Raw genomic sequence first — 113,347 nt, forward strand, 5'->3', positions numbered from 1 at the left:
CGAGGAGAGCCGGCGGAGCTCGGCACGGATCTGGCGCATGTGCGTGGTGGCGTTGGAAACATCGCCGGTGCCGGCCTCGCCCTTGGACCGGATCATCGCCGCGCCCTCGTTGATCCGGCGCAGCGCCTCACCAAGGTTGGTGGCACCACAGACGAAGGGAACGGTGAATTCCCACTTGTCGATGTGGTTGGCGTAGTCGGCCGGGGTGAGGACCTCGGACTCGTCAATGTAGTCAACGCCCAGGGACTGCAGGATCTGGGCCTCAACAAAGTGGCCGATCCGGGCCTTGGCCATGACCGGCACGGACACGGCCTCGATGATCTTGTCGATCATGTCCGGATCCGACATCCGGGAAACGCCGCCCTGGGCGCGGATATCAGCCGGCACGCGTTCCAGCGCCATCACTGCAACGGCACCGGCGTCTTCGGCGATGCGGGCCTGCTCGACGTTGACGACGTCCATGATGACGCCGCCCTTGAGCATCTCAGCCATGCCGCGCTTGACGCGCTTGCTGCCCGTGACGCTGTTCACGGACGAACCGGCTTCGCTGCTTACATCAGGTGTAGACACAAAAACCCCTATGGGTAGATAGATGACCTTCGCCGGGCGTGAAAGCGGCATCAAGCTGCCGAAATGAACACGCTCCGGGTTGCCGGATCCATTGACCGGGCAGTTCCAATACTAGTCCCACGGCGGCCAGAGGGCTTAATCACGCTTAATCCGAGGGGGCACTCTCGGCCAGGGCCTGGCGGTGAACTCCCACTATCCGCTGCACCACGGTGACCAGGCTGGCCACGGCCAGCAGGCCCAGTGTCACCAGCAGCACGACACTTGGCAGGCCGAGGCCCGTAAACCCTGTAACAACCAGCACCGAGACGAGCCTTTCAGCCCGTTCGGCAATACCCACGTTGGCCGTGAACCCCAGCGATTCTGCCTTGGCCCTGGCGTAGGAAACCACCATGCCAAGGACCAGGCAGATCACGGCCGCGGCGCCAATGGCGAAATCGGCGCCACCGGTAAAGAACCAGATGGACAGGCCGGCAAACAGGGCACCGTCGGCGATCCTGTCCAGCGTGGAGTCCAGGAAGTTGCCCCATCGGCCCCCGGAGTCGCGCATCCTTGCCATGATGCCGTCCAGCACATCGGAAAAGACGAAGGCGGTAATGAACAGGGTCCCCCACCACAGCTGGCCCAGAGGGTAAAAGACCAGGGCGCCAACCACCACGCCGGCCGTTCCAACCACCGTGACGGCATCAGCAGAGACGCCGATTTTCAGCAGCCAGCGGGCAAGCGGAGTGAACAGCGCCGTAAAAAAACCCCGCGCGTGCCTATTCAGCATCCGTCTCCCCGGGCCAGGCCTGGGCAACCTGCTGGCGGACCTCATCCAGCGTCTGCGTGATGGCCTTGGTCTGGGCGATGATGGGGAAAAAGTTGCCGTCCCCGCCCCACCGCGGAACGATGTGCTGGTGAAGGTGGGCGGCGATTCCTGCCCCGCCCACAACACCCTGGTTGATGCCGATATTGAAGCCGCCGGGGTTCGCCACTTTGCGCAGGACCTTCATGGCCGTCTGGGTCAGCTCGGCGAATTCCCCGGTCTCTTCGAGCGTAAGGTCCGTGTAGTCGGGAACGTGGCGGTAGGGGCAAACCAGCAGGTGGCCGGGATTGTAGGGGAAGAGGTTCAGTACCACATAGCAGGTTTTCCCCCGGTAAACGATGAGGGCTTCCTCGTCGGTCCGGCTCGGCCCTACGCAGAACGGGCAGTCGTTCTGGTCCTTGAACTGGTGCTGGCCGCCCTTGATGTAGGCCATCCGGTGCGGAGTCCACAGGCGCTGGAAAGCATCCGGAACGCCGGCGAGATCAAAATCGTCGGTGACGCCGGAATCCCCTGGATACCCCGCCCCTGTATTCTCCTGCACCGTCTCTGTGTCCGTTTCCGCTAGCTGGTCCGGTTACGGACGGCTTCTGTGATCCGCTTGACCGCTTCGGCCACCGGCACGCCGTTGTCCTGGCTACCGTCGCGGAAACGGAAGGACACCGCTCCGGCGTCGGCGTCGTCACCACCGGCGATCAGGACAAACGGGATCTTGTCCTTGCTTGCCGTGCGGATCTTCTTGGGGAACCTGTCCGAGGAGATGTCCACCTCGGCGCGGATGCCCGCCGCCTTAAGCTGATCGACGACGTCGAACATGTAGTCATTGAAGGTCTCGGCCACCGGGATGCCCACTACCTGCACGGGAGCAAGCCAGGCGGGGAACGCTCCGGCGTAGTGCTCGGTGAGGACACCCATGAAGCGTTCGATCGAGCCGAAAAGGGCCCGGTGGATCATCACGGGGCGCTGGCGGGTGCCGTCGGCCGCCTGGAATTCCAGTTCGAACCGTTCCGGGAGGTTGAAGTCCAGCTGGATAGTGGACATCTGCCAGGTGCGGCCCAGGGCGTCCTTCGCCTGCACTGAGATTTTCGGGCCGTAGAAGGCAGCTCCGCCCGGATCCGGCACCAGTTCAAGGCCTGATTCCTGCGCGACTTCGGCGAGGGTGTTCGTCGCTTCTTCCCAGGCGGCGTCGTCACCCACATACTTTTCGGGGTCCTTGGTGGACAGCTCGAGGTAGAAGTCGTTCAGGCCGTAGTCCTGGAGCAGGCCCAGCACAAAGTTCAGGGTCTTGGTGAGCTCGTCCTTCATCTGCTCGCGGGTGCAGTAGATGTGGGCGTCGTCCTGGGTCATGCCCCGCACACGCGTGAGTCCGTGGACCACACCGGACTTTTCGTACCGGTAGACGGAGCCAAATTCGAAGAGCCGCAGGGGAAGTTCACGGTAGGAACGGCCACGCGAGCGGAAGATCAGGTTGTGCATGGGGCAGTTCATCGGCTTCAGGTAGTAGTCCTGAGCCGGCTTGCGGACGGTTCCGTCAGCGTTGAGTTCCTCATCCACCCGCATGGGCGGGAACATGCCGTCCTTGTACCAGTCGAGGTGGCCCGATACCTCGTACAGGTGGCCCTTGGTGATGTGCGGCGTGTAGACGAACTCGTAGCCGGCGTCCACGTGGCGCTGCCGCGAGTAGTCCTCCATCTCCTTGCGGATGATGCCGCCCTTGGGGTGGAAGACAGGCAGGCCGGAACCAAGTTCATCCGGGAACGAGAACAGATCCAGCTCCACGCCTAGCTTGCGGTGATCGCGCCGTTCCGCTTCGGCAATCCGTTCCTGGTAGGCCTTCAGCTCGTCCTTGGTGGGCCAGGCGGTGCCGTAGATCCGCTGCAGCTGCTGGTTTTTCTGGTTGCCCAGCCAGTAGGCGGAGGAGGAACGGGTCAGTGCGAACGCGTTGGAAATAAGTTTGGTGTTGGGCAGGTGCGGGCCCCGGCAGAGGTCGCACCAGACGCTGTCACCGCTTTTCCGGTCCACGTTGTCGTAGATGGTAATGTCCCCGGCGCCGACTTCAACGTTGACGCCTTCGCCCGCTTCAGCGGCCTCGTTCTTTTTGCCCAGCAGTTCCAGCTTGTAAGGTTCGTTCTTCATGGCCTCACGGGCCTCGTCCTCGCTGACCACGCGGCGGACGAATTTCTGGTTCTGGTTGACGATCTTGAGCATCATCTTTTCGAGGGTTTTCAGGTCCTCCGGCGTGAACGGCTCGGCCACGTCAAAGTCGAAGTAGAAACCGTCAGTGATGTAGGGCCCGATGCCCAGCTTGGCATCCGGGCGCAGCTGCTGGACAGCCTGGGCCATGACGTGGGCCGTGGAGTGGCGGAGCACGTTTAGTCCGTCGGGGGAACCAATGGTGACGGCCTGGATGTCTGCACCTTCGGGCAGTTCCTGGTCCAGGTCTTTCAACTCGCCGTTGACACGGGCTACAACGACGTCGCGACGCTCAAAGAAGAGTTCCGCCCCGGTTGTCCCGGTAGTCACCTTGGTCTCTTCGCCATCGACGATGAGGGTGATCTGCTGGGCATCTGACACGGGTGTCTCCTATTCAAAGTTAAGGCTTCATAGCTTGTGGCATACGGGGACCACAGCCAGCCACCGTCAATGCTATCGGTTTCCAGAGGGGCCGACCAACGGGACGCGCGGCCCGCTCAGCCGCCCATCCCCGTAATGGCAAGGCTCCTGTTGATTCCGTCCAACGGATGCGGGACGTCGGTGGTCTCCGGGCTGGACTGCGGGAAGGGCAGGGTTTCAACCCTGCTCAGGTCCCAGGCCATGCTGGCACTCAGGCTGATTCCCCGCGGACCAGTCCGCCGGGTGGTTCCCCGGATGAGGAGCAGCCTGGTCCCGAACAGCAGCAGTCCGGCCTGTTCCTGCGCCTCATGGAAGAAGACGGAGTCAACGCAACCCGTGCCGTCGTCGATACTGATGAAAACCACGCGCCGGCCGCCGCGCATGGGGGGTGTCTGGGTGGCGATGCGTACTCCGGCCACCAGCACTTCAGTTCCATTGCGCAGGCCCAGCAGTTTATCCGCGGTGGTGACGCCGAGCCGGTCAAGCATGGGACGGTGGCTGTCCATCAGGTGCCCGCTGACATCTATAGCCATCAGATCAAGTTCCGCGCGTACGTTGTCCACCAGCGTGGGCGCGGGCAAGCCCGGTTTGACGTTCCGCAGTTCCACGTCGCCCAGCGGCAGGGCCAACTGCCCCTCGATGACCTCGATACCCTTCCGGGCAGCACCAGTGGATTGAAGCTTTTGGAGGTGGTGGACCAGGTCCGCGCGGTTGGCGCTCCCACCGGACTCCAGGTGCAGGGAATCAAAGGCCCCAAGCTGGGCGAGCCTCCTGATGCTTGGTTTGCTAAGCCGGGACCGTGTCCTGAGGTCCGCCAGGGAATCATAGGGCTGGCCGGCAACGATCCGTTTGAGTTCAGCCCCGGATACGCCGTAAATCCCTTTCAGGCTCAGCCTGATCCCCAGCTTGCCCCGGTCCGGCCCCTCGGTGACCCGTTCCACCCTGTATTCCGCCTGGCTGCGGTTGATGTCCAACGGCAGAATGGGGATGCCCAGCCTGCGGGCCTCTGCCACCAGGAGGCGTTTGGGGTACATGCCAGGATCGTGCTCCCACAATCCGGCCAGGAACGCCTCGGGGTGGTGGGCCTTTAGCCAGGCAGACTGGTAAGTGGGCACGGCGAACGCCGCTCCGTGAGCCTTGCAGAAACCGAAACTTCCAAAGGATTTCAGGGTTCCCCAGACTTTGTCCACGACCTCCGGGGCATACCCGCTGGCGCGGGCTTCCCGGCGGAAGAATTCCTCCACTTGAGGCTCAAGGGCCTCGTTGCCAAGTGCGCGGCGGAATTCGTCGGCCCGGGCCAGGCCGCAGCCCGTCATGACATCGAAGGTCTTCAGGATCTGTTCGTGGAATACGGTGACGCCGTGCGTTTCCTGAAGCACGGGTTTCAGGTCAGGGTGCGGATAGACTTCCGGCGCGAACCCGTGCCGGTGCTCCAGGAACGGCCGCACCATGTCCGACTTCATGGGTCCGGGCCGGAAAAGTGAAATATCGATGATGAGGTCGTTGAAGTCGCGCGGCGCCATCTTGCCCACCAGCTCACGCTGGCCAGGGGATTCGATCTGGAAACAGCCCAGCGTGTGCGTGCTGCGGATCAGCTCATACGTTGGCTCATCATCAAGCGGCACGGCGTTGAGGTTGATGTGGCCATTCTCGGCAATGTAATCAGGCCCGGAACCATCAGGACCGGAGGGGTGGGCTCCGGCGGCGACCACCTCTGCCTTGGAGGGGTGGATTCGGATGACTTCCCTGACCGCAAAGGCCATGGCACTCTGCATCCTGACCCCCAGGACGTCGAGCTTGAGCATGCCCATGGGATCCATGTCGTGTTTGTCGAACTGGCTCATGGGCAGCCCCAGCCCGCTGGGCTGGACAGGGGTCCGGTCAAGCAGGGTGGCGTCGCCCAGGATCACTCCGCAGGGGTGCATGGAAATATGGCGGGGCAGCCGGTCCAGCCGCTCAGTGAGGTCCACGAGCAGGTCCAGTTGCTGGTTTTCGGCAAATCCCCGTTGTTCCACCCGCCCTGCGAACTCCCGGAGTTCCGGCTTTTCGGCGAGCGCCTCGCGGAACTTCCGGGCAGAAAAGCGCCACAGCTGTTTGGCGATCTCCCCCACATCGCCATCGTCCATGCCCAGCGCCATCCCCGCATCACGGACCGCACCGCGGGCACGGTATCCGTTCTGCATGCTCATGAGCGTGACGCGCTCCGAGCCAAAGCGTTCAAAGATCTTCCGGTAGACGTTGTGCCGCTCAGCGCTTTCGACGTCGATATCGATGTCAGGAAGGGTACCCCTGTCACGGGACAGGAACCGTTCAAAGACGAGGTCGTGCTGGAGGGGGTTCACCTGGCTGATATCAATCAGGTAATTGACCAGGCTTGAAGCGCCAGACCCGCGGGCCGCAGCCCTGACTCCCATGTCCAGGATCATCCTGGAAACCTCAGCCACTGTGAGGAAGTAAGAGGAGAAACCAAGGTTCTGGATGATTCCCAGTTCGTGGTCGAGGCGACGGCGCATCTCCTGTTCGGCAGTACCGGAAATTCCCGGGAACCGCCTGCCGATCCCGGCCTCACACCGCTGGACAAGTTCAACCTGGGGGTCCTGGTCTATGCCGATGATTGATGTTTCGGGCACCACCGGCTGCTTCCAGCCCATATCCGTCACCGGGTCAATCCGGCACAGATCGGCGAGCGCCTCGGTCTGCGTCATCAGCTGTTTGAGGTCAGCAGCGCCGTACCCTGCGGCGTGGATGATCTCCCTGGCCAACAGGAGCATCTGCCCTGACGTTTTCAGCCAGCCCTGGCCGTTGGGCTGGAGCAGGGGTTCGGCGGCAAGCTCAGGAAGAGACTTTAGGGTCCGAGCAGAATCCAGCACGTCAGCCGTGGCGGCGCCATCCTCGGCGCAGTAGCGCACAGCGTTGGTGATAACCGCCGGAACGTGGTGCTCCTCTGCGAGTTTGAGCATTCGTACTGCATGGGCGGTGCTCAACGGTGAGCCGGGGGCGCTGAGCTGGGAGACAACCTCGGCCACTATTGTTCCTGCCGGCATGGCTTCCAGCCAGCGTTTAAACAGGGTGCGCGGACGCAGGTAACGCCGTCCGCCGATGGCCAGTCCGACGTCGGAATCGGGTCCGATCAGGACCGTGAGTACTGGCTTGAGGGTCAGTGGGTCCAAGGTCCGGGATGCGAGCTCTGCCCGGGTGACTGCCACAGGCACCACTCCCCCGGCCTTTCCGGAAGTGCGGGCATGGGCATCCGAGACCAGCCGGCACAAGGCCCGGTAGCCCGCTCCCCGGTTGTTTCCGCGGGCCAGCACCACCACCCGGCCAGCAACCTGGGTGCGGTGGTCGCCGTCGTCGTCAAGGACCGCAAGGTCAACACCCACTATGGGGTCTATCCCGGCAGCCATGCAGGCTTTGAGGTGTTTGATGGTGCCATACAGGCCGTCCCTGTCAGTACAGGCGAGCGCAGTGGCACCATCTGCGGCGGCAACCTGGGCAAGTTCATCAGGCCAGGAAACGCCGTAGTGGGCGCTAAAGGCGGTGGAAACGTGGAGGTGCGTGAAAGTCATGCTGTTCTGGGCTGGATTCCGTGATGGATTCGCAGCAGCCTCCAGCGGCCGCTGCCGACGTGCCTGGTCAGATCAAGGGTGAGGGGCTCACCGGGAGGGCTGCCGCCCGAAGCATCTGGGTTGTCTGCAGCCAGAACCTGGACCCGCCAAATTTCATGGTCCACCAGGCCTGGCCCGCTTCCCAGCGGCGCACGCTTTTCCTCGGCCCACCACTGCCTGCGTTCGTACCATCGAACAGGTTCCGCGCACACCGTATATTGGCGCCCTGCCCATTGAAGCTGCAGCGGCTGGCCGGAAGGGGTGCAGGTAACGTCAACGGATTCGCTGAACATGCCCATGGCGCCTCCCTGGAAACGGAGCTGTCACTTGGCTGTAAAAGTACTCAGCCAAGGACAGCTGTTCGAATACATATTCGAACAATTCAAGTCTACGCCGGTGCCCAGACAAAACCTAGACAGGGGTGGACGGACGGGGCAGCAGGGGAGCAGGATGGTGCCATGACCACCAATGACGCACTCCTCAAGCACGTAAGCATCAAGGCCCAAGACTCCACGCTTGTGGCCACTTTTGATATAGACGGCAATATCCCGGGATCGGGTGCTTATGTGGTGGGGCTCATGGCGGCCGATCCCGACTATTCATCACAAAGACGGCTCGGCATTGAGTTCATGAACGGGGAGGCTATTGCCTGCTACTCGTTCAGCCATGACCAGGGCATCGAAGAGAACTATGATCTCAGTGGTGTCACCCACTCCGGCAACACCATCACCGGCAGCTTTCCCTTGGACGTTATCCATGGGCTGGGCAAGGGCCACATTATGTCAGCCTTCAGCGAGGCCGACGGGCGGGAGTTCCAGTCCGGAGTCCCCGTTGAGGAAGCGATCTAGGGAAGCGCTCTAAAGCGACTGAAGCCTCCCGGGAGCGTAGAGACGCTCCCAGGGTCAGCTTCAGCTGTTTCCTTTGTGGACCTTCATTTCGAGTTCGATGAAGCCCGTGATCATGGCACGGTACGTCGATTCCACAATGTCAGGATCGATGTCCTTCTTTTCCGCGGCTAAACGGACGTGTTCGATGATCCTCTCGACGCGGCCGGGAGCGCGCACTTCAGCGTCGTCCCCCTTCAGCGTTCCCGCGATCCGGATCAGGCGTTCCCGACGGGCAATCAGGCCCACGATCTGCTCGTCCACTTCATCGACTGCAATGCGGACTGCCGCAAGCTGTTCCTTGTCGGCCAAAGCATCTTTGTCGCTTCCTTGAGTTATCTCCATCACATGACAGTATCGAAGCATGCAGCCAAGAGTCGACTTCATCTCACTGGGCGTTCGCAGCGTCGCAGAGTCCCGCCGCTTTTATGTGGAGGGACTTGGCTGGCCGGTCCGTAAGGAAATTCCAGGTGACGTGCTGTTTATCCAGGTTAACCATGGGCTGACGCTGTCCCTTTGGGATGCCGGGCAAATGCAGGCGGAGGCCGGGGTGAGTCCTCCGGGGCCGGTCCCCCACATCACCCTCAGCCACAATCTGGCCAGCCCTGAGGACGTGGACCGGGTCATGGGCGAGGCAGCCGCTGCCGGTGCCGTGATCGTTGCGGAGCCAGTCACGCAGCCCTGGGGCGGGTACAGCGGCTATTTCGCGGATCCGGACGGGTTTCGCTGGGAGGTTGCGTACAACCCCACTTGGTCAGTGGACGACGCCGGCAGCGTCACCATCTAGGGAACCGTCGCCTTTCGCGGGTGCTGCTAAAACAATGCCTCCACGGGCTGGATGAGCTCCGGTGAGTTGTTGCGCACGTTTCCCACGTCCCGGCCCACCGACTCCACGTGCCAGTCGGCAGCGACGCCCTTCACCCCGGCGCGGACCAGGTCCACCAGGCCAGCGGGGTCCTGGGCGTGCGGGTCGAGCCAGGACTCCATGGTGGCCTTATCCATCGGCAGCGGCACCCGGTCATGCAGGGCGGTGAGCTTGCCAAATACTGTTGACTCGGCCCCGGGCGGCGGAGTGTCCGCGGTCAGGATGGAGGTAGAGAGCATCCACTGGCCGGGCTCCCCTTCCGCCTTATACGGATCCTTCCACCATTCGTACAGCCCGGCAAACACCAGTCCCGCGCTGTTTCCGGGGTGCACGTAATACGGTTGCTTCGCCTTGCCTGCGCCCTGCTTCCATTCGTAATAGCCGTCAGCAGGAACGGCGCAGCGCCTGGACTTCATCGCTTTGCGGAATGCCGGCTTTTCCAGCACCGTCTCGCTCCGGGCATTGATCATCCTGGCTCCGATGCCGGGATCCTTCGCCCACGACGGAACCAGCCCCCAGCGTGCCACATGCAGCTGCCGCACCGGGCCGCCGTCGATAAGCCGCTCCAGGACGATGGGCACATCATCGGTTGGCGCCACGTTCCAGGAGGGCGGAAGGTGCACCTCTTCCTCAAGCCCGGCTTCAAACTCTGCCAGCAGGTCACCCACCGCACGTGCCATCACATAGCGTCCACACATGGCTCCAGCATGCCATGGCCCCTGGCACTGTCATACGCCGGCGCGAGCGCGGGGAATAGCGGCGGGCAGGATACCGTTGAGAGGAATGAACCCCTTCAACGCATAGGAGAACTCTGTGGACTTCACCCCCGAATCCGGCACCATCACCATGTTTTCCACCACCTGGTGCGGCTACTGCAACCGGCTCAAGAAGCAGCTGGACGCGCAGGGCATCGGCTACACGGAAATTAACATCGAGGAAGTCGATGGGACAGCCGAACTCGTGGAGCAGATCAACGGCGGCAACCGCACCGTACCCACCGTGCTTTTCCCGGACGGCACAGCAGCCACCAACCCGTCTGCTGCCGAAGTCAAAAGCCGTCTCGCCGCATAGGCTTTTGAAGCTGCTTTGACCATGGTCATGCGGCTAAATGATCATGGTCATGACGTTCCAGCCGGAGCCGACCAACGTGCGCGGTAGCCATCCGCCGGAGCCGTTGCCCGGGTAAAGCCACAGGGCCCCTCCCGTGTCACGGCTCAGGATGTCCACGTTGCCGTCCCCGTTGAAGTCGCCCGGCCCCACCATCGCCGTCATGACATTCCAGCCGGAGCCGACAGCGTAACCCGCGTCGGCAACGGAGTATCCGGTGCCCGCATAGAGGTAAAGAGCGCCTCCAGTGTCGCGGGCAAGCAGATCCGCCAAGCCGTCACCGCTGAAGTCGCCCGGGCCTGCCATCGCCGTCATGATGTTCCAGCCGGAACCAATGATGCTCTGGCCACGCCACCAGCCTCGCCCATCGCCGTCATAGTGGAACAGCTGACCATCCGAGTCCCGGGCCACGACGTCGGCTCTTCCATCATGGTCCAGATCGCCAATGGCGGTGATCTCCTTCATGACGTTCCATCCCGAGCCAGCTTGGGACCGGGCCATCCAGCCACCCTTACCGTTTCCGGGGTACAACCACAAATTTCCGTTGGAGTCGCGGGCCAACAGATCTGGCTTACTGTCACCGTTGAAGTCCCCTGGAGCTACGACCGAGGTCATGACGTTCCAGCCCTGGCCCACTTGCACCCGCGCTTGCCAACCACCGCTGCCATTGCCCGGATACAGCCACAAGGCACCATCACCATCGCGGGAAAGGACGTCAGGGTTTCCATCGCCGTTAAAATCATGGGTGAGCTGGCGAGGGGCGATGCTGATCGTTTGAGTCGGGCTAATGGCGTCAGGGCTGTAACCATTGCTGGCTGAGATGCGGAACGTAAAGGTCCCGGACGTTGTGGGGACTCCTGCCAGTACGCCCTTCGCTAAAAGGGATAAGCCGGGCGGCAGCGAACCACTGGCAACTGTGAAACTCGGAGTAAGCGAACCCGTAGCCTTGTACAGGTGTTCATAACGGACGCCCACCCTGCCACCTGGCGGTGGCACAGAAGCCGTGAGTATCGGGGCCACGTTCTTGCCGTCGACAACGACTATCCCGCTGGACAGCTCGTCAGACCAGGACAAGAAGCGGACGTAGATCCTGTTCCTTTTCGAATCCACTGCCATTCGACCGGGCATGCTGAGCTCCTGGAGGACACCCGAGGCGTTGGTTGCACCGTCGAAGACCCTAATGCTCCCGGCGTAGTATTCAGCTACGTAGACCTTGCCGGTGGTCTCGTTTACGGCGAGGGCGGGTGGGAAATTACCAGTTGGAACCGTTACCAAAGTGTTCAAGCTGGCGTCCAGAATGGTCATGCTGAAATTGTTCAGGGCATAGACCTTGTTGTTCGTGCGATTTACAACCACTTCCCTGGGACTGGTGTCACCGCCTGTTGGGATGCTTGTTGTCGACCGGGTAGCGCCATCAATGGCTACGATCGTCTGCGCTTTAGCGCAGGTCACATACACCGTGTTGGTGGTGTCGTTGATTGCCAAACCATGAGTGCCCGAGCAAACCGGGACGGTGGTAATGGCGTTTGTAGCCCCGTCCAGGACCGTCACCTGATTGCTGAGAGGTGTGACGCTGTAGATTTTGTTGGTCTTCTCATTGACGGCGACAGGCTTGTCGCTGAGGGCTACAGAGGAGCCCGCCACTGGGAAGGATGTCGCGACATCGGTGGCGCCGTCAATGACAGTAAGGCCGTTAGGGCCGCCATTTGAGACGTACACCTTGTTGGTTACTTCGTTCACAGCTACGGCAGAAGGGTTGCCAGGCAGGGGCACCGTCTTGGTAGTACCGGTGACAGCGTCGATGACGCTCAATGAGGAAGAACCGGAATTCGCAACGTAGACCTTATTCGTGACCTCGTTCACTGCCAGGTGTCGTGGCCTTGTTCCGACCGGAATTATCTTTACTGACTTTGTGGCCATGTCTACTGCAGTCACAGTGTTGAACTGTTCGCTAGTGACGAAGATCGTGTTCGTCGTTTCGTTCACTGCCGGCGCGTATGGCGCCGGAATCTTGATGCGGTCCGCGATCATGTCCGCATGTGCGCGTACGGGAGCGACGCCGACCAGAACCGTCGCGGCTATGGCCGCAGCAGCCAGAACGGCAGAGATTCGGTAGCCAAAACCACGGGAAGACAACGTGGAAAAACCCTGACGAGCCAAAGGCTCAACCCCCAAAAATCCAGCGCGCGACCATCGCAGCAATCAGCGAAGTTTACAGCCAGCAGCCCGGGGACTTTCAACAAGCCAGAATATTTCGGATCGGGAGAGACAAGCGCCTTCTATCTGAGCCGTCCTGCACGTCACGACAAGCGCCGGAACTCCCCCGACGGGAGCTGGACATGCAGCGGCAGGACCATCTGGAAATGAGTCACGCCGACCGGTTCACTGAGCAGTTCGTTGATCGAGCTCTGCCCCTCCAGTTCACCGGATGCTTCTCTTTCCATGTATCCGACCCTATGTGCCCGTCGGTGCCCTGAATCCCAAGACACGCAATTGGGCTCCATCGAGCACTCGGCAGCCAGGAGGATGTCATACTCAGCGCATGCCCAGCCTTGAGCGAGACCGGGATCTGGCCCCCACGACGGCCAGAGCGGCACACCCTGGACGATCGCCGCTCTGTGCATCATGGCTGCGGGTGTGCAGCTGTTGAGCCGCCACCGCGGGACTATTGCTGGCTTGGTGGGCGGGCCGTGCTACCTCGTCCAAGCTAATGGTCCCTCACAACCGGACCCTGTGACCCCGTTAAGGCCCGGCTGTGACCGTCCATGAGAGGTACGTCCAGGGGAGATTCTCCGCAAAGGGTGTCCCGCCCGATGTTAGGGAGACATACTGATTCTTGACCAGACGGGCGGCAGGGCAGTCTGGTATGACATCAATGACGGGGGATCATGATGAAATACGCACGCACCTTAGCGGCAGTGGCGATGTTGCTCGGGTTTGCCCTGTCCGGGTGTCAGACCGCCGGAGGGTCACCTCCGGCGGGAGCTCCCGCTGCTGTGCCCAGCGGATCCCCGTCCGAGTTCGCCGTGATCATCCAGGCTGCCGTCGAGGATCGCAACGGCACCGCACTCGACACACTTCCAGCTCCGCGCCTAGCAGATGAGCAGGCCACGGACGCCTACCTCTCCAAGCGCGCACGGGATTTGCCTGCGGTGACGCGGTCGAAGGCCGGATTCAAGTCATCTGGTTTCTGGTACACGTCCTTTTCTACGAAGGTAACCGTGGACTCCATCAATGTGAGCGGATCGGAAGCGGTCATCCAATTCACGGAATTAACGGAGGAATACCTCGGATCGGCTGCGAATGGCCCGAGCAACGTCCCATCCGGCTACTCGTTACCGCAGACCGCGACGTTCCGGACATCCACGGATGGCTGGCAGCTAGACAGCATCGCCCCTTCCAAGCCCGGGTTCGGCTTGCCGATGTCCATCGTCGCAGATTGAGGACCGCATTTGGACGCACCCGTTGTGAAATCCCTACAGGACATATTGGCACCGAAGATTAGGCGGCTCTGCTACTACCATTTACAACCTGATTATCGGTGTGCTTACGCTCCTGGCCCAGACAGTCATCGCAAATCTGGCCCTTATGTCTCTGGTCATAGTCGTCCTGGCGAGTCAGGTGATTTCTTATGACGGAATAGGCTCATTCATTGTCTGGGGGCTTGCGGCAATGATCCTCCCCGCCATGGCAGTCTGCCTTGCCCTCGTCTTAGGGCTCCCCGTTCGGCTTATCCCACCTGTGCGCCGGTGGTGAATCAGGAACGGGGAAATCAGTGTGGCCGGCACCCTCGCCGGCTGGGGCCTTACCGTCTATGCGTTTCTGTCTGGCAAAGAAGAGTCCGGGACCGAAGAGGGCATCCATTACACGGTCCACGTCCCTAATTGGGATGCACTCCTGTGGGGCTGTGGGCTGCTCGCGTTCTTCACAACCCACCTCTGGATTCCAGCCAGATGGCGACGACGGGCCCGCTAGGCCCGATGCGTGCCGTCTTGGAGACCAGAAGCGTGCAGCTGAGCTGGCATGGTCTCGGGCTCTTTAGGCTCCGCTGCTCTCGATGACGGCCTTAACGCGTTCGACGTACTGCTGGCAGAAAAGCTTGTGGTGGTATTCGTAGTGGCTGAGATAAGCGGCCTCTCCTGGGGGCAAGGAAAAGTGCTCCCCATGCTCAAGGATGGTTGCGCCATTGTCGGTATCCTGCAAAGTGTTACGGCCTCGCGACGTTGGATCTGTGTGCCCAATGGGCCTGGTAATCGCTATTTCATAGGGGATCTCGTGGACCACTTCAATAGCCGACACGCGCTCTACACCGTTGCGTACTTCGATGAAGACTTGAATCTCTCCGGCCCCGTTGAAAGGTGGTGTGCTGAACCCCCGCACTATTTCTGGATCAACCAGGACTCCGTTTTCCGCTGGTTTGATGAGATCCCAGACCTGTTGCCGTGGAGCGTCGATCACTGCAGACGCGGACACGTAATGAACGGAAGTTTCAGATGGGGACCGCATTGGCTGACGGCGCTTAAACAAAGGACTCATGGCGCGAGCATGGCATCCGAACAAGTCACCAGCAAACCACCACACCGCAGCAACGCGGCTCGAGTCCTGTTGTCAGGCTGGTTACCGGATGCCAATATGCGTAGGTGGACGCAGTTACAGTGTCCGGCCTGAAAGTCACCTACCGGCGTGTGGGATCGGGCGATCCGCTCGTCCTTCTCCATGGCGGCTTTGGATTCGACAGCCGATCCTGGGGCCCGCAGCTCGACGCCCTCGATGACGAGTTCGATGTCGTCGCTTGGGACGCTCCAGGCTGCGGAGGATCCGACGATCCGCCCGAGTCCTTCTCCATGGAACACTATGCCAACAGCCTGGCCGAGTTGAGGTGAGGACGTTCCTTCGTTCGCTCAGCAGCCCTATCTGACCTTGGCCATCTGCGCTTCTTGCTCCATACCAAGCGCATCGCATGTCGCCGCGACGAGCAGAACCAGGACTGCATTAGCCATTAGCCCCGGCCAACTCGTCGGATTGGACGAGGAAAACCACATAATCTTCCTCGATCGAATGGTCGGAAAGACAGGTGGCCTGTGGCGCTTTGGGGCAGAGTGAGCCTTATGGATCAAAAGACTGACCTACTTGGATACCTTCGCCTTCGAAGGGCGGACCTTCTCGCGAAACTTGATGGCCTTGGTGAATACGATATTCGCCGGCCTATGACGCCCACGGGCACAAATCTCCTTGGCCTGGTGAAGCACGTCGGCGGTGTGCAATTGGAATACTTCAGCGGAGTATTCGGGAGGCCGCATAACCGGGAACTGCCTTGGCTAACTGGAGACTTGGGTGTTGATGCCGATATGTGGGCCACGGCAGATGAGAGTCGGGCAGATATCCTCGACTTCTACGACTTCTCTTGCCGGCATAGCGACGCGACGATAGAGCAACTCACCTTAAATTCTTTGGGTGAAGTACTTTGGTGGGCGCCCGAACGCCGCAGCGTAACCCTGCATCAGATCCTGGTCCACATGTGCGTTGAGGCAGCGAGGCACGCCGGGCACGCCGACATCCTGCGCGAGTTGATCGACGGCTCAGTTGGCAACGGTCCCCAAGATCCCAACGTGCCGGGCCGCACCTCCGAAGAATGGGCTGCCTTTCGAAGTCAGATCGAGACGGCAGCACGCCAGACAGAAGGCTAGGGCTTCCCATGGATTCAGCGTCCCCGACATGATCGAGGGGCCCGGGTTCGAGTTAATTCGAACCCGGCCTCGTCTCAGCAGTGCCGTCAGGCCCAAACGTCTTGCGGGCAAGCCTGGTGAAATCCGCGGCAAGGGCCGAAGGATCCCCGCGCCGAGAGACAAGGAACACCGAGATTGGCGGGGCATCACGGACGAGCCGGTACACGACGCCGGGCCGCGGATTCTGCGCAGCGGTGGCCTCTGAGGACATGCCGATGGCTTGCCCGGTGGAGATGAGCATCAGCCATTCATCGACGCCTTGCACCTGGCGCAGCGATGCCGGCCGCGCCCATCCGGTCCAGAGGTCTTCCGTGGTAGTTCCGGTGCGCAGGTCGACGGCCAGCGTACGCCCGGCGAAGTCTGCCATCCGGAGGAAACGCCTCCGGGCCAGCGGATCCTCTGCGGCCACGGCTGCATAGCGGCCTTCTTGGCCGATGAATATGGCAGCAAAGCGGTTATCACTGATCGGGCGCCGCATGATGGCAACGTCGGAAGAGCCGTCCTCCAACCCTCCCGATGCGGCATATGTCTGGACCCACACCAGGCTCACGTCCGGGTGGCTCTGCGCCCATTCGCGTTGCAGGGCTGCGGTCCGGGCACCCAGCGCCGACCATGCATACCCTATTTTCAGTTCACTGCTTTGATCCCTGGCCGCACGTTCAAGAAGCGTGACCTCGGCCAGGACGCGCCGGGCATGTTCAATGATCCGTTCCCCGGCAGGAGTGGGTGTGATGCTCCGCGTTGTCCTTTGCAGAATGCGCATACGCAGCGCCCGTTCCAGTGCTGCTACGGACCGGGAAACCGCGGCCTGTGACGTTCCCAAGGCGATGGCGGCGTCGGTGAACGTTTGGGCTTCCACTACCGCTACCAGAGCACGAAGGTACCTGAGTTCAACATCCATACGTTCATCGTATAAAAAGCCCGTTGAATGCATTTCTTACCTGGAGTCCGGGCCGGGAAACTTCGGTTATGGAAGCTCAACCGGTACAGGGTACGGCCCAGTCCCAGCAAGGCCAGGTTATTAGAGGGGCCCGCAGGTCGCTAACCCGTGGGGTCCTGGGCATGACAGGAAGCGGGCTCAGCAATCAGATTGGCGCCGGGATCGGTGCACATGCATTTCCAGTCATCGGACCGGCGGGGGTTGTGGCCGTTCGGCAGTTCGTGGCCGCCGCGGTGCTGCTCCCCGTTGCCCGCCCGGCCTTCCATCGGTTCACCTGGCAGCAGTGGTGGCCCATACTCCTGCTGGGAGCGGCCACCGCGCTGATGAACATCTGCCTGTATGTGGCCATTGACCGAATCGGGCTGGGGCTTGCCGTCACCCTGGAGTTCCTTGGACCATTGGCGGTTGCGCTTCTGTCTTCAAGGAGCCGTTGGGATCTGGCGTGCGGGCTCAGTGCCGGCTTGGGGGTATATGTTCTCGTGATGCCGGGTCCCAGCAGTGATTTCGTCGGCATTGCCATCGCCGTGGCTGCCGCGGTTTGCTGGGCAGCTTACATCCTGTTGAACAGAGTGGCCGGGCAGCGGCTGCCAGGTCTGCAGGCTCCGGCCGCGGGGACACTGGTATCCCTGGTTATCTACCTTCCCGTGGCGGGCTATCTCCTGATCCAGGGGGTGTTTACCGGTCCCGCGCTTCTGTACGCCGTCGCGGCAGGAGTCCTTTGCTCGGTCATTCCCTACGCCGCCGATCTCGTCGCCCTCCGCCACGTGCCTGCCGGATTCTTCGGCGTCTTCATGAGCATCAACCCCATCCTCGCCGCGCTCTCCGGAACGGTAATACTGGGGCAGGTCCTCCAACTCCACGAATGGCTTGGCATCGGGACGATCGTTGCCGCGAACGCCGTGGCTATCTGGTTGGCCGGGCGCAGGACCGGGACTGGCCGGCCCCCGGCTCAAGCGCCATGAAAATAGCTGCCGAACTCGGCATACCCGAGCGAGGCGTGCCGGGCATAGGTGGCAAGGACGGCGGCCTCAATGGCCGGGACGTCCAGCCCAGGGACAAGATCGTTGACCGCCCCGGCTGTTGCCGGATCCCAATCGAGGCCAAGGGCAGCGTAACTGTCAGTCAAAACCGCACGGATGGGGGCAGAATCCTCCACCACAATCACCGAACTGAACAGCCACCCGCCGGCCACCACCCGCTGAGCGGTGCCAATGAGCTTCACCTGACGGGCGCCGTCGTCCGGATCGGTGCCATGGACACTGAACTCGCCGGGGCAGTACTCCCCCGGGATTTCGCCGACGGCGGCTTGGACTCCCGCGTCCCGCAGAGCCTGCGCCAGCAGTTCGCCAAAGAAACTGAACCGGCCCTTGGAACCGGCAATCGCGTCGGTGTGGGGCTCCACGTGATCCACCACAAGGGTCCCCTGATGGTAGGCCGCGGCACGACCGCCGGCTTTGCGGACCAACGGTTCAAACCCATGATCCCGGCACGCCCGGGCGGCCGCTTCGAAACCGGGCAGGCGGGCGTCCCGTTGACCGAATGCCACGGTTGGTTGGGGGCGGTACAGCCTCAGGGTGGGCCCAATCCTACCGGTCTTTGCCATGGCCAGCACGTCAAGCCCGAATTCAAGGTCCCGCGCCGCGCCGAGCGAGTGCTCCTGCCGCACCACAGTGAGGGCAAGGGGTCCGGGCTCTGCGTCCTGCATGGGGCGGAACTCCCTGATGGTCATAGTATTCCTCGTCAATGGGTGCGTTGCTGACGGCAGCGTCACGATCTGCGCAGCGTCAGAATTTGTTCCGCACGCCCAAAGGGTCCTTGAAGATCGTGCAGGACCGTGGACGTGAGGCCAATCCCGTCCGCGCCAAAGGTGACCGCGTTGTCCAGTCCCAGCCACTCGCCGTCGGGCCTGCGGTACATATGAATCTGCAGGTCCAGGTTGGGGAAGGCGTAGCTGTCCTTGCCGGGCGGGACCCGGGCGGCTATACCGTTGGCGGTGTCCACCATGCCCATCAGCCGGGCAAGGTCACCGCTGTCGTCCTGATCGGTGAGCGGGTGTTCGGTGCGCAGCCAGACCTTGCCGGCTCCGGGCCGGTGGCCTTCCGCCACACGCATCTCCAGTGAGCGGATATAGCCGCCGGGCCAGACGCTGGCGCCGTCGTACGGCTTGCACTCGTCGGGACCCTGGATGGCGGGATCCTCGACGGCGGCAACGGCGCTGGTGTCACTGGTGATCATCCGCCAGGCGGTGGCACGGATGGCAACGCGGCCGTCGGCGACCAGTTCAGCCTGGAGTAGCTCAATGGTGCGTCCGGGGCGGAGCGTGGTGATTTCGATCTGGAATTCACCGCCGGGAATGAGCCCAAGGATCTCGTAGCTCAGCCGGGCAAGCCGCATGTCCCCGCGCGGTTGGTGGCGTTCCAGGAGATCAGCCATCAGTCCCGAGGCGGGCGCCATGTGCTGTTCATGCTCGTTCCACGCCCCCTGGGCATGGATGGTGGAGCGGAAGCGGCCGCCGCCAAGCACCTGGTAGTAGAAGTTGCCTTCGGCAAGTTCGGGCAGTTCTTTGGTCAAGGTTGGCCCTCCGGGGTCGAGTGAATCGTGAATAACTCTAGCCGGGGATGGCGGTGGACGCGGCGAAATGTTGCCGTTCCAGGACCGTCGTCTGGGTAGACTCAGGAACTGGTCCTGTCAGCAACCCTCGAAAAAGAGGTGTTCCACCGATGCGCGTCATCAGTTACAACCTTCGCAAGCACAAAGCGAGCGGCGAGCTTCTCGCGCTCGCCCGGAATTTCGAGATCGATGCCTTGTGCCTGCAAGAGGTGGATTCCAGCGACCTGCCGGAAACCCTCGGGCCACTGCACCTGGCTGACACCACTAAGGGAAACCGCCTTGGCCTCGCCATCTACTACCGCACCAGCCGCTTTACGGCCTTGGATACCCAGTCGTTTGCGCTGAAGAAGTCCATGCATGATCGGGTGCTTGCGCCGGCGCACGAGCGCCTCATCGGCACCAGGGTGGTGGACAACGAGACGGAGCACGAATTGGTTATCGGTTCCTTCCACGCGGCACCGCTGACCGCCTCCAATTCGCTACGGCGGAAACAAATCCACGCCGCCCATGCGGAACTCCTGACCATGGGCAGCGGCCTGATGACACTGATGGTTGGCGACTTCAACTATCCGTTCTTCACCAAGAACCTTCACGCCCACATGAAGGACTCGGGATACGCGCTGTCCCTCAGTAACCGCCGGACATACACACGCTATAAAGTGTTCCACGGCCACTTCGACTTCGCCACGTCACTGGGATTGGACATCGCAAACGTGGAAACCCTGCCCCGGGGCAAGTCCGATCACCTGCCGATTCTTGTGACGGCCGAGTACGGCAAGGACTACTGATGGCCCCGGCCTTTGCCTGACTACCACCCTCTCCTGGTGGAGCTGTACGACACCGATAACCCTGACGGTCCCGATCACGACTTCTTTCGGGCTCTGGCAAATGAGGCCGGCGCGCAGACCGTCGTCGATCTTGGATGTGGCACCGGGATTCTGACCGTGACCTTCTGCAGGGAGGACCGTAAAGTCATCGGGATTGATCCGTCTCCGACGATGCTCCGTTATGCACGCGCGCGGCCCCGAGCCAGCCAGGTGGCCTGGATCTTGGGCGATTCCTCGGCCATTGGGGATTCAGCGGCAGACGTGGTGGTCCTGAGCGGCAATGTTGCCCAACACATCACGGGCGCGGCCTGGCGGCGTGCCTTAAATGACATCCATCGCGGACTTCGGCCCGGCGGTGTACTGGCTTTCGAGCGGCGAAACCTTCTGGCCGGTTCCTGGGAGAACTGGACCAAGGAGAAGACCCTTACTACCCGCGATTCCATCATCGGCCCGCTGATGGAATGGAAGGAGGTTTCTTCAATGGATGGCGCAGGCATCGTGACCCTCACCTGCCACAACGTCCTGATGGAAACGGGGGAGGATATCGTGGAGACGCTGTCATTGTCCTTCCTGAGCCAGGCCCAGGTAGTCAGCGATTTGGATGCCGCCGGCTTTGACGTGTCCGGCGTCTGGCGGAACTGGACCCGGGAACCGGTGGAGGAAAAGAGCCCCCTGATGGTGTTCGAAGCCACGCGGCGTCACTAGTCCTGAACTGGATCCGGCGCCCACCAGTGTTTTCACTCCGGCTGCGGCCGGCCATCGGTGAGGTCCAGCATTCTGGGGCGCAGGGCGGGCCAGGACGCCGCGAATCCAGGGTGCAGCTCCTTTGTGGTCACCTCAGCCAGCGGAACCCACTGCAGCTCGATGCTCTCCGGATCGCTGATCACGGGATCAAACGGGTCCGTCACGAGCAGAACCACCGTGGTGTAGGACCAGTAGCCGAGGTCAAGGACCGAGGTAAAGAGGACACTCACGCTCGCTGCAGGCACCGCGGCTTCCTCATACGCTTCCCGCAGGGCACCCGCCACGGCGTCTTCGCCCTCGTGCAGGGCTCCACCCGGCAGCCCCCAGGTTCCACCGTTGTGGCTCCAGGCCGCCCTGTGCTGGAGAAGCACCCCCTTGCCGGGGTCAAACGCCAGGACTCCGGCTGCGCCGAACCTGCCCCAGAAACGTCCGTGTTCCCCCTCAACCCAGGCATCACCGGGGTCCCGGGGGCCCGTCCGCACAGGCGGCCGCTGCAGCGCAGGCTTCTGGATGTCCGAAGCCTGGAGCGCGGTGTTCGGTGGGGTCGCAGCTGGCGACGTGCCGGCCAATGAGTGATCCATCGTTCCAGTCTGTCAGGTCCGCCCTGACACCTGCAGCATCACCCGCCCGGCCCGTGTCCGGGACTACCCCGTGTGGCCGCCTTCGTGAACGCGTTCGACGGCGAAATCACCGCCGGGATACATCACGGTTTCGTGTCCGTCATCAAAACGGATCAGGTACGGCGGATGACCTCCCTCCCCACGGACCTCAACGATCACCCCGTGCCGGTCAGCTGCTCCAACAGTCCGGCCCCGAACGATGATGCGGTCGCCCTGCATTGCCTCCATGGCAATCACCTCCCAGCCCTAGGTTACGACTCACGCGGACCCGCGAACAGGTCCCCGTGCGAAGATTCAGCTATGCCACTGAACCTTCTGCTGGTCTCCGATACCCACGTCCCAAACCGCGCCCGGGCGCTCCCCCGGCAGGTGTGGGCCGCCGTCGAAAATGCCGATGTGGTATTCCATGCCGGTGACTGGGTCACAGCAGCGCTCCTGGACGAATTCGAGCAGCGAAGCCGCCGGCTGGTAGGTGTTTACGGCAACAACGACGGACCGGAACTACGCGGCAGGCTTCCCGAAAGCGCAGCGGTGACCCTTGAGGGGATTAATTTCGCGGTCATCCATGAGACGGGCCCAGCGAAGGGCAGGGAAGGACGCTGCGATGAGCAGTTCCCCACGGCCGACGTCCTGGTCTTTGGACACTCGCACATCCCTTGGGACACCACCTCGCCGGGCGGGCTGCGGCTGCTGAATCCGGGTTCGCCCACGGACCGCCGCCGGCAACCGGTGTGCACCTACATGACCGCTGTGGCCGATGCCGGCAATCTGCAGGACGTCCGCCTGGTGGAGGTTAGCAGGGACTGAAGCGGCTTGGCAGGCAGCCTCCTGATTGCCTAGGCTGGAATTCTAAGCATGCTTAGCTTTTGTACTGCTTGATGATGCACACCAAATGAACCACCTGCCGTGTTCCACGCACACCCATCAGGAGGACCACCATGACGGACCAGTACACCTTCCGTAATCCAGTAACGGCATACGAAAAGATCTCCCCGCCGGAACAACATCAGCCAGAGCCCGGCCTGGACGCCGAGCTGCAGCCAAAAGCGGACCTGGGCGAGGAGACCTACCGCGGTACCGGACGCCTCGACGGCCGCAAGGCGATCGTCACGGGCGCTGACTCCGGGATCGGGGCTGCCGCGGCCATCGCGTTCGCCCGGGAAGGGGCCGACGTCGTTCTGTCCTATTTGCCCCAGGAGGAGACTGATGCGTCACGCATCGCCGCCCTGGTTGAGGCGGCAGGCCGCAAAGCGATTAAAGTCCCGGGTGACCTCAAGGACCCCGCCGCTTGCCGTGACTTGGTGGACACCGCCGTCGCCGTCCTGGGCAGCATAGACATCCTGGTCAACAATGCGGGAAAGCAGGTGGCCCAGGAGGACCTCACCCAGATCACCGACGAGCAGTTCGACCACACGCTGAAGACCAACGTTTATGCCATGTTCTGGCTCAGCAAGGCAGCCATCCCGCACATGCCGGCCGGGTCAACCATCATCAACACCACGTCAATCCAGGCGTACAACCCGTCGCCCACACTGGTGGACTACGCCACCACCAAAGCCAGCATTAACAACTTCACCAAGGGTCTGGCCCAGCAACTGGCTCCCAAGGGCATCCGCGTGAATGCCGTAGCCCCGGGACCTATCTGGACGCCGTTGCAGGTCAGCAGCGGCCAGCCGAAGGAAGCCCTGCCGGAGTTCGGGCAGTCCACTCCCCTGGGCCGTGCCGGTCAACCGGCCGAGCTGGCGCCGGCGTATGTATTCCTGGCATCTCCCGAGTCCAGCTTTGTGATCGGAGAAACGTTGAACGTCAACGGCGGCAATCCGACGCCGTAAGGCACACGTTTACTGTTCGTCCGAACGGAGCAGCGAATCGGTGGCGTCGTCGGGCAGGCCGTCGAAGAACTGCGCCAGCACAGCCTTGAACACTGTCTCCCCCGGGGCTGCGCGCAGGAACAGCGTCATGGAGGAATGGAGCTTCCGCGCGTCGATGGCGCCGAGGATTTCCTCGGGCGTCCTGTCTGCAAAGTCGGTGAGGGCCTGGGCACAATCCAGCAGCCGTGGGCCCAGCACGCTGTGCTCCAGATAGGCCCGGGCTTCGGCCAGCGAGCCGATGGCGTACCGCTGCGACATTTCGCTGTGGCCAAGGCCTGCGAGCTGCGGAAAGATGAACCACATCCAGTGCCCGGTCTTCTTGCCTAGTTGGAGCTCGGACAGGGCCTGCTCGTAGGTTCCGCCGCTGTCCTGCGCGGCGACGAACCGTTCCAGATTAAACGGGTCAGCCATGGTGCCCTCCCGGGGGTGAGTTGAGCCGGAGGTCCGGCCTCCTTTTTGCCATCTCGGACACTACGAAGGATATAGCGTCCTGGATCACTTCACCGTCGGCCCGCCCGGCGCCCTCCTCCAGCATCCGCTCCGCGACGCGGGCGAAGGCATCCCAGTCACCACTTCCGGACCTGAGCGCCTGCAGTGGCACAAGAAGGGCGGCGCGGCGGAGCCAGGCGTCCGGGTCATGGACCCAGCGGTCAACGACGGCTTGGCCGCGGGCCTGTTCCCGCCGCGGCCAGGTTGGCAAGCAGCGGCCCAACAACGTCCACGGCCAGCGGGTCCACCAAAGCCTCCAGCCGAGCGGATCGGAAGAAGCCTTCGATCCTGGTCAGGTCGGAATTCCTCAACAGCCGGACCTTGGTTTGCAGCAGGACCACTGCCGCGAGACGGCGTTCGAACACCGGGACCGCCCAAAGTTCCGAGCTCAGGGCAGTGACGTCGTCGTGCTGCAGATCCGGATAGCGCCTGAGGGCGTCGCGCACAGTCCCCCGGACAGCGCCGACAGATGAGCCGTAGGATTGCACAGCGCTGCCCCACCGGGCCCTGGCCTCCTCCGCCCGCCGCCAGGAACCCTCACGCTGCAGGGCCGCGTCGATGAATTCGGCTGGATCGCTCATCCCGCCGTCCGCTTGCCGCTCGCGTGGGCGATACACACAGCAGTCCAGGGACGGGCCTCCAGCCGGCCCTCTGCTATCGGTTCTCCACAGACGGCACATGTTCCGTAACTGCCCTGGGCAATCCTTTCCAGGGCAGCTTCGATCTCGGCCAGCCCGGCGCTGCTCTGCTTCAGCAGCGCCGAGGCCTGGGAAAGTTCAAACGCGATGGTTGCCCCTTCGGGGTCATGTTCGTCATCCACGTTGGAGTCCTGCCGGGCTGCGTTGGCCGAAGTGATATCCGCGCGGAGGGCCGGAAGCAGCGCCAGCTTGCGCTCCCGCTCCTCCTCCAGCAGGATCCGAAACCGTTCAAAATCCACCATGGGAAAAAGCCTAGCGCGCTTGTTTCAGGCGCGTTTTTCGGGCTCAGGAGTTTAAATTTGCCGGACAGGAAAGTGCTCCATTAATTAGCTATCGACAACCGGATAAAAGGCGGAGCAAGCTAGCAGCGTAAGCGCCGAAAATAAGTTGAAAGGGGAATGCCATGCCTGCCAATGTGGTCACGCAACTGGAAGTCAAATCCCACAATTCACCCGACGAAAAGAGGCGTCCGGACAAGACAGAAGTGGATGTTGTGACGGTCGGAGACTACACGCTGGGGCGGTTCACGTTCCCGCCGGGCTGGCGATGGTCTGAGTGCATCAAGCCCGTTGTTCACACGGAATCCTGCCAGAACAGCCATGTGGGTTTCTGCGTTTCCGGGGACCTTGTGGTCGAAACCACGGACGGCAACCGCATCAACATCAGTGCCGGTGATTCATACACCATTCCACCCGGCCACGATTCCTGGGTTGAAGGCGACCAGGACTTTGTTGCAGTTGAATTTATGAGCGCCGCCGAATTCGCCAAGGCACCCGTGGACTCCGCCTAGCGGCCGCTTTAACCGACGGGACGATCCAGCCAACGCTCAGTACCAGCCAACGGATCAGTACCAGTTGTAAGCCACCGAGTGGTTCCAGGCGCCGCACGGTGAACCATAACGGTCAGCAATATACTTCAGCCCCCACTCCACCTGCGTCCTGTAACTCGTGAGCCAGTCGCTCCCGGCAGTTGCATACTTTCCGGGCGGCAACGCCTGGGCAATGCCATAGGCACCTGAATACGGGTTGGTAGCCGTTGTCAGCCAGTTGGATTCCTTCGTCCACAGCCGCTCCAGGCACTGAAACTGATCCTGGCCCCAGCCATAGGCCCCCAGCCTTGAGGAGGCATAGCTCTTGGCTCCGGCCGGATCGTTAACGGCGCCGCCCGGAACGGAAGGCACGACGACGGGCGGCGGGGCCGGTGTTTGGCTTGGCGGCGGCGCCGGGGCCGGGGCGGCAGGCGCGGGAGCCGCTGGACCGGCAGGAGGGGGTCCGGGATTAGCAGGACGCTGGGCGGCAGCGCGGGCTGCGGCTTTCGCCGTATCCTCAGCCTGGCGGCGCGCCTGCTCCTCCGCCGCGGCACGCTTTGCCGCCTGGGCTGCCTCATAGGCGGCAAGCGCTGCCTGGCCCTGGCGGTATTCGCCTTCCACCGCCGCCGTTGTTCCTTTGAGGGAGGCCAACTGCGCCGTCAGTTCCTGGCTGTTCTGTTGCTGTTCAGCAATTTGCACGGTCATGGCCTGCTGGGCTGCCTGCGCCGCCGCCAGCTTGACCTTTGCCCCGTCCGCCAACCGTTCACGCTCGGCTTTGGCTGTCTGCTGCTGCTCGGACAGCGCACGGGAGGACTTCTCTGCGGCTGCTGCTTTGTTCACAAGGGCTGCCGTCTTATCACCCACGATCTGAACGATGTTCAGGCCGTGGATGCTGTTGGTCTGCAGCGCGTCCAGGGCCACGAAGAAGCCCATGTTGGTTCCGCCGGTCTTGTAGGACTGTACGGCCAGGGCTCCGATTTCCTTCTTGTACTGGCCGAGTTCTGAGTTTGCCTGATCGGTTTGTGTCGTCAGGACATCCATTCGTGACGTGGCTGCCGAAAGCGCAGCCTCGGCTACAGCGTAATCCGCCGCTGAGGTGACGGCGGCAGCACCCAGAGCCTCTGCCTGGCTCTGCAAGCCGCCCAGCAGGTCGCCAATCCTGGAGATCTCGGCGGCCTTGCCGGCTTCGCTCTGCTTGGCATTCTGCACGTCCTGCCAGGAGGGATATCCGTCCGGCGGAACGTGGTTGTCGGCATGGGCAGGCAGCAGTGAAAGTGAGCTCACCAGGGCAAATGCCAGCACGCCGGCAACAGCGCGGCGCTTCACCTTTCTACCAAACCGGGACATAGTTCGTCAGCCTACCGGGCAATCGAGTGTGCGGAACGTCATAACTTCAACATCTTTACGAAGGTGTGACGTGGCCGGGCCTTTGTTGTACGGCCACGCAGCATTCCTGTGAAGGACCGCGAAGAGGATCCTCCGCCTCTACGTTGGTCACTGTTGCGACAAGCAGTCGGTAACGGTTAAGCCAAGCCAACGCGCCGAAGAGTTACTACTTGTTACCGTAACGTGACAATACCCCGGAGCAGAAGGTAACCTCTTTCGGTGCCCCGGTTTCAGCCGGGACATTCCCATCAGTATGCCGAACCCTGCCGCTGACCGGGATCCAGTCGCTTTCCAACTGGCAGGGACGGGGGAACCACGCTTCCGCGGCCTTCTCAGAAAAGGCCTTGGGGTTAAGTCGTTAATGCTCCGTCCCGCACGGGCGTTTACGGCCGGGTGTCTCCGACCCGAACCCGACAGCTCACCTCGCAGGCATGGGAGAGGCGAATCACCGTGTCAAAAAACTCCACCACCGCCCGTCATCGCGCGACCCCCAGCCGATCAATTGCACTCGAAGGCTTGTCAGCCACTGCCAAGTCAAATGCCATGAACATTGGAAGGTCCGGCCTGGTAGTTGCTGCCGCGTCTGGCCTCCTGTTCGGCATCGGGGCACCTGCCCAGGCCGGAACCCACGCACCAGATAACTCAGGCACTGCCAATGCTCAGGTCCAAGCACAGGCCGCAGCACCGGCCCCTGCGGCTGCGGCCCCGGCAGCAGCTGCAGCCAAGGTCCACACAGTCGTTTCCGGCGACACCCTTGGTGCAATTTCCGCCCGTTACGGAGTAAGCCTTAACTCGGTCTTCTCGGCTAACGGCATGTCCATGGCAACCATCATCTACCCGGGCAACCAGATCAAGATCCCCGGCGCCGGAACGGCTGCGCCCGCACCGGCACCTGCCCCGGCACCCGCCCCCGCCGTCCGCGTTGCGGCAGCTTCGGCACCGGCACCCGCTCCCCTGGCTGCTTCCGGCTCCAAGGGCGCTGCCATCCTGGCTTCCGCCTACTCCCAACTGGGTGTGACCCAGGACTGCACCGCCATGGTGGAGAAGGCACTGCGCTCCGTTGGCAAGAGTGTGGGCGACCTGGCCCCGGGTCAGTTCTTCCAGTACGGCAGCGTTGTGGGCACCCCCGCACCGGGTGACCTGGTCATCACTGCGGGCCACGTAGGTGTCTTCGCCGGCAACGGCCAGGTCGTCAGTGGTGGCGTGGACGGTTACAAGACCGAGGTCCACTCCCTCAGCTGGCTCTCCGGCGCTTCGTTCGTCCGAGTCGCGTAATCCTGCCAGGCAAGGCGGCGGGCGGGATATCTTCCCGCCCGCCGTTTTTGTCTAACCACGTACTGCCACCGAAGCCTAAAATAGATGCACCGGTTCATCGCTGCATTGTCGCAGCGGCGGCACAGTGGAAGGCAAGCGGTTATCGTGATCAGGAATCCGTTTGGGCATCACCAAAAGACCGAGGAAAACCCCGGGAACCAGAAGCACGGGCACCGCTCCTGGCTTCAGCGGGAGGACGCGGGTGTGAGCCATGGGCCGAGCAGCCTGTTTTTCATATCCCACGACACTCCCTTGCCGCCGGCACTGACGTGCATCCAGGGGCATGAGGTCCGGGAAGGGGAATCAACCTGCGACCACGGACACCCTGTCGGATGACGGCCCACTGACCGGCCGATATGCGGGCACGCGTCCAAGCCCGCTCCCCCCTTTTGTCTGGCCACATTGGCCCGGCACGCGTCAGACGTGCTGGCGGAACCAAGCCAGTGTGTCGTTCCAGGCCGCCGAAGCCTGCGCCTGGTCGTAGCGGTTCCCCGTATCGTTGTGGAACGCATGGTCGACGCCCGGATAGACGGTTAGCTGGTGGCGGATGTTATGGGATTCCAGGGCGTCCCTCAGAGCCGGCATGGCACCGGTGATCCTTTGATCACGTTCGGCGTACACACCAAAGACCGCAGCCCTGATCGCGGACACCCTGTCCAGATCAGGAGCAGGTCCATAAAAGGCTGCGGTGGCCTTCAGCCCTTGCAACTCCGTCGCCCCCTGCCAGGTGATCCCGCCACCAAAGCAATAACCGTTCATGGCGATCCGCCCAGGGTCCACGAAGTCCTGGGACTGCAGGTAGCTGAAAGCCGACGCGAAGTCTGCCACATGCCGTTGGGCGCCGGCCCGCGTCAGCGCGCCGGGAACCGCATCCGCGTTCAGGCTCGCAGTCCCTCCCTCCCGGCTTAGGAGGTCCGGGGCCAAGGCGGCATAGCCCTCCCGCGCAAAACGGCGCGCCACGTCCTGGATATGCGGCACCAGCCCGCGGTTTTCATGGCAGATAAGCACTGCCGGTCCGGCTTCACCCGACTCCGGCCGGGCAAGATAGGCACTGATTTCGGCACCGCCGGAGGAGAACCGTACAGTCGCCGTGGTTAATCCCGGTGCTCCCTCCGGAACAGACAGCGGGCTCTTCGCCCCGGGTACTGCACCTTCCGCGGCCGCAGCTGACCCAGTTCCGGTTGCTGCACTGGTCCCTGTGCTCGTCCCTGTACTGGTCCCTTCGGGGGGCGGCGTCGCCGCTTCGGGACTCGGCATGGGGTCGGTGCTGCGCGGCACCTCGTCAGGGGTGCAGCCGACCAGCAGCATCGCAGTGGACGCCGCCGCCATGCTTCCCGTAATGAACGCCACCCGCCGCGTGAACGTTCGTTGGGTCATGGCCCCGGCTCGGTAATCGTCGAAGAATTCCTCGATCAGGTACCTCTCAAACTTGCCAAGTTCAATCATGACGGGCCTTCCTCGATCGTGCCGAATATCCTCCTCCGAACTCAGCGGCGGGGCAAGGGTACGAAGTTTCCCCCGACCCTTGCGGCCGGGCCGTTGCCTCTCCAAAATGAAGGCGTAAGCCACAACGAAGGGGATTGCCATGGACGAAGCAGACGCATTCCTGGCAGCGGTAATGCCGGCCCTCACAGCAGCCGATACAGCCATGCACAACGGCGATGCCGGACCCCGCACCGCCCTTTGGTCCCGTACCGATCCAGTGACACTTTTCGGTGCCGCCCGGACAGTTACCGGTGCAGACGAGGTGATCCCCTTCTTCGAGGTCCTGGCCGGCCGCTTTTCAAACTGCACCTCTTTCGAATACGAGGTCACGGCCGCCGAGGTCAGCGGGGACCTGGCGTATGTCGTGGGCATCGAGCACACCACAGCATCGGTGGCAGGGGCGAACCCGCTTCCCTACTCCCTGCGGGTCACAACAATCTTCAGGCGGGAGGACGGCAAGTGGAAGGTCGTGCATCGTCACGGGGACGCCTTGCCGGAAGGCGATGTTGAACTGACGCGCACCCAGCTGGGACGCCTTAAAGTGGCAGACACGACGCCGGACAGCGCCGGATAGCTGCAGGTTCAGTTCAGTTCCACGGAAGTTCAGATTCCGCGGAAGTTGGGTTTCGCAGGGTCAGGTGCCGCAGAAGGTCCGGTAGGGGCCGAAGTCTTCCGGCGCGCCTGCAGCATAGCGCTCCAGGCCGGGGCGCTCTTCGTAGGGTGAGGTCACTGCGCCAAGAAGCCGCCTGAACGGATCCAGGTCCCCGTCTGTAGCGGCGGCCAGGGCCTCCTCCACGAGGTGGTTGCGCGGGATGTAGGCGGGATTAACCCGGTCCATGAGGTCGGCGTCGGGGTTCAAGGCGCGCCAGCGCTCCGTCCACGCATCGAACGCCGCCAGGTCCAGGATCATTCGCCGCGCGGGCTCTGCCTGGCCGCGGGCTGCCATCGCAAGGTTACGGAAGAACAAGGTGTAATCCACCGGACTTTCCTGGAGGAGCGCCAGCAGCTCATCGACGAGAGGTGAGGCGGCGTCGTCGTCGGCGTTGTGGTGCAGTCCCAGCTTCTCCCTCATGCCTGCAGACCAGGCTGCACTGTACTGCCCGCGGAAGGCTTCCAGAGCTTCAACAGCAAGCGCCACCGCCTCCTCCTGGTCCTTGTGGATAAGCGGGAGGAGCGTTTCGGCGAGCCGGGAAAGGTTCCACTCAGCCACCAGCGGCTGGTTGCGGTAGGCGTAACGGCCGCCCTCGTCGATGGAGCTGTAGACGGCGGCCGGGTTGAACGCATCCAGGAAGGCGCACGGGCCGTAGTCTATGGTCTCGCCGGAAATGGTCATATTGTCCGTATTCATCACACCGTGGACAAAGCCCACCAGCATCCACTGCGCCATCAGCGAGGCCTGGGCTGCGATGACCGCCTGAAGCAGTGCAAGGTAGGGATTCTCAGCCTCAGCAGCGGCCGGGTGATGGCGGCTGATTGCGTGATCGGCGAGGCGGCGCAGGAGGCCGATGTCATCCGCGGCCCGGGCGTACTGGAAGCTGCCGACGCGCAGATGGCTGCTGGCCACCCGCGCCAGCACGGCTCCCGGCAGCACGGTTTCCCGCTGGACCGGCCGGCCGGTTGCCACCACGGCGAGGGATCTGGTGGTGGGGATGCCCAGGGCGTGCATAGCTTCGCTCACGATGTACTCACGCAGCATGGGCCCGACGACGGCGAGGCCGTCACCGCCGCGTGCGAACGGTGTGCGCCCGGAGCCTTTGAGGTGGAGGTCGCGGAGCCGGCCGTCCGGGTGCGCCACTTCACCGAGCAGAAGGGCCCGCCCGTCACCCAGGCGCGGGGCATACCAGCCGAACTGATGGCCTGCATAGGCCTGCGCCACCGGCGTGGCACCCGCAGGGACACGGTTTCCAATCAGCAGAAGAAGCCCTTCCGGGGTTTCCAGGAAAGCAGGATCGAGGCCCAACTCTGTTGCGAGCGGCCCGTTAAGGACAAGAAGGCGCGGGTCAGGAGCCTCCTCGGCCCGCCAGGGAATGGCCATTTCAGCGAACTCTCGGGCGAAGCGACCGTCAAGGACAACGGTGGATTCAGCTGCGGTAGTCATCCTTTAAGGATAGCGGCGATGCCCTGACCGTCAGGTTTCGTCCAGAAAAGTCCGAGAGACTGGAAGACGGCGCTCGCTCGCCCTCAATCACATTCACGTCAGACAAGGGTTGGTTTTGCCTTGATTGAGCTGAACCTGGAACCGCCCGTGCAGAGGCTCCCGGAGGATATGTGACCTTACTTATCGATAGACCCGCGGCAGTGGCTGCTCCACGAACCACGGTGCTGCCCCGGCTCGATGGCCTGGACGTTCTTCGCGGTGCCGCGGTTGGTGCCGTACTTTTGGGGCATTCCTGGCCCGGATTATTCCAGGGTGCCGGCATAGTCGGCGTCATTGCCTTCTTCGTATTGAGCGGTTACCTGATCACCGGCGTGCTGCTTAACGACGTGGAGAGGCATCGCAGGATCCGGTACGGACGCTTTTACGCCCACCGCGCCTTCCGGCTGCTCCCGGCCCTGGTGGCTTTCCTGGGCGTCTACGCCGTGGTGGAGTTGACTGCAGATGTCCTCGGGGACAGGTCAAAGGGAATCATTGGCTATACCCTGCTGGCAGGTTTCGGTTACCTGAAGGACCTGCCGTTGCCCTTCGATGTCAGCATGGCCATCGGACCGCTCTGGACCTTGGCGGTGGAAGAACAGTTCTACCTGATTTGGCCGGCGCTGCTGCTCTTCGCGATGCGGCGCCACCGCCAGGGAAGGCTGCTGGGCTGGTCTGCCGCCGTCGTCCTGTTGCTCATGACCGCGAGTGTGCTGGCGATGCTGATCCTCGCCCCGCAACTTCACTCCCTGGTCTATGCCCTGCCCACGACGTGGGGCCTGGGGCTGATCGTAGGGTCCGGCGTGCGGCTGTACCGTGTCCATGTATTCGGCTGGTTCTCCGGCCACCGTCTCCGGCAGGCGGCGCTGCTGAGCTCAGTTCTTGTCCTGGCCACGCTGATTTTCGTCCCGAAAGCCAACGAGTCGCCGGCCTTCTTCTTCCTTGGCGGGCCGCTGGCCATGGCCGCCGCCGCCATCCTGGTGGTGCTGGCAGCCTCGCGAACACAGATGATGCCGGTGTGGACCCGCGCGTTGCAGGCCCTGGGCACAATTTCGTACTCCGCGTACCTCTGGAACTACATCGTCATTCTCTGGCTCAACGGCGGCTCGACGGCGGATCTGCCGCCACTGGTGGCGGTGTCGGCCATCCTGCTGACCCTCCTGGTGGCGTTTATCAGCTGGCACACCGTTGAGAGGCTGGGACGGATGGCCCGGGCCCGCTTTGACAGCTACTACGAGGAACGATGGAACAGCTCGCATGCCGCTGAAATGCGGGGATGAGCAAGGTGACGCACCGCCTTGGATTTCCTTGTTACCTAAACGTGACTTTAGGGGGAGGTTCCTGTACGGTTTGGGGGTGGCCCATCAAGATCGGGCCGCGTCCGGGCTGACGCCGAGCTCTGCCACATCCCGGACTCCCGACACATTAAGGCAGAGACGGGGGACCCACAGTCTTCGGGCCGCTGCCCAGCGGCCCTTGGGGTGAAGCCGTCACGTCTGACGTGCCGGCCGGTTGACCTCTTCCGAACCCGACAGCTAACTCCGCAGGCGTTGAGAGGCAACCATCATGTCCCGTTCGCTGGATCAGTCGCGCCCTTTTCGGGCCGGGCGACACCGCGCAGACGCTGCGCACGCCATCACCACTCCACTCACCCCAACGAGTTCCCAAGCGGAAAAGCCAGACGCCGGGTCCTCCCCCGCGGGACCGGCATCCGGGGCACTGCGACGAAGCAGGGACAGGCGCCCGGCCTTCGAGGTGCCGCCCACGCCGGAATCGGCACCGGAATCGGTACAGCCCTCAGCACAGGAATCAGCACCCCCAGCAGCGCCCAGGGTGGAGGCAGCACCTCCGGCAACCGAAGCATTTCCCGTCGTAGTGTCCGCGAGTCCCGTTCCGGAAAGCGGACTCACTGCGGCACCCGCAGCCATGGCTGCACCGCCGGCCACTGCTGCTCCCACGGCTGCTCCCACGACGCTCCGGCGTGGGAGGGCCCGACGCGAGGGTACTGGGAAGCCCGAGGACGTTGCATCTGGTGCAGCCGCTAAGGACGGGTCGGCCCCGGCACTGACCCCGCAGAGAGCTGCCGCCTTCAGTTCCGATCCCCAGGCCATCCTGAGGAAAGCTGCTTCGGTTCGGGTTATGGGCCACCGGATGGCAGTCGTTACCGGCGCCCTGGCCGTGGTGCTTGCCGTTGGTACGGCCAGCCAAGCCACCGAACTGCCCTTTTTCGGCAAGGAGGCGTCCGCCCAGGATGCCCCGGCTGGAAAGGACGCAACCCGAGCCACCATGGGATCGCGGCCTACTTACGTGAACGGACGCACCACCCATGCGCCGAGCAGCTCCACTCCCCCAGGCATAGCGGGCACTGGGCCCGCGAAGACTACCCCCGGCACGGATGATGTTCCGGCGGCCGGCGATTCTCTCGCCTCCTCGCTGCCAACCGTCGCCGACCTTCCCATGCCGGTTGACGCGCCCACCCTGGCGGGCATTGCAGCTGCTTCCCCCGCCGCAGTTCCACCGTCAGCAGGCCCGTCCGTGAACCTTCAGCCCCCGGCCATGGCACCGACGACCCCCGCCGCACCACCGGCAGCGCAGGCGCCGGCGGGCACACCGGCCCCGGCGACGACTGCACTACCCGCATCACCGGCGCCAGCCCCGGCAGTTCCAGCACCCGCCACACCGGCTCCGGCCACCACCGCTGCACCCGCCCCAACGACGGCATCTGCGGCTCCCTCCCCGACTGCAACCGCCGTGCCATCCGCAGCCGATGACGGCGCGGCAGAAGAAGCAGTGGACACCCGCTCCTACGCCAGCGGCCGCCTGGCATCGTATGGGTGGGGTCCGGAACAGATGAATGCCCTCAATACCCTCTGGGACACGTCAACCAAGTGGCGGCCAAGCCAGGTGGACAGAGGCTTGAGCTACATCAAACAGCGCCACGGCTCTCCCGCAAAAGCCCTTGAGTTCCGCGCCGCCAACAACTGGTACTGAGCAACGCAGGCATCCGGACAGGCCACCAAACCAACAGACAGTCCCAATCAACGAGGACAGCCCCCGCACGCATCATTCGCGAGCGGGGGCTGTTCTCGTTAATTCCTGGCGGGCTTCAGTCACGCGGCCGCATGAGGGGCGGGTTGAGAACGGCGCGCGTTGGCTGCCCTGCAGCTGGCCGGGACGGCGCGGCCAGACGGAAAAGCGCAGCAGGACGGCCGGCGTCGCCCGTGGTCATCCGCCCGGTATCCTCCAGAAAACCAGGCGTCCCCGTGGCTTTGCGATGGAAGTTCCTGGGATCCAGCCGGCTGCCCCACACGGCCTCATAAACGGCCCTCAGCTGGGCGACGGTGAATTCTTCACCGCAAAAGACGGCCGCCAACGGTGAGTATTCGAGCTTTGACTTGGCCCGTTCTACGGCGTCAGCGAGGATTCGTTCATGGTCGAAGGCCAGCTTCAGGTCGCCGTCCAGGACGCGGCTGACAGGATACCAAGCCGCATGCTCGGCGTCGCTTCCGGCAGACAGCACCGGGAAGTTCGGAGCGAGCAGTAAATGAGCCACTGTTAGCACATCACCCCGGGGGTCGCGCCCCTTGGGCCCGTAGCTCCCCAGCTGTTCCAAATGCCCAGGGACCTGTTCGACGCCTGTTTCCTCCGCCAATTCGCGGGCGGCTGCGGTTGGCAGATCCTCACCGGCAAGCACAAAGCCGCCAGGGAAGGCGAGCCTGCCGCGGAAGGGCTCAATAAGCCGGGTAATAAGCAGGACCTTGAGCGTGTTATCGGCCACGGTGAGGGCGACGACGTCGACAGTGACCGGGAAGAGTGCGGGGTCCGAAGGACGGTGTTCAGCCATGAGCTCATCCTAGGAAGTTATCGTCACCTTGACAATAAATCGCCGTCATGGCTATTCTTGTATTATCGTCAAAGTGACGACAATACATCTCAGGAGAAGTCATGGCCCACATCAAGCGCTACCCCTGGATCAACCATTTCCTTGGCAGCCCCACCGGCTACGTTGTCCACCTTCAGAAGGGCTCCGTCCGGCACCAGGGAGTCGGGCAGGCTTTCTGGTACCGGCCCGCGAACTCCGTACTGAGCGAGATTCCCGTCGATGATCAGGAACTGCCCACCCTCTTCCACGCCATTACCCGGGACCACCAGGACGTCAGCATTCAGGCGAACGTGACCTACCGCTTCATAGATCCGGTGGCTGTGTCCAGCCGGCTCGACTTCGGCCTGCAGCCAGCTGGCGCTGGGCTGGCTACCGGGAGGGAACAGGTGGCCACCATCATCGGCCAGCTGTGTCAAAGCCACGCCATCGACCAGATTGCCACCACCACGCTCGCGGAGGCCCTGGAGCGTGGGGTCAGCCAACTGCGCACGGTGCTTTCCGAGGCCCTGCGGGCGGACACCCGGCTCCTGTCCACCGGCATCGAAATCCTTGGAGTCCAGGTTCTGGCGGTCAGGCCCGAGTCGGACGTCGAAAGAGCGCTTCAGACGCCAGTCCGCGAACAGCTCCAAGCGGAAGCAGACCGCGCCGTCTACGAACGCCGCGCTGTCGCCGTCGAACGTGAACGGACCATTTCCGAGAACGAGATGGCCAGCCAGATCGAACTGGCCATCCGCCGGGAGCACCTGGTGGCCCAGGAAGGCGCCAATGCCCGGCGTGCGGCAGAGGAAAAGGCTGCGGCAGGACTGATAGACACGCACGCTTTGGCCGAGCGGCAAGGCATCAGCGCAGACGCGGAAGCAAACCAGATCCGGCTAGTGGGCGATGCAGCCGCGGCCCGTGAGGCCGCCACTATGGAGGTTTACCGGGGCATGGAGCAGGCTACGCTGCTGGCTTTGGCACTGCGGGAGGCGGCGGGATCGCTGCCGAACATCGGCAATCTCACCATCACTCCGGATTTGCTGAGCGGTGCGCTGGCCGGGCTTTTCCGGGAACCAGCCGGCGGCCCCGCCCCTGTTGCTGCAGGCCCTCTGGCCGCTGGCAGCGCCGGTAGCACCCGCAGCACCCGCAAGTAGGATCCCGTCATGGCAAAACCGCGTTTAGTCATCGTCCACCGGCGGACCGAGCTCCAGGAACTTCTGGATCGGCACGCCACCCGGGGCCAGGCAGAATTCTTCCTCCGCACCCGGGGCCGCAGCCTGCAGGATGTCCAGGAGCGCCACGATCGGATCACCGCAGCCCTGGCCACGGTAAGGGCCGCGATTCCATCGGAGTGGCGCCAAGCCGAGGTAGAGCGCTCGGACCTGAGCCGGTTCCTGCTGACGCCGGAAGACATCGTCGCCGTGGTGGGTCAGGACGGACTGGTGGCAAACGCGGCGAAGTACCTCAACGGCCAGCCAGTCATCGGCATTGATCCCGAGCCGGGAGCAAATCCCGGCATCCTGGTCCGGCACACGCCGGCTGCAGCGGCAAAGCTGCTGAACAAAGCTGCCAGAGCGGACCCGGTGCCATGGAACTGTGCCGAACTCGCCACCGTGACAGCAGTCCTCGACGACGGGCAGGAACTCTCAGCCCTGAACGAGGTCTTCATCGGGCACGCCTCCCACCAGTCGGCCCGGTACCAACTCACCACCCATCACGGCCAGACGGAACGGCAGTCCTCGTCCGGGCTGATTGTCTCCACCGGCACAGGCGCCACCGGATGGTGCGCATCCATCGCCGTCGAGCGTGGAGGACGTGCCCTGCCGGCTCCTACGGACCCCCGGCTCGCGTGGTTCGTGCGCGAGGCCTGGCCCTCCCCCATCAGTGGCACGTCGCTGACCGAGGGTGTGCTGCAGGCCGGCGAAGCTCTCCGGATTACCGTGGCGTCCGATCAGCTTGTGGTGTTCGGCGACGGCATGGAAGATGACCGCCTCAGCGCTTCATGGGGGCAGGAAATCACAGTCCGCCTAGGCGAAAGGCCGCTACGGCTTGTGGGTTAAGGCAGGAGCGGGCCTCAGGCCTGACAGATCCCTCTGCCACCCAACCTCTTACCGTCCGCCCAGCGAATGCAGAATCGCTGAAAGCGTCTGGGTGCCGTTGGCCAGCATCACGAATCCGGCTGCCGGAACGCCCAGCACCCAGGCAGCCCGCCGCCGTCGGGCCTGGTTCACTCGCTGCCGGAGTGCCTCGAAGTTCTGTTCCAGAACTCTCCGATCGTCCTGCGGGGCGGGCTTCCGGTGCCACGTCCCGGGCAGCACTGCCGCGGAGGCTATCTGGGCCACCTCTTCCGGGGGAAGCTCGCGCCTGCACCGGTTGAGCCAGCCCAGCAGCTGGGTGTCGGTAAGTACGGCCACCTGCTTCGGCCGCGTTTTGACGGTCAGGCTCTTTGGGTTCACGACCACAACAATTCCAACGACGTCGACGGCGGTGCCCACTGCAGTGCTGAGCAGCCTGGACGCGCGCTCGGCTTCATGCTCCGCGTTATAGAGGTGCCGCGTCTTCTGGCCTGCCACCATGAAGGTCCGCCCGGCCACCCAAACGGACTGGCCGGAGTGGTTTTTTGTGTTGACGGTAAAGACCCCTGCCGGACCCACGAGAATGTGGTCGATGTCCGAGGAACCCGTTCCTACGGGGACGGCATGCAGAACCAGCCACTCCCGACCCAGCCGTTCGAGAATCTTTCCGACGGCGATTTCTCCCAGCGCTCCCTTGTACCAGGGCCAGGTGTCCGGGCTGAGCGGACTGGCGCCAAAGATCCGCTGCAGAGTGGTGCGGGGCGGTACGTGACCCTGCTGGTCCAGTAGTTCCTCGATCACGGCCTGCGCGGGAATCCGCCCGCGCAGAAGCTTTGGTTGCGGGTTTTCAGTCATTGTCCCTTCATTCCCAGGAGTCGCATGGAGGAGAGTCTAGGTCCGTCACTCCTCGTTCGACGGCGTCGCTGGTGTTAACGTCCGAATCTTGCTCCAATCCTTGGGTAAAGCTGGGGAAAGGCTGGTTAGATCCGGTTCTGGACGTGGTTGGCGGGAGTGAGGGGGCACCCAATACTGATGCTCCTATTGCTGTCAATGGGCACGGCGCCCCGCGTCATGCAGATCACCGGGCTAAGGCTCCAAGGTCAAGGGTCTGCGATCGCTGGTGCGACGGCCTGCGGCCGCCCTTGACCTTGGAGCCTTAGTGGCCCGGTCATTACGGCAGGGACGGCGGGACGCCGTTGGTCCTGCCGCTAGGCAAACTGCCCGGTCAGTCCTGCAACCTCCCGGGTGCCTCTTCGCGGTTTTTGGGATTGAGAGTTGAGCCAGGTTTCGTAGTGTTGGTAGAAGTCGTCGTGGCGGGTGAGTCCGCGTTCGAGCCGGGACAGTGCTGTGGGCCAGACATGGAGGCTGTCCGCGGCGGCCTGGAGGGTGATGTTCTTCGTTTGGCGTAGGGTGCGGAGGGCTCCGGCGTCTGGTGCTGGTTGTGGATGGATCAGCTGATCGTAGACTTCGCGGGCGATGTAGCGTTTGACGCAGCGGATGATTTCCTTGGTGCTTTTCCCTTCGGCCCGGCGTCTGGCGACGTAATTTTTGGTGCGGGTGTCGCTCATCATCCGTACCAGGGCAACGTGGTGGATGGCTTTGTTGGCCCGCCGGTCGCCGCCACGGCTGAGCCGGTGCCGCATGGTCTTTCCCGAGGACGCGGGGATCGGCGCGACGCCCACGAGGGCTGCGAACTGCGCTTCGGTGCCGATCCGTCCGGGGTTGTCGCCCACGGTGACCAGGAGCTGGCTTGCCACGTCGGTGCCGACCCCGTGCAGGTCACGGAGCATCGGCGCGTGGGTTGTCACGATCGCGTCTAACTCGGCATCAATGACCGCCAGTTCCTGATCCAGGGCGCGGTAACGGATCGCGAGGCGTTTAAGCACGGCCGCGGTGGTGATCAACGGGTCAGACATGTTTCCGGCCGGCCGGGTTTTCTCCAGGGCGGCCATCATCGGGGCGCGGGCCAGCCGCCGGTATTTGGCCCGTAACGCCTCGGGTGCAGCCGTAAGGATGCTTTTGATCTGCGCCATGACCGCTACCCTGGCGCGCATGGCCGTCGCCCGTTCGGCGCGCAGGACCCGCAGGGATTCCACCGTGCCGTCCCGGGATTTGGGTGTTGCGACGTTCCGGCCGGCCAGCGCGGCTTCTGCCGCCTGGTAGGCGTCCAGAGCGTCCGATTTGCCCCGCAGCCGGCGTCCCTGCCGGTTCGGGCGCATGACTTCCAGAACCCGGAAGCCCTCCCTGGTCAGGACACGGGCGAGTTCGGCGCCGTAACTGCCGGTGCCTTCCACTCCGGCGGCAACCACCGGGCCGAACCCGGTAATGAACTCGACAATATTCCGGTAGCCGGACCCAACGGCGGGAAATTCTTTGTCCATGAGGTGTCTGCCGGTCTCGTCGATGATTGCGACGTAATGGGTGTCGGCGTGTGTGTCGATCCCGGCGATGACTTTCAGATATGGGTTTGTCATGATGAAACTGGCCCAGCCTTCCGTTGCATGCGGTGGGAAACAAAAGGGCACGCCGGCCGGGTGGGCAGACAAGACAGTAATGGGATTCTTCGAGCAGGCTCCTATGAGGTCATGTCCACCTGGCCGCCGCGTTACTGCAGCCTGTGCCGCGGCGGACAAATCATTTGCAGGACAAACCCTTCGCAGGGCGTCAGTCAGTGCCAGAGCCACACCGCAACACAAGCCAATTCCATCATTACTGTCTGTGCCCGCCGATACCTTGGCCCGTGGAATATCCACGCCGAAAGGAACCCACCCGCCGATGTCTTCCCCTGCGTCTTTCGAATCAACGCCAGCGGCTTCCGGAATGCCGGACTGGTACCCGGAGTTATTGCAGTCCGTTGCCCAGGAGATCAGCTCAGGCCGATACCGGGCAGTTTCGGCGGCCAACCAGGAGCTCGTGCACTCGTACTGGTCCGTTGGACGCGAGCTGCTGGAGCGTGAATCGAAAGAAGGCTGGGGTTCGAAGGTTGTCACCCGGCTGTCCGCGGACCTTCGGGCCAGGTTTCCTGACGCCCGCGGCTTCTCTCCCCGGAATCTTCGCTATATGAAGGCCTTTGCCAGCGCATGGCCGGACATCGCAATGTTGCAGATGGCGTCTGCAACATTGCCCTGGAGCCACCATGTGATGCTGCTGGAGAAGCTGGCCGTGCCTGAGGAAAGGCTCTGGTACATGGCCTGCGCCATAGAGGAAGGGTGGTCCCACAGCTTTCTGGGTCAGCAAATCGAAACGCGGCTGTATGAACGTTCCGGCAAGGCCATTACCAACTTTAAGTCAACGTTGCCGCCGTCGGACTCTCATCTGGCCCAGCAGTCGTTCAAGGACCCATACGTCTTTGACTTCGTCTCCATGACGGGCAACCGAAACGAACGCGAATTCGAGGGCCGACTTATTCTGCATGTGGAGAAATTCCTGCTGGAACTGGGCCAAGGCTTCGCGTTCGTGGGCCGGCAAGTGCGGCTGACCATTGGCGCCGACGAATTCTTCGCTGACCTGCTGTTCTACAACTTCAAGCTGCGTTGCTTCGTGGTGATCGAACTCAAAGCCACCGCATTCAAGCCCGAGTATCTGGGTCAGGTCAACATGTATATGTCGGCCGTTGATGATCTACTTGCACACGCCCAGGACCAGCCGACCATCGGGCTTTTGCTCTGCAAAACCAAGAACAATGTGGTGGCAGAGTATTCCCTGCGCGGCTTCTCCAAGCCCATTGGTATTGCCGAGTGGGAGTCCGAGATCGTGCGGGCTTTGTCTGAGGAGTTCACCGCAACACTGCCCAGCATCAGCGAACTTGAAGCGGAACTTTCGCAACAGCTATTGGGCGACGGCGGCTCCACGGTGGTCGCCCTGGGGGATGGAGCCCCAGCGTGAATCGACAACATAGGTCAGTCAGTAAGATCCGGTGCTCTGGAATGAACTCTCCCGTCATCGGAGTGTTCGCCAGGGCCATCTGAGGAACCACTTGTAGGCCTGCTCTTCAGACGATCCAGCCACTATGCTCGACGCTGAGGGACAATATTGGGGGACTATGCGAAGTGGAATCATCAGTGCGGCCGGTTTGATGTCGGCCGCGGCTATCCTCAGCGGGTGCTCAGGGCCGGTCGACGAGATGGGCTTTCAAGATGCTACGGCTGCGGAATCAAGCCTCTCGGCCCCCGCTGCTGCTGGCCCGGAGTCAAAGGCATACGCGGTAGCACCTGATGTGGATCCCTCTGCGGCCGAAGCCTGCGCTGCACTTAACGTGGGTCCCGAGGTTTATGCCGCTATCGGAAAATCCACCCTCAGCGCTGAAAGCACGACAAAGGACGTGGTCAAAGGCGTCGTCTGCTCCTTCGCCACGGTTGACCACTCCATGAGCACCCCGAACTCTCTCACAGTTGGTATGCGGAAAAACACGCGCAATTTATATAAGAAAATTGCTCCTGACTCCATCCCCGGCTGGACCAGGCGAGACATTCCCGGACTTGGCGACACGGCAAGGTTCTATGAATTCGGTCCTACCGCTGAGGACGCGAACCACATGCTGCACGTCCTCGAAGACAACCGGATAGTCGCTCTTACGGCAGTGTTCACCACCGCTCCCGACAGCGCCGACCTCTCGGCATCCCGCTATACGGCCATCGTCAAGAAAATCCTCGGCTAAACACTCCAGAAACTCCCGGTCCTCATCTTCGGTGTTAAAACCTTTGCCGATCACGTCAGTAGAACCCGAACCCGAGAAGAAGCCATGGATAAACCTGCAGCTTCCCCGAAACGCGCGCCGGCCGACCGGCCACTGCTGGTTGCGGACCGTCCCTGGGCAAATCCGCCCTCTGTGGACCGTGTGTCTCATCACAAGCATGTTCCGGCCACCTCTGAAAAGTTGGCTGCAACAACTTCCGATCGGAGTGATGTTAGGGCTTACGGTACAAGCATGACTACTGATACCCCTAAGGCCACCGTCCGCCAACTCCGCCTCGTCGTGGAGGCCCAGGACTATGAAGAGGCCCTGATCTTCTATCGCGATGTACTGGGCCTCCCCGAGCAGGAAGCCTATGAAGGAGAGGGCGACGCGCGGGTCACAATACTTGATGCCGGGCGTGCCACCCTTGAGCTGTCCAACCCGGCCCAGGTAAAACTCATCGACCGGGTGGAAGCTGATGGCCAGCCCAGTGCCAGGCTCCGGGTGGCCTTCGAAGTGGAGGACACAGCGGCTGTAACAACTGAGCTTGTGGAAGCGGGAGCTGAATTAATCGCCACGCCGCGGGAAACCCCGTGGCGGTCGTTGAACTCCCGGCTTTCGGCGCCGGCCGGCCTTCAGGTGACGCTGTTCCAGGAACTCGAACCGGCCACCGACCGTGTCCACAACCCAGGCTTCAAAAACCCCTGAGCCGCTTTCGCCCTCACCTCACCCTCTGGGGTTCCAAAGTCTTTCAGTATTGCTTGGTTGGGCCAACTCGTTGATACACCGATAGTGGTGACGTGGGCGGCAACTTTCCAAAGGGGTGGGTAAACACCCCGTCGAGCGGATGGTTAGGCTAGGTGGATGGCGACAGTTCTTCTCGTGCGGCACGGACGCACCACAGCCAATGCCACTGGACTGCTGGCCGGTCGAGCCGCCGGTGTCAGTCTGGACGAGATCGGGCGCGAGCAGGCGGCTTTGACCGGAGAGCGGGTCGCGGCAGTTCCCCTAGTTGGGGTGGTATCGAGCCCTCTGGAGCGTTGTCAGCAGACCGCCCAGATCATCGTCGATCGCCAGGCTGGAACTCCGTATGCGCCGTTGGAACCCGATCTTACCGAGTGCGATTACGGCCAGTGGCAGGGCCGCACGCTCAGTGACCTCGCAACCGAACATCTGTGGTCGGCTGTGCAATCGCAGCCGTCCGCCGTCATCTTTCCCGGCGGTGAATCCATGGCTGCCATGCAGGCCCGGGCGGTAGCAGCCATTCGACGCCATGATGCAGCCTTCGAAGCCGAGTACGGGCCAGGAGCCGTATGGATGGCGGTGAGTCACGGTGACGTCATCAAATCGATCATCGCCGACGCGCTAGGCATGCACCTCGACCTGTTCCAGCGCATTAACGTGGGCCCTGCCTCCGTATCGATCGTGCGCTACAGCGCCAGTCGGCCAAGCGTCTACGCGACCAACACCGACGCCGGGGATCTGTCCTGGCTGTCGAACGCCATCCACTCCGGCGATGCGCCGGTGGGCGGCGGTGCAGGGCAACAGGCACCGTGAAGCGGCCGGGCCTAAAATGCTCTTATGCCTACACGTGTTCATGAATTTGCCTGGCCTGATCGGGTCGTCGTTGGAACCATCGGCGTTCCGGGGTCGCGTACGTTCTACCTGCAGGTGCGGGCAGGGACCCAGATCGTAAGTATTGCCATGGAGAAGCAGCAGTCGGCTCTGCTCGCAGATAAAATCGACGAAATTCTCGACCGGCTTCTCAGCGTCGAGGGAAACCCTCACAGCGTTCCCACAAGCACTCCCATCGAACTCGTCGACAATGACCAGCTCGAGGCGGTGGAGGAGCAGTTTCGAACCGGGACCATGACCTTACGTTGGGACCCGACGACGGCTCAGGTCGTCATCGAGGCCTACCCGATCGCCGAAGTCGACGCTGATAACGACGACGAATCGCTTGATGAGGATGACGCTGATGTGCCCGAAATGCTGCTGGTGCGGATGCCGGTTGGCACCGCCCGCGCATTTGCTAAGCGCACGCGTGAGGTTGTGGGCGCTGGGCGTCCCGCGTGCCCGCTCTGCGGTTACCCGGTGGACCCAGACGGACACGTCTGCACCCTTCCCGAGGTCTGATGCCGGCGCCCGACCTGCTGACTGCCGAGCTGACGCTCACCGGACGCATCACGACGGCGTCGAACGCCACCTTCCTGGGCAGCATCGGCGACACGACGGTCGTCTATAAGCCCATAGCTGGGGAAAAACCGCTTTGGGACTTTCCCGACGGCTTCCTTGCACACCGTGAGGTTGCCGCCTACCTGGTCTCGGAGGTTCTTGGCTGGAACGTGGTGCCACGCACCTGGCTGCGCGATGGTCCGTTCGGCATGGGAATGGTGCAGCTCTGGCAGGAGACAGACCCCGACCAGAACGCGGTGGACCTCATTGCGTCGGACGACGTACCGGAGACCGGTTGGAAACACGTCCTCGAGGGTCAGGATGAGAACGGACGGATGGTCGCCCTCATACACGAGGACTCTACGGCGCTCAGACGCATGGCGGTGTTCGACGTCGTCGTGAACAACGCCGACCGCAAAGGCGACCACATCCTTGCCATGACGGACGGACACCGGCACGGCGTTGACCATGGGCTTACCTTTCACCGCGACCACAAGCTGCGCACGGTGCTGTGGGGGTGGCTGGGAGACGTTCTGACCGTCGAGGAACTTGAGGGGCTCGACCGTGTCAGCGAAGGACTGGAGGGTGAGCTGGGCCGAAACCTGGCGGACCTGCTCAGCGCCGAAGAAATTGCGTCGGTCGCCGCACGCTGCGCCCGGTTGCGTTTGGCGGGTCGGTTCCCGGCTCCCAGCGGTGAAATGTCGGCGGTGCCCTGGCCGCTGTTCTGAGGAATTACGGCAAGGTGGTCTTTCACAGACCGGTTTCTTAGCACAATTCGATTTGTTACTAAAAAGGCCTATTTATCGGAAGACAGCCAGGACCTAGGACCCTGCGAAATCTACGCCCGCATTCAACCGGCGGGGGCAACCCGGACTGCGGAACGCAGGACTTTAACAGCTCAGCCCCTCCACGTTCATGCGCGGAAGGGCTGAGCCTAAAGAAGGAGAGGGGAAGGACGGACCTAGAAGTCCCAGTCCTCGTCTTCAGTGTTGACGGCCTTGCCGATCACGTATGAAGAACCGGACCCGGAGAAGAAGTCGTGGTTCTCGTCGGCGTTCGGGGACAGCGCTGAGAGGATGGCCGGGTTCACGTCGGTCACCGATGCCGGGAACATGGCCTCGTAGCCCAGGTTCATCAGCGCCTTGTTGGCGTTGTAGTGCAGGAACTTCTTGACGTCCTCGGCCAGGCCAACGGAGTCGTAGAGGTCATGCGTGTACTGGACTTCGTTCTCGTACAGCTCGAAGAGCAGCTCGAACGTGTAGTCCTTGATCTCCTGCTTGCGCTCCTCAGACAGGCCTTCGAGGCCCTTCTGGAACTTGTAGCCGATGTAGTAGCCGTGCACAGCCTCATCGCGGATGATCAGGCGGATCAGGTCAGCCGTGTTCGTCAGCTTGGCACGTGAGGACCAGTACATGGGCAGGTAGAAGCCCGAGTAGAACAGGAAGGACTCCAGCAGGGTGGAGGCCACCTTGCGCTTCAGGGGGTCATCGCCCTGGTAGTAGTCCATGACGATCTGGGCCTTCTTCTGAAGGTTCTCGTTCTCGGTGGACCAGCGGAACGCCTCGTCGATCTCCTTGGTGGAAGCCAGCGTGGAGAAGATGGAGGAGTAGCTCTTGGCGTGTACGGACTCCATGAACGCGATGTTCGTGTAGACGGCTTCCTCGTGCGGGGTAAGCGCATCGGGGATCAAAGAGACAGCGCCGACGGTGCCCTGGATGGTGTCCAGCAGTGTCAGGCCAGTGAACACACGCATGGTGAGCTGCTGCTCAGCCGGGGTCAGCGTGTTCCACGACTGGACGTCGTTGGACAGCGGCACCTTCTCCGGCAGCCAGAAGTTGTTGACCAGGCGGTTCCAGACGTCCACATCTTTGTCGTCCTGGATGCGGTTCCAGTTGATTGCTTCGACATGCGTCAGCAGCTTGACCTTCTCGGTCATGTCATCCCCTAAACGTTGGGTTGTTCTTTGAAGTTAAGCGTACGACGGCGGGCGGGCACCCGCCGTCGTATTGGCACAATTTAGTTGAAGATTAAAGCATGCAGCTGACGCAGCCCTCCACCTCAGTTCCCTCCAGCGCGAGCTGGCGGAGACGGATGTAGTAGATGGTCTTGATGCCCTTGCGCCAGGCGTAGATCTGGGCCTTGTTGATGTCACGGGTAGTGGCGGTGTCCTTGAAGAACAGCGTCAGGGACAGGCCCTGGTCCACGTGCTGGGTGGCAGCGGCGTAGGTGTCAATGACCTTCTCGTAGCCGATCTCATACGCGTCCTGGTAGTACTCCAGGTTGTCGTTGGTGAGGTACGGCGCCGGGTAGTAGACACGGCCCAGCTTGCCTTCCTTGCGGATCTCGATCTTGGATGCCACCGGGTGGATCGAGGAGGTGGAGTTGTTGATGTAGGAGATCGAACCGGTCGGCGGGACAGCCTGCAGGTTCTGGTTGTAGATGCCGTGCTCCATGACGGAAGCCTTCAGCTCGCGCCAATCATCCTGGGTGGGGATGTGGATGTTCTTGAACAGCTCCGCGACCTTCTCGGTCTGCGGCACCCACTCCTGCTCCGTGTACTTGTCGAAGAACTCGCCCGACGCGTACTTGGACTTCTCAAAGCCGCCGAAGGTCTGCCCGGTCTGGATGGCCAGCTTATTGGAGGCGCGGATGGCGTGGTAAACCACCGAGTAGAAGTAGATGTTGGTGAAGTCCAGGCCTTCTTCGGACCCGTAGTGCACCCGCTCACGTGCAAGGTAACCGTGCAGGTTCATCTGGCCCAGGCCGATGGCGCGGCTCTGGTCGTTGCCCTTGGCGATGGACGGCACCGAGGTGATGTTTGACATGTCCGAGACGGCAGAGAGGGACCGGATGGCCGTCTCGATCGTCAGGCCGAAGTCAGGCGAGTCCATGGTCTTGGCGATGTTCAGCGAGCCAAGGTTGCAGGAGATGTCCTTGCCGGTCTCTGCGTACGACAGGTCATCGTTGTACGTGGTGGGCTGGGAAACCTGGAGGATTTCTGAGCACAGGTTGGACATGATGATCTTGCCGTCGATCGGGTTGGCCCGGTTTACGGTGTCCTCGAACATGATGTACGGGTAGCCGGATTCGAACTGGATCTCGGCGAGGGTCTGGAAGAACTCACGCGCCTTGATCTTGGTCTTCTTGATCCGGGAATCGTCCACCATCTCGTAGTACTTCTCGGTGACCGAAACGTCGGAGAAAGGCATGCCGTAGACGCGCTCGACGTCATACGGCGAGAACAGGTACATGTCCTCGTCCTTCTTGGCCAGCTCGAACGTGATGTCCGGGATCACAACGCCCAGTGAGAGGGTCTTGATCCGGATCTTCTCGTCGGCGTTCTCCCGCTTGGTGTCCAGGAAGCGGTAGATGTCCGGGTGGTGCGCGTGCAGGTACACGGCACCGGCGCCCTGGCGGGCACCAAGCTGGTTGGCGTAGGAGAAGCTGTCCTCGAGGAGCTTCATCACGGGGATAACGCCGGAGGACTGGTTCTCGATCTGCTTGATCGGAGCGCCCACCTCGCGGATATTGGTCAGCGCGAACGCCACGCCGCCGCCGCGCTTTGACAGCTGCAGGGCGGAGTTGATGGAACGCCCGATCGACTCCATGTTGTCTTCGATGCGCAGCAGGAAGCAGGAGACCAGCTCGCCGCGCTGCTTCTTGCCGGCGTTCAAGAAGGTGGGCGTGGCCGGCTGGAAGCGGCCTTCGATGATCTCGTCCACCATCTGCAGGGCAAGCTGCTCGTCACCGCGGGCCAGGTGCAGGGCCACCATGCAGACGCGGTCCTCGTAGCGCTCCAGGAAACGCTTGCCGTCGAAAGTCTTCAAGGTATAGGACGTGTAGAACTTGAACGCGCCCAGGAAGGTCTCGAAACGGAACTTCTTCTTGTAGGCACGGTTGTAAAGCTCACGGATGAAGTTCATCGTGTACTGGTCGAGGGTCTCGCGCTCGTAGTACTGGTTCTTCACCAGGTAGTCGAGCTTCTCCTCCAGGTCATGGAAGAACACGGTGTTGTTGTTCACGTGCTGCAGGAAGTACTGGTGCGCAGCTTCGCGGTCAGCCTCAAACTGGATCTCGCCGTTAGGGCCATACAGGTTGAGCATCGCGTTCAGCTCGTGATAGCCCAGGCCCTTGTAGGCGGCAGGCATCTCGGGCTTCTCGACGACGGCGCCCAGCTTTTTTTCGGCCCCGGCGCGGGTGCCCTGGCCTTCGGCCCTGGTTACTTCTGTGTCTGAGACAGTCGTGTCCAAAACTTATCCAATCCTTGGTTGACCCGGGTAACGTCTTCCGGCGTTCCCATGAGTTCAAATCGATAGAGGGGCGGGACCTGGCATTTGGCGGCGATGATGTCCGCAGCCATGCAGTAGTTGTCCCCGAAATTTGTGTTGCCGGCACCGATGACGCCGCGGATCAGTTCCCTGTTCTGCGGGTTGTTCAGGAAGCGGATGACCTGTTTGGGCACCGACCCTTCTCCCCCTGTACCGCCGTAGGTGGGCACCACCAGGACAAATGGCCTGGTGGCGAGGAGGGGCGCGTCCTTGGAATGGAGCGGGATCCGGGCCGAGTCCCGGCCAAGCTTTGCAACAAAGCGGCTGGTGTTCTCGGACGTAGAGGAGAAATAGATGAGCTGGCTCTGCGTTGTGACGGGCTGGTGTGAACCGCCCTGCAGGACTTTGCCCTCGCGGTGCGCCGGGTCAATGTGCGGTGCAGAGCCTGTACGGTTTGCCGGGCCGGCGTGCCTCTCCTTGACGGAGGCCCCGGCTGTTGCCAGTGCTGCCATGGGAGTCACCTCAGCTGCAGGAAGTTGCCGGACGGCAGGAAATAGAAGGCGTCCTAGGCCACGGAGGGAACAGCAGACAGTGCCAGTTCCTCGATCTTGTCCGGGCGGAAGCCTGACCAGTGGTCCTGGTCGGTGACGACAACAGGGGCCTGCATGTAGCCCAAAGCCTTCAGGCGCTCCAAAGCATCGGCGTCCTGTGAGATGTCAACGCTCTGGTAGTTGATGCCCTTTTTGTCCAGCGCACGGTAGGTTGCGTTGCACTGAACACAAGCCGGCTTTGTGTAAACCGTTACGGTCATGGTCCCTGTCCCCTTTATCGAATCTTCGCTCTTCGTAGGCGGGCCGTTCCGAACGATTTCCGTGTCCGATACTGCCCTGCCTGCATGCCGCCTGCGCGGCCGGTCTTCAGTTTGATGTCTGCGCTAATGTTCCGCTCAACCTGTATCTAGATACTACATGTAGTGCAGGCGCCTCTTTGGAACCCCAAGATGATGTATTACAAGTATGTCATTTAATGCACCGTTAATCCACAGGCAAGGTCCTTCAAAATGTCCGGGATTCAGCGGATTCTCAGGACGAAATCCACACCCTGTGGAGTACTTAGCCACAATTAACGCCCAGCGTGTCGCCTCGCAGACGGCGTGTCGCGCCTAGCGACGGACCACTACATATTGGGGGTTCCCGTTCTTGAACCCTTGGCTCCGGAGAGCGACGCCACCAACCCGACGGCACGTTCCAGGAGGTCATCCATGCTTCCCCTTGCAGCTCCCGCCACCGCCTGCCGCGCCACGGACTCCGCACGGACCGTGTCTCCGTATTCCAAAGCGGCCTGGGCCTCCGCCAGCAGGATTTCAACCTGCATCCAGGCGTACGAATCTGTCACACGGCCGCAGAGGAGTCCTGCGTTCTTCATCCATTCCAGCGCCGCGTCGGCTTTCCCTTCTGCCAAGTGCGTGAGGCCTATAGTCTTTGCAGCCAGGCCCTCCCAACAAGGGTCCTGCAGCTGACGGGCGAGCGCGAATGTCGCTTCCGCCTGCTCGCGCACCGCAACCGGAGGTTCTCCGCCGGCAAGGCGGATGTGGCCCAGCCAGGCTTCAGGCCAGGGCCGGAACGCCGTCCACCTATCCTTCCTGGCCACGTCGCAGGATTGATGTGCCCACTCGCCTGCCTCATCCAGGCGCCCCAGGATGAAAAGGCTGCGTGCTCCAAGGCCCAGGTTCCATGATTCACGCCGGACGGCGTTGGCGCTCCGGCTCAGCTCCACGGCTTCACCAAACCGCTCCGCTCCAGCTTCAAGCCGGCCCCAATCGCTGAGGTTCATGGCTTCAAATCCCGCTATTGCCGCCGTAAGGGACGGATTTCCGGTGGCCAGGCCACGGGCAGTTTCGAGGTAGTGGGCAGCGCTGGCACGGCGCCCGGCCAGCACGTCCACATAAGCAAGTTCCGACAACGCTTTGGCTGTGATTAACTCCGCTCCGGCTGCAGTGGCCAGGCCGGCGGCCTCTGTAAGGATGACAGCGCCTTCGTCGTCATATCCACGAATCGAATGCACGAGCGCCGTACCGAGCTCTGTCAGGCAACGGCTCAGCAGTTCCTTGTCGCCGGAGGTCTCCGCAGCGGCGGATGCCCCGCGGAGGCACTCGATTCCGGCGTCGGCGGCCCCTGCGGATACGGCTGCGAGACCAGCCTCGCACAGGGACTCGGCGGTGGCCCGCGCGGACACACCGGGTACGGGTGAAGCGACGGCGGGCCTTGCGGCTGCGCGGATGGCCGGCGTGGCCTTGACTCCAAGCTCGCCGGCGAACATCGCCTCGCTCGCCTCGGCCTGCCGGATAGCTGCTTCTGCCTTGCCGGATGAGGCCAACGCTTTGACCAGGAGAATGTGTGGACCTTCCTCAAGAGGCGCGCGCCGAATCATTGCAGAAGAGAATGCCACGGCACGGTCGAACTGCCGGCCGGCCAGAGCCCGCAGCGTGGCTTGCCGCAGTTCGTTGAGTACCTCGCTGTCCACCCTCTGGCGCTCGACAAGGAGCCAGGAGTCGAAACCCGGAGATCCCCTGACGTCTATCCCTTCCAGGAAGTGCCCTTCCGGAATGTCCCCTTGCGCAATACTCCGCTGGAGGTCGTGTACGTCGGCCATCATCTCCGCTGCAGGACCCAGTGACACAGGGTTGCCCCTGAAGGCGTTGGGAAATCCCGTCTTGCGCCGCAGCTCAGCCAGCGACCACCGCAGCGCCCCCATGGGATCATCGGCGTCAGCGAACAGTTCGTCCACCAGAAGCTGGCGGGAAACTGGCTGCGGCGACCGGACCAGCCTGCCCAGCACAGCCCAGGTCTTTTGACCCCTGGGCCCGGGAATCGGCTGGCCATCACGGTCCAGGCTCAATCTGCCGATCAGCCGAAGGCGCAGCACCATTTCAATGTAGCAACGCTCAGGCAGCCAGCACCAGTGCTGACGGAGCCACCAGCTGCGCGGCAAGTTGGGCTTGCGCAGGCGCCGGAAGTTCGCGCAGCAATAGTCCATGGACCAGGCCGAACGCCCGCAGCCGCGCTACTTCCGGACCGGCCCAATCAACCAGCGCAGCGGCAGCGCCGGGGCTGAGAGTACCGGCTGCCGACGCCATTGCCTCAAGTGTCCGTGCGGCGGCATATGTTCCTTCCGCCACAACACGATCGGCGGTGTGATTCAGAATCTCATTCAGTTCCATGATGACCCTCCTGTTGGTGTCCGTAACTTGAGTCTCCGCCACCGCCATGTGAGTCCTGATGTGATCAATCGAGGGTCTCGGCCCATCGCAGTCACACGGTTCTTCACACGCCCCGGCAAGCCGCATTTGCTCAATGACACCCGTTCCTGTGCCAGAATGAAGCGGCCGTTCAGGCCTGTCATACCCCCGGCGCTCTTCCGGCCTGATCAGAAAGACTGCAGTGGTAAATCCCGTACATCTGAAGACACTCCTCGAGGTCACCCGGCTGGGCTCCTTCGCGGCGGCCGCCGTCCGGCTGGGCTACACCGCGTCCGCCGTGTCCCAGCAGATGACCGCCCTGGAAAGAGATACGGGAGTGGTCCTCTTCCAGCGCTCCGCCCGGAGCGTTGTACCCACGGAGGCGGCCGTGGTGATGAGCCGGCACGCAGCCAAGGTACTGACAGACATCGAGGCCCTGATGGCTGCGGCGTCCAAAGCCCAAGACGCCACCCGCCAGGAACTCCGGCTGGGCATCTTTCCCAGCCTGGCCACGTACGTCCTCCCCCGGATCCTCAAGAACCCCGCGTGGAAGGAACTCGGCATCGACCTCAGGGTTTCCGTGGCGGAACCGGCCCAGACCATCCAGGGGCTCCGGACCGGCGGGGAACTGGACGTGGCGCTGGTGTTCCAGGTGGGCCAGTCCGGACTGGCCTGGCCGCACACCATCAACCGGCAGTGGATCGGCGACGACAATTTCCGGGTGGTTCTTCCGAAGGGCTGGGGCTTCGGCACCGACGCCAAGGTCGCGGCGGACCATTTGTCCGAGATGCCCTGGATCATGCATCACCCGGGAACCAGCGATGCCGTTGTCATCGAGCGCCTGTTCGCCAGCTGCAACCTGCATCCGCGCGTGGTGGCCTACAGTGACGACTTCCACGCCAGCCTGGAAATGGCGGCCGCCGGACTCGGTGCTGCCCTTGTCCCGGAACTCGCCCTGCTTCACCGCCCGGCCGGCGTTGTGGTGCTGGACGTCCCCGAAATCCGCCTCGCCCGCAACGTTTTCGCGCTCCTGATCAACGAAACGAAAACAGCCCGCGTCCAGCTTTTTGTTGACCTGTTGGCGGAAACTCTGGCTGGTTTGGGAACTGCAGGGAAATAATCCCGAATGCTGGAAATGCGCTGCTGTTGGGGTCTATGTTGAAGGTATGAACAGGGTAGCGAGCCAGCACTTCGGCGAGATCGAGCTCAATCACGGCCGGGATCACAATATCGCCGCCAAACATGAACTGCGCGGCCATGAGCTGGAGCTCGACCTGAACATCAACGCGCATGACCACTTCGATGAAGCGGCCATGCACAAAGTGGACTACCGTCTCCGCTACCTTCCCGAGCTCGTTGACGAGGTCCGGGAAATGATTGCGGAGGAGCTGGAGCAGGAAGGCACCAGCCCGCAGGAGTACCTTCGTTTCCACTGCAACGCCCTCAAGGATGAACACCTGAAGAAGGTCTTCGGCGTCGAGGACCGCAGCCAGCTCACCAATGCTGTGTTCCTCAAAGCGCTCAAGCTTGGGCACGTGGGCATCTTCCCCGGCCAGCCCGAACGTTATTTCGTGCTTGATTTCACGCTTGGCGCGCATTTCACCGACGAGGTCCTGGTGGCCTCCGCGGATGAAGACGGCGTGGTGGACGACGAAATTCTCTGGGAGTCCTAAAACAAACCGATATTTAAAGCCCGACGGCGGCCGGTCACCTCAAGTGACCGGCCGCCGTCGCACTTTGTTCAGTTAGTGCTACTTGGCTGCTACTGCTTTGCTGCTTGCAGCAGTTCGGCGCGAACCGTCTGGGTTGCCTTGACCAGGTTGCGCAGGGACTCTTCGGTCTCGGCGTAGCCACGGGTCTTCAGGCCGCAGTCCGGGTTGACCCAGAGCTGGCGGGACGGGACGTGCTTCACGGCAGTGCTGAGCAGCTCCGTGACTTCCTGCTCGCCCGGGACGCGCGGCGAGTGGATGTCGTAGACGCCCGGGCCAACGCCGCGGCCGAAGCCGTGGGACTCGAGGTCGTGGACAACCTCCATGCGTGAGCGTGCGGCCTCGATGGAGGTGACGTCGGCGTCCAGCCCGTCAATGGCGTCGATGATGGCGCCGAACTCCGAGTAGCACAGGTGGGTGTGGATCTGGGTGGCATCCGCGGCACCGGCGGTGGACAGGCGGAACGAGTTCACGGACCAGTCCAGGTAGGCAGCCTGATCGGCCTTGCGCAGCGGCAGGAGCTCGCGCAGGGCGGGCTCGTCCACCTGGATGACCTTAATGCCGGCGGCTTCGAGGTCTGCGATTTCGTCGCGCAGCGCCAGGCCAACCTGGTTGGCGGTCTTGCCCAGCGGCTGGTCATCACGGACGAAGGACCAGGCCAGGATGGTTACCGGACCGGTGAGCATGCCCTTCATGGGCTTGCTGGTCAGTGACTGCGCGTACTTTGCCCACTCCACAGTGATAGGGGCGCTGCGGGTCACGTCGCCCCAGAGGATGGACGGACGGGTGCAGCGTGAGCCGTAGGACTGCACCCAGCCGTGCACCGTGACGTCGAAGCCTTCAAGGTTCTCGGCGAAGTACTGGACCATGTCGTTCCGCTCGGGCTCGCCGTGCACCAGGACGTCGTAGCCCAACTCTTCCTGGAGCGCCACAACGCGCTTGATCTCGTCCTTCATGAGCTGCCCGTACTGCTCGTTGGTGAGATCGCCCTTGTTGTTGCGGGCACGGGCGGAACGGATTTCGGACGTCTGCGGGAACGAGCCGATGGTGGTGGTGGGCAGCGGCGGCAGCTGCAGCGCCTCTTCCTGGGCGGCTTCGCGGACCGAGTACTCGGAGCGGTTGAAGTCGGCCGGGGTCAGGGCTGCTGTGCGGGCACGGACGTCGGCGCGCTGGACGCCTTCGGCGGTGGCGCGGGAGGCAATGATGCGTGTGGCCTCGTCGATGGCGGGCTGGACAGCAGCCGCGTCTGTCAGGAGCCCTGCCAGGGTGGCAACTTCCACAGCCTTCTGGTCAGCGAACGCCAGCCAGCTGCGGAGCTGCTCGGACAGCTGGACCTCTTCGTCGACGTCGTGCGGGACGTGCTGGGTGGAGGTGGAGGTGCTGATGGCCAGCGTGGCCACGGACTTCTGCAGCTCGGCGATCTTGTCCGCCGATGCCAGCAGGTCGTTGCGCCAGATGTTGTGGCCATCCACTACACCTGCCACCAGGGTCTTGCCGCCCAGGGCAGCCAGCTCGGCGGCGGAAGGAACAGCACCCTTGAAGACGTCGATGTGCAGGGCGTTGATGCCGGTAGCGGCAAGGGTGCTGAACTGCTCGTTCAGCGCACCGTACGGCGTGGAAACGAACAGCTGCGGGCGGCTGGCAGCAGCGGAAAGAACCTCGTAGCTGCGGGCCACTGCGGCCTGGATGTCTGCGGCGGAGGTGTCCTGGTCAACAACCAGGGCAGGCTCGTCCAGCTGGACCCAGCTTGCACCGGCGGCAGCCAGCTTCTCCAGCAGCGCGGCGTAGACCGGCAGGACATCCTCAAGGCGGGACAGCGGGCTGAAGCCGGCGGGGGCGTCGTCGGAAGCCTTGCTCAGCAGCAGGAAGGTGACCGGGCCCACGATGTATGGGCGGGTCTCCACGCCGTTGGCCAGCGCGTACCCGAACTCTTCAACGATCCGGTTGGAGGTCAGCGCGAAGTTGGTTTCCGGGCCGATCTCCGGGACCAGGTAGTGGTAGTTGGTATCGAACCATTTGGTCATTTCCAGCGGCTGCTCGTCCTTGGTGCCGCGGGCCAGGGTGAAGTACCCGTCGATGTCCAGCTGGCCCTCTGCGTTGAGCAGGTTGCCGAAGCGTGCCGGCACCGCGCCCAGGTGGGCAACTGCGTCGAGCACCTGGTCGTAGTAGGAGAAGGTGCCCGGAACGGCGGCAGCCTCAGTCAGGCCAAGGCTCTGGAGGCGCTTGGCCGTGCCCAGCTGGATGTCCTTTGCAGCCGCGTCCAGTGCTGCGGCGTCGATCTTGCCGGCCCAATAGGCTTCGATGGCCTTCTTCAGTTCGCGGCGGCGGCCAATACGCGGGTAACCGAGGATTGATGCGGCGGGAAAAGGGGTGGCGGGAATGGTCTGTTCAGGCATGGGTGATTCCTTCAAGTGTTTGTGGAAGCTTGAATGTTTTCGCGAATGATCAAATGTCAGCTGCAGCTGGTCAGCCAGTCAGCTGGTTAGCTGGCGAGCTGGTGACGAGAGCTTGTTAGCTGGCCAGCTGGCGCCGGGCGATGGCGCTTCGGCGGCTGGCGGAGCGGGAATGGCGTGGAAGATCCAGCTTGTCCAGCACCTCCAAGCAGCTTTGGTGTTCGTTGAACGTGTACAGGTGGATTCCCTGTGCACCGGCATCGAGGGCGGCTTTCGCCAGATCCACGGTGGCCCGGACGCCGACCTTAAGCCTTTCGGCGTCGGTGTCCGCAGAAGCGAGGCGGCCAAGGAGCTCCGGTGCGGGCTCTACGCCGCTGAGTTCAGCCAGGCGGTTGACCCGACGCAGGCTGGTGAAGGGCATTACGCCCGGGATGATCGGGATGGTGACCCCGGCACGGCGGGCCCGGGTGAGGAGGTCCGCATACTGCTCAGCACGGAAGAAGACCTGGGTGATGGCGAAGTCGGCGCCTGAGCGCTGCTTGGCAAGCAACACCTCCACGTCGTGGTCCTCGGTGGGCGATTCCGGGTGGCGGGTGGGGTAGGCAGCCACACCCACGGCGATTTTGCCGGCGCACAGCAATGCTGAACGGCGCTGCTCCACCCGGCGGATGAGTTCGATCAGGTCCTGGGCGTAGCGGAGCGAGCCGATAACTGGCGGTGAGCCATCCTGCGGACGGTCGCCGCGCAGAGCCAGAATGCCGCGCACACCGGTGTCCAGCAGGTCACCGATGATCTCCGCCAGTTCCTGCGGCGTGTTGCCCACGCAGGTCAAGTGGGCCACCGGCCGGAGCGTGGTTTCCAGCAGGAGCCGGTGGATGAGTTGGACGGCGGTGTCCCGGTTTGAGCCACCGGCACCATACGTAACGGAGACGTAGTCCGGGTCCGTGGTCTCCAGTTCCCGGATGGTGTTCCAGAGGGACTCTGCCGAGGCCGGAGAGCGTGGCGGAAAGAGTTCGTAGGAGAGCGCAACAGGGGTGGTGGTGTCCGATAGATTTGGATGCGCTTCAATAAGGCTTGGGGGTGACATTTGCGTCCTTGGCTTTGGATCGTTGTTAGCCACCGGTCAGCAGATGTGACGGTAGGCCGGCAATGAATTGAGTTTGGGGAACACGGAAAAACTCCACAGGGACGCAGCCGCGACTGTTACGCCTGTCATGAAGTGTTTCCGTGAGCAAATGTCAGGCCCACATGGGGGCACCCACACCCTCCAGAACGGAGGATCGCTGACACGTTACCTCGGTAACTTGTTTAGAACTCTAGGAGCCGCGGGAAGAGCGTTCAAGTTGGCCGCCGAATTAAGACGCAGTTTTACGCTCTATTTCGAAGAAGCACAGAATATTGTTCGCCCCCGACGGCGTGAGGGCCAGCTACCATGGCCGGTCCGGTCCCGGTCCGTAATCATCGTCGCGGAGATATTCGTCCCGTTCCCTGCCGTCACTGCGCTGGCGCTGGGATTCCCGGGTGCTGTCCTTGAGCTGTTCGAGTTGGGTTTCGCTTCCCGCATCAGGCTCCGGCGGTGGCTGGCCGGCGTCCGTCCCGGGCTGTTGCGGCTGGCTGTTCCCGGCGTTCGCCTCCTCCGATTTCTGTTTAAGCCGCTGCTCTGCCTGTTCCAGCTTCTGCCCGGCCTCTGCGGCAGCGTCCCCGGCACCTTCTCCCCCAGTTTCTCCGGTCCCTGATGCGGCCGGAAAGCAGCCCTCCGGAGCAGCGTCCACTACCGCAAGTCCTTCCTCGAACAGCTTTCCTGCCGCGTTGGCATCCTCTGCCACTAGCCGGGCATCACCCAGCCGTTCAATGCTCAGCACGAGGTTGACCCGGACGACGCATTCGTCCTCGGGTGCCGCCTGGGCGAGGGCCTCTTCGAAGCCTTGACGTGCACCGGTGTAATCCCCTGCCAGGACAAGCGCGTCACCCTCGGCGAAGGGCGCCTTATGGGTTTCAAAAAAGTTGGCGGTCCGTAGTCCTGCCGCGGCTGCCGCCACTCCGGCGCCATCACGGGCGTCAAAATCGTGGGCGGCAGCACCGGCCAGGTATCCGGCACTAATGAGCTTGGCCGAAAGGCCCAGCCCCAACAGAACGGGCAATCCGGACCACAACAGGAGCCGCCGCCTGCGCCGCCGCAACTCGCCGTGGGGGCTTCCAGTCCCCAGCGGCTCGCCACCAGGGGTTCCAGTCCCAGGGATCATGTCCGGACCGCCTCAGCCGGCCGCAGTTGCCTCCACTGCCGCAGCACCAGCGCCGACTCCCTGAGCGCCAGCAGCGCCGCGAGCGCGGCAAGGGCCCAATAGAGTTCGGTCCGCCCCTCCAGGCTGCCGTCCTCCGGCGCCCGCTGCAGCGTCCCGGGATCGGCCCCCGTCATCATGGGACCGGAAGGATCGCCTGCTGAACGGTGGACGTACGGCACACCCAACTGGCCCGCAATGTCCCGCAGCCGGTCCTCATCGATGATGGACATCGCATCCTTCCTGGCGTCCCCGCTGCGGTCCTGGATGTAGGCCGATCCGCCGTCGGAGTCCTGCCCGGTGCCGCGTCCGGTGTTCTCCTTCATCCGGCCTCCTTCAGGTGTGCCGTAACCCAGCACCGCTCCCCCGTTTATCAGTCCCCCTTCCACCCTCATGGGCGCGGGGGACTTGGCGCTTGTCTGTTCGCCGTCTCCCAGGTAATAAACGATCCGTGGCCGCTGGGGGTGGCTGTCGCGGGCGGCCCGGAGCCGTTCGGTGAGGAGGGTACCGGCGACCGTGACGCTGCTGCCCTTGGCATAGTCAGTCACCTGCGGCTCCAGGACAGACACCAGGGTGTCCAGGGCGGTGGTGTCGGTGGTCAGCGGCATTTGGACCGTGGCGGTGTTGTCGAACGTGATCAGGGCGAAGCGCGCCCCGGCCAGTTCCTCGGCGATGGCCATGATGTCCTGGCGCACCCCGTCCAGCCGCGGGGCCGAATCCCCGTAGTCCTCCGCCACGATGCTGCTGGTGGTGTCCACAACAAAGAAGACGTTGACGTCCGTTGATGCCGCCCCTGCCGATCCGCCCGGGACACCGGGACGCAGGGCAGCTGCCAGGAGCAACAACACCAGGGCGCTCCTGAACAGCCAATCGCGCAGCTGGACGCGCGCCTGTTTGTCCCAGACAGCCTGTTTGTCCCGGACAGCCAGTTTGTCCCGGAGAGCCTGTTTGTCCCGGACAGCACCGGGCCGCTGCCTGCCGGCAAGGACCAGCCTCCAGCCCAGGAAGAGCAACGCCACAGCGATAACGGGTCCCAGGATCCACCACGGCAAAATCGGTTGCAGGGTCATGGCCTCAGCCTCCAGGATGCCCCGGCCAGCACCAGGCCGGACAGCAGGGCCAGCGTCAGGGGAACGTCCGGCAGGTCCGTCACCACTGCACGGGGCGCACCCTGCATCGCTGCGGCTTCCGTTTGCTGGACTGTCCGGACGATGTCCGCCACGGCTTCGGGGCTGTCCAGCGCGTGATATGAGCCGCCGCTGGCCTCCGCGGCAGCCCTGAGCTGGGCACCGGGCTGTGTGGGGTCGGTCCCGTAATCGAAGTCACCGGGGTTCAGTGCGTACACGCGGACGCCTTTCTCCCGCGCCAGCGCACCGGCCTGTTCAAGGGTGAAGATGGGCTCGCCGGACAGGAAATTGTCCGTGGCCAGCACCACCGACCGCGAGCGCTGCTGGGCCCCCTGGGAACCCCATTCAGGATCCTTGGCCGCGGTGCCATCCTCGGGCTTGCCGGCGCCGGGAAAGCTCTCGACGCAGGAGGCCAGGCCGTCCCCGATCAGCGACGAGCCGCGTCCGTTCCAGGTGCCCTCGAGGAACGTTGAGCTGCCGGATGTGCCGTCGAAGGCGTCGCGGGCCAGTTTCAGCTGCTCCTGGACGTACGCGTAGTCGTCCGTCAGCGGAAACACCTGGATGGCGCTGCTGTCAAAGATGGTCAGCCCGATCCGTTCGCCGTCAAATTCCCGCGCCAGCTCACCGAAGACGTCCACCACCGCCGCGTCTGCGCTGCTCATCGAGCCTGATGCGTCCAGGCACAGCATGATGTCGCGGTTGCGCTGCTCCGGGCGGATGGTGGTCAGTTCAACCGGCCTGGCCGCTGCTGTTACGGCCGAAACCAGCAGGGTGATGCCGGCGACGGCGGCGACAATCAGCCAGCGTCTGTGCCGCCGGAGAGCGGCCTGATACTCGGGCAGTGCCGTGAGGCGGTCAGCGTTGGCGACAGGCCGCCGTCGTGCGTTGTCCCCTGAACCGGCCCGGAAGGCCAGCCAGCCTCCGACGGCGGCAGCAGCTACCGCTATGGGGATCATCCACCAGAACATCAGTTCCACAACCGCACCGCCTCGCGGGCAGACTCGGCAGAGCGGGCAACAGGCGGCAGCGGCCCGGGCCCGAACTCCCCCGGATAGATCCGGCTGACGGCGTGGGCGGCCACGGGCAGCGGGTGCCGCTGGAGCTCCGCAAGGGTCATCCTGGGCGCGTCCACGCCCGTGACATCCCGCACGAATTTCCGTACGAGCAGGCTGAGCTCCTGGTGCGATTCCCTGGCGGTCAGCAGGCCGGCCTCGGCGTCGGCGGCCACGGCATCGATCCGCCGCAGATATGCCTCCTTGAGCCCGGCAACATCCGACGGCGGCGTGAACCGGGGCGCTACGGGCTGTTGGCGTGGTTCCCGGGTGCTGAGGAAGACCCAGGCGTACCAGCCCATAACGAGTGCCAGCAGTGCAAGACCAAGCCACATCCACACCGCGCTGTACTGGAGGGGCGGATAGAAGCCGGGGTCATCCTGCACGCCGGTGCCTCTCCAGGAGGGCGAAGAGTTCCGTCATAACCCCGTGGCTGCTGGCCACATGGCCCTCGGTAATTCCGGTCCGGCGGAACATGGCGTGCCGGCCGGCGTCGCGCTCGGCGGAGGCCCGGGCGTAGGCCGTTGCCACAGACGGGGAGTCCGCCAGGTGTCCTGCCAGCACCGATGAATCGGCCACATTGAAGGAGTCCTCCGCCGACTGGTCCGGTCCGGCGAGTTCGGCGTCGCGAATGGTGAGCCAGAGGATTTCGTGTTGTGCCCTGAGCCGGCGCAGAAGCTGCTCGGTAGCAGGGCCTGCGGCGATCTCATCCGCCACCACAAACAGCAGGAACCGGCCCTTGACGTTCCGGGCAACATACTCCAGCTGCGCCTCGATCCGGCTGGCACCGGAGTCCAGGCCGGGGCCGGAGTGGACCATGCCCAGGAGGCGTTCCAGATGGGCCTCCCCCGCCTTGTCCGGGATGGAGCGCGTGCTCTCGGCGTCACCACACACCAGACCCACCACGTCACCGTGCCGGTGCGCCAGGTAGCCAATGACTCCCAGGGCCATCACGGCAATGTCTTTCTTCGGCTCACCGTCACGGGACTCCGCGGCCATGTTCCGCCCGGTATCGGTAATCAGCAGCACGGTCTGCCGCCGGACGGCCACGTACCGCTTGATCAGCGGGGACCCGTAGCGGGCGGAGGCCTTCCAGTCGATGTCCCGTACCTCGTCCCCGGGGATGTAGGCCCGGAGGTCATCGAAATCGAGGCTGCGGCCGCGGAAAACCGAGCCGTACTCGCCGTCGAGCATGCCGCGGGCTTTCCGGTGGGCGAAGATGGCCATCTTCGCCTTCACGCGCTGAAGGAGGCTTGCCACGCCGGCTCAGGGTGTCTGGACAGAGGCGACGACGGCGTCGATGATGCTCTCCACCGGCACCTGCTCCGCCACGGCTTCGAAGCCCAGGATGAGGCGGTGCCGGAGCACGCGGTGGGCCAGGGATTTCACGTCCTCCGGGACCACGTGGTCCCGTCCGTTGAGCAGCGCCACTGCCCGCGCCGCCTGGCTGAAGGCAATGCTTGCCCGCGGGCTGGCGCCAAATTCAATGAAGCCTGCCAGCCGGCGGTCGATGTACTGCTCCGCGTTCCGGGTGACGTACACCAGGCCCACGATGTAGTTGATAATGGCCGGGTCGATGTAAATCCGCTTGACCAGGTCCTGGACCCCGGTCACGGCCTCCAGCGAGGCGGCGGCGGCCGGCTTCTGCTCGGGGGTGAAGATGCCAGCGTCAATTCGCCGGATGATCTCTGCTTCCTCCGCCGGGGAGGGGTAGTCCAACACGTCCTTGAGCATAAACCGGTCCATCTGGGCTTCCGGCAGCTGGTAGGTTCCCTCCTGCTCGATCGGGTTCTGCGTGGCCAGCACCAGGAACGGGGACGGCAGCCGGTATTCCTCGCCTCCGATCGAGGTCTGCCGCTCCTGCATGGCCTCCAGCATGGCGCTCTGGGTTTTGGCGCTGGACCGGTTGATCTCGTCGAGCAGGACGATGTTGGCGTGCACCGGCCCCAGCTGCGTGACGAAGGTGCCTTTGGCCGCGTCGTAAATCTGCGTACCAACGATGTCGCTGGGCAGCAGGTCAGGGGTGCACTGGATCCGGCGGAATTCTGCGCTGACCGCTTCGGCCACTGTCTGCGCGGCAGTGGTCTTGGCGAGCCCCGGGACGCTTTCCAGCAGGATGTGCCCGCCGGTCAGCAGGCCCACCAGCAGCGATTCCCGAAGCCGGGTCTGGCCCACCATCTTGGCCTCAAAGCTGCGGGAGATGTTGGCAACGACCTGCAGTGCGCGTGCCAGGGCCGCCGGTTCTATTCTCGCGGACAAGCTGGTTTGAAGCACTGGAAATTCCCCCTGATAAATGGCCCTGGACCGGCGTGACCGGCAGGCTTGGCCGGCCCGCATCACTCCGTCCGCCATCCTATCCAAGCCAGCTGCCGGGAAAGCGGCAATGGGCAGCCCTCCCCATTGCCGCAGGTCAGGTCTATCCTGTTGAAATGAGCGAGCTTCCAGCCAGTTACAAGAACTTCCTCAACGACAAGGACGAGATGTTCGTCCTCACGGTCAAGCCTGTTCTGCAGCAGTCAGCTGCCGACCAGCTTCATGGTGTCCGGGTCATCTACAACCCGGGGTCCACGGGCCACCAGGCCCACATTGATGAGAGCATTCCGTTTGGAGTGATCATTGAGGATATCGACTGACGCCCTGTTTTTCAGGACCTGGCCAGCGGCGGTTTAGCCCTTAACGGCGCCGGACATCGTGAACGAACTGCCGGCACCCTTTGCCACGATGACATAGAGGGCCAGCACCGGGAGTGAATACAGGATGGAGAACGCGGCCAGCTGGCCGTAGGCCACCGCTCCATGCTGTCCGAAGAAGCTGAAGATGGATACGGCCGCAGGCTGCCTCGCCTCGGACAGGAGCAGCACAAAGGGAACAAAGAAGTTCCCCCAGGCCTGGATGAACACAAAAATGAAGACGACGCCCAGCCCCTGGCGCATCAGGGGAAGGACGATGGTGCGCAATGCTGTCAGCCCTGAGGCGCCGTCAACCCAGGCTGCCTCTTCGAGGGACACGGGCACTGCGTCCATGAAGTTCTTGGTCATCCAGATGGCCATGGGCAGCGCGGTGGTGGCCAGAAAGAAGATAGTGGCCGGCATCGAGTCCAGCAGCCGCAGCTGGACGAACAACCCGTACACCGGCACCATGATGGCCGTAATCGGCAGGCAGGTCCCGAACAGGATGGTGTACATAAACGGCCTGTTGAACCTGGACTGGTAGCGGGACAGCGGATAGGCGGCCAGGACAGCTGCCACGAGGGTGACGGCCGCTGTCCCGGCAGAGAGCACAAAGCTGTTCCACAAAGGCTGGAAGAGCAGCCCTGTTGTCATGATCGCGGAAAAGTTTGCCAGGGAGAATTCTTCGGGCAGGCGGGTCTGGTGTCCGGCCCCGGGGTCCAGGGAAGCCAGCAGCAGCCACAGCAAGGGCAGGACAAAGCAGACGCCGATCAGCAACAGGGCGGCGTCGGCCGGAACCCGGGCACGCTGCTGCGCCACGGAACGGTAGCCTTGGGCGCCCTGGCGTCGGGTACGCAAGGCCCGTGCCGCCGTCGTCATGGTTTGGGATCCCGGAGAAGCCGGATATACGCCGCACCGAACACCACGCCGATGAGGATCAGCACCGAGGCAACAGCGGTTCCGTAGCCTATGTCTCCGAACTTGAAGGCCTCCTGGTATGCCAGGACGGGAAGGGTGGTGCTGGCGTTGGAGGGCCCGCCGGCTGTCATCACCCAGATCAGGGTGAAAACAGCCAGGGTCTGGAGCGTGACGAGCATCAGATTGGTGGCTATGCTCCCGCGGATCATGGGAAGGGTGACATAGGCCAGCCGCTGCCAGCCGCCTGCGCCGTCCATCACGGCCGCTTCCGTGACCTCACCTGGCACATCGTTAAGGGCGGCCCGGTACACCAGCATGGAGAACGCGGTGCCGCGCCAGACGTTAGCGAGCATAATCGCCACCATCGGGAACGAATAGAGCCAGTCCGGCTGCCCCACTCCAAGTCCGGCCAGCAGCTGGTTCAGGGTGCCGTCGCGGCTGAAATATGCATACGCCGCGAAGGCGGCCACAATCTCCGGAAGCACCCAGGCAGCCACAACGGCGGTACCGACGACGGCGGACACGAACCGGCTGGCCCGCCGCATGAGCACGGCGAGGGACAGGCCCAGGACGTTCTGGCCGAGGATGGCAGAGCCGCCCACGAACAGGACAGTCAGGCCAAGGGACAGCGGCAGGACCGGATCCGCGAACAGCCGCGCATAGTTCTCGAGTCCCACCCAGGCCGGGCTGCGGGCGTTGCGTCCTGTCAGGGCGGCGTTGGTAAAGGACGCATGGAACGCCCAAAGGATGGGGCCGGCCAGGAAGACCAGCAGCAGGAGGACCGCTGGAACCACCGGCAGGAGACGGACCCACCCCCTGCTGCGGAGAACCTGCACCGGCTACTTCCGGACGGTTTTGTCTTCGCCCACGATGCCTTTGACGGCGGCGTCGTAGTCCGCGGCTGCCTGTTCCGGCGACCTCGCGCCGGTAATGACGGCTTCCGTGGCCTCCTGGACGGCAGCTGAAATCCTGGGGTAATCCGCAGTTGCCGGCCGGTAGCGGGTAACGGACACCAGCTCGGACACGTCCTTCACAAACGGGTTGGCGGCCTGGTAGCCGGAATCTGCCGCAACATCCTTCCGGACGGCGATCTGTGAGCTGGCGATATTAAAGGCGAGGGAGTTCTTCTGGTTCAGGGCAGTGCTCAGGAAATCAAAAGCCAGATCCGGATCCTTGGTGCCCGCACCGATGGCCAGTGTCCAGCCGCCGGACATGCTGACTCCCCCGGGTGCCTGGCCGTTCTGCGTGGGGAAAGCGGCCACCCCCATATCCTGCTCATATCCGGGCCATTCGTAGCTTCCGCCCTTCTGCCAGAACGACGGCGAGTAGGATCCTTCCACCGTGGCGCCCATCTTTCCCTGCGGGAGCCATTCGCCGAACACCTTTTTCCAGACGTTCGCATCCAGGGCCTCGGCCGGGGAGACGGCAAGTTTCTCGTCGTACAGGGTCTTGAGGAACGCCAGCGAGTCAGTAAAGCCCGCAGAGCCCACAACCCACTTTTTGGCATCGGCGTCGTACAGCTCGGACCCGGTCCCGTAGAGCAGTTCATAGAAGCTCTGCATCACGGTGCCCTCACCGGTGGCTTTGCCCGCATACATGTTGAACGGCACCACCGAGGGGTCGCTTGCCTTGATCTTCCTGGCGGTGTCCAGGATGTCCTGCCAGCTGCGCGGTTCCCACGGGACGCTGACGCCGGCGGCTGAAAGAACTTTCTTGTTGTACCAGATGGCGCGGGTATCGGTGCCGACCGGGACTGCGTACGTGCCGCCGTCGTCGCCCAGCCCGGCGGCCTTCGCGCCGTCGTCGAAACTGTCCCAGTCCTTCCACTCCTGGAGGTGGCTGTCCAGTTTCAGCAGGTAACCGGCGTCGACGTCGGAGCGGACCTTGAACGTGTCTTCGTAGAAGACGTCCGGGGCGGTGGAAGGGGAACGCAGGGCGAGGGCAAGCTTGGTGCCGTAGTCGTCGTCATTTGCCTGGATGGGCTCCAGTTCAACCGTGACGCCCTGGTGGGCAGCCTCAAACTCTGCCTTGGCCGCTTTGAACATGTCGTCCAGGGCGGTGAAGGAATCGGTTTTTTGATAAACCACCTTCAGGGTCTTCGTCTCGGATTCGGGGGAAGCTGGGGAACAGGCAGCCAAGGCAAAGGCTGCGGAAGCGATGAGGGAGGTAATTTTCAGTGCCCGGCGACGCATGGTGCTCCATTCAGTCAATGGCGGCAGTCCCCGTTGTCTGCGGGCCCCCAGCCGCGGCGATATCCACATGCTAGAGTGGCCCCCCGCAACAGGCAAGACGCCACGGTTCAATGTGAAGGCGGTTCAGCTTTCGAGAAGGAGCCGCTGGGCCCGGGGAGCCAGCATATGTTCCAGGACCAGGCACGCTGCACCGATGGCGCCCACATCCTCACCTACCCCCGTACCAACCACTTCGATGGTGTGGATCTTGCGTGCTGCACTGTTTGCGTCCAGCAGGCCGGGCACTTTCTCCAGGTAGCGCTGGGACATCCTGGTCCAGAAAGGCCCGCCGAACACCACCCGTTCCACGTCCAGGGTGTTGGTGACCACCGAGACGGCGCGGGCCACCAGGGTGGCGGATTTGTCGATGATGCCCAGCGCCCGCGTGTCGCCGGCATCGGCAAGGTCGCACAGCCGGGAAAAACTCTCCTGCACCTCGGCACCCGTGGTGGCCGGCAGGGTACCCTCGAGGATTCCGGCGGCTTCTGCCTGGGCCACCAGCACCTGCGGGATGCAGGATGATTTCACACAGCCGCGCAGGCCGCAGTCGCATGAGGGACCGTCCGGGTCCACGATGATGTGGCCGATCTCGCCGGCGTTGCCTGACGTTCCGCGGACCACCTCGTCGTTAAGCACGATGCCGCAGCCGATGCCGGTCCCCATGTACATAAAGATGAAACTGCCGGCGCCGCTGGGGCCGCCCGCCCAGGTTTCGGCGACGGCGGCGCTGGTGACATCCTTGTCCACCAGCACGGAATAACCGGTGGCCTCAGCCAGGGCGTTGCGCAGTTCCACCCGGTCCCAGCCGGGCAGGAGCGGCGGCTCCACCACTGTTCCGTTATCCAGGTCTATGGGGCCGGGAGCCGCCAGCCCCAGGCCGGCGATCTTGGCGGTGTCCACGCCGGAGTCTGCCACAAGCTGCCCGATTTCTGCAGCGATGGTGGAGATGACGGCGGCCGGATCGTTGCCGCCGGGGGTCTTGATCCTGGAGTGCTGAACCACCGCTCCCACCAGGTCCAGGACCACAAAGGTTGTCACGGCGGGGTCCAGATGAACACCGATGGCGTACATGCCAGAGGGGTTGAGGCGGAGGATGGTGCGCGGCTTCCCCGGACCACTGCCTTCCTTGCCAGCTTCAATGATCAGGTGCTGATCCAGCAGGCGGCGGGAGATGTTGGAAATCGTCTGGGGTGAAAGGCCCACGATCTGGGCGAGCTCCACCCGGCTGAGCCCGCCGGAAGACCGGCGGATGGCATCCAGGATGACGGTGAGGTTGAAGTCCCCCATCCTGGGCAGGTTGGTTCCGCGCCTTGGCGAGGGCTGGCGGATCTCGGACACGGTGTCCCCTAAACGTCTTCGGCCAAAAATGAATGATCTCTGAATCGTACGTTACCGCTTGACGGGCGCCCAGATGCGGAATTGGGGGTACGGCGCGCAGCCGAAAGGGCGAGCCGCCGCCGTGTTTATCCCAGCGGCAGCTTTCGGCTGGCCGCCACCGTGAACTTGGGGTTCTGCCCCTTGACCGTGGTGGGCCCAACCAGACGGTCCAGCGCCGGCAGGTAGTGCAGGTGACGGTTGAACACCGTCCAGAGTTCACCGCCGGGGGCCAGGACCCTCCCAGCCGCCTCGAACAGCTTGATTCCGGCGCCGGCATGGACGCTGGATCCCAGGTGGAACGGCGGGTTCAGCAGGATCAGGTCCGCACTTCCGTCCGCCATGGTGCTCATCGCATCATCCTGCAGGACGCTGATCCTGTGGCCGAGTCCGTTGGCTCGGGCAGTGGCCAGGGCGGAGGCGACGGCCGCCGCCGACTGGTCAGTCGCCGTCACCGTGGAATCAGGGTATTCCCGGGCATACATGGCAGCCAGGATGCCGGTTCCGCAACCCAGATCGACGGCGTTCCGGGCGGCAGGCATCTCCGGCAGGAAGGTGAGCAGGAACCTCGTGCCGATGTCCAGCCGCGGTCCGGCGAACACGGCTCCGTGCGCAGCAACGTCAAGGCCCAGCTCCGGCAGGTGCTCCACCGGGGGAAGAGGAACCGGCCCCGAGGGCGGCTGTGGGCCACGGGCCAGGATGACGCGGGACTTGTGCCGGGCAAGCTGCGGCTGGACCGTGCCGAAGTGCCGTTCCAGAACCGCGTTCATGCCCAGTGACATGTGCTTGACGCGACCGCCGGCCAGCAGCACGGCGTCCGGTGCTGCGTAACGTGCCACGGCATCGGCAATCTCTTCAAGCTCCGCAAGGCTTCTGGGCAACTGCAGGAGGACAATGCCGGCGCCGGACAGCAGCTCCTCGCCAAGCGGCAACTGGACAAACCCGGCTCCGGCTCCCCCGGCCTCGGAGCCCACTCCCAGGGCCAGGGCATTGTTCCGGAGCGCACGCTCCCCCGTGATGAGGTCCTGGTGCACCCTGACAGTGCGGATGCCCAGTACCGACAGGCAGCCGAGGGCCAGTGCGCCATAGCGGTCGCCTATGACCGCGACCTTACTGTCGGCGCCAGCCAGTGCGGCAGCGGCTTCCAGGAGGAGCTTGTCTGTGGCGTCCCATGCCTGGAGGTTGGGCGCTTCCACGTCCGGGCGCCGCCGGAGTGCTCCGAAGACATCCTCGAGACTGTTCTGTGCCACGTGCTGGGTGCCGCCTGTTCTATCGGTGAGTGATCTGTGGTTCATGTGGTCAAGCCAAAATGTTGGGGTCAGGCAAATCTACCGTCTCCGCCTGCGGCCGCAGGCCGGGAAGCTTCAGGAGAGCCGCCACTGCTGCCCTGCCTGCCCTGTTTGCACCAATGGTGGACGACGACGGCCCATAGCCCACAAGGTGAACCCGCGGTTCGGCGGCCACCTGGGTTCCGTCCATGGCAATGCCGCCGCCCGGTCCGCGGAGATGAAGCGGGGCCAGGTGTTCCAGCTCGGCGCGGAAGCCCGTGGCCCACAGGATCACATTCGCCTTGACCAGGCCTCCGTCCGCAAGCCGGACGCCGTCGGGCTCAATGGCGGTAAACATGGGACGCCGGTTGAGCGCGCCGCGCTGTGCTGCCGCCCGCAGGGCAGGCGTCCAGATCAGCCCGGTGACAGCCACGACGCTTTGGGGCGGAAGCCCCTGGCGGACACGTTCTTCCACCAGCGCGACGGCGTTGTGCCCCGCCTGGGCATCGAATTCGACGTCGCGCCACTCCGGCTCGCGCCGGGTAAACCAGCTGGTGGTGGTGACCTGGGAGATCTCATCCGACAGGCCGACGGCGGAAATCCCGCCTCCCACCACAATGACGTGCTGCCCGCGGAACTCGTCGGCAGAGACGTAGTCAGCCACGTGGAGCTGCCTGCCACGAAAGGTGAACTGGCCGGGATAGATGGGCCAGAAGGGCCTGGTCCATGTTCCGGTGGCGTTGATGATTGCTTTGGCCGACCAGTCACCGGCATTGGTGCTGATTCGGAGCCTGCCGGCCGGATCCGCATCCTCCCTGGTAACCGCGGCCACTTTGACTGGCCGCCGGACCGCCAGCCCGAGTTCCTGTTCGTAGGCATCAAAGTAGCGGGTCAGGAACTCCGAGCTGGGTTCCGCGGGATCCACGGCAGGCTTGCCGATCCCGGGGAGGTCGCTGATGCCGTTAACGGTGGCCATCCGGAGGCTCTTCCACCTGTGCCGCCAGGCACCTCCCGGTCCTGCTTCGGCGTCGAGCACTATGTACTTCAGCCCCCGGCGCTGGAGGTGATAGGCGGCCGACAGCCCGGCCTGCCCGGCGCCGACAACCACAACGTCAGTAAAGGAAGTTTTCACGGGATGCCGGAAGGGTGTGGTTCACATCCCCCATGATATGCGCGCACAGCGAGGCTACAGCCGCCTGCCTGACCTGCCATTCTGCCCAAATCACTTCTGCCCAAATCACTGACAGAAGAAGAGAGCGGCCTTAGGGTTGGCCCATGGAACGCGTTCAGGAGTGCCGGCGACGGGACGGATCCGCCGCGGGTGACCTGCATGCCGGACCCGGGGAGAGGGGAAAACGATCATGACGAAGACAAAGGGAGCTGCATCACGGCTGGCGAAGGCGCTTGCCATCGTACTGGGCACCGAGGAGATCCCGCTCCGGCTGCGGGCGTGGGATGGATCGGAAGCAGGCCCGCCGGATGCCCCGGTGATTGAATTCCGCTCCCGGCGTGCGCTGCGCCGGATTCTGTGGTCGCCCGGACAGCTGGGGCTGAGCCGGGCTTATGTCGCGGGGGAAGTGGATGCACCGGGCGACATTTTCGCCGCTTTCAAGGCGCTGAGCTCGGCCGGTAAATTTGCTGAACCAGGGCCATTCCGGCCCCTCACGCCGGCAGAACTCTTGACGCTTTTCAGGACAGCCGTCAGGCTCGGCGCGCTGGGGCCCAACCCGGCTCCCCCGCCGGAGGAAGCACGCATCTACCGTCAGGGCCAGCGGCATTCCAAGCGCCGGGACGCCGCCGCGATCTCACACCACTACGATGTCGGCAACGACTTTTACGCCCTGGTTCTGGGGCCGTCGATGGTCTACTCCTGCGCGGTGTGGGAAAACCCGGCCCACGACGAGGATGACCTGCCGGCAGGGCTGGACGCGGCCCAGCAGGCCAAGCTGGATCTGGTGTGCCGCAAGCTGGGCCTGAAGCCCGGGATGCGGGTACTGGACGTGGGCTGTGGCTGGGGAAGTTTCGCCCTGCATGCCGCCCAGCATTACGGCGTCACGGTGGTTGGCGTTACGCTCTCCAACGAGCAGGCGCTGCTGGCACGCAAGCGCGCAGCCGACGCCGGGCTGACGGAACACATCGACATCCGGGTCCAGGACTACCGCGATGTTGACGATGGGCCGTTCGACGCGATCAGTTCCATTGGCATGTCCGAGCACGTCGGCCGTGAACAGACGCCGCACTACGTCGCCCGGCTCCATGATCTGCTCCGCCCAGGCGGCCGGCTGCTCAACCACGCCATTTCCTGGAATGCCGGTCCCACCAGTCCTGATCCGGACTCCTTTATCCCGCGCTATGTCTTCCCGGATGGCGAAATGCTCAGCCTCGGCGAGATGGTCACGGCGCTGGAGTCCGGCGGGCTGGAGATCCTGGATGTCGAGGCATTGCGGCCGCACTATGCGCTGACACTGCGGGCCTGGGTACGGCGGCTCGAGGATCATTGGGATGAAGCCGTCAGGCTCACCAGTCTGGGCCGGGCCCGGGTCTGGAGGCTGTACATGGCATCGAGCGCCCTGGGATTTGAGGCTGGCCTGACGGGAGTGAACCAGGTGCTGGTGCAGCGGCACGGCGGAGCCCAACCTCCTCTGCGCCGGACGGAATGGGTCTGACGCCAGAGGCGCGGGGCACTCGGCAGAACAAAAAGGAGCCACCCTGATGGGTGGCTCCTTTTTCGTGGATAGTGAATCCTGTTGGTGGAGCTGAGGGGACTCGAACCCCTGACCCCCTGCATGCCATGCAGGTGCGCTACCAGCTGCGCCACAGCCCCGAAACTTTGCTGCTCTCCCGACCCTGGGTCCGGCGAAGCAACCTGATTAGCTTAGTGGAGATTGGGCTCAGATGCCAATTGGCAGCACTCCGTTATCGGCCCAGCCGAGGTGCGGACGGATCCGGTGGAAACAGGCTAACCCGGAAACACCGCTGCAGTCCTTCCGGGCAACAAAAAATCCGCCGGAATCTTTCGATTCCAGCGGATCATCCGGTGGAGCTGAGGGGACTCGAACCCCTGACCCCCTGCATGCCATGCAGGTGCGCTACCAGCTGCGCCACAGCCCCGAATCTTCGTTGCTCCGCGGTTTCCCCGGAGCAACTCAAATATCTTAGAACAGCATTTCCGAAAATTCCAAATCGGGCATATTCAAACCTGCCGGCGCCGGTTATTCCGATTCTGTGGAGGCTGTTGCCTTGGCCGAGGCGTCGTCTCCCAGCTGCAGGTCCACTACGGGGCAGTCCTTCCAGAGGCGCTCCAGTGCATAGAAAACACGGTCTTCCTCGTGCTGGACGTGGATGACGATGTCGGAGTAGTCCAGGAGTACCCAGCGTCCGCCGGAACGTCCCTCGCGCCGGACAGGGCGGAGGTCCTGCTTGGAAAGTTCCTCTTCTATGCCGTCGACGATGGCGTTGACCTGGCGTTCGCTGGGGGCGGAGGCAATCAGGAAGACGTCGGCAAGGGCCAGGCGTTCGCTGACGTCCAGGGCAACGATGTCCTGGGCAATCTTGTCCGCGGCGGCCTTGGCGGCTTGGCGGGCTATGGATATGGATGAAGCTGATGCAGACACGTGACTCCTTGTTGTTTTTCTAAGCTTTGTTGTGTGGCTCAGCCTGATCAGCGCGTGATGCCGCTGATGATCAGGATGATGCCGGATATGAGAGCGATGATCCCGAAGGCCAGGACCCCGAACTGCACGAGGCGCATCCGCTTGGCTCGGCCCAGCCCTGCGGTGGCCGCATCCAATGGCTCCAGCCCGTGGGCGGACCGGGCGGGGATGCGGGGAAGGTCATCAAAAAGGTCGTCCAGGTTTCCGGCCTGTGGCGCGGCAGGCCGGGAGGCCGGGACGGATACAGCGGGCCTGGGCTGGGCGGCCCGGGCAGCTGCTTCAGCGCGTGCAATAACCCCTGAACGGCCGCTGGCGGCAGCCGCAGTGCCGGTGCCCGCCGGCCTGGCCGTGGTGGAGGGCTTGCGGCCCTTGCCGGTGGACGGCTGGATGGGCCCGGGGTTCGTGACCACCGGCACGTAGGAGGTGGCGGGCGGCTTCATGACCGGACGGTCCACGCCCGGGACCTGGACAAACTCCAGCGGCGTGACCATCGCGAGGTTGGTGGTTGCCGAGGGGGCCGGCCGGGTGACGGCTGGCTGGGAGCCCGGCGCGGAGGCCTGCATCGACGATGTTTGCGGGGCCGCTGGTGCGGACGCCTGCTCGGCGAGCTTCTGCTTGGCCATGGCCCGGCGGTTCAGCACCGCGGCGCGTTCCGCCAATGCAATCTGCTCCGCGAGAACGTCCGGGTCAACGGCCTCGGGATCCAGGGAAGCGATGTGCTCCATTTTGGCGAGTTGGTTCTTGGCCTGTTCGGCAATCAGCGACCGCGCGGCCAGTGCCTGCTCAACGCTGATGCCATCCGGAATGCCGGTCCCCCTCGGAGAGGGAGCAGACGGAGAGGGAGCAGACGAAGAGGGAGCAGACGAAGAGGGAGCAGACGGAGAGGGAGCAGGTTGGGACGCAGCAGGTTGGTGCGAAGCCGCCTGCACCGCCGCTGTTTCAGCAGCGGCACCCCGCAGGGAGTCGGGAGCCTGGCCCGGAGCGGGTGGAACTATCGGGTTGGCCGACGTGACGGCCTGCTCCTTGAGCTGCTGAAGCCGCCGCTGCCTGCGGGTGGGCGGTCCGCCGGCTGCCAGCTGTTCCTCTTTTTCCTCCAGCTCCTTGAGCGTGCGGAGTGTTGCACGGTCACGCGCACGAATTTGCGAGGAACGCTCGGCCTGAAGCTGGTCATGGGAGTCTGCCGGCCTTGAAGGCGGTTGTTTTGAGGCAGGCGAAACCTGGCCCGGGCCTGTTGACCCGGTAGCCTTTTGCTCATCTCTGGCCTGCCGCAATTCGCGGCGGCTGCGGACGGGGGGCTGTTCCTGACTCATTTAAAACTCATTCAGTGCTTGCTGGTTCGGCTGTTTCGGAAGCAGGTACGTCCGCGGGTGTTGTCCCCTTGGAGTACAGTCCATATTTTGCAATGTATTGCACGACGCCGTCCGGCACGAGATACCAGACAGGGTTGTGCTCGGCCACCCTGGCGCGGCAGTCCGTCGACGAAATGGCCATGGCGGGCACCTCGAGCAGGCTCACATCCTTCCGGCCCATGCCGTCAAGTATGTGCCCTGGCCTGGTCACGCCGACAAAGTGCGCCAAGGACCAGAGTTCGTCGATGTCTTTCCACGACAGGATCTGGGCCAGCGCATCCGCGCCGGTGATGAAGAACAGATCAGCGTCCGGACGCTGGGTCCGCAGGTCACGCAACGTATCAATCGTGTAGGTGGGGCCGGGACGGTCAACGTCCACCCGGCTGACCGTAAAGCGGGGGTTCGACGCGGTGGCGATCACCGTCATCAGGTAGCGGTGCTCCGGCTCGCTGACGTGTTTGTGCGTTTTTTGCCAAGGCTGCCCGGTGGGAACAAAAACAACTTCGTCCAGGCCGAACTTGGCAGCCACTTCACTGGCCGCGACCAAGTGGCCGTGATGGATGGGATCAAATGTCCCGCCCATCACGCCCAGCCGCAGCCGGCCCTTAGCACCGTTATGGTGCAGGACGCGGGAAATGTTAGTGGCCCTGGCCGTGGTCGTGCTTGTTCGGGTGCTGGCGGTGCGGATCGGCATGCTCTTCCGTGGCAGCGTGGCGGTTGCCGAGGTTGGAGTAGGACAGGGTGATGAACATCATGACCAGAAGGATGGCGAAAATCACGGCACCAAACACCCACGGCTCGGCCCACAGCGGGGCGAGTTCCTCATGTTCTGCAGTGGACGTGGCTATCTGCTGGAGCAGCATTTTCTCCCCTAAGGCTCAAGGATGTGGCGGCGGATCTTCCCGCCGTTCAGGACTTCTGTACTATGTTACCGCGTTGCTACCCGCGGACTTGGCCCTCGCCCTGCACGATCCACTTGGTGGTGGTCAGTTCAGTCAGTCCCATCGGACCCCTGGCATGCAGCTTCTGGGTGGAGATACCCACCTCGGCACCCAGGCCAAGCTCGCCGCCGTCGGTAAAGCGGGTGGAGGCATTGACGATGACGGCCGCGGAATCCACCTCGGCAATGAACCGCTCGGCGTTGGAGAGGTCGTTGGTGAGGATGGCTTCGGTATGGCCGGTGGACCACGTGCGGATGTGCTGGACTGCCTCATCCAGGCTGTCCACCATGGCCACCGCGAGATCGAGGTCCATGTACTCCGTGGCCCAGTCCTCGTCGGTGGCAGCCTCCGACTCGATGGAAGCCGGCAGGGCCGCGCGGACGCGGTCGTCGGCATGCAGGGTGACGTTGGCGCCACGCAAGGCAGCAGCAACGGCGGGCAGCACGGTGGACCGCGAATGGACCAGCAGGGTCTCCACGGTATTACAGACGCTGGGCCGCTGTGTTTTGGCGTTCAGGAGGATCTCCACCGCCATCTCCTCCGTGGCCGACTCGTCGATGAAGATATGCACGTTGCCCTCACCGGTTTCGATGACGGGCACAGCGGAGTTCTGGACAACAGTCTGGATGAGTTCGCGTCCGCCCCGGGGAATCAGGACATCCACACGGCCCCGGGCACCCATCAGGGCATTGGCGCCCTCGCGTCCGTACTGGTCCACGGTCTGCACGGCATCGGACGGCAGCCCCACGGAGTCCAGTGCTTCCCGGATCACGTGGACCAACGCCTCGTTGGTGGCTGCCGCGGCACTGCCGCCCCGGAGGATAACGGCGTTGCCGCTCTTCAGGGCAAGCCCCGCGATGTCCACCGTGACGTTGGGCCGGGCTTCATAAATAGCCGCCACAACGCCCATGGGTACGTTGACCTGGCGCAGGCGCAGCCCGTTGGGAAGGGTCTGGCCGCGGACCACGTTGCCCACCGGGTCCGGCAGGGTGGCCAGGTTCTCCAGGGCGGACACGAGGCCATCGATCCTGGCTTCCGTCAGCGTAAGCCGGTCCAGCAGGGCAGCAGAGGTGCCGTTTGCCTTGCCGGCGGCGACATCCTTGGCATTCGCGGAAAGGATGAGGTTCTTCCGCTCCAGCAGCGCGGTACCGATCGCCTTGAGACCGCGGTCCTTCCAGGCACGGTTGGCCCTCGCCATCCGGCGCGCCGCATGGCGGGAACGGTCAGCCACAGCGTGTACCGCCGCTTGGACGTCCTCAACTGACAGCGGGACGGCAGAAGAATCCGGCGTCTGCGGGGCAGCGGAGACCGCAGTGTCGTCCCCGGAAATCGCAGCAGAATTATGGATCAGTGCCTCAGTCATAATCCAAGTTTAGGCGAGCCTCGGGCTTAGACCAGCACCAGGTCATCAACGTGAACAACTTCACGGTCATATCCGCGGCCCAGGGCCTTGCCCAGTTCCTTGGTGGACCGGCCCAGCATCTGCGGCAGCTCGGCCGCGGAGTAGTTAACAAGGCCGCGCGCTATGACGGTCCCGTCGGAACTGACCATCTCCACGGCGTCGCCTGCTTCAAAGTCCCCGTCCACGGCGGATATGCCGGCTGGGAGCAGCGAGGTGCGGCGGTGGCGGACCGCCTTGACGGCGCCGTCGTCGAGGATCAGCCGGCCGTGCACGGAGGCCAGGTGCGCCAGCCAGAGCAGCCTGACCGGCTTGCGCGCCCCGTTGACGGTGAACCAGGTGCCCACGTCTTCGCCAGCCAGGGCGGCGGCCGCGTTGGCCGTCGACGTAACCAGGGCGTGGATTCCGGAGCCTGCCGCAATGGTGGCGGCTTCCACCTTGGTCATCATCCCGCCGGTACCAACACCTGCTTTCCCGGCTTTGCCGATGGAAACGCCGTCGAGATCGTGGGGGCCTTCCACCAAGGGGATGCGCTTGGCACCATGCGACGGCGGGCCGTCGTACAGGGAGTCGACGTCGGAGAGCAGTACCAGCGCATCGGCCCTGACGAGGTGGGCGACCAGGGCGGCCAGCCGGTCGTTGTCACCGAAGCGGATCTCGTGGGTGGCCACGGTGTCGTTCTCGTTGACCACCGGCACCACACCGAGGTTGAGGAGGCGGTCCAGGGCGCGGAACGCGTTGGTGTGCTGGCTTCGGCGCATCAGGTCATCGGCGGTGAGCAGGACCTGGCTGACAGTTACGCCATGGGCACCAAACGCCTGCGTGTAGCGTGCCATCAGCAGGCCCTGCCCCACGCTGGCGGCGGCCTGCTGGGTGGCCAGGTCGCGGGGGCGTTTGGCCAGTCCGAGGGGCGCAAGGCCGGCCGCAATGGCGCCGGAGGACACCAGGATGATCTCGGTGCCGGCGTTCCGTTTGGCGGCCAGGGCGTCCGCCAGCGCGGTCAGGGCTTCTTCGGAGATGCCGCCTTTGATGCTGGTCAGCGACGAAGAGCCCACCTTGACAACAATCCTGCGGGCGCCCGAAAGCACGGTTCTGTCCGCGGACCGGCCTGCCGGTACCGCGGCCATGGTGCTACTGGTCATCGTCTGCGCCCAGTCCACTCTCCTTGAGAGGCTTGGCGATGCGGCGGCTGCTGACAGATTCGGTCCAGATGCCGGCCTTGCGCTCGGCTTCCAGCTCGGCCCGGGCAGCTGCCTTGGCATCCTTGCGTTCCTGCTGCTCATCGCGCTTCTGGCCACGGGTGGGGCGGTCGCCGATATCGGCAAAGCGGACGTCGGTGCCGCGGGGGGAAGCCAGAAGCTCGGCTCCGGCCATCATGGTGGGCTCCCAGTCGAAGACCACGCCGTCGTCCTCGCCGATCACCACAGTGTCGCCGGGCTTGGCGCCCTGCTTGAACAGTTCGTTCTCCACGCCAAGTTTTGCCAGGCGGTCTGCCAGGTAGCCGATGGCTTCCTCGTTGGTGAAGTCTGTCTGCTTGACCCAGCGCACCGGCTTTTCGCCCAGGACGCGGAACAGCGGTTCGAGGTTCTTTTCCTCGCGCCGGATCTTGAACCCGGCCTCATTGACGGCGCGGGGCCGGAGGACCGGAGGCTGCACCTTGGGCGGCGCGGTAGCCAGGGTGTCGCGGGCCGCCTGGACGATTTCGGCCATGGCGAAGCCGAGCTGGCGCAGGCCCGCGTGGCTGGTGGCCGAGATCTCGAAGACACGGTAGCCGCGTGACTCCAGTTCCGGGCGGACGAATTCGGCCATGTCCTTGCCGTCCGGCAGGTCCACCTTGTTCAGCGCAATCAGGCGCGGCCTGTGGTTCAGCGGAACGACCTCACCATCGGTGCCGGCGTAGCTCATGTCGACGGCGTACTTCTCCAGTTCCGCTTCGATGATGGCCAGGTCCGAGAGCGGATCCCGGTCCGACTCCAGGGTGCCGCAGTCCAGCACGTGCACCAGCGCGGCGCAGCGTTCCACATGGCGCAGGAAGTTGTGGCCCAGGCCCTTGCCTTCGCTGGCACCTTCGATCAGGCCCGGGACGTCGGCAATGGTGAAGCGGACATCTCCGGCCTGGACAACACCCAGGTTGGGGATCAGCGTGGTGAAGGGGTAGTCGGCGATCTTGGGACGTGCGGCCGACATAGCGGCGATAAGGCTGGACTTCCCGGCAGAGGGGAAGCCAACCAGGGCGATGTCCGCGATGGACTTGAGCTCCAGGACAACATCGCTTGATTCGCCTTCGATGCCCAGGAGTGCAAAGCCCGGCGCGCGGCGCTTCTGGGATGACAGCGAAGCGTTTCCCAGCCCGCCCTGTCCGCCCGCGGCCGCGACGTACTCGGTCCCTTCGCCGACGAGGTCGGCCAGGACGGTTCCGTCCTTGGACTTGACCACGGTGCCGTCAGGGACAGGGAGGATGAGGGTCTCGCCCTTCTTTCCGCCGCGCCAATCCCCCATGCCGGGGCCGCCATTGGTGGCGTGGCGGTGCGGGGCGTGGTGGTAGTCCAGCAGTGTGGTGGTCTGGTGGTCAACGCGCAGGATGACGTCGCCGCCGTCGCCGCCGTTGCCGCCGTCGGGTCCGCCCAGGGGCTTGAACTTTTCACGGTGGACGGAGACACAGCCGTGACCGCCGGTACCGCCGGATACGTGCAGTACTACCCGGTCTACAAAGCTCGCCACGTGGATCTCCTCAGTGCTGTTTCCTGGACGCCCGGAGGCGACAAGATGATTGTAATGCGGTTAAAAGCACAGTGGAGCGGACCAAGAATGGCCCGCTCCACCGCTTCAGAACTGGATGTTACTCTGCAGCTGCAGCAGCAACGATGTTGACTACGCGGCGACCGCGGCGGGTGCCGAATTCGACAGCGCCCGGGGTCAGTGCGAACAGGGTGTCGTCGCCGCCACGGCCTACGCCGGCGCCCGGGTGGAAGTGGGTGCCGCGCTGGCGGACGATGATTTCGCCTGCCGAAACTACCTGGCCACCGAAGCGCTTGACGCCAAGGTACTGGGCGTTGGAGTCACGACCGTTGCGAGTGGAGCTCGCGCCTTTTTTATGTGCCATTTGAAATGCCTGCCTCTAAATTCTGGGGAATCTGCTGAAAACCTGAACAGTAACGCTAGTTACTTGATGCCAGTGATCTTGACCTTGGTCAGTTCCTGACGGTGACCCTGGCGCTTCTTGTAACCGGTCTTGTTCTTGAACTTCTGGATGACGATCTTAGGACCACGAAGGTCCTGGAGGATCTCAGCCGTAACAGTTACCTTGGCCAAGTCCGCAGCGGCGGACGTGATCTTGTCGCCGTCCACCAGGAGCAGTGCGGGCAGCTGAATGGTGCTGCCGGCTCCACCGGTGACGCGGTTCAGGGTAACGAAGTCTCCAACGGAAACCTTCTCTTGGCGGCCGCCTGCGCGGACAATCGCGTACACCACTTGGGAACTCACTTCTCTCGACGTTTATTACTAAATTTGCGTGCGGAACCTGGGTCCATATCTGGCTGGCTCCCGCTGTGCCTCAACGCCGTGGATTCGCAAAGGAACCCGTGAGCTATCCCGGTTGCAAGATCCGCTCGTTGTCCAAGCGGGCTGCTTCCAGGGTCATAACCCAAGTGTTGGCGTAAGCACCGAAGATCTAGAATACGCTAATTTTGCCTTCGGCCGCAAATGAGGCTGGTTCCGGCGGGTTGTCTGTGATAGGCACCACAAGGTGGGCGGCACACCGACATCCGGAACCGTGCCCGACTATCGTACCGGCTGCGGCGCCTGCAGGCGATCAGGCATGCAGCCGCGGCGCGTCGAAGAATTCGACCTCGAAACGGCAGGATTGCCGGAATGCCAGGATCATCGCTGCGCGCTCATCCTCCGATCCCCGCCGCCCGGCGTCGTCCGTCATGGCTATTGCCTGCCGGGTGGCGGCGGCAAAGTCTTCGTCGGCGTAGGTCCGCAGCCAGGCGGCGTACGGGTGGGCAGCCGGTTCGCCCGCTGCCACGAACTCCGCGTGAAGCGTTTTGCCCACCTCGGCATACAACCAGAAGCACGGAAGGACTGCCGCCACCAGCACCGCATAACTGCCAGAAGCAGAGGCGGCCAGCAGATGGTCGACATAGGACTTGGTGACGGGGCCCAGAACCGTGTCCGTGGTCCTGGTGCTGAGCCAGCTGCGGTGCAACTCCGATTCAACCTCCAGGCACTGCTGGGCAGACCTGGCCCAGAACAGCTGCTCCGCCTCGGTGGGGGCCAGGGCACTGGCCCGGGCGAGCACCCGGGAATAGCCGTTCAGGTACGTGGCGTCCTGTGCGAGATAGTAGGCGAAGTGCTTTTCGGCCAGGCTGCCGTCTGCAAGGTCCCGGATGAACTCCAGTCCGTAGATGGCCTCAAGGTCCGGCGCCGCTGCTGCCCAGAGGACGTCAGCGAAGTCCGCCGCCGCCAGTGGTGTCCATCCGGCGTCCGACGTCCCCGGCTGTGCTGGCTGGAGATGATGGAAATGATGGATGGGGCCGTTGCCCGATCCCACCTCGAGCCCGGCGGAAGCCTGCAGCGCGGCGGCAAGCCAGGGCTTGACCTGGCGCAGGGAGGCTTCCCAATCGCCCAGCCGTGCCTGCGTGGTGGCCATTGCCGAGGACAGCGAGCAGCCGGTGCCGTGGCTGTTGCGGGTGCGGATCCTTGCGCCTGGCACTACTACCACGTCCTCGGAGAGCACTCCCCCGGTGTTGACCAGGGCGTCCGGGCAATCGCCGCCGTCGAGATGGCCGCCCTTGACGAGGACCGTGGCACCCGTCGCGGCCGCCAGCCTGCGGCCCTGCTCCAGCGCCTCGGGCCAGCTGCCCGCCTGCGGCTCGCCAAGTAGAATCGCCAGTTCCGCCAGGTTGGGGGTGATCAGGTCCGCCAGTGGCAAGAGCCCCTGAAGCGCTGCCTCAGCCGACTCGGCGAGCAGCCGGTCCCCGCTGGTGGCCACCATTACAGGATCCAGGACGACGACGGCGGGGCGCACCTTCTCCAGCCAGTTACGCACCGCCGCCATCACGTCAGCATCACCGAGCATGCCGATCTTGACGGCATCGACGGTGATGTCGTCACTGATGGCATCCAGCTGCCAGGCCAGAAACGAGGCCGGCGGTACATGCACGGCACGGACACCCTGCGTGTTTTGGACCGTGAGGGCGGTGATGGCAGCCATGCCGTAGCCCCCGTGGGCCGCAATGCTTTTCAGGTCGGCCTGGATGCCGGCGCCGCCGGAGGGATCGGAACCGGCGATGGACAGGACGCGTGGGACGTCCCGCAGGACGCCGGCCGCTTTTGGCTGCGTCAGTGTGGATTGCGTTGATGTTGGTGTTGTTGCTGATGCGGGCGCTGCTGGAGGCAGGACTGATGTTGACGACAAAGAAGACATCCCTTCGCCGGTGCTAGCCGGACAGGTTCAACGGGTGTGGATCTCAGCCGGCCTTCTGCGCGGCACCCCGTGTCAGTCACCCAGCGTAGCGTTCTGGGCGGCATCCCTGTTAAAGGTGACGCTTTGGCTGCGGCCGGCGCTGTTCCGCCGTTGATAGGCACAACGGCAGGTACCGGTTGGAGGCGCTTCCCAGTTAAAGGCGAGTGCCTTAAAAGGCGAATGCCCGGCTGGGCCGTGACTAATCACGGCCCAGCCGGGCATCCCGACAGCGTGGCTCCGCTGTTAGGGTTCCGCTGTTAGAGTTCGGACGCCGGCACTCCTACGCCCAGGATGATCGGAGCCTCGGCTCCGGCCGACCGGTCACCCTTGGCAACCGTCGCAGGCTCCGGGGCCTTGGCCGAATGCGAGTGACCTTCCGGCGCTGCGTGCGTACCTTCGTGGTGTTCCACCGAGGTGGCGTTGGCAGCACCCTGGGCCCGGCTGGCACTCCTGTTACGGCGCGGGCGGCGGGAGCGCGACTGCTCAGCCGTGTGGTCGGAGTAGTCCTTTTCCTCCACCGCGGGCTCCGGCTGGCGGGCAGGACGTCCTGCTTGGATCTGCTCACGTCCGGCCTGCTCTCGCCCAGCCTGCTCCGGCTGGACACGTCCTGGCTCCGCCTGCGGAAGGGCAACCTGCGGGCGTTCCTCTGCAGGAGCCGGCTCGCCAAGGTGGGCGAATGCCTCAGCGAGGCGGTCCAGCGTCAGTGCAGGCTTCTGTGCCTGGTCCTCCACGTGCTCCACAAACGGCAGCACCACCTGCTCACCGCCGAATGTCAGCACGGCCGCTGGACGGCCGGACGTGTCAGGCTGGTGCCGTTCGGGCACTGCAGCAGGCGTGGCCTGCTCTGCTTCCGGGGAAGCCGGGGCCTGGACTCCGCGGGCGGCAGCCTGAGCCGCCTCCTCGTCGTGCAGGTGCGCGGCGTGTGCTGCGGCCGCAATGTTGGCAAGGGCTGCCCTGGTGGCCTCAGCCTTGGCATGGCGCTCGGCGTCGCTGGGGTCGGGGTGGACCGTGTGGATCTGGATGGGCGCAGCCGGAGCGACGTCCAGCGGCTGGCCTCCCCGTCCGCGGCGCCGTTTGCGGTCGGTGCGTGCGCCCGGCTGGCTTTCTGTCCGCTGGCTGTCCGTCCGCTGGCTGTCTGTCCGCTCCTGGCGATGGGCGTCCGGGCGGGTGTCAGAGCGCTGCACGTGGTGCTCGGCGGCAACGATGTTGGCCCGGCGGTGCTCCACGGGATCATCGTGGGTGACGATGCCGCGGCCGGCGCAGACCTCGCACTGCTCTCCGAAGACTTCGAGAAGCCCGGTTCCCATCCGCTTGCGGGTCATCTGGACAAGGCCCAGCGAGGTGACCTCAGCCACCTGGTGCTTGGTACGGTCGCGGCCCAGGCACTCCACCATCCGGCGCAGCACCAGGTCCCTGTTGGACTCCAGCACCATGTCGATGAAGTCGATGACGATGATGCCACCGATGTCGCGGAGCCTGAGCTGGCGGACAACTTCCTCGGCCGCTTCCAGGTTGTTCTTGGTGACGGTTTCCTCAAGGTTTCCGCCGCTGCCGGTGAACTTGCCGGTGTTGACGTCCACCACTGTCATGGCTTCGGTGCGGTCGATCACGAGGGAGCCGCCGGACGGCAGGAACACCTTGCGGTCCAGGGCCTTGTGAATCTGCTCATCGATCCGCCAGGCCGCGAAGATGTCCTGATCCTTGGTCCACTTTTCCAGCCGGGCCACCAGGTCAGGCGCAACATACGTGACGTAGGCCTCAATGGTGTCCCATGCCTCCTCGCCGGAGACGATCAGCTTGGAGAAATCCTCATTGAAGACGTCGCGGACCACCTTGATGGTGAGGTCCGGTTCGCCGTACAGCAGTTCCGGGGCGAGGATCTTGGTGGACGTGGATTGGCCTTCGATGCCCTCCCACTGCGCCCGCAGCCGGTTGATGTCGTGGGTAAGCTCCTCCTCGGAAGCGCCCTCGGCCGCTGTGCGGACAATAACGCCGGCGTGCTCCGGGAGCCGGTCCTTCAGGATGCGCTTGAGGCGGTTACGTTCGACGTCGGGCAGCTTGCGTGAGATTCCGGTCATGGAACCGCCGGGCACGTACACGAGGTAGCGGCCCGGAAGGGAAATTTGGCTGGTCAGGCGTGCACCCTTGTGGCCCACGGGGTCCTTGGTGACCTGGACCAGGACCGTATCTCCGGATTTCAGCGCATTCTCGATGCGGCGCTGCTTGCCTTCGAGGTTGACGGCCTCCCAGTTCACTTCGCCGGCGTAGAGCACGGCGTTGCGGCCTCGTCCGATGTCAACGAAGGCTGCTTCCATGGACGGCAGGACGTTCTGGACCTTGCCCAGGTAGACGTTGCCGATCAGGGAATCCTGCTGGGTCTTGGAGACGAAGTGCTCAGCCAGGACGCCGTCCTCCAGGACTGCGATCTGGATTCTGTCGTCGCGCTGGCGGACGATCATCTGCCGGTCCACCGACTCGCGGCGGGCAAGGAACTCGGCCTCGGTGATGACGGTGCGGCGGCGGCCCGTGTCGCGGGACTCCCGGCGGCGCTGCTTCTTGGCTTCCAGCCTCGTGGAGCCCTTGACGCTGGTCACCCGGTTGTTGACTATCGGCTCGGTGACGGCGCGCGGGGCACGGACACGGGTCACGGTGTTGGGCGGGTCATCATCGCCGCCCCCGGTAAGTTCAAGGTCCTGCTCGCCCCGGCGGCGGCGGCGTCGACGGCGGGAGGTCACGCCCTCTTCAGCCTGACCGGCAGACTCCTCATCGGCGTCGTCCGCGGCGCTGTCCTGGCCGCCTTCGGCGCTATCACCCTCAAGATCACGGCCGCCGGTGCGGCTCCGCCCGCGGCGGCCACGGCTGCGGCGCCTGCCGCGGACACCGGCGTCGTCGCCGGAGCCGTCCTCGGTGTCGTCATCCTCTGCTTCTTCCACAGCTGCGGCCGGAGCGGGAGGCGCCTGGCGGGCCACCGTGCTCAGGTCGGGGGCCTGGAACAGCACTGAGGTGGGCGACGGCTCCAGGAAAAGCGATCCAAAGGGGCTGGCTGGTTCAGCCGGTGCTGCTTCCTCGGCTTTGGCAACAGGCGCCGGCTCGGGTGCCTGTGCCGCTTCAGGTGCCGGTGCGGCTTCAGGCTCTGTGGCCGTGGGGGCAGCAGCCTCCACAGCAGTCCCTTCCTGACCGGCGGGCGTTTCCACTTCCGCGGCAGCGGGCCCGGCCACCGGGGCGGACAGTGGCTCGGCTGCGGACATTGGCTCGGCTGCGGACATTGGCTCGGCGGCAGACATCTTGCGGGTGGCAACACGGCGGCGGCGCACAGGCTTCGCCTCGGCCTCGGCGTCGGGACCAGCAGCGGCAGCTTCCGGCTCAGGCTGGGCGGCGGCAGGCTGATCATCCACGACGGTGCCGGCCTCTTCTACAGCGAAGGCCGGCAGTGGCTCTGCTGTGTCAGCCTTCTTGCGGGCGCGTGTGCGGCGGACAGGCGCCTTGGCTTCCGGGGCGTCTGCAACAGGGGCCTCTGCGACTGGGGCATCTGCGACCGGGGCATCCGCAGGCGGGGCGTCCGCAGCGGATGCATCCGCCCCTGCGGTCTCCCCGGCGTCACTTGCTGCCGGGGCTGCTTTCCGGCGGGTCCTGGGGGCTTTCTTGGGGGCTTCCGGCGCTCCCGGGTGGTCGCTAACAGCTGCATTGTCGTTAACGGCTAGTACTTGTTCATTTTCCATATGTGGCAACACTCCTGCCCCTGACGTACCGCCACATCCGGCACCCATTGGGGCACATATTGTCAAAACCCGCAGGCATTGACAGAAGTCAAGTGGATACTCCCAGGTTCGCACCGGCAGTGGGGTGCGGCAGCCCGTGGGAGCCGTCGGCTGTGTTCTGAAAACCCGTTGTTCTACACGCCACAACCAGGTGCCGACCAATGGAATTGCGGGAAGCCGGATCAGAGAATCCGATGCCTGCCCTGCTCATCATTGGCGGTCTTGGGAACAAGCCACCGGACCGGAGTCCGAATGTGGGTCGGTCTCCAGCCACGTTCATTCTCTCACACACCGGCTGGAACACGGCGGAGGCAACCGCATCCGGTGAGTGGCTGGTTCCGCAGGCTGAGTCCCGTCTCCAGCCGCCGGCGTTACAATCAGGGCAAGGAGCACCCGATGCAAAGGACGCAACGAACCATGCCCAGTATCTCCCCTGCCAGGGGCGCCGGCAGCCCGGCCGCAGCCCCGGTGTCCGCGCCGGAACCCATCACGGACGCCGGCGTACCGCGCATGGCGCGGAACCGGCCCTTTGGCTGGCTTTTGGTCATCACCGGGGCCATCGGCTGGCTGGCTTCGGGCATCCTTGTGCTGGAAAAGCTTGAGGTACTCAAGGATCCGAACCACACCACCGTCTGCGACGTTAACCCTTGGATCTCGTGCGGTCAGGTAATGCAGACGCCGCAAAGCTCCGTGTTCGGGTTCCCCAACATGTTCATTGGCATCGTGGCATTCGCGGTCATCATCACCACGGGCATGGCCCTGCTGGCTGGCGCCAATTTTGCCCGCTGGTACTGGCTGGGACTCCAGGCGGGCGTGACGCTGGGCTTTGCGTTTGTGGTGTGGCTGTGGTTCCAGGCCTTGTATGAAATCCACATCCTGTGCCCGTTCTGCATGGTGGTCTGGGCTGCCATGATCCCTCTGTTCGTCTGGGTAACGGTGAGGAACGTCGCGCAGGGTGCCATTCCGGTGCCCGCCGGTGCCGCGCGCGTCCTGGGCGACTCAGGCTGGATCGTGACCGCGCTGCTTTACGTGGCTGTCATCGCCACCATCTTCTTCGCCTTCATCCAGGTGTTCGTAGGAACCTCAGGATTCTAGTCCCCGCCGCACAACGCCCACCGCAGAGCACCGCCGCACCAAAGACGGCGCGAACGAACACTTGAGGCCCCTGTTCCTTTCGAAACGGGGGCCTCAAGTGTTCGTTCGCGCCTTAGGTGGGCGAAGGGTTCAAGCGGCCAGGACCTAGTCCTGGAACCAGATCTTGATTTCGCGCTCGGCGGAGTCCACCGAATCTGATCCGTGGACAAGGTTCTGCTGCACCTTCAGGCCCCAGTCGCGGCCAAAGTCGCCTCGAATGGTACCGGGAGCTGCCGTTGTGGGGTCGGTCGTTCCAGCGAGGGAACGGAAGCCTTCGATCACACGGTGGCCTTCGAAGATTGCGGCGACAACCGGGCCGCTGAGCATAAACTCCACGAGCGGTTCATAGAACGGCTTGCCCACGTGTTCCTCATAGTGCTGCTCCAGCAGCTCACGGCTTGCGTCCACCTTCTTCAGCTCGGCAAGGGTGTAGCCCTTGGCCTCGATGCGGCTCAGGATGGCGCCGCTCAGGTTGCGGGCCACGCCGTCGGGCTTAATCAAAACCAGGGTGCGCTCAATGCTCACAGTTGCTCCAATGCGTTGGTGGGGTTTCGGGACAATTCTACGGGTCTTGCTTTAGGGATCCTGAGTCTGGGGATCCTGAGTCTTGGGATCCTGTTTCTGATCCTGGGGCTGCTGGGGACCGCCCGGGTGGGCTGCATCCCACTGCGCCTGCTCGCGTTCCCGTTGAGCCGCCTCGGAATCGATCCTGATGCCCGTACGGATGCCGTACCACCAGGCCAGGCCGAAGAGCGCGCCCACCAGGAACATCATGGGTTCCACGATGCCGGTAAGAATCAGCACGATCTGCAGGATCCATCCCAGGGCAATCCCCCAGGGCTTTGACAGCACCGCACAGGCAAGGATCATCACCACGCTGAGGGCGATGCCAACACCCAGGATCAGCGCCGGCGGAAACTCTCCCCGCTTGAGCCCAAAGACGGCCAGTGTGGCGAAGAATGCCACAAAGGCTTCGAGCAGCAGGACAGTGGAGGCGAACATCACCTTGGTTGAGCGGCGCTTTTTCGGCATTCCCGGGCGCCACTCCCGCTGCGCCTTCGTCAGCTTGGCCATCGGCTAAGCCTCCGTCCTTCCCAGCAGGATCCGCGCTTCAGCCACGAGAGTGATGGAGCCTGTCACCAGCACTCCGCCGGAGAGGTCATCGTTGGCTTCCGCACGTTCAACGGCCCATTCCAGGGCGTCGTCGAGCTTCTCGGCAATGTGGACGTTGTCCTCGCCGAAGCCCATTTCCACGGCAAGCTCCGCGAGCTCGGCGGCAGGCACCGCCCGCGGGGAGTTGGACTGGGTGAAGCAGTACTCCTCCGCCACCTCGCCCAGGGATTCCTTGAGCTGGCGAAGGATTTCCTCGGCGTCCTTTTCCTTCAGCACGCCCACCACCGGCACCAGCTTGCTGAAGCTGAAGGCCTCCTGGATGGCTTCGGCGGAAACACGGATGCCGTCGGGATTGTGCGCAGCGTCCACGATGATGGTGGGCGCCGTCCGGACAACCTCAAGGCGCCCGGGTGAAGTGACGCTGGCGAACGCTTCCTGGAGCAGCTCGGCGTCGAGTTCCTTTTCGCCGCCGAAGAACGCTTCCAGTGCGGCCACGGCCACAGCGGCATTCTGGGCCTGATGTGCGCCGTGCAGCGGTACCAGTACTTCCGGATACCGGCCTGCGATCCCCTGGATGCTGACCACCTGGCCGCCCACGGCAACTGTCCGGGATTCGACGCCGAACTCCACGCCTTCGAACCGGAACGGGACACCCACGTCCTTGGCCTTTTCGAGCAGCACCTGGGCAGCATCCACGGGCTGGGCTGCGCTGATCAGGTAGCCGCCGGGCTTGATGATTCCGGCCTTTTCATACGCGATGTCCTCGGTGGTATCGCCCAGCAGGTCTGTGTGGTCCAGGGAGATGGGCGTGATGACGGATACTTGGCCATCCCCCACGTTGGTGGCATCGGTGATGCCGCCCAGGCCCACTTCAATCACCGCGACGTTGACCGGCTGATCGGCAAAGATGGCAAAGCCAAGGATGGTGAGGCATTCGAAGTAGGTCAGCCGGGGTTCACCGGCCGCCGTCAGCTCATCGTCCACGATCTGCAGGTAAGGGCGGATTTCGTCCCAGATCCGGACAAAGGTGGCATCAGATACCGGGTGGCCGTCAATGCTGATCCGCTCGGTGACCTTGGACAGGTGCGGGCTGGTGTAGCGGCCCGTACTCAGTCCGTGGGCGCGGAGGCCGGCTTCGATCATCCGTGCCGTGGAGGTCTTGCCGTTGGTCCCGGTCACATGGATGATCGGGAAGGCCTTGTTTGGCTCCCCCAGCACGTCCATGGCGCGGAACAGCGGTGCGAGCCGGGGCTCCATCTTGTTTTCCGGTGCCCGGCCGAGCAGCTCGGCGTAGACGCTCTCAACGGAGAATTCGTCGGTCATGTCCTAGGCCTCTACTTTTTCGACGGTGATCTGCAGTTCGGTGTCATCCCCGCTGGAGGACAGGTGGAGTTCTACGGTGAGAGTTTCGGCGACGACCAGGTTTTCGTTTGCCTTGATGGCTTCCACCATGTTCCTGGGTGCCTGGATACTCGTCCGGATCCGGTCGCTGACGTTCAGCCCGGCGTCCTTGCGTGCCTGCTGGATGGCGCGGACCATGTCGCGGGCGATGCCCTCAGCCTCAAGCTCCGGGGTGACCTCGGTGTTGAGGACCACAAAACCTCCGCCGGGAAGCACGGCGGCAGCCCTGGTGGCAGGACCAGTACCGGCGGCGGATTCCGCCACCACGGTCTCCAGCGTGTATTCCTGCGGTTCCAGTTCCAGTCCGCCGGCCGTGACAACGCCTGCTTCTGAGACTGACCAGTCGCCGGACTTGGATCCCTTGATGGCCTGCTGGACGTTTTTCCCGAGGCGCGGACCCGCTGCCCGGGCATTCACCACGAGCTTCTGCTCAATGCCGAACTCCTCGGGTGAGGCGTTCTCGGCGTCGAGCAGCCGGACCGAACGGATGTTCAGTTCTTCGGCGACGACGGCGGCGAAGCCTCCCAGCGCATCAGCGCCGGGTGCCACCACGGTCAGCTCCTGCAGTGGGAGGCGGACGCGGAGGTTGGCAGCCTTGCGCAGCGAAGATCCGGTGGAGCAGATCTGCTGCACCCGGTCCATTGCTTCGACCAGGGCGGGGTTGGCCGGGAACAGGTCCGCATCGGGCCAGTCGGCGAGGTGCACGGAACGCCCGCCGGTCAGGCCCCGCCAGATTTCCTCGGAGACCAGGGGCAGCAGCGAGGCAGCCACGCGTGAGACGGTTTCCAGCGCCGTGTAGAGGGCGTCGAAAGCGTCAGCATTCTCGTCGAAGAAGCGCTGGCGGCTGCGGCGGACGTACCAGTTGGTGAGCATGTCCAGGTAACTGCGGAGTTCGTCGCAGGCCCCCGAGATGTCGTAGCTGTCCAAATGCGCTGTGACGTTGCGGACCAGGTCGCCGGTGTTGGCCAGCAGGTACTGGTCAAGGGTGTCCTGGTAACCGTCGTAGCGCAGGGCGGCGTCGTACCCTTGACCGCCGTTGGAGGCATTCGTGTACAGCGTGAAGAAGCTGTAAACGTTCCAGAGCGGCAGGATGACCTGACGGACGCCGTCGCGGATTCCCTGCTCGGTGACCACCAGGTTACCGCCGCGCAGGATGGGGCTGGCCATCAGGAACCAGCGCATGGCGTCCGAGCCGTCACGGTCCAGGACCTCTGAGACGTCCGGGTAGTTGCGCAGGCTCTTGGACATCTTCTGCCCGTCAGAGCCCAGCACAATGCCGTGGCTGATGACGTTGCGGAAGGCCGGCCTGTCGAACAGCGCGGTGGAGAGGATATGCAGCATGTAGAACCAGCCGCGGGTCTGGCCGATGTACTCCACGATGAAGTCGGCCGGGTTGTGGGTATCGAACCAGGCTTCGTTCTCGAAGGGGTAGTGAACCTGGCCGTAGGGCATCGATCCGGAGTCGAACCAGACATCCAGCACGTCCTCGACCCGGCGCATCACGGATTGCCCCTCCTCGGGGGTGCGCGGATCGTCCGGGTTGGGCCGGGTCAGCTCATCGATGAAGGGCCGGTGCAGGTCAACCTGGCCGTCCTTGTTCAGCGGCAGGCGGCCGAAATCGGCCTCGATCTCTGCAAGGGAACCGTAGACGTCGGTCCGGGGGAACTCAGGGTCGGAGGACTGCCACACCGGGATGGGACTGCCCCAGTAGCGGTTGCGGCTGATGGACCAGTCGCGGGCGTTGGCCAGCCACTTGCCGAACTGGCCCTCCTTGACGTTGCCGGGGATCCAGTTGATTTCCTGGTTCAGTTCGGACATCCGGTCCTTGAACTTGGTGACCTCCACGTACCAGGAGGACACGGCACGGTAGATCAGCGGATTGCGGCAGCGCCAGCAGTGCGGGTAGCTGTGCTCGTAGCTTGCCTGCCGGACCAGCCTTCCCTGCGCCCGAAGGACCTGGGTGATGGGCTTGTTCGCCTCAAAGACCTGGAGGCCGGCGATGTCATGCAGGTCGCCGTGCTTGAACAGCGGCAGGAACTTTGCTCCTTCGTCCACCGACAGCACCACCGGGATACCGGCCTCTTCACAGATCTTTTGGTCATCTTCACCGTAGGCCGGCGCCTGGTGCACGATGCCGGTGCCGTCGGTGGTGGTTACGTAGTCGGCCGGCAGGATGCGCCAGGCGTTCTGGGTACCGAACTTCTCGGTGTCGCTGAAATCGTGCCAAAGCGGCTCGTACTGCAGACCCTCAAGCTCCGCACCGGTGTGCGTGGACGTGACAGCGGCTGCGGCGGCGTCGAAATCGTCGTAGCCGAGATCCTTGGCGTAGGTGCCCAGCAGATCAGCGGCCAGCAGGAAGCTTCCGGTGACGGGAGCCTCCGGCGAAGCGGCCTTGATCCCGTGCGGGCCGGCAGGAAGCACCGCATAAGTGATTCCAGGTCCGACGGCGAGCGCCAGGTTGGTGGGCAGCGTCCAGGGTGTGGTGGTCCAGGCGAGCGCCTGGACCCCTGCCAGCTCTTGCGAGAGCGCTGACGCTCCGGCTGTGATGGGGAAGGTGACGGTGACTGTCTGGTCCTGCCGGTTCTTGTAGACGTCGTCATCCATGCGCAGTTCATGGTTGGACAGCGGCGTCTCGTCCTTCCAGCAGTACGGCAGCACGCGGTACCCGTTGTACGTCAGGCCTTTTTCGTGCAGCTGCTTGAAAGCCCAGAGCACGGACTCCATGTACTCGACGTTGAGGGTCTTGTAGTCGTTCTCGAAGTCAACCCAGCGTGCCTGGCGGGTGACGTAGCTCTTCCATTCATCCGCGTACTTCATCACCGAAGCGCGGCAGGCGTCGTTGAACTTGTCGATGCCCATGGCCTCGATCTGGGTCTTGTCCGTCATGCCCAGCTGCTTCATGGCCTCCAGCTCGGCGGGCAGCCCGTGGGTGTCCCAGCCGAACCGGCGTTCGACGCGCTTGCCGCGCTGGGTCTGGTAGCGCCCCACCAGGTCCTTGGCGTACCCGGTGAGCAGATGGCCGTAGTGCGGCAGGCCGTTGGCGAACGGCGGGCCGTCGTAGAAGACGAATTCGTTGCTGCCGGGCTCGCCGCCGGGGGCGTCGGCGCTTCGCTGGTCGATGCTGGCCTGGAAGGTTCCATCCTGGTCCCAGTACTTCAGGATGCGCTCTTCGATCTCCGGGAACTTCACGGAGGCGGGCACGGTGGCCGCCGCGCTGGCGGGAGCTGAGGCTGAGGCCTTGGGGTAATACGTCATTCTCGACATCCTGGGTTGAGCTGATGAACACATGTTCCGTTCAGGATGCGAGGACGGCCTCGGTGCTGTCCTGGGACTGCACGCTGACCGCGGTACCACCTCACTTACCGGTAACCCCCCCACGAAAGGGGACTGCCTACCGGCCGCTCATTACTGCTGTGACGGGCTTACCCGTCCGGTTCTACTGACGCTGCGGGCCAAACCGGCCCGGAACGCGTTCTTCCGGAAGCTCACCGGTGATAGCCGGGTCATAGCCAAGTTCGAGTCTACTATCGCCGGGGCGTCCACCGCCATTCCTTGGCAGGGCTCAACTGTGACCGCGGAACCGTTGGAAGTGCGGGCCGGGCCACCAATAATGGGGGGATGGAGAGCGGCGGCACTCACAGGCGGCGACAGCACCGCCGCAGCAGTGCCTTCTGCTGGTTCATAGCCGCCCTCCTGTGCCTGCCAGGCGCGGGCCTGACAGCAATGCGGCTGGTGCCATGGGACATCGGCACGCCATGGATCCAGCTCCTGTCCCTGCTTCCGGCAAGCGTGATGGTGACACTGACGGCCGCCATGCTCGCGCTGCTGGCCGTTTGGCTGGACTTTCGACGCAGCACGACCATTCTGGCTGCGGCGGTGGCTGGTGTGCTGGTGGTGCAGCTTGGCATGGTCCTGCCCCGGGTCCTTCCGGCGGGCGGAACAGGGGTGGAAGCGGCGGCGCAGGCTGCCAACGCGGACTCAGGCCGCGAGCTGACGGTGATGGCCCTCAATGTGGGGCCCCCGGGGGTTGACGCCAAAGGAGTCCTGGCCGAGGCCCGGGCCCGGAAAGTTGACGTGCTGGCCCTGCCCGAGCTGGCCCATGCCAGCCTTGAGGCCCTGGAACAGGCGGGCTTGGCAGCCGATTTCTCCCACCGCGCGCTGGACGTTGACTGGGCAGGCACGGGCAGCGGCATCTTCTCCCGCTTCCCATTGCAGACCGTGGAGCGTGTACCGGGCAGCGTCTTCTACCAAAGCCGGGCGGTGGCAACTGTTCCAGGTGGCGGGCAAGCCCTGCATCTCACGGCCGTGCACATCGACTCTCCGCGCCCGGGCCACACGCCCTACTGGCGCGCGGAACTGCGGCAGCTGGGCGAACTCCGGCGGGATCTGCAAGGGTCTCCGCCGATCATCCTGCTGGGTGACTTTAATGCCGGGCATGATCATCGCGAATTCCGCGAACTGCTGGATACGGGGCTGACGGACGCCGCCGCGTCCGCGGGCAAAGGACTGGCCCCCACCTGGCCGCAGAACAGCCGGGTTCCGCCGTTTGTGGCACTGGACCACGTGCTGGTCAGCCCGGGTATCTCGGTACTGTCGTTCGAGACCGTGAAGATTGCAGGAACCGATCACTCCGCTGTCGTGGCCACCTTGAGGCTCCCCCGGTGACTTAGCACGAGCGCCGCATGCACCCGCTGACCGCACGCGGGCGCCGTATGCAGAGCCGGTGCAGTGTGATGGCCACGGCTGCCTAGACTCTGTGCATGACTGTTTCCACCCGGGTCCGGGCAAAAGCACGCCCCGCAGCGCTCTTCAGCTGGTTGTCGCTCGTGGCCGGTGTCCCCGTGGCGGTCCTCTCAGTCTTCCGGGCCGTTCCTGCCGAATGGCCGGTTCTGGTGGTCCAGGTGCTGTCCTTCACGCCCTGGCTGGCGCTTCCCGCTGCGGTATCGCTGCTCTTTGCTCTCCTGGGCAGGCGCCGCTGGCAGCAGGCGCTGGCGGCGCTGCTCCTTGGCTGCCAGGCGTTTTGGCTCTTCCCGTTGGATGCCGGCCGCCCCGCGGCCGAAGCAACCGGGGCCAGCGTTGAACTGAAGGCCATGACCATCAATTCCGAGTACGGCCAGGCCGACGCCGCCGCCATCGTGCGCCTTGTCCGGGAGCACGGCGTGGGCCTGCTGACTGTCCAGGAGCACTCCCAGGACCTGCAGGACCGGCTGTCAGCTGAGGGCCTGGACGTGCTCCTGCCGCACAGGATCAGCGACCCCACTGACGACGCAGCGGGCAGCGCGGTGTACTCGATCTTCCCCCTGGAGCAGGTGGGCCTGATTCCGGACACACCCTTCAAGATGCCAACGGTCCGCCTGACAGCCCGCAACGGCGCGTCCGTAGCGGTGCTGGAAGTGACAAATGTCCATACCCTGCCGCCGGTTGACCACCGGGTTGACCAATGGCGCAGTGATCTTGCGGCCTTGGGAAGGGCGGCGGAACGTCCCGGCAACAGGCTCCTGATCGGTGACTTCAACGCGACCTTTGACCATCCTGAGTTCCGTGAACTGCTGGCTGCCGGGCATCGCGGAAACGCCAGCCCCGGTGAAAATCAGTCCGGGCTCGTCGATGTTGGTGTCGCGGCCGGCTCAAGGCTGGTCCCCACGTGGCCCATGGACGGCCCCAAGCTTCCAGGCATCACCATCGACCACCTGGTGACCAGCCCGGGCATGGGCAGCTCCGGTTATGAGGTCCACCCGGTGGAGGGAACGGATCACGCGGCAGTCCTGGCCACTCTCGCCATCCCCGCCACCTGACCGGTTCCTAGCTCATCAGCATCCGTAGGCTCGTCAGCCCGCGTCAGCCCGTCAGGCCGCGTCAGCCCCTGCGGATAATTTTGTGGTTGGCGGCCTGGGCAACAGGCCTGATCACGATCTGATCGAGATTGACGTGATGCGGGGCGCTCACGGCGTACCGCACCACATCCGCTACGTCCGCGGCGGTCAGGGGTTTCTCCACGCCTTGGTAAACCTTTTCGGCGGCCTGCCGGTCACCGAGCCGGTTCAATGCGAATTCCTCTGTCTGCACAAGGCCGGGAGCCACCTCGATGACGCGGACGTTGTGCTCTGCTTCCTCGAGACGGAGCGCCCCTGTCATGGCGTGCTGGGCAAACTTCGCTGCGTTGTAGCCGGCGCCGCCCTCGTAGGCCACCAGGCCGGCGGTGGACGTCAGGTTCAGGACGGTTCCTTCCCCATTGGCGCGCAGCATCGGCAGGAACGCCCGGGTGAGTTTCATGGTGCCCAGCACGTTGACCCGGTACATCCACTCCCAGTCCTCACTGCTGGCCGCACCCACGGGATCGGCACCCCTTGCTCCGCCGGCGATGTTGATCAGCGTTCCGATGCCTCCTGCCTCCGTCACGCGGGCCAGCAACTGCGCAACGTCACCGTCTTCGGTGATGTCAGCAGGAATCGCGACGGCGCCTGTTTCGGTTTCCAGGGCGGCAAGCCTTTCGGCGCGGCGTGCCACGGCGAAGACCGTCCAGCCGTCGGCCCTGAGCGCCTGCACTGTCGCCTCGCCGATGCCGGTACTGGCGCCCGTGACTACGGCCGCCCTGTTCTGCGCTGCCCTGTCCTGTGCTGTCATCTCCTGGAACTCCTCAGTCATGGCACCCAGAGTAACGGCATCAGCGGGCTGCGGCAGGACCACCGTGCTGCGGGATGAAGAGACCGTGAAACAATTGGCAAATGGCTGAAACACATCAGGGTACAGACACGCCCTCCACCGCCCCTATCAACGTTCCGGACAAGCCCGCCCTCGAAGGGCTCGAAGCTGCCCTCACGCAGCGCTGGCTTGCCGAAGGGACCTACAAGTTCGACCCGGACACCACCCGTGATCAGGTCTACTCCATCGACACTCCCCCGCCCACGGCGTCGGGATCGTTGCATGTAGGTCACATGTTCTCCTACACCCAGACCGACGTGCTGGCCCGTTACCAGCGGATGATCGGCAAGAACGTCTTCTACCCGATGGGCTGGGACGACAACGGCCTGCCCACGGAACGCCGTGTACAGAACTACTACGGCGTGCGGTGCGACCCAGCCATCGCCTACAACGCCGACTACCGTCCGCCGGCCCAGCCCGCCAAGAACCAGCGCGACTTCGACGTCGTCTCGCGCCGGAACTTCATCGAGCTGTGCGAGGAACTTGCCGTTGAGGACGAGAAAGTCTTCGAGAACCTGTTCCAGACGCTTGGCCTGTCCGTCGACTGGGCCCTCACGTACCGGACCATTGACGAGAACTCCCGGGCAGTCTCCCAGCGCGCCTTCCTGGCCAACCTGGCCGCCGGTGACGCCTACATGGCCGAAGCCCCCACGTTGTGGGATGTGACGTTCCGTACCGCGGTGGCCCAGGCAGAACTGGAAGACCGCGAAGTGGCCGGCGCCTACTACCGCTATCCGTTCTTCACAGAGGACGGCGAAAAGATCTACATCGAAACCACCCGCCCCGAGCTGCTGGCCGCCTGCGCCGCCCTGGTGGCCAACCCCGACGACGAACGGTACCAGGCGCTGTTCGGCAAGAAGGTCACGTCCCCAGTCTTCGGTGTTGCGGTTGAGGTCATGGCCCATCCGCTGGCCAAGGCAGACAAGGGCTCCGGCATCGCCATGGTGTGCACCTTCGGCGACCTGACCGACGTGACCTGGTGGCGTGAACTGCAACTTCCAACGCGGGCCATCGTGGGCCGCGACGGCAGGATCGTCGGCGAGACGCCTGACTGGATCACCACCGACGCCGGCCGCGAGGCCTTCGCCGCCATCGCAGGCAAGACCGCCTTCAGCGCCAAGGAAGCAGTGGTGGAGCGCCTTGCCGCGGAGGACCTGCTCGACGGCGAGCCCAAAAAGATCATGCACCCGGTGAACTTCTACGAAAAGGGCGACAAGCCCCTCGAAGTGGTCACGTCACGGCAGTGGTACATCCGCAACGGCGGCCGGGACGAAGACCGGCGCGAACGCCTGATCGCGCGTGGGCATGAGATCGACTTCCATCCTGCCTTTATGCGTTCGCGTTACGAGAACTGGATTGCAGGCCTGAACGGCGACTGGCTGGTCTCCCGCCAGCGCTTCTTTGGCGTGCCCATCCCCGTCTGGTACCCGCTGGACTCCGACGGCAACCCGAACTACGACGCCCCGATCGTGCCGTCGGACGAGCAGCTGCCGGTAGACCCGGCCGCTGATGCTGCGCCTGGCTTCGAGGAGGCGCAGCGTGATGTGCCGGGCGGCTTCACCGGCGACGCAGACATTCTGGATACCTGGGCCACGTCCTCGCTGACGCCAAAAATCGTGGGCGGCTGGAGCCGGGACGAGGAACTCTTCGCCAAGGTGTTCCCGTTCGACCTTCGTCCGCAGGGCCACGACATCATCCGCACCTGGCTGTTCTCTTCCGTGGTGCGCGCCGACGCCCTCGAGAACTCCGCGCCTTGGAAGCACGCAGCCATCTCCGGCTGGATCCTGGATCCGGACCGGAAGAAGATGTCCAAATCCAAGGGCAACGTGGTGGTACCCACCGACGTCCTGGAAGAGTACGGCTCAGATGCTGTGCGGTACTGGGCTGCCTCAGCCAAGCTTGGCGCCGACACGGCCTATGAGATTGCCCAGATGAAGATCGGCCGGCGCCTGGCCATCAAACTCCTGAACGCATCCAAGTTCGTCCTGAACCTCGGAGCCACGGAGGACTCAGTCCTCTCCGGCGACCTGTCGGTCCTGACCAACCCCCTGGACCGTGCGGTGCTGGCCCAGCTCGCGGACGTTGTGCGCCAGTCCACCAAGGCCTTTGAGAACTATGACTATGCCCGGGCCCTGCAGATCACGGAAAGCTTCTTCTGGCAGTTCACCGATGACTACGTGGAGCTCATCAAGGACCGCGCCTACGGTGCGGCGGGCGAGCAGGAGCAGGCATCAGTGCTGGCTGCCCTGGCCACCAGCCTGGACACCCTGCTCCGGCTGTTCGCCCCGTTCCTGCCCTTCGCTACAGAAGAGGTGTGGAGCTGGTGGCGCAACGGCTCCGTACACCGCGCCCAGTGGCCGGCTGCTGTGGAGATCGACGGCGACACCACCCTGCTGGCCACCGTCGGCACGGCGCTGAGCGGCGTGCGCAAGGCCAAGTCCGAGGCGAAGGTCAAGCAGCGCACGGAGGTCCTGTCGGCAACCATCACTGCCACGGAATCCCTGACCACCCAGCTCAAGGCCGGGCTGGGCGACCTGAAGGCTGCCTCCAATGCCCGCGAACTGACGCTTGTCGCCGGCGACGGGGAACTGACTGTCAGCGACGTTGTCCTGGCACCGGCCGAGGGAACCGTGCCCGCCTGACCGCGCCGGCCTGATCCAGGCCAGCCACCCTGTTTCAGGGCAAAGGGGAAGCCCCATCAGCGTTTTGCCGTTGGTGGGGCTTCGACTTTTCGGCCATCCGGTGACGTCTTTGATGGTCTGGCAAGCTCCTCAGATCTTCAGGTCTTCCTACCTCGTCACTGGTAGCTTGTATCCGGCTTTGCCGATGGCTGCGTCGGATACATATCACTGAATCTTTGGTTCTTGCGTCCCTCTTCTTTCGAAGTGGGTAAGAACCATTCTGGTCCCGTGCATGTGGATGCGCAAGAGCCCCGGGAGAACTACAACAGAGTAGTTCGTGCCGGGGCTCCCGCGGCCGTTCAACCGCTCCCCAAGCGCGGCTTCAGTCGAACTGGGGGCGCTCGGTGCGGCTGCGCTTGATCTCAAAGAAATGCGGGTAGGAGGCCAGGGCAACCGTGGCGTCCCACAGCCCGCCGGCTTGCTCGCCGCGCGGGATGCGGGTCAGGACCGGCCCAAAGAAGGCAGTACCGTTGAAGGCCACCACCGGCGTCCCGACATCCTGGCCCACCAGGGAGATGCCCTCTTCGTGGCTGGCCCGGAGCTGGGCATCGTAGGCATCTGTCGCGGCAGCCTCGGCCAGCCCGGCGGGAAGGCCGCATTCAGCCAGCGCCTTGCTAATGACGATGCCGTAGTCCTTCTCGCCACCCTCATGGATCTGGGTGCCCATGGCATCGTAAAGTTCTTTGATGACGCTGTCGCCGTGCTGTTCCTTGGCCGCGATGATGACCCGAACCGGTCCCCAGGCCTTGTCCATGGCTTCACGGTACCCAGGGTCCAGCTCGCGGCCTTCGTTGAGGACAGCAAGGCTCATGACGTGCCAGACGGTCCTGATGTCGCGGACGTCTTCCACTTCGCCGATCCAGCGGGACGTAATCCAGGCGAAGGGGCAGATCGGATCGAACCAGAAGTCAGCCTGGTTGGTGGCAGTTTCAGTCATGGGTAATTTCCTCCGGGGACGCGGACGGGACACAGTGGAGACGCGGGATGGACGTCAGAGCGGCCGCTGGAACTCGCCGCGGCTGGGTCAGGCTGATTTACGGCGCTTCGTTTCATGCGGAATCATGGTGGGCTCAGCCTTGCTGAGCACCACGTCAGCGGTGATGACGACGCTGGCGACGTCCTCGCGGCTCGGAAGGTCGAACATGACCGGCAGCAGGACTTCCTCCATGATGGCACGCAGGCCGCGGGCACCGGTGCCGCGCTCAAGGGCCTGATCGGCGATGGAGTCAAGGGCGTCGTCGTCGAATAGCAGCTCGACGCCGTCGATCTGAAACATCTTCTGGTATTGCTTGACCAGGGCGTTCTTGGGTGTGGAGAGGATCTGGATGAGGGCTTCGCGGTCCAGGCTGGATACCGTGGTGATCACTGGCAGCCGGCCGATGAACTCCGGAATGAGACCGAACTTCAGCAGGTCCTCCGGCATTACCTCACCGTAGGAGTCCACCTTGTTGCTGGCATCGTTGAGCGGGGCTCCGAAACCGATGCCCTTGCGCCCGGAGCGGGATCCGATGATCTCTTCCAGGCCCGCGAAGGCTCCCGCCACGATGAACAGGACGTTGGTGGTGTCGATCTGGATGAATTCCTGGTGCGGATGCTTCCGGCCGCCCTGCGGCGGTACGGACGCAACGGTGCCTTCGAGGATCTTCAGGAGCGCCTGCTGGACGCCTTCCCCGGAAACGTCCCGGGTGATGGACGGGTTTTCGCTCTTGCGGGAAATCTTGTCGATCTCATCGATGTAGATGATGCCCTGTTCGGCCTTTTTGACGTCGTAATCCGCGGCCTGGATGAGCTTGAGGAGGATGTTCTCCACATCCTCGCCCACGTAGCCGGCCTCGGTCAGTGCGGTGGCGTCGGCCACCGCGAACGGCACGTTGAGCCGGCGGGCAAGCGTCTGCGCCAGATACGTCTTGCCGCAGCCGGTGGGGCCGATCAGGAGGATGTTGGATTTGGCGATTTCGACGTCGTCGTGGTGGCCGCCGTCGGCGAGGCTGCCGCTCTTCGGGGCGTGGCCCGCCTGGATCCTTTTGTAATGGTTGTAGACGGCGACGGCGAGGGAGCGCTTGGCAGGTTCCTGGCCAATGACGTATTCCTGCAGGAAGTCGAAGATCTCGCGGGGCTTGGGCAGTTCAAAACTTCCCAGATCGGCGACTTCCGCGAGTTCTTCCTCAATGATCTCGTTGCAGAGTTCAATGCATTCATCGCAGATGTAGACACCGGGCCCGGCAATGAGCTTCCGCACCTGCTTCTGGCTCTTTCCGCAGAAAGAACACTTCAGCAGATCCGTGCTCTCGCCAATCCGAGCCATATGTGAACCCCTTAGTATCTTGCTGCCAGGCAGCTTTGCACCGTTGCTGGAATCAAGACCGCCTGGGAGGACCGCCATGACAACATCCACTCTAAGTCACTTTGGGCACCAAGGGTGGAAAGCGAAGGCCGGTGCGGCCTAAATGAAGTGGGCCGCACCGGCGCGAAGCGATGATTACCTGGTAATCGCCTGCGGCTTGATCTTGCGTGAATCAAGCACCTGGTCAATCAGGCCGTAGTTCATGGCCTCCTCTGCCGTCAGGATCTTGTCGCGCTCGATGTCGTTGTTGACCTGCTCAGAGGTCCGGCCCGAGTGGTGCGCCAGGGTGTCCTCAAGCCAGGAACGCATCCGCATGACTTCCGCAGCCTGGATCTCCAGGTCTGACGCCTGGCCGCCCTGGCCGCCGGAGAGGGCAGGCTGGTGGATGAGCACCCGTGCGTTCGGAAGGGCCAGGCGCTTGCCCGGCGTTCCTGCCGCGAGGAGGACCGCCGCAGCACTGGCAGCCTGGCCCAGGCAGACCGTCTGGATCTCGGGGCGGATGTACTGCATGGTGTCGTAAATCGCTGTCATAGCGGTGAAGGAACCGCCCGGCGAGTTGATGTAGAGGGTGATGTCGCGGTCCGGGTCCGTGGACTCCAGGACCAGCAGCTGGGCCATGACGTCGTCAGCGGAGGCATCGTCCACCTGGACACCGAGGAAAATGATGCGGTCCTCGAAGAGCTTGGTGTAGGGGTCCTGGCGCTTGAAGCCGTAGGGCGTGCGTTCCTCGAACTGGGGAAGTACGTAGCGGCTGGTCGGAAGGTTACCGGCAGTCGATCCGAAGTTGTAGGTCATTTTGTTGCTCCTGATCTGAGTTTTCGAAAGTGCCGGGTTATTTCTCGGATGCCGATTCACCTGATGATCCGTTGGCGGTTCCGCCGCCGCCGGAGACGGAACCGGCGTGGGCCGCAATCTTGTCAAAGAAGCCGTATTCGAGGGCCTCGGTGGCCGTGAACCACTTGTCACGGTCGTTGTCCTTGAGGATGGTCTCCACGGTCTGGCCGGTCTGCTCGGCGGTAAGGTCCGCCATGACCTTCTTCATGTGGAGGATCAGTTCAGCCTGGATCTTGATGTCCGACGCGGTACCGCCGATCCCGCCGGAGGGCTGGTGCATCAGGACGCGGGCGTTGGGTGTGGCATAGCGCTTGCCCTTGGTGCCGGAGGAGAGCAGGAACTGGCCCATGGATGCGGCAAGCCCGGTGGCGACTGTCACGACGTCGTTGGGAATGAACTGCATGGTGTCGTAAATGGCCATGCCTGCCGTGACGGAACCGCCGGGAGAGTTGATGTAGAGGTAGATGTCCTTTTCCGGATTCTCGGCGGACAGGAGCAGCAGCTGGGAGCAGATGGCGTTTGCGTTGTCATCGCGCACCTCGGAGCCAAGCCAGATGATCCGTTCCTTGAGGAGGCGGTTGTAGATGTAGTTATCCTGGGTTGCCGGATCGACAGTGGCCATCCGTGGGGCCTCGGGGTGCTGTGACATGTGTACTTACCTCTCGCTGGTGACGGTGACATCACTGAACTTCGCTACTTGGACACTAACCGTTTTGGGGGTCGATTTGTTCGCCGGAATCGCGCTGTTCGCTGACGGCGCACGATCCCGGCGCAGCCGATGAAGCGGGGCGGTTAAAGCAGGCAGCCCCCGGACCGCAGGGTCCAGGGGCTGGTGCAACGGCAATGCCGTGCGTGCTAGAACTTCACAGCAGCAGGATCGTCGTTTGCTACAGTTTCGCTCTTTGCCTCGTCGTCGGAGACGCCGGCGTCCTCAGCCTCGACCACAGGAGCTTCTTCCTCGCCGCCGGGGCGGACGAAGTCGCTGAGGTCAACGTTCTTGCCGTCGGTGTCGGTGACAGTTGCCTGACCCAGGACCACGGCCAGCGCCTTGCGGCGGCGGACTTCAGAGACCATCATGGGGACCTGGCCGCTCTGGTCGATGATCTGAGCAAACTGGTTCGGGTCCATGCCGTACTGGCTGGCGGTGGAGACGATGTAGTCGATCAGCTCGTTCTGGCTGACGTTGACTTCTTCCTTTTCGGCAATGGCGTCAAGGATGATTTCGTTCTGGAAAGCGCGGGCCGTGTTGGCCTTGACCTCTTCGCGGTGCTCCTCGGTGTCGTGCTCGCCTTCACCGTGGGCGTTGCCCTCCTTGAAGTGGGCCTCGAGCTGCTCTTCAACGACGGAGTCCGGAACCGGAACCTCAACCAGCTCAACGAGCTTGTCCAGGACCTTGTCACGTGCCTCGACGCCCTGCTCAACAATCTTGGAGTCAGCGGCCTGCTTGGCCAGGTCCTCGCGCAGTTCGGCCAGGGTGTCGAATTCGGACGCCAGCTGGGCGAAGTCGTCGTCAGCCTCGGGGAGCTCGCGCTCCTTGACGGCCTTCAGGACAACCTTGACCTGTGCGGCTTCACCAGCATGCTCGCCGCCCACCAGGGTGGTGTCGAAGATGGCGTCCTCGTCGGCGCTGAGGCCGGTGACGGCTTCGTCCAGGCCTTCGAGCATGGTGCCGGCGCCTACCTGGTAGGACAGGCCGGAAGCGGAGTCAACCTCTGCACCGTCAACGGTGGCAGTGATGTCGATGGTCAGGAAGTCGCCGTCGGCTGCAGGGCGGTCAACGGACTTGAGGGTGCCAAAGCGGCCGCGCAGTTCATCCAGTGCCTTGTCAACGTCTTCGTCCGAGGACTCAGCCGCAGCAACCTCGACCTTGATGCCGGCGTAGTCAGGCAGCTCGATCTCGGGGCGGACGTCAACCTCGGCGTGGAACTTGAGCTCACCGTCGGTGGACGTGGGGTCAGGTACTTCCGTGATCTCAACCTCGGGACGGCTCAGCGGGCGGATGCCTGATTCCTGCACCGCGGCCTGGTACCAGCCGTTGAGGCCTTCATTGATGGCGGTCTCCAAGACGTAGCCGCGGCCAACGCGCTGATCGATCAGCTTGGAGGGGACCTTGCCCTTACGGAAGCCAGGGACCTGGATCTGCGAAGCAACAGTCTTGTATGCCTCGTCGATGCTGGGCTTCAATTCCTCAAAGGGGACCTCAACATTGAGCTTGACCCGCGTGGGGGTGAGGTTCTCGACAGCGCTCTTCACGGTCTAAGTACTCCTGGGGTTTGTTGGATGGATTCTGCAAACGCAATGTTTCGTCCAGGCCGTGTGGTCCGGGCCGCAGAGTCGGGGTGACAGGATTTGAACCTGCGACTTCCTGCTCCCAAAGCAGGCGCTCTAGCCAAGCTGAGCTACACCCCGTAAGTGCACAGGCAAGTCTACGGTCATACCGGCCGTGTTTGCACATTTGACACTTGGGGTATGAATTAGGTTTAGTTATATCCGGCTTGAACAGCCAGCCCGGAAGAAGCGCAGACACCAGGAAAAGCAATCAAAAAGCTAGACTGGAACTGCAGTTCACCCGGGGACGTAGCTTAATGGTAAAGCCTCAGTCTTCCAAACTGATTACGCGGGTTCGATTCCCGTCGTCCCCTCCAGCAGTTGTCCGTCCAAGAGCGAAAGCGCAAGGGCGAAAAAAGAAGGGCCCCTCGGCGAGGGGCCCTTCTTCGTTTTGGCGTGCCAGCAACGAGTGCACGTTGTGGGACAAAAGAAAGTCACGATTAGCAACCGGAGGGAAAAGCAAGCAAGCTCATGAGGGGGGCTTGTGGCGGGGGACGCACGTAACGCACTTCGCCGGACAGAAAGGCCAGGCAACTCCGTGCCAAAACCAAGAAGGCAACCCAATCCGTTGATCCAGAAGTACTTCAAGATCAGCTCCGCGGATTCAGGGGCGGGGGGCCTGGGCGGGCTGAAGCCTGTGGAGCCGGCCTCACGGCATGACGGGGTGCCGGTCCTGGGCCGTGACCAGGCCTATGTGATGAAGCAAGGGACCACCTACCATACGGACTGGTGCCGGGCCGTGGCCGACAAATGGGACCACGCACCCAGGGGGTTGCTGGTGACACTGTTGGCGGATATCGGGGCGAGGACCCCGTGCACGGACTGCGACGAGCCCAGGAAGACACGAGGGGTGCCGTCTGCGCGGGCGGACCGGATGCAGCCCCCGCTCCCCGCGGCAGCCCCGCCGCCAGATGCTGTGATCCCCCTGAGGGTCGTCGGCGTTGCCCATGGAATCCTCTTCCTGGCGGCCGGTCTGGAGTATCAGGAGCTCCTCAGGAACACAGCTGTGGAGCCTGCCACTGTGCTGTCCGTGGACGGGCGGCGGGACGGCACGGTGGTGCGGCTGGACGCCGGTCACGGCGAACCGCGCGTGACAGTCCAATTGGACCCCCGGGCAACGTTCCGGAATGGACCGTATCAGCTGCGACTGCGTGGTCCGCTGCTCCGATCGGCCACCAAAGCCTACGCCGTGGATTCCGTTGAGCCGGCGATCCGAAGCAACTCCACCTAGGCCACCTGGCAGCCGGGGCACCAATAAAGCTTGCGGCCGGTCAGTTCAGCGAGGGCAACCGGCTCGCCGCAAACCCTGCACGGCAGCCCTTGGCGTTTGTAAACGTAGTGCGCTGCATCGCCTGCCGGGAGTCCGTCACCGTCTCCCCAGTAGGCCGCAGGCGTGGTGATGATGCGCCCGTCACGCACGCCGTCGGACATCACCGCGGCAGTGTCATCCCACAGCTGTCCCGCCGCCGGGACGGACAGCTCATTGCCCGCCCGCCATGGATTAAGGCGCTGGCGGAACAGCACCTCTGCCCGGTAGACATTTCCGACGCCGGCGATCACCTTTTGATCCATCAGCAGTCCGGCGATGGGTGCCTTACGGGACTGAAGGCCAGCAACAAAGCGCTCCCTGTCCGCCGGAAGGTTCCGCAGCGGATCGGGCCCCAGCCTGGCCAGAACCGTGGCCGCCTCGTCCTCGGTGATGGCCGCGCATGTGGTTGCGCCGCGCAGGTCCGCCCAGCCGTGGGCGCTGACCAGGCGGACGCGCACGGCACCCCGGGGATCCGGCGGGCCGGAGTACTCCGCCGGGCCGCCGTCGTCGAAAATCTCCCGCTCCCCCACTTTCCTGGGGGCGCCGATGCTGGAGGCGCCCCGGAAGCTGGCGTCGCCGCCGAAATCCCAGGCACCGTACAGGCCGAGATGCACATGCAGCACCCTTGCATGATCAAAATGCAGGAAAAGGTGCTTGCCGTGGGCCCGGGAATCCGTCAAAGTGTGCCCGTCCAGCAAGGCCGCTCCGGCTGCAAAGCGTCCCTGCGGACTGCTGACGGCCAGGCGCTCACCGCAGAAGACGTCAGCAAACTGGCGGGCCAATCGGCGGACGGAATGGCCTTCGGGCACTACTCGATGACCTCGCCGGTGGCTTCATAGGCGGCGATCTTGCCGATCCTGCGGATGTGGCGTTCGTCGTTGCTGAAGGGCTCGGCCAGGAAGGCCTCGATCAGTTCCGTGGCTTCCTCCACCGTGTGCTGGCGGCCGCCCACGGCCACCACATTGGCGTCATTGTGCTCGCGGGCCAGCGTGGCGGTGGAGTGGTTCCACGCCAGGGCGGCGCGCACTCCCTTGACTTTGTTGGCGGCGATCTGCTCACCGTTGCCCGAGCCACCCAGGACGATGCCCAGGGCATGCACCCCTGCTTTCTGGTCAGCCACCACTGCGAGCGCGGCGTTGATGCAGAAGGACGGGTAGTCATCCTGGGCGTCATAGACCTTGGGCCCGTGGTCCACCACGTCGTACCCCTTGGACGTGAGGTGCCTGACCAGGTGGGCGCTGAGTTCCATTCCTGCGTGGTCGGTGGCGATGTGGACCCGCGGGAAGGCAGGGGAAGAAGTCACGACAGTATCCGTTCGTAATAAGCACTGGGGTCAGCCGGGCTGGAACCGGGCCGGAATCAGATCAACACGGACAAGAATACTAGGACTCCAGCGTCCTGTGAGGCTCCGCGTCAACCCGTACCGGGAGCAGGACCAGGGCCGCTGGCCGCTGCGCCCGGCGCACCACCGCCGTGCGCCCGGGCTGCCACGCGGGTGAGAACTTCTGCGAGCCGCGCCGCCGACGCCGGGCTGCCGCCACTGACAGCCATGTTGTGGCCGTCTGTGGTGCGCAGGACGACGGCGGGACCGCTGCTGACCAGCATCGCCTCGGTACCGCTATGGTGGCGGTAACCCCATCCGCCGTAGTCGGCTGCCCGCACATCCGAGGCGCTGGCCTCAGAAATTTCCCCCGCCGGTACCTCCATCACTGGCACCACACCTGCCACGAGGACCCGCAGGCCGCTTCGGTCCGCCTTCACGCGGGCGAACAGGAAACCTGCGCCAACAAGGGCCAGAACCACCAGCAGCACCCCCAACCAGGGCAGCACGATCGCAATGAGCGCCGCCGGGAACAGACTTGCCACGGCGATCATGACGAAGACTGAGCTGCGGGCGTGCACCCACAGGCGGATGGAATCCCGGGTCAGATCCGGATCCAGTTCCCGGGCGACGGCAAGCTCAAAGGCCTGGTCATCCTCGGGCGTCCACTGCCTGTCCACCTTAAACACAAAGCCCATAATCACACCGAGCCACATTGCTGCGCCGCTGCCCAGCGCGAGCACCGTGAGGTCCAGGCGGGACTCCCGCGCGTCGGCCAGGCCGGTCTGCCCCATCAGGCCGGCAGCCAGGACACTCGCGGCGAAGAGGCTCAGGAACAGCCCGCCGCCCATCATTACCCGGCGTACCACGGTGGGCCGGGAGACCGGCACCGCCTGGAAAAGGACCAGCCAGCCCACGGCCACGATGATCACGGCGCTGCCCGCCGCGTAGGCGCTGAACGGTGCGAAGGAGGCGCCGCCGTCGTCATTCCAGCTGATGGCGAGCGGTTCGGGGAGGGTGGGGCGCAGCAGGAACGCGCAAAACACGAAGGCGGCGGCCAGTACCAGAGGAAAACCCACGGCGAACCGCAGCGCCCTTACGTCTACCGCATCCCTGAACTTTCCCATGCATTAACGCTACTCCTGCTGCTTCACAGGCATTCTCCCGAATCCGGCGGGCATGCGCACCAGGAGTGATCCGGACAACTTGCCAACGCCGCAAGAACTGAAAGAATGACTTCACAGTGCCGGCGAAGGACCTTGCACGCCGGCAACCGCAACCCCTTCTGGAGGCACCACTTGCCAGGTATGAACCTGACGCGCGCCGAAGCCCGTGAGCGCGCCGAACTGATCGCCGTTGACTCCTACGATGTCAGCCTGGACCTGACCAAAGGCGACAAGGTCTTTGGGAGCACCACCACGGTAAGGTTCACGGCCCGACCGGAATCCTCCACCTTTATCGACGCCGTCACGCATGCCGTACACAGCGTGACCCTGAACGGCCGCAGCCTGGACCCGGAGGCCGTATCAGACGGGATTCGCATCCAGCTGACCGGCCTCGCCGCCGAGAATGAACTGACGGTGGTGGCCGACGCCCCGTACATGAACACCGGTGAGGGCCTGCACCGCTTTGTGGATCCCGTGGACAACGAGGTCTACCTGTACACCCAGTTTGAGGTGCCGGATTCGCGGCGGATGTTCGCAGTTTTTGAGCAGCCGGACCTCAAGGCCACATTCGCCTTCACGGTCACGGCGCCGTCGCACTGGGACCTCATCTCCAATTCCCCCACTCCGGCCGCGCAGGAAACCACTCCCGCGGCCGACGGCGGAGCCCGCTCGGTCTGGACGTTCGCGCCCACGCCGAGGCTGTCCTCCTACGTGACGGCCCTGATCGCGGGGCCGTACCAGTCGGTCCGCAGTGAGGTGGCCAGTTCCGATGGGCGGGTCATTCCGCTGGGCATCTTTGCCCGGAAGTCCCTGATGCAATACCTCGATGCAGACAACATCTTTGAATTGACCCGGCAGGGGTTCGAATTCTTCGAAGCCCAGTTCGGCTGCCCCTACCCGTTTGAGAAGTATGACCAGCTGTTTGTGCCTGAGTTCAATGCCGGCGCCATGGAAAACGCCGGCGCCGTGACCATTCTGGAAGGCTATGTGTTCCGGAGCAAGGTCACCGGGGCGCAGATCGAGCGCCGCGCCATTACTGTGCTCCACGAGCTCGCCCACATGTGGTTCGGGGACCTTGTCACCATGCGCTGGTGGAACGACCTGTGGCTCAACGAGTCCTTTGCCGAATACATGTCCCACCTGGCGGCAGTGGAGAACACGTCCTTCACAAGCGCCTGGACAACCTTCGCCTCCGTGGAGAAGTCCTGGGCGTACCGCCAGGACCAGCTGCCAACCACACATCCCATCTTTGCCGAGATCAACGACCTGCAGGATGTGGAAGTCAATTTCGACGGCATCACCTATGCCAAGGGCGCCTCGGTGCTCCGCCAGCTGGTGGCCTGGGTGGGCCCGGAGCAGTTTATGGCCGGTGTCCGCGAATACTTCGCCAAGCACGCCTGGCAAAACACCGAACTCAGTGACCTGATGGTGGAACTGGAGAAGGCCAGCGGCCGCGACCTGGACCTGTGGGGGCGGCTGTGGCTGGAGACTGCCGGAGTCAATACCCTCAAGCCGGAACTTAGCGTGGACGGAGACGGAAAACTGGCCTCCTTCGCCATTCTCCAATCCGCTGTCACGGAGTGGCCCACCATCCGTCCGCACCGGCTGGCGGTGGGGTTCTACAACCTCAACGGCGCCGGCAAGCTGGAACGGGTCCACCGTGAGGAACTTGACGTCGATGGCGAGCGTACCGAGGTTCCTGCCCTGGCCGGCATGGCGCAGCCTGACCTGATCCTGGTCAATGACGACGATCTTGCGTATGCAAAGGTCCGGCTGGATGAACGGTCGCTGGCTACCGCAACAGCCCACCTGAAGGATTTCAGCGCCAGCCTGCCCCGGACGCTGGTGTGGAACTCGGCATGGGATGCCGCCCGCGACGGGGAGACGCCGGCGCGGCGTTATGTGGAGCTGATCCTGGCCAACGTGGCGGCCGAGTCGGATTCGTCCGTGATCCTGGTGCAGTTGCGCCAGCTTGCCACCACACTGAACTTCTATGTTGCCGAGGAGCACCGCGAGGCCACCATTGTGGCCGCCGTGGACCGCCTCTGGGAGCTGGCGTCCTCCGTTCCCGGCGGGTCCGATGCACAGCTGCAGTTCATCAAGTCCTTTGCCCTGCTCGCCCGCAGCAGTTCGCAGCTGGACAAGGTGGCAGGCGTCCTGGACGGTTCCCTCATCCTGGACGGGCTGACGGTTGACCAGGATCTGCGCTGGGAGCTGCTGACGTCGCTGGTGGCGGGCGGACGGTTCGGCCAGGAACAGATCGACGCCGAGCTGGCACGGGACAACACCGCCAGCGGACAGAACGCCGCGGCCCAGGCCAAGGCAGCCATTCCCACGCCCGAAGCGAAGGCCGAGGCCTGGGAGTCGATCGTGGTCAAGGGTGAACTCTCCAACGCGCTCCAAAACTCGGCAGTTGCGGGCTTCTCCCGCGTCTTGGACCGCTCGCTGCTGGAGCCGTACTCGGAAAAGTACTTCGAGGCCGTTCCCGGGATCGTTGCCACCCGCACCCACGCGCTGGCCCAGCAAATCGTCGTCGGACTGTATCCGGCGCTCCTGACCACCCAGGCGACCATCGACCGCACCGATGGCTTCCTGGCGGCCCTGCCCGCCGAAAGCGCCGCCCTGCGGCGGATGATGCTGGAGAACCGCGACGGCGTTGCCCGGGCCCTGCGCGCACGGGCGGCAGATGTCCTGCCCGGCAGTGTCTAGACTCGGTGTCTAGACTGGCCACATGAGCCTGGGTGAACACCATTATTCCCTGACGGTCCGGTGGACCGGCAACCTGGGAGACGGCACGTCCTCCTACCGCGGGTATTCCCGCGACCACGACGTCCAGATCCCCGGGTTGCCGGTCCTTAAGGGCTCCGCCGACCCCACCTTCCATGGGGACCGGTCACGGTATAACCCCGAGCAACTGCTGTTGGCCGCGCTGGCCCAGTGCCACATGCTGTCCTTCCTTCACGTGGCCGTGCGGCACGGCGTGGTGGTCACGGATTACCAGGACGATGCCACGGGCGTGCTGCGGCTGAACAGGGACGGCAGCGGGCAGTTCGAATCCGTCACGCTGAACCCGCGGGTGGCGGTGGCGGACACGGCCCACGTGGCCCTCGCGGAGGAGCTGCACCGCGAGGCCAACCAGGTCTGCTTCATCGCCCGCAGCGTCAACTTCCCAGTGCACCATGAACCCGTGACGCTAACGGCCTGACACCCTCTTGCCTCCCATCCCCCAACTGACTCGCAGATAACGCAGTCAAAACGTCGTTTGAGTGCGTTATCTGCGAGTCAGTTGGGTGGGCGGGGCGTTAGACGGCTCCGCGCAGCTCCGTGGCCAGTCGTGCTTCAGTGGCGGGCATGAGGCCCGCTTTCCGTTCGCGGGAGAGCCCCCGACGGCGTTCGTCCTCGAGCGTGTCCTCCAGCGTTTCCTGCCACGGGCGCAGGGTGAGGCCAGCCGCTTTTGCCGCCCCGTTGCTGCGCGCAGAGAAGCCGTCATAGCCCGGCGGCAACCACAGCGGCAGGGAATCCGTTCCCGACCAATACCCGACACCATGTTCCACCAGCCAGTCTTCAGCGGCGGGCAGGATCTCCCCCTGGTGGCCGGCAAGGCTCCGGGACGCGGAAATATACTCGCCGAACGGAACCTGCTCCCCCACCGCGTTGAGCGGCCCTGTGACACCGCGGCCCGCGGCGTCGAGAATCCACACGGCAAGGTCCCGGACGTCGATGACCTGAGTCGCATGGCCGGCAATGTCCGGCACAAGTGCGGCCTGGCTATCCCGGGCGAACCTGGCCGGCCAGTAGCCGTACCTGTCGGATGCGTCGCCGGGACCGCCGATCAGCCCGGCCCGGCAGAGGTGGGCTGTGCCTGAGGCAGCTTCCAGGGTGGCCTGCTCAATGGCCGACTTCGATTCCCCGTAGTTCTCCGGCGTTGACGGCGTCCCCACCGGCAGGGGCTGCAAGAGGTCCGCTTCCTCGGCCGCAGAGGGCACAGAATGGTCGGCGTAGACGGAACAGCTGGAAACGAACGTCCAGTGCGCGGCCCGGCCGGCCAGCGCCGCCAAGGCATCCCGGGCCTTGGCAGGATCCCGTGCCACTTCTATGACGGCGTCCCACTCTCCTGCCGCCTCCGTGTAGCTGTTCGCGCCCAGTGAACGGTCTGCCTTCAGCCACCGGACACCCGCCGGCGGTTCCGCCGCGGAACCACGGGCCAGGCACGCTGTTTGATGGCCGGCGGCGACGGCCTGCCGGGCGATTTCTGCAGAGAGGAAGGCGGTTCCGCCCAAGACCAGGATGCGCATGAGTACAAGCTACGGCGCTAGGGTTAAGGGAGGACAGAGTCTTATGCGCTGGGCGAACTGCGCAGCCGACGAACGTTATCCCGGCCGCCACCGGTGATCCCCAAGGAGCAACCCCACCTATGTTCAGCACGTTGTCGATCACACCCCTTAACTCCCAATCCGATGGAATCAGCGTCCCGGGCATCGTCATCAGCCTTGGCATCGGTGTTGCCGTCTGGCTGGTGGCAACCTTTGTCATCTCCCGGATCAGCAGGCGGGTGGCCTCCGGCAGCAACCTCTTCAAGAAGCCGCACTTCAAATGGGTGGCACCGGCACTCCGGGCGCTGGACCACGAGCGTCGGGTACAGCGCGCGGAGACCATCGGCTCCCTGCTGAACAGCATCGTGGGGGTCCTGGTGGCCGTGATCACCATTATGTACGTGCTCCAGAACCTCGACATCAACATTGCACCGCTGCTGACCAGCGTAGGAATCCTGGGTGTTGCCATCGGTTTTGGTGCCCAGCAGCTCATCCGCGATTTCCTGGCCGGCATTTTTATCACCATTGAGGACCAGTACGGGATTGGTGATGTCATCGAGACCAGCGAGGTGGTGGGCGTTGTTGAATCCATGGGCCTTCGCATAACCCGGGTCCGTTCCGAGGACGGTGCCATCTGGTACCTCCGCAACGGCGAGATCCTGCGGGTCGGAAACCGTTCGCAGGGCAACTATGTCCCGCTGCCTGACGCCCCCGACGCCGGCA

General features: G+C 63.8%; 108 protein-coding genes, 4 tRNA genes and 3 riboswitches (2 of these 115 cut by a window edge). Of the genes, 37 read left to right on the forward strand and 75 right to left on the reverse strand.

The window, feature by feature from the left end; translation table 11 throughout:
* The 6 genes from pdxS to M1E17_RS13670 all read right to left on the reverse strand — a co-directional run.
* Positions 1–570: the 5' portion of a pyridoxal 5'-phosphate synthase lyase subunit PdxS gene (gene pdxS, locus M1E17_RS13645; RefSeq protein WP_457962564.1), read on the reverse strand. 357 nt of this gene lie to the left of the window's left edge; 570 of the gene's 927 nt are visible here — the first part of the coding sequence; the start codon lies at positions 568–570; the stop codon falls past the left edge of the window.
* Positions 571–715: 145 nt separating this feature from the next.
* Complete coding sequence (gene pgsA / locus M1E17_RS13650; RefSeq protein WP_267275297.1) at positions 716–1,339, reverse strand: phosphatidylinositol phosphate synthase; 624 nt, start codon at positions 1,337–1,339, stop codon at positions 716–718.
* Positions 1,329–1,916 (reverse strand): HIT family protein, encoded by a 588-nt coding sequence (locus M1E17_RS13655; RefSeq protein WP_457962565.1) that lies wholly within the window; start codon positions 1,914–1,916, stop codon positions 1,329–1,331. The genes pgsA and M1E17_RS13655 overlap by 11 nt, the downstream gene beginning before the upstream one ends.
* A 20-nt stretch (positions 1,917–1,936) precedes the next feature.
* Complete coding sequence (thrS, locus tag M1E17_RS13660) at positions 1,937–3,946, reverse strand: threonine--tRNA ligase (protein WP_457962566.1); 2,010 nt, start codon at positions 3,944–3,946, stop codon at positions 1,937–1,939.
* Between the two features lie 116 nt (positions 3,947–4,062).
* A complete protein-coding gene (locus tag M1E17_RS13665) occupies positions 4,063–7,551 on the reverse strand; it encodes a DNA polymerase III subunit alpha (RefSeq protein ID WP_457962567.1) in 3,489 nt (1,162 codons plus the stop codon).
* On the reverse strand, positions 7,548–7,889 hold the full coding sequence (locus tag M1E17_RS13670) for a DUF6504 family protein (RefSeq protein WP_457962568.1): 342 nt from the start codon (positions 7,887–7,889) through the stop codon (positions 7,548–7,550). Before M1E17_RS13670 ends, M1E17_RS13665 begins: the two co-directional genes overlap by 4 nt.
* A gap of 159 nt (positions 7,890–8,048) precedes the next feature.
* On the opposite strand from M1E17_RS13670, the gene M1E17_RS13675 reads away from it, so the two are divergent.
* Positions 8,049–8,438 carry a hypothetical protein gene (locus M1E17_RS13675; protein ID WP_457962569.1) on the forward strand — a complete coding sequence of 130 codons (390 nt, stop codon included), beginning with the start codon at positions 8,049–8,051 and terminating at the stop codon, positions 8,436–8,438.
* Positions 8,439–8,498: 60 nt separating this feature from the next.
* Here the strand turns inward: M1E17_RS13675 and M1E17_RS13680 are convergent, their stop codons facing one another.
* Positions 8,499–8,819: a chorismate mutase gene (locus tag M1E17_RS13680; protein ID WP_267275303.1), complete on the reverse strand. Its 321-nt coding sequence runs from the start codon at positions 8,817–8,819 to the stop codon at positions 8,499–8,501.
* A gap of 19 nt (positions 8,820–8,838) precedes the next feature.
* Between M1E17_RS13680 and M1E17_RS13685 the strand changes: the two genes are divergently transcribed.
* Entirely contained in the window at positions 8,839–9,261 is a 423-nt protein-coding gene (locus M1E17_RS13685; protein WP_457962570.1) for a VOC family protein, read from the forward strand.
* 26 nt (positions 9,262–9,287) lie between these two features.
* Here M1E17_RS13685 and M1E17_RS13690 read toward each other — a convergent pair whose 3' ends face one another.
* Positions 9,288–10,019: an SOS response-associated peptidase gene (locus M1E17_RS13690; protein WP_457967750.1), complete on the reverse strand. Its 732-nt coding sequence runs from the start codon at positions 10,017–10,019 to the stop codon at positions 9,288–9,290.
* A gap of 133 nt (positions 10,020–10,152) precedes the next feature.
* Here M1E17_RS13690 and M1E17_RS13695 point away from each other — a divergent pair, with 133 nt between their 5' ends.
* Positions 10,153–10,410: a mycoredoxin gene (locus M1E17_RS13695; RefSeq protein WP_214959633.1), complete on the forward strand. Its 258-nt coding sequence runs from the start codon at positions 10,153–10,155 to the stop codon at positions 10,408–10,410.
* 33 nt (positions 10,411–10,443) lie between these two features.
* Here the strand turns inward: M1E17_RS13695 and M1E17_RS13700 are convergent, their stop codons facing one another.
* Complete coding sequence (locus tag M1E17_RS13700) at positions 10,444–12,582, reverse strand: FG-GAP-like repeat-containing protein (RefSeq protein WP_457962571.1); 2,139 nt, start codon at positions 12,580–12,582, stop codon at positions 10,444–10,446.
* A 164-nt stretch (positions 12,583–12,746) separates the two neighbouring features.
* A complete protein-coding gene (locus M1E17_RS13705; RefSeq protein WP_457962572.1) occupies positions 12,747–12,890 on the reverse strand; it encodes a hypothetical protein in 144 nt (47 codons plus the stop codon).
* A gap of 444 nt (positions 12,891–13,334) precedes the next feature.
* On the opposite strand from M1E17_RS13705, the gene M1E17_RS13710 reads away from it, so the two are divergent.
* Entirely contained in the window at positions 13,335–13,889 is a 555-nt protein-coding gene (locus tag M1E17_RS13710) for a hypothetical protein (protein WP_457962573.1), read from the forward strand.
* 595 nt (positions 13,890–14,484) lie between these two features.
* Here the strand turns inward: M1E17_RS13710 and M1E17_RS13715 are convergent.
* The gene (locus tag M1E17_RS13715; protein WP_457962574.1) at positions 14,485–14,919 is read right to left on the reverse strand and encodes an SRPBCC family protein; all 435 of its coding nucleotides are present in this window, start codon (positions 14,917–14,919) and stop codon (positions 14,485–14,487) included.
* A gap of 167 nt (positions 14,920–15,086) precedes the next feature.
* On the opposite strand from M1E17_RS13715, the gene M1E17_RS13720 reads away from it, so the two are divergent.
* Both M1E17_RS13720 and M1E17_RS13725 read left to right on the forward strand, forming a co-directional pair.
* Positions 15,087–15,329 (forward strand): alpha/beta fold hydrolase, encoded by a 243-nt coding sequence (locus M1E17_RS13720; RefSeq protein WP_457962575.1) that lies wholly within the window; start codon positions 15,087–15,089, stop codon positions 15,327–15,329.
* Positions 15,330–15,554: 225 nt separating this feature from the next.
* A complete protein-coding gene (locus M1E17_RS13725) occupies positions 15,555–16,133 on the forward strand; it encodes a DinB family protein (protein ID WP_457962576.1) in 579 nt (192 codons plus the stop codon).
* Between the two features lie 52 nt (positions 16,134–16,185).
* On the opposite strand, the gene M1E17_RS13730 is transcribed toward M1E17_RS13725, so the two are convergent.
* Positions 16,186–17,073, reverse strand: a complete 888-nt coding sequence (locus tag M1E17_RS13730) for a LysR family transcriptional regulator (RefSeq protein WP_457962577.1) — start codon at positions 17,071–17,073, stop codon at positions 16,186–16,188.
* A 68-nt stretch (positions 17,074–17,141) separates the two neighbouring features.
* Between M1E17_RS13730 and M1E17_RS13735 the strand changes: the two genes are divergently transcribed.
* Positions 17,142–18,074 carry an EamA family transporter gene (locus tag M1E17_RS13735; protein ID WP_457962578.1) on the forward strand — a complete coding sequence of 311 codons (933 nt, stop codon included), beginning with the start codon at positions 17,142–17,144 and terminating at the stop codon, positions 18,072–18,074.
* Here the strand turns inward: M1E17_RS13735 and M1E17_RS13740 are convergent.
* Positions 18,062–18,841, reverse strand: a complete 780-nt coding sequence (locus tag M1E17_RS13740; protein WP_457962579.1) for a lipoate--protein ligase family protein — start codon at positions 18,839–18,841, stop codon at positions 18,062–18,064. The genes M1E17_RS13735 and M1E17_RS13740 overlap by 13 nt on opposite strands.
* A 38-nt stretch (positions 18,842–18,879) precedes the next feature.
* A complete protein-coding gene (locus tag M1E17_RS13745; RefSeq protein WP_457962580.1) occupies positions 18,880–19,683 on the reverse strand; it encodes a thioesterase family protein in 804 nt (267 codons plus the stop codon).
* 149 nt (positions 19,684–19,832) lie between these two features.
* Here M1E17_RS13745 and M1E17_RS13750 point away from each other — a divergent pair, with 149 nt between their 5' ends.
* The gene (locus tag M1E17_RS13750; protein ID WP_457962581.1) at positions 19,833–20,510 is read left to right on the forward strand and encodes an endonuclease/exonuclease/phosphatase family protein; all 678 of its coding nucleotides are present in this window, start codon (positions 19,833–19,835) and stop codon (positions 20,508–20,510) included.
* Positions 20,511–20,546: 36 nt separating this feature from the next.
* Positions 20,547–21,254 carry a class I SAM-dependent methyltransferase gene (locus tag M1E17_RS13755; RefSeq protein ID WP_457962582.1) on the forward strand — a complete coding sequence of 236 codons (708 nt, stop codon included), beginning with the start codon at positions 20,547–20,549 and terminating at the stop codon, positions 21,252–21,254.
* 32 nt (positions 21,255–21,286) lie between these two features.
* Here M1E17_RS13755 and M1E17_RS13760 read toward each other — a convergent pair whose 3' ends face one another.
* Positions 21,287–21,874 carry an NUDIX domain-containing protein gene (locus tag M1E17_RS13760; RefSeq protein ID WP_457962583.1) on the reverse strand — a complete coding sequence of 196 codons (588 nt, stop codon included), beginning with the start codon at positions 21,872–21,874 and terminating at the stop codon, positions 21,287–21,289.
* Between the two features lie 63 nt (positions 21,875–21,937).
* A complete protein-coding gene (locus M1E17_RS13765) occupies positions 21,938–22,141 on the reverse strand; it encodes a DUF1918 domain-containing protein (protein ID WP_457962584.1) in 204 nt (67 codons plus the stop codon).
* Positions 22,142–22,213: 72 nt separating this feature from the next.
* Here M1E17_RS13765 and M1E17_RS13770 point away from each other — a divergent pair, with 72 nt between their 5' ends.
* Both M1E17_RS13770 and M1E17_RS13775 read left to right on the forward strand, forming a co-directional pair.
* Positions 22,214–22,720 (forward strand): metallophosphoesterase family protein, encoded by a 507-nt coding sequence (locus M1E17_RS13770; RefSeq protein WP_457962585.1) that lies wholly within the window; start codon positions 22,214–22,216, stop codon positions 22,718–22,720.
* Between the two features lie 131 nt (positions 22,721–22,851).
* Positions 22,852–23,745: a glucose 1-dehydrogenase gene (locus M1E17_RS13775; RefSeq protein WP_267275320.1), complete on the forward strand. Its 894-nt coding sequence runs from the start codon at positions 22,852–22,854 to the stop codon at positions 23,743–23,745.
* Positions 23,746–23,754: 9 nt separating this feature from the next.
* On the opposite strand, the gene M1E17_RS13780 is transcribed toward M1E17_RS13775, so the two are convergent.
* Genes M1E17_RS13780 through M1E17_RS13795 form a run of 4 tightly spaced genes read right to left on the reverse strand, consistent with a single transcriptional unit; the run spans position 23,755 to position 25,213 of the window.
* Positions 23,755–24,195, reverse strand: coding sequence for a DUF1810 domain-containing protein (locus M1E17_RS13780; protein WP_457962586.1), 441 nt, complete (start codon positions 24,193–24,195; stop codon positions 23,755–23,757).
* Entirely contained in the window at positions 24,188–24,484 is a 297-nt protein-coding gene (locus M1E17_RS13785; protein WP_457962587.1) for a DNA alkylation repair protein, read from the reverse strand. The genes M1E17_RS13780 and M1E17_RS13785 overlap by 8 nt, the downstream gene beginning before the upstream one ends.
* Positions 24,435–24,854 (reverse strand): DNA alkylation repair protein, encoded by a 420-nt coding sequence (locus M1E17_RS13790; RefSeq protein WP_457962588.1) that lies wholly within the window; start codon positions 24,852–24,854, stop codon positions 24,435–24,437. Before M1E17_RS13790 ends, M1E17_RS13785 begins: the two co-directional genes overlap by 50 nt.
* Positions 24,851–25,213 carry a TraR/DksA family transcriptional regulator gene (locus tag M1E17_RS13795; protein WP_457962589.1) on the reverse strand — a complete coding sequence of 121 codons (363 nt, stop codon included), beginning with the start codon at positions 25,211–25,213 and terminating at the stop codon, positions 24,851–24,853. Before M1E17_RS13795 ends, M1E17_RS13790 begins: the two co-directional genes overlap by 4 nt.
* A gap of 161 nt (positions 25,214–25,374) precedes the next feature.
* Here M1E17_RS13795 and M1E17_RS13800 point away from each other — a divergent pair, with 161 nt between their 5' ends.
* Complete coding sequence (locus M1E17_RS13800) at positions 25,375–25,761, forward strand: cupin domain-containing protein (protein ID WP_457962590.1); 387 nt, start codon at positions 25,375–25,377, stop codon at positions 25,759–25,761.
* Positions 25,762–25,815: 54 nt separating this feature from the next.
* On the opposite strand, the gene M1E17_RS13805 is transcribed toward M1E17_RS13800, so the two are convergent.
* The gene (locus tag M1E17_RS13805; protein WP_457962591.1) at positions 25,816–27,105 is read right to left on the reverse strand and encodes an aggregation-promoting factor C-terminal-like domain-containing protein; all 1,290 of its coding nucleotides are present in this window, start codon (positions 27,103–27,105) and stop codon (positions 25,816–25,818) included.
* Between the two features lie 304 nt (positions 27,106–27,409).
* A riboswitch (cyclic di-AMP (ydaO/yuaA leader) is annotated at positions 27,410–27,612 on the forward strand.
* A 3-nt stretch (positions 27,613–27,615) separates the two neighbouring features.
* Between M1E17_RS13805 and M1E17_RS13810 the strand changes: the two genes are divergently transcribed.
* Positions 27,616–28,440, forward strand: a complete 825-nt coding sequence (locus M1E17_RS13810; RefSeq protein ID WP_457962592.1) for a LysM peptidoglycan-binding domain-containing protein — start codon at positions 27,616–27,618, stop codon at positions 28,438–28,440.
* A gap of 456 nt (positions 28,441–28,896) precedes the next feature.
* Here the strand turns inward: M1E17_RS13810 and M1E17_RS13815 are convergent, their stop codons facing one another.
* Entirely contained in the window at positions 28,897–29,925 is a 1,029-nt protein-coding gene (locus tag M1E17_RS13815; RefSeq protein WP_457962593.1) for a dienelactone hydrolase family protein, read from the reverse strand.
* Positions 29,926–30,064: 139 nt separating this feature from the next.
* On the opposite strand from M1E17_RS13815, the gene M1E17_RS13820 reads away from it, so the two are divergent.
* The gene (locus M1E17_RS13820; protein ID WP_457962594.1) at positions 30,065–30,538 is read left to right on the forward strand and encodes a YybH family protein; all 474 of its coding nucleotides are present in this window, start codon (positions 30,065–30,067) and stop codon (positions 30,536–30,538) included.
* A 60-nt stretch (positions 30,539–30,598) separates the two neighbouring features.
* Here M1E17_RS13820 and M1E17_RS13825 read toward each other — a convergent pair whose 3' ends face one another.
* A complete protein-coding gene (locus M1E17_RS13825; RefSeq protein WP_457962595.1) occupies positions 30,599–32,062 on the reverse strand; it encodes a protein adenylyltransferase SelO in 1,464 nt (487 codons plus the stop codon).
* A gap of 200 nt (positions 32,063–32,262) precedes the next feature.
* On the opposite strand from M1E17_RS13825, the gene M1E17_RS13830 reads away from it, so the two are divergent.
* On the forward strand, positions 32,263–33,378 hold the full coding sequence (locus M1E17_RS13830) for an acyltransferase family protein (RefSeq protein ID WP_457962596.1): 1,116 nt from the start codon (positions 32,263–32,265) through the stop codon (positions 33,376–33,378).
* A 117-nt stretch (positions 33,379–33,495) separates the two neighbouring features.
* Positions 33,496–33,662, forward strand: a riboswitch (cyclic di-AMP (ydaO/yuaA leader).
* A 19-nt stretch (positions 33,663–33,681) separates the two neighbouring features.
* On the opposite strand, the gene M1E17_RS13835 is transcribed toward M1E17_RS13830, so the two are convergent.
* Positions 33,682–34,056 carry a hypothetical protein gene (locus M1E17_RS13835; protein ID WP_457962597.1) on the reverse strand — a complete coding sequence of 125 codons (375 nt, stop codon included), beginning with the start codon at positions 34,054–34,056 and terminating at the stop codon, positions 33,682–33,684.
* Positions 34,057–34,249: 193 nt separating this feature from the next.
* On the opposite strand from M1E17_RS13835, the gene M1E17_RS13840 reads away from it, so the two are divergent.
* On the forward strand, positions 34,250–35,089 hold the full coding sequence (locus M1E17_RS13840) for a hypothetical protein (RefSeq protein WP_457962598.1): 840 nt from the start codon (positions 34,250–34,252) through the stop codon (positions 35,087–35,089).
* 115 nt (positions 35,090–35,204) lie between these two features.
* On the opposite strand, the gene M1E17_RS13845 is transcribed toward M1E17_RS13840, so the two are convergent.
* A complete protein-coding gene (locus tag M1E17_RS13845) occupies positions 35,205–35,942 on the reverse strand; it encodes an NUDIX hydrolase (RefSeq protein WP_457962599.1) in 738 nt (245 codons plus the stop codon).
* A gap of 101 nt (positions 35,943–36,043) precedes the next feature.
* On the opposite strand from M1E17_RS13845, the gene M1E17_RS13850 reads away from it, so the two are divergent.
* The gene (locus tag M1E17_RS13850) at positions 36,044–37,114 is read left to right on the forward strand and encodes an SPFH domain-containing protein (protein ID WP_457962600.1); all 1,071 of its coding nucleotides are present in this window, start codon (positions 36,044–36,046) and stop codon (positions 37,112–37,114) included.
* A 9-nt stretch (positions 37,115–37,123) separates the two neighbouring features.
* Positions 37,124–38,020, forward strand: coding sequence for a hypothetical protein (locus M1E17_RS13855; protein ID WP_457962601.1), 897 nt, complete (start codon positions 37,124–37,126; stop codon positions 38,018–38,020).
* Between the two features lie 48 nt (positions 38,021–38,068).
* On the opposite strand, the gene M1E17_RS13860 is transcribed toward M1E17_RS13855, so the two are convergent.
* Complete coding sequence (locus tag M1E17_RS13860; RefSeq protein ID WP_457962602.1) at positions 38,069–38,890, reverse strand: nuclease-related domain-containing protein; 822 nt, start codon at positions 38,888–38,890, stop codon at positions 38,069–38,071.
* Positions 38,891–39,243: 353 nt separating this feature from the next.
* A complete protein-coding gene (locus M1E17_RS13865) occupies positions 39,244–40,509 on the reverse strand; it encodes an IS110 family RNA-guided transposase (protein ID WP_457962603.1) in 1,266 nt (421 codons plus the stop codon).
* Between the two features lie 346 nt (positions 40,510–40,855).
* On the opposite strand from M1E17_RS13865, the gene M1E17_RS13870 reads away from it, so the two are divergent.
* The 6 genes from M1E17_RS13870 to M1E17_RS13895 all read left to right on the forward strand — a co-directional run bounded on the left by M1E17_RS13870 (position 40,856) and on the right by M1E17_RS13895 (position 45,613).
* Positions 40,856–41,920 carry a PDDEXK nuclease domain-containing protein gene (locus M1E17_RS13870; protein ID WP_457967752.1) on the forward strand — a complete coding sequence of 355 codons (1,065 nt, stop codon included), beginning with the start codon at positions 40,856–40,858 and terminating at the stop codon, positions 41,918–41,920.
* A gap of 157 nt (positions 41,921–42,077) precedes the next feature.
* Entirely contained in the window at positions 42,078–42,692 is a 615-nt protein-coding gene (locus M1E17_RS13875; RefSeq protein WP_457962604.1) for a hypothetical protein, read from the forward strand.
* A 270-nt stretch (positions 42,693–42,962) separates the two neighbouring features.
* Positions 42,963–43,418, forward strand: coding sequence for a VOC family protein (locus M1E17_RS13880; RefSeq protein WP_457962605.1), 456 nt, complete (start codon positions 42,963–42,965; stop codon positions 43,416–43,418).
* A gap of 156 nt (positions 43,419–43,574) precedes the next feature.
* Complete coding sequence (locus M1E17_RS13885) at positions 43,575–44,267, forward strand: MSMEG_4193 family putative phosphomutase (protein WP_457962606.1); 693 nt, start codon at positions 43,575–43,577, stop codon at positions 44,265–44,267.
* A 24-nt stretch (positions 44,268–44,291) separates the two neighbouring features.
* A complete protein-coding gene (locus M1E17_RS13890) occupies positions 44,292–44,846 on the forward strand; it encodes a DUF3090 domain-containing protein (RefSeq protein WP_457962607.1) in 555 nt (184 codons plus the stop codon).
* A complete protein-coding gene (locus M1E17_RS13895; RefSeq protein ID WP_457962608.1) occupies positions 44,846–45,613 on the forward strand; it encodes an SCO1664 family protein in 768 nt (255 codons plus the stop codon). The genes M1E17_RS13890 and M1E17_RS13895 overlap by 1 nt, the downstream gene beginning before the upstream one ends.
* A gap of 233 nt (positions 45,614–45,846) precedes the next feature.
* On the opposite strand, the gene nrdF is transcribed toward M1E17_RS13895, so the two are convergent.
* The 6 genes from nrdF to M1E17_RS13925 form a co-directional block, all read right to left on the reverse strand.
* Positions 45,847–46,821, reverse strand: coding sequence for a class 1b ribonucleoside-diphosphate reductase subunit beta (gene nrdF / locus M1E17_RS13900; protein ID WP_267275341.1), 975 nt, complete (start codon positions 46,819–46,821; stop codon positions 45,847–45,849).
* Between the two features lie 91 nt (positions 46,822–46,912).
* Positions 46,913–49,033 (reverse strand): class 1b ribonucleoside-diphosphate reductase subunit alpha, encoded by a 2,121-nt coding sequence (gene nrdE / locus M1E17_RS13905; protein WP_457967754.1) that lies wholly within the window; start codon positions 49,031–49,033, stop codon positions 46,913–46,915.
* 71 nt (positions 49,034–49,104) lie between these two features.
* Positions 49,105–49,665: a class Ib ribonucleoside-diphosphate reductase assembly flavoprotein NrdI gene (gene nrdI / locus M1E17_RS13910; protein WP_457962609.1), complete on the reverse strand. Its 561-nt coding sequence runs from the start codon at positions 49,663–49,665 to the stop codon at positions 49,105–49,107.
* 53 nt (positions 49,666–49,718) lie between these two features.
* Positions 49,719–49,964, reverse strand: coding sequence for a glutaredoxin-like protein NrdH (gene nrdH, locus M1E17_RS13915; RefSeq protein ID WP_457962610.1), 246 nt, complete (start codon positions 49,962–49,964; stop codon positions 49,719–49,721).
* A 365-nt stretch (positions 49,965–50,329) separates the two neighbouring features.
* Positions 50,330–52,081, reverse strand: a complete 1,752-nt coding sequence (locus tag M1E17_RS13920; protein WP_457962611.1) for a BTAD domain-containing putative transcriptional regulator — start codon at positions 52,079–52,081, stop codon at positions 50,330–50,332.
* Between the two features lie 16 nt (positions 52,082–52,097).
* Positions 52,098–52,373 (reverse strand): hypothetical protein, encoded by a 276-nt coding sequence (locus M1E17_RS13925; RefSeq protein WP_457962612.1) that lies wholly within the window; start codon positions 52,371–52,373, stop codon positions 52,098–52,100.
* A gap of 220 nt (positions 52,374–52,593) precedes the next feature.
* Here M1E17_RS13925 and M1E17_RS13930 point away from each other — a divergent pair, with 220 nt between their 5' ends.
* Both M1E17_RS13930 and M1E17_RS13935 read left to right on the forward strand, forming a co-directional pair.
* Entirely contained in the window at positions 52,594–53,511 is a 918-nt protein-coding gene (locus M1E17_RS13930; protein WP_457962613.1) for a LysR family transcriptional regulator, read from the forward strand.
* Positions 53,512–53,557: 46 nt separating this feature from the next.
* Entirely contained in the window at positions 53,558–54,064 is a 507-nt protein-coding gene (locus M1E17_RS13935; protein ID WP_267275345.1) for a DUF2004 domain-containing protein, read from the forward strand.
* Between the two features lie 89 nt (positions 54,065–54,153).
* Here M1E17_RS13935 and metE read toward each other — a convergent pair whose 3' ends face one another.
* The 8 genes from metE to M1E17_RS13975 all read right to left on the reverse strand — a co-directional run bounded on the left by metE (position 54,154) and on the right by M1E17_RS13975 (position 63,225).
* On the reverse strand, positions 54,154–56,496 hold the full coding sequence (gene metE / locus M1E17_RS13940; RefSeq protein ID WP_457962614.1) for a 5-methyltetrahydropteroyltriglutamate--homocysteine S-methyltransferase: 2,343 nt from the start codon (positions 56,494–56,496) through the stop codon (positions 54,154–54,156).
* 115 nt (positions 56,497–56,611) lie between these two features.
* The gene (locus tag M1E17_RS13945) at positions 56,612–57,580 is read right to left on the reverse strand and encodes a methylenetetrahydrofolate reductase (protein WP_457962615.1); all 969 of its coding nucleotides are present in this window, start codon (positions 57,578–57,580) and stop codon (positions 56,612–56,614) included.
* Positions 57,581–57,920: 340 nt separating this feature from the next.
* Complete coding sequence (locus M1E17_RS13950) at positions 57,921–58,736, reverse strand: hypothetical protein (RefSeq protein WP_457962616.1); 816 nt, start codon at positions 58,734–58,736, stop codon at positions 57,921–57,923.
* On the reverse strand, positions 58,733–59,842 hold the full coding sequence (locus M1E17_RS13955) for a VWA domain-containing protein (RefSeq protein ID WP_457962617.1): 1,110 nt from the start codon (positions 59,840–59,842) through the stop codon (positions 58,733–58,735). Before M1E17_RS13955 ends, M1E17_RS13950 begins: the two co-directional genes overlap by 4 nt.
* Positions 59,839–60,867: a vWA domain-containing protein gene (locus M1E17_RS13960; RefSeq protein ID WP_457967756.1), complete on the reverse strand. Its 1,029-nt coding sequence runs from the start codon at positions 60,865–60,867 to the stop codon at positions 59,839–59,841. The genes M1E17_RS13955 and M1E17_RS13960 overlap by 4 nt, the downstream gene beginning before the upstream one ends.
* Entirely contained in the window at positions 60,867–61,337 is a 471-nt protein-coding gene (locus M1E17_RS13965) for a hypothetical protein (RefSeq protein WP_457962618.1), read from the reverse strand. The genes M1E17_RS13960 and M1E17_RS13965 overlap by 1 nt, the downstream gene beginning before the upstream one ends.
* The gene (locus tag M1E17_RS13970; RefSeq protein ID WP_457962619.1) at positions 61,327–62,211 is read right to left on the reverse strand and encodes a DUF58 domain-containing protein; all 885 of its coding nucleotides are present in this window, start codon (positions 62,209–62,211) and stop codon (positions 61,327–61,329) included. The genes M1E17_RS13965 and M1E17_RS13970 overlap by 11 nt, the downstream gene beginning before the upstream one ends.
* 6 nt (positions 62,212–62,217) lie before the next feature.
* Complete coding sequence (locus tag M1E17_RS13975) at positions 62,218–63,225, reverse strand: AAA family ATPase (RefSeq protein ID WP_457962621.1); 1,008 nt, start codon at positions 63,223–63,225, stop codon at positions 62,218–62,220.
* Between the two features lie 155 nt (positions 63,226–63,380).
* On the opposite strand from M1E17_RS13975, the gene M1E17_RS13980 reads away from it, so the two are divergent.
* Positions 63,381–63,584 carry a hypothetical protein gene (locus M1E17_RS13980; protein WP_457962623.1) on the forward strand — a complete coding sequence of 68 codons (204 nt, stop codon included), beginning with the start codon at positions 63,381–63,383 and terminating at the stop codon, positions 63,582–63,584.
* A gap of 33 nt (positions 63,585–63,617) precedes the next feature.
* Here M1E17_RS13980 and M1E17_RS13985 read toward each other — a convergent pair whose 3' ends face one another.
* The 6 genes from M1E17_RS13985 to M1E17_RS14010 all read right to left on the reverse strand — a co-directional run bounded on the left by M1E17_RS13985 (position 63,618) and on the right by M1E17_RS14010 (position 70,543).
* A complete protein-coding gene (locus M1E17_RS13985) occupies positions 63,618–64,499 on the reverse strand; it encodes a carbohydrate ABC transporter permease (protein ID WP_457962624.1) in 882 nt (293 codons plus the stop codon).
* Positions 64,496–65,374: a carbohydrate ABC transporter permease gene (locus tag M1E17_RS13990; protein WP_457962625.1), complete on the reverse strand. Its 879-nt coding sequence runs from the start codon at positions 65,372–65,374 to the stop codon at positions 64,496–64,498. Before M1E17_RS13990 ends, M1E17_RS13985 begins: the two co-directional genes overlap by 4 nt.
* 3 nt (positions 65,375–65,377) lie before the next feature.
* Positions 65,378–66,730 (reverse strand): extracellular solute-binding protein, encoded by a 1,353-nt coding sequence (locus M1E17_RS13995; RefSeq protein ID WP_457967757.1) that lies wholly within the window; start codon positions 66,728–66,730, stop codon positions 65,378–65,380.
* A 123-nt stretch (positions 66,731–66,853) separates the two neighbouring features.
* Positions 66,854–68,107 (reverse strand): ROK family transcriptional regulator, encoded by a 1,254-nt coding sequence (locus M1E17_RS14000; RefSeq protein WP_457962626.1) that lies wholly within the window; start codon positions 68,105–68,107, stop codon positions 66,854–66,856.
* Between the two features lie 125 nt (positions 68,108–68,232).
* Positions 68,233–69,438, reverse strand: coding sequence for a class I SAM-dependent methyltransferase (locus tag M1E17_RS14005; RefSeq protein ID WP_457962627.1), 1,206 nt, complete (start codon positions 69,436–69,438; stop codon positions 68,233–68,235).
* Positions 69,439–69,442: 4 nt separating this feature from the next.
* Complete coding sequence (locus tag M1E17_RS14010) at positions 69,443–70,543, reverse strand: FAD-dependent oxidoreductase (protein WP_457962628.1); 1,101 nt, start codon at positions 70,541–70,543, stop codon at positions 69,443–69,445.
* Positions 70,544–70,772: 229 nt separating this feature from the next.
* Between M1E17_RS14010 and M1E17_RS14015 the strand changes: the two genes are divergently transcribed.
* Complete coding sequence (locus M1E17_RS14015) at positions 70,773–72,077, forward strand: class I SAM-dependent methyltransferase (RefSeq protein WP_457962629.1); 1,305 nt, start codon at positions 70,773–70,775, stop codon at positions 72,075–72,077.
* An 82-nt stretch (positions 72,078–72,159) separates the two neighbouring features.
* Here the strand turns inward: M1E17_RS14015 and M1E17_RS14020 are convergent.
* From M1E17_RS14020 to M1E17_RS14080, 13 genes are all read right to left on the reverse strand, one after another.
* A tRNA-Ala gene (locus M1E17_RS14020) sits at positions 72,160–72,235 on the reverse strand.
* Between the two features lie 214 nt (positions 72,236–72,449).
* Positions 72,450–72,522, reverse strand: a tRNA-Ala gene (locus M1E17_RS14025).
* A gap of 101 nt (positions 72,523–72,623) precedes the next feature.
* On the reverse strand, positions 72,624–73,025 hold the full coding sequence (rsfS, locus tag M1E17_RS14030) for a ribosome silencing factor (protein WP_457962630.1): 402 nt from the start codon (positions 73,023–73,025) through the stop codon (positions 72,624–72,626).
* 47 nt (positions 73,026–73,072) lie between these two features.
* Positions 73,073–74,374 carry a hypothetical protein gene (locus M1E17_RS14035; RefSeq protein WP_457962631.1) on the reverse strand — a complete coding sequence of 434 codons (1,302 nt, stop codon included), beginning with the start codon at positions 74,372–74,374 and terminating at the stop codon, positions 73,073–73,075.
* A gap of 7 nt (positions 74,375–74,381) precedes the next feature.
* Positions 74,382–74,996: a nicotinate-nucleotide adenylyltransferase gene (gene nadD, locus M1E17_RS14040; protein WP_457967758.1), complete on the reverse strand. Its 615-nt coding sequence runs from the start codon at positions 74,994–74,996 to the stop codon at positions 74,382–74,384.
* Between the two features lie 55 nt (positions 74,997–75,051).
* The gene (locus M1E17_RS14045) at positions 75,052–75,276 is read right to left on the reverse strand and encodes a hypothetical protein (protein WP_267275364.1); all 225 of its coding nucleotides are present in this window, start codon (positions 75,274–75,276) and stop codon (positions 75,052–75,054) included.
* Positions 75,277–75,352: 76 nt separating this feature from the next.
* On the reverse strand, positions 75,353–76,717 hold the full coding sequence (locus tag M1E17_RS14050) for a glutamate-5-semialdehyde dehydrogenase (protein WP_457962632.1): 1,365 nt from the start codon (positions 76,715–76,717) through the stop codon (positions 75,353–75,355).
* A 26-nt stretch (positions 76,718–76,743) separates the two neighbouring features.
* Positions 76,744–77,880 carry a glutamate 5-kinase gene (gene proB, locus M1E17_RS14055; protein ID WP_457967760.1) on the reverse strand — a complete coding sequence of 379 codons (1,137 nt, stop codon included), beginning with the start codon at positions 77,878–77,880 and terminating at the stop codon, positions 76,744–76,746.
* Between the two features lie 4 nt (positions 77,881–77,884).
* Complete coding sequence (gene obgE / locus M1E17_RS14060) at positions 77,885–79,474, reverse strand: GTPase ObgE (protein ID WP_457962633.1); 1,590 nt, start codon at positions 79,472–79,474, stop codon at positions 77,885–77,887.
* A 118-nt stretch (positions 79,475–79,592) separates the two neighbouring features.
* Positions 79,593–79,856 carry a 50S ribosomal protein L27 gene (gene rpmA / locus M1E17_RS14065; RefSeq protein WP_009372867.1) on the reverse strand — a complete coding sequence of 88 codons (264 nt, stop codon included), beginning with the start codon at positions 79,854–79,856 and terminating at the stop codon, positions 79,593–79,595.
* Positions 79,857–79,915: 59 nt separating this feature from the next.
* Positions 79,916–80,224 carry a 50S ribosomal protein L21 gene (gene rplU, locus M1E17_RS14070; protein ID WP_247045937.1) on the reverse strand — a complete coding sequence of 103 codons (309 nt, stop codon included), beginning with the start codon at positions 80,222–80,224 and terminating at the stop codon, positions 79,916–79,918.
* Positions 80,225–80,564: 340 nt separating this feature from the next.
* Positions 80,565–82,181 (reverse strand): bifunctional hydroxymethylpyrimidine kinase/phosphomethylpyrimidine kinase, encoded by a 1,617-nt coding sequence (locus M1E17_RS14075; protein ID WP_457962634.1) that lies wholly within the window; start codon positions 82,179–82,181, stop codon positions 80,565–80,567.
* Positions 82,164–82,261, reverse strand: a riboswitch (TPP riboswitch). It overlaps the preceding gene by 18 nt.
* A 216-nt stretch (positions 82,262–82,477) precedes the next feature.
* Positions 82,478–85,939, reverse strand: a complete 3,462-nt coding sequence (locus M1E17_RS14080) for an Rne/Rng family ribonuclease (protein WP_457962635.1) — start codon at positions 85,937–85,939, stop codon at positions 82,478–82,480.
* Between the two features lie 456 nt (positions 85,940–86,395).
* Between M1E17_RS14080 and M1E17_RS14085 the strand changes: the two genes are divergently transcribed.
* Entirely contained in the window at positions 86,396–87,073 is a 678-nt protein-coding gene (locus M1E17_RS14085) for a vitamin K epoxide reductase family protein (protein ID WP_457962636.1), read from the forward strand.
* Positions 87,074–87,217: 144 nt separating this feature from the next.
* On the opposite strand, the gene ndk is transcribed toward M1E17_RS14085, so the two are convergent.
* From ndk to ileS, 4 genes are read right to left on the reverse strand one after another with little or no spacing between them, the layout of a single operon-like run.
* Entirely contained in the window at positions 87,218–87,637 is a 420-nt protein-coding gene (gene ndk / locus M1E17_RS14090; protein ID WP_267275371.1) for a nucleoside-diphosphate kinase, read from the reverse strand.
* Between the two features lie 51 nt (positions 87,638–87,688).
* A complete protein-coding gene (locus M1E17_RS14095; RefSeq protein WP_457962637.1) occupies positions 87,689–88,186 on the reverse strand; it encodes a DUF4233 domain-containing protein in 498 nt (165 codons plus the stop codon).
* Between the two features lie 3 nt (positions 88,187–88,189).
* Entirely contained in the window at positions 88,190–89,548 is a 1,359-nt protein-coding gene (locus M1E17_RS14100; protein WP_457962638.1) for a bifunctional folylpolyglutamate synthase/dihydrofolate synthase, read from the reverse strand.
* A gap of 3 nt (positions 89,549–89,551) precedes the next feature.
* Positions 89,552–92,881, reverse strand: coding sequence for an isoleucine--tRNA ligase (ileS, locus tag M1E17_RS14105; RefSeq protein WP_457962639.1), 3,330 nt, complete (start codon positions 92,879–92,881; stop codon positions 89,552–89,554).
* Between the two features lie 363 nt (positions 92,882–93,244).
* On the opposite strand from ileS, the gene M1E17_RS14110 reads away from it, so the two are divergent.
* Together M1E17_RS14110 and M1E17_RS14115 are read left to right on the forward strand one after the other, a co-directional pair.
* Positions 93,245–94,291, forward strand: a complete 1,047-nt coding sequence (locus M1E17_RS14110; RefSeq protein ID WP_457962640.1) for an endonuclease/exonuclease/phosphatase family protein — start codon at positions 93,245–93,247, stop codon at positions 94,289–94,291.
* Between the two features lie 95 nt (positions 94,292–94,386).
* Positions 94,387–95,421: an endonuclease/exonuclease/phosphatase family protein gene (locus M1E17_RS14115; protein WP_457962641.1), complete on the forward strand. Its 1,035-nt coding sequence runs from the start codon at positions 94,387–94,389 to the stop codon at positions 95,419–95,421.
* 61 nt (positions 95,422–95,482) lie between these two features.
* Here M1E17_RS14115 and M1E17_RS14120 read toward each other — a convergent pair whose 3' ends face one another.
* Complete coding sequence (locus tag M1E17_RS14120) at positions 95,483–96,271, reverse strand: SDR family oxidoreductase (protein WP_457962642.1); 789 nt, start codon at positions 96,269–96,271, stop codon at positions 95,483–95,485.
* Positions 96,272–96,351: 80 nt separating this feature from the next.
* On the opposite strand from M1E17_RS14120, the gene valS reads away from it, so the two are divergent.
* Positions 96,352–98,970, forward strand: a complete 2,619-nt coding sequence (valS, locus tag M1E17_RS14125) for a valine--tRNA ligase (protein ID WP_457962643.1) — start codon at positions 96,352–96,354, stop codon at positions 98,968–98,970.
* Positions 98,971–99,331: 361 nt separating this feature from the next.
* Here valS and M1E17_RS14130 read toward each other — a convergent pair whose 3' ends face one another.
* From M1E17_RS14130 to M1E17_RS14155, 6 genes are all read right to left on the reverse strand, one after another.
* A complete protein-coding gene (locus tag M1E17_RS14130; protein ID WP_457962644.1) occupies positions 99,332–99,946 on the reverse strand; it encodes a mycothiol-dependent nitroreductase Rv2466c family protein in 615 nt (204 codons plus the stop codon).
* An 87-nt stretch (positions 99,947–100,033) separates the two neighbouring features.
* Positions 100,034–101,314, reverse strand: a complete 1,281-nt coding sequence (clpX, locus tag M1E17_RS14135) for an ATP-dependent Clp protease ATP-binding subunit ClpX (RefSeq protein WP_267275379.1) — start codon at positions 101,312–101,314, stop codon at positions 100,034–100,036.
* 174 nt (positions 101,315–101,488) lie between these two features.
* Positions 101,489–102,148, reverse strand: a complete 660-nt coding sequence (locus M1E17_RS14140) for an ATP-dependent Clp protease proteolytic subunit (protein ID WP_267275380.1) — start codon at positions 102,146–102,148, stop codon at positions 101,489–101,491.
* Positions 102,149–102,185: 37 nt separating this feature from the next.
* Positions 102,186–102,809: an ATP-dependent Clp protease proteolytic subunit gene (locus M1E17_RS14145; protein ID WP_267279230.1), complete on the reverse strand. Its 624-nt coding sequence runs from the start codon at positions 102,807–102,809 to the stop codon at positions 102,186–102,188.
* Positions 102,810–103,042: 233 nt separating this feature from the next.
* Complete coding sequence (gene tig / locus M1E17_RS14150; protein ID WP_457962645.1) at positions 103,043–104,440, reverse strand: trigger factor; 1,398 nt, start codon at positions 104,438–104,440, stop codon at positions 103,043–103,045.
* A gap of 81 nt (positions 104,441–104,521) precedes the next feature.
* Positions 104,522–104,596, reverse strand: a tRNA-Pro gene (locus M1E17_RS14155).
* A 162-nt stretch (positions 104,597–104,758) separates the two neighbouring features.
* Here M1E17_RS14155 and M1E17_RS14160 point away from each other — a divergent pair.
* Positions 104,759–104,832 (forward strand) — tRNA-Gly (locus tag M1E17_RS14160).
* A gap of 221 nt (positions 104,833–105,053) precedes the next feature.
* On the forward strand, positions 105,054–105,746 hold the full coding sequence (locus M1E17_RS14165) for a hypothetical protein (protein ID WP_457962646.1): 693 nt from the start codon (positions 105,054–105,056) through the stop codon (positions 105,744–105,746).
* Here the strand turns inward: M1E17_RS14165 and M1E17_RS14170 are convergent.
* From M1E17_RS14170 to M1E17_RS14180, 3 genes are all read right to left on the reverse strand, one after another.
* On the reverse strand, positions 105,743–106,633 hold the full coding sequence (locus M1E17_RS14170; protein ID WP_457962647.1) for an Fpg/Nei family DNA glycosylase: 891 nt from the start codon (positions 106,631–106,633) through the stop codon (positions 105,743–105,745). The two genes, M1E17_RS14165 and M1E17_RS14170, sit on opposite strands and share 4 nt — an antisense overlap.
* Positions 106,633–107,127, reverse strand: coding sequence for a ribose-5-phosphate isomerase (locus M1E17_RS14175; RefSeq protein ID WP_267275384.1), 495 nt, complete (start codon positions 107,125–107,127; stop codon positions 106,633–106,635). Before M1E17_RS14175 ends, M1E17_RS14170 begins: the two co-directional genes overlap by 1 nt.
* Positions 107,128–107,237: 110 nt before the next feature.
* Complete coding sequence (locus M1E17_RS14180) at positions 107,238–108,272, reverse strand: hypothetical protein (RefSeq protein ID WP_457962648.1); 1,035 nt, start codon at positions 108,270–108,272, stop codon at positions 107,238–107,240.
* Between the two features lie 180 nt (positions 108,273–108,452).
* Between M1E17_RS14180 and pepN the strand changes: the two genes are divergently transcribed.
* Positions 108,453–111,020, forward strand: coding sequence for an aminopeptidase N (gene pepN, locus M1E17_RS14185; protein WP_457962649.1), 2,568 nt, complete (start codon positions 108,453–108,455; stop codon positions 111,018–111,020).
* Positions 111,021–111,042: 22 nt separating this feature from the next.
* Positions 111,043–111,516: an OsmC family protein gene (locus M1E17_RS14190; protein ID WP_457962650.1), complete on the forward strand. Its 474-nt coding sequence runs from the start codon at positions 111,043–111,045 to the stop codon at positions 111,514–111,516.
* A gap of 97 nt (positions 111,517–111,613) precedes the next feature.
* Here M1E17_RS14190 and M1E17_RS14195 read toward each other — a convergent pair whose 3' ends face one another.
* Positions 111,614–112,606: an epimerase gene (locus M1E17_RS14195; RefSeq protein WP_457962651.1), complete on the reverse strand. Its 993-nt coding sequence runs from the start codon at positions 112,604–112,606 to the stop codon at positions 111,614–111,616.
* A gap of 119 nt (positions 112,607–112,725) precedes the next feature.
* Here M1E17_RS14195 and M1E17_RS14200 point away from each other — a divergent pair, with 119 nt between their 5' ends.
* Positions 112,726–113,347, forward strand: the 5' portion of a protein-coding gene (locus tag M1E17_RS14200) for a mechanosensitive ion channel family protein (RefSeq protein ID WP_457962652.1). The gene runs 62 nt beyond the window's last position; only the first 622 of its 684 coding nucleotides appear in the window; the start codon lies at positions 112,726–112,728; its stop codon lies beyond the right edge, outside the window.

This window comes from Arthrobacter sp. D1-29 (assembly GCF_054130585.1).

Bases quoted from the DNA above. Each gene is read 5' to 3' on its own strand.
- M1E17_RS13710 (WP_457962573.1), top strand. From the start codon at position 13,335: ATGATGAAATACGCACGCACCTTAGCGGCAGTGGCGATGTTGCTCGGG.
- pgsA (WP_267275297.1), bottom strand. From the start codon at position 1,339: ATGCTGAATAGGCACGCGCGGGGTTTTTTTACGGCGCTGTTCACTCCG.
- M1E17_RS13945 (WP_457962615.1), bottom strand. From the start codon at position 57,580: ATGTCACCCCCAAGCCTTATTGAAGCGCATCCAAATCTATCGGACACC.
- M1E17_RS14085 (WP_457962636.1), top strand. From the start codon at position 86,396: ATGCCCAGTATCTCCCCTGCCAGGGGCGCCGGCAGCCCGGCCGCAGCC.
- M1E17_RS13995 (WP_457967757.1), bottom strand. From the start codon at position 66,730: ATGCGTCGCCGGGCACTGAAAATTACCTCCCTCATCGCTTCCGCAGCC.
- M1E17_RS14195 (WP_457962651.1), bottom strand. From the start codon at position 112,606: ATGCGCATCCTGGTCTTGGGCGGAACCGCCTTCCTCTCTGCAGAAATC.
- M1E17_RS14120 (WP_457962642.1), bottom strand. From the start codon at position 96,271: ATGACTGAGGAGTTCCAGGAGATGACAGCACAGGACAGGGCAGCGCAG.
- M1E17_RS14005 (WP_457962627.1), bottom strand. From the start codon at position 69,438: ATGAACCACAGATCACTCACCGATAGAACAGGCGGCACCCAGCACGTG.
- M1E17_RS13860 (WP_457962602.1), bottom strand. From the start codon at position 38,890: ATGACTGAAAACCCGCAACCAAAGCTTCTGCGCGGGCGGATTCCCGCG.
- M1E17_RS13960 (WP_457967756.1), bottom strand. From the start codon at position 60,867: ATGTTCTGGTGGATGATCCCCATAGCGGTAGCTGCTGCCGCCGTCGGA.
- M1E17_RS13800 (WP_457962590.1), top strand. From the start codon at position 25,375: ATGCCTGCCAATGTGGTCACGCAACTGGAAGTCAAATCCCACAATTCA.
- M1E17_RS13765 (WP_457962584.1), bottom strand. From the start codon at position 22,141: ATGGAGGCAATGCAGGGCGACCGCATCATCGTTCGGGGCCGGACTGTT.
- M1E17_RS14115 (WP_457962641.1), top strand. From the start codon at position 94,387: ATGACTGTTTCCACCCGGGTCCGGGCAAAAGCACGCCCCGCAGCGCTC.
- M1E17_RS14095 (WP_457962637.1), bottom strand. From the start codon at position 88,186: ATGGCCAAGCTGACGAAGGCGCAGCGGGAGTGGCGCCCGGGAATGCCG.
- M1E17_RS13780 (WP_457962586.1), bottom strand. From the start codon at position 24,195: ATGGCTGACCCGTTTAATCTGGAACGGTTCGTCGCCGCGCAGGACAGC.
- M1E17_RS13950 (WP_457962616.1), bottom strand. From the start codon at position 58,736: ATGATCCCTGGGACTGGAACCCCTGGTGGCGAGCCGCTGGGGACTGGA.
- M1E17_RS13760 (WP_457962583.1), bottom strand. From the start codon at position 21,874: ATGGATCACTCATTGGCCGGCACGTCGCCAGCTGCGACCCCACCGAAC.
- M1E17_RS13855 (WP_457962601.1), top strand. From the start codon at position 37,124: ATGGCAAAACCGCGTTTAGTCATCGTCCACCGGCGGACCGAGCTCCAG.
- M1E17_RS14130 (WP_457962644.1), bottom strand. From the start codon at position 99,946: ATGACTGAAACTGCCACCAACCAGGCTGACTTCTGGTTCGATCCGATC.
- M1E17_RS13750 (WP_457962581.1), top strand. From the start codon at position 19,833: ATGCGCGTCATCAGTTACAACCTTCGCAAGCACAAAGCGAGCGGCGAG.
- M1E17_RS13870 (WP_457967752.1), top strand. From the start codon at position 40,856: ATGCCGGACTGGTACCCGGAGTTATTGCAGTCCGTTGCCCAGGAGATC.
- M1E17_RS13865 (WP_457962603.1), bottom strand. From the start codon at position 40,509: ATGACAAACCCATATCTGAAAGTCATCGCCGGGATCGACACACACGCC.
- M1E17_RS13985 (WP_457962624.1), bottom strand. From the start codon at position 64,499: ATGACGACGGCGGCACGGGCCTTGCGTACCCGACGCCAGGGCGCCCAA.
- M1E17_RS13845 (WP_457962599.1), bottom strand. From the start codon at position 35,942: ATGGCTGAACACCGTCCTTCGGACCCCGCACTCTTCCCGGTCACTGTC.
- M1E17_RS14075 (WP_457962634.1), bottom strand. From the start codon at position 82,181: ATGTCTTCTTTGTCGTCAACATCAGTCCTGCCTCCAGCAGCGCCCGCA.
- M1E17_RS13705 (WP_457962572.1), bottom strand. From the start codon at position 12,890: ATGGAAAGAGAAGCATCCGGTGAACTGGAGGGGCAGAGCTCGATCAAC.
- ileS (WP_457962639.1), bottom strand. From the start codon at position 92,881: ATGACGTATTACCCCAAGGCCTCAGCCTCAGCTCCCGCCAGCGCGGCG.
- M1E17_RS13825 (WP_457962595.1), bottom strand. From the start codon at position 32,062: ATGACTACCGCAGCTGAATCCACCGTTGTCCTTGACGGTCGCTTCGCC.
- M1E17_RS14190 (WP_457962650.1), top strand. From the start codon at position 111,043: ATGAGCCTGGGTGAACACCATTATTCCCTGACGGTCCGGTGGACCGGC.
- M1E17_RS13895 (WP_457962608.1), top strand. From the start codon at position 44,846: ATGCCGGCGCCCGACCTGCTGACTGCCGAGCTGACGCTCACCGGACGC.
- M1E17_RS13735 (WP_457962578.1), top strand. From the start codon at position 17,142: ATGGAAGCTCAACCGGTACAGGGTACGGCCCAGTCCCAGCAAGGCCAG.
- M1E17_RS13890 (WP_457962607.1), top strand. From the start codon at position 44,292: ATGCCTACACGTGTTCATGAATTTGCCTGGCCTGATCGGGTCGTCGTT.
- M1E17_RS13880 (WP_457962605.1), top strand. From the start codon at position 42,963: ATGACTACTGATACCCCTAAGGCCACCGTCCGCCAACTCCGCCTCGTC.
- clpX (WP_267275379.1), bottom strand. From the start codon at position 101,314: ATGGCTCGGATTGGCGAGAGCACGGATCTGCTGAAGTGTTCTTTCTGC.
- M1E17_RS13670 (WP_457962568.1), bottom strand. From the start codon at position 7,889: ATGGGCATGTTCAGCGAATCCGTTGACGTTACCTGCACCCCTTCCGGC.
- M1E17_RS14140 (WP_267275380.1), bottom strand. From the start codon at position 102,148: ATGACCTACAACTTCGGATCGACTGCCGGTAACCTTCCGACCAGCCGC.
- nrdH (WP_457962610.1), bottom strand. From the start codon at position 49,964: ATGACCGTAACGGTTTACACAAAGCCGGCTTGTGTTCAGTGCAACGCA.
- nrdE (WP_457967754.1), bottom strand. From the start codon at position 49,033: ATGCCTGCCGCCTACAAGGGCCTGGGCTATCACGAGCTGAACGCGATG.
- M1E17_RS14180 (WP_457962648.1), bottom strand. From the start codon at position 108,272: ATGGGAAAGTTCAGGGATGCGGTAGACGTAAGGGCGCTGCGGTTCGCC.
- M1E17_RS13955 (WP_457962617.1), bottom strand. From the start codon at position 59,842: ATGACCCTGCAACCGATTTTGCCGTGGTGGATCCTGGGACCCGTTATC.
- M1E17_RS13680 (WP_267275303.1), bottom strand. From the start codon at position 8,819: ATGGAGATAACTCAAGGAAGCGACAAAGATGCTTTGGCCGACAAGGAA.
- M1E17_RS14045 (WP_267275364.1), bottom strand. From the start codon at position 75,276: ATGCTGCTCCAGCAGATAGCCACGTCCACTGCAGAACATGAGGAACTC.
- M1E17_RS13770 (WP_457962585.1), top strand. From the start codon at position 22,214: ATGCCACTGAACCTTCTGCTGGTCTCCGATACCCACGTCCCAAACCGC.
- M1E17_RS13790 (WP_457962588.1), bottom strand. From the start codon at position 24,854: ATGAGCGATCCAGCCGAATTCATCGACGCGGCCCTGCAGCGTGAGGGT.
- M1E17_RS13740 (WP_457962579.1), bottom strand. From the start codon at position 18,841: ATGACCATCAGGGAGTTCCGCCCCATGCAGGACGCAGAGCCCGGACCC.
- M1E17_RS13875 (WP_457962604.1), top strand. From the start codon at position 42,078: ATGCGAAGTGGAATCATCAGTGCGGCCGGTTTGATGTCGGCCGCGGCT.
- M1E17_RS13820 (WP_457962594.1), top strand. From the start codon at position 30,065: ATGGACGAAGCAGACGCATTCCTGGCAGCGGTAATGCCGGCCCTCACA.
- pepN (WP_457962649.1), top strand. From the start codon at position 108,453: ATGAACCTGACGCGCGCCGAAGCCCGTGAGCGCGCCGAACTGATCGCC.
- M1E17_RS13690 (WP_457967750.1), bottom strand. From the start codon at position 10,019: ATGGCACGTGCGGTGGGTGACCTGCTGGCAGAGTTTGAAGCCGGGCTT.
- M1E17_RS14015 (WP_457962629.1), top strand. From the start codon at position 70,773: ATGACGAAGACAAAGGGAGCTGCATCACGGCTGGCGAAGGCGCTTGCC.
- M1E17_RS14080 (WP_457962635.1), bottom strand. From the start codon at position 85,939: ATGGAAAATGAACAAGTACTAGCCGTTAACGACAATGCAGCTGTTAGC.
- M1E17_RS14050 (WP_457962632.1), bottom strand. From the start codon at position 76,717: ATGACTGAGGCACTGATCCATAATTCTGCTGCGATTTCCGGGGACGAC.
- nrdI (WP_457962609.1), bottom strand. From the start codon at position 49,665: ATGGCAGCACTGGCAACAGCCGGGGCCTCCGTCAAGGAGAGGCACGCC.
- M1E17_RS13840 (WP_457962598.1), top strand. From the start codon at position 34,250: ATGGCAGTCGTTACCGGCGCCCTGGCCGTGGTGCTTGCCGTTGGTACG.
- M1E17_RS13850 (WP_457962600.1), top strand. From the start codon at position 36,044: ATGGCCCACATCAAGCGCTACCCCTGGATCAACCATTTCCTTGGCAGC.
- M1E17_RS13980 (WP_457962623.1), top strand. From the start codon at position 63,381: ATGAGCGAGCTTCCAGCCAGTTACAAGAACTTCCTCAACGACAAGGAC.
- M1E17_RS13920 (WP_457962611.1), bottom strand. From the start codon at position 52,081: ATGGTGCTGCGCCTTCGGCTGATCGGCAGATTGAGCCTGGACCGTGAT.
- M1E17_RS13925 (WP_457962612.1), bottom strand. From the start codon at position 52,373: ATGGAACTGAATGAGATTCTGAATCACACCGCCGATCGTGTTGTGGCG.
- M1E17_RS13675 (WP_457962569.1), top strand. From the start codon at position 8,049: ATGACCACCAATGACGCACTCCTCAAGCACGTAAGCATCAAGGCCCAA.
- M1E17_RS14100 (WP_457962638.1), bottom strand. From the start codon at position 89,548: ATGACCGACGAATTCTCCGTTGAGAGCGTCTACGCCGAGCTGCTCGGC.
- M1E17_RS14035 (WP_457962631.1), bottom strand. From the start codon at position 74,374: ATGAGTCAGGAACAGCCCCCCGTCCGCAGCCGCCGCGAATTGCGGCAG.
- M1E17_RS13685 (WP_457962570.1), top strand. From the start codon at position 8,839: ATGCAGCCAAGAGTCGACTTCATCTCACTGGGCGTTCGCAGCGTCGCA.
- nadD (WP_457967758.1), bottom strand. From the start codon at position 74,996: ATGGGCGGGACATTTGATCCCATCCATCACGGCCACTTGGTCGCGGCC.
- M1E17_RS13885 (WP_457962606.1), top strand. From the start codon at position 43,575: ATGGCGACAGTTCTTCTCGTGCGGCACGGACGCACCACAGCCAATGCC.
- nrdF (WP_267275341.1), bottom strand. From the start codon at position 46,821: ATGACCGAGAAGGTCAAGCTGCTGACGCATGTCGAAGCAATCAACTGG.
- M1E17_RS13775 (WP_267275320.1), top strand. From the start codon at position 22,852: ATGACGGACCAGTACACCTTCCGTAATCCAGTAACGGCATACGAAAAG.
- metE (WP_457962614.1), bottom strand. From the start codon at position 56,496: ATGCCTGAACAGACCATTCCCGCCACCCCTTTTCCCGCCGCATCAATC.
- M1E17_RS13815 (WP_457962593.1), bottom strand. From the start codon at position 29,925: ATGATTGAACTTGGCAAGTTTGAGAGGTACCTGATCGAGGAATTCTTC.
- M1E17_RS13725 (WP_457962576.1), top strand. From the start codon at position 15,555: ATGGATCAAAAGACTGACCTACTTGGATACCTTCGCCTTCGAAGGGCG.
- valS (WP_457962643.1), top strand. From the start codon at position 96,352: ATGGCTGAAACACATCAGGGTACAGACACGCCCTCCACCGCCCCTATC.
- M1E17_RS14145 (WP_267279230.1), bottom strand. From the start codon at position 102,809: ATGGCCACTGTCGATCCGGCAACCCAGGATAACTACATCTACAACCGC.
- M1E17_RS13730 (WP_457962577.1), bottom strand. From the start codon at position 17,073: ATGGATGTTGAACTCAGGTACCTTCGTGCTCTGGTAGCGGTAGTGGAA.
- rpmA (WP_009372867.1), bottom strand. From the start codon at position 79,856: ATGGCACATAAAAAAGGCGCGAGCTCCACTCGCAACGGTCGTGACTCC.
- M1E17_RS13935 (WP_267275345.1), top strand. From the start codon at position 53,558: ATGAACAGGGTAGCGAGCCAGCACTTCGGCGAGATCGAGCTCAATCAC.
- M1E17_RS13795 (WP_457962589.1), bottom strand. From the start codon at position 25,213: ATGGTGGATTTTGAACGGTTTCGGATCCTGCTGGAGGAGGAGCGGGAG.
- proB (WP_457967760.1), bottom strand. From the start codon at position 77,880: ATGGCCGCGGTACCGGCAGGCCGGTCCGCGGACAGAACCGTGCTTTCG.
- M1E17_RS14110 (WP_457962640.1), top strand. From the start codon at position 93,245: ATGGAGAGCGGCGGCACTCACAGGCGGCGACAGCACCGCCGCAGCAGT.
- M1E17_RS13665 (WP_457962567.1), bottom strand. From the start codon at position 7,551: ATGACTTTCACGCACCTCCACGTTTCCACCGCCTTTAGCGCCCACTAC.